The organism is Streptomyces olivochromogenes, from assembly GCF_021538895.1.
Classification (GTDB): domain Bacteria; phylum Actinomycetota; class Actinomycetes; order Streptomycetales; family Streptomycetaceae; genus Streptomyces; species Streptomyces olivochromogenes_A.
In genome coordinates, this window is record NZ_JADDRL010000002.1 from 1 (window position 1) to 115,343 (window position 115,343).

At 69.6% G+C, this 115,343-nt stretch carries 100 protein-coding genes, 3 tRNA genes and 1 pseudogene; 57 read left to right on the forward strand and 47 right to left on the reverse strand.

Annotation, left to right across the window (positions count from 1 at the left end):
- Nucleotides 1-2 precede the first annotated feature (2 nt).
- The 4 genes from IPZ69_RS01095 (at nt 3) to IPZ69_RS01110 (ending at nt 3,623) form a co-directional block, all read left to right on the forward strand.
- Nucleotides 3-884: a MerR family transcriptional regulator gene (locus IPZ69_RS01095; protein ID WP_235451699.1), complete on the forward strand. Its 882-nt coding sequence runs from the start codon at nt 3-5 to the stop codon at nt 882-884.
- Nucleotides 885-1,006: 122 nt separating this feature from the next.
- The gene (locus IPZ69_RS01100) at nt 1,007-1,555 is read left to right on the forward strand and encodes an RNA 2'-phosphotransferase (protein WP_235451700.1); all 549 of its coding nucleotides are present in this window, start codon (nt 1,007-1,009) and stop codon (nt 1,553-1,555) included.
- A 166-nt stretch (nt 1,556-1,721) separates the two neighbouring features.
- Nucleotides 1,722-2,633 (forward strand): LLM class flavin-dependent oxidoreductase, encoded by a 912-nt coding sequence (locus IPZ69_RS01105; RefSeq protein ID WP_235451701.1) that lies wholly within the window; start codon nt 1,722-1,724, stop codon nt 2,631-2,633.
- A 102-nt stretch (nt 2,634-2,735) separates the two neighbouring features.
- Complete coding sequence (locus tag IPZ69_RS01110; protein ID WP_235451702.1) at nt 2,736-3,623, forward strand: Cof-type HAD-IIB family hydrolase; 888 nt, start codon at nt 2,736-2,738, stop codon at nt 3,621-3,623.
- A 69-nt stretch (nt 3,624-3,692) separates the two neighbouring features.
- Here the strand turns inward: IPZ69_RS01110 and cydD are convergent, their stop codons facing one another.
- The 3 genes from cydD to IPZ69_RS01125 are packed head-to-tail and all read right to left on the reverse strand — an operon-like array spanning nt 3,693 to nt 9,873.
- Nucleotides 3,693-7,280 (reverse strand): thiol reductant ABC exporter subunit CydD, encoded by a 3,588-nt coding sequence (cydD, locus tag IPZ69_RS01115; protein WP_235451703.1) that lies wholly within the window; start codon nt 7,278-7,280, stop codon nt 3,693-3,695.
- Nucleotides 7,281-7,339: 59 nt separating this feature from the next.
- Nucleotides 7,340-8,344, reverse strand: coding sequence for a cytochrome d ubiquinol oxidase subunit II (gene cydB / locus IPZ69_RS01120; protein ID WP_235451704.1), 1,005 nt, complete (start codon nt 8,342-8,344; stop codon nt 7,340-7,342).
- A 20-nt stretch (nt 8,345-8,364) separates the two neighbouring features.
- A complete protein-coding gene (locus IPZ69_RS01125; protein ID WP_235451705.1) occupies nt 8,365-9,873 on the reverse strand; it encodes a cytochrome ubiquinol oxidase subunit I in 1,509 nt (502 codons plus the stop codon).
- 257 nt (nt 9,874-10,130) lie between these two features.
- Here IPZ69_RS01125 and IPZ69_RS47670 point away from each other — a divergent pair.
- Nucleotides 10,131-10,295 (forward strand): annotated as a pseudogene (locus tag IPZ69_RS47670) (cyclophilin-like family protein); the annotation flags it as partial.
- A 38-nt stretch (nt 10,296-10,333) separates the two neighbouring features.
- On the opposite strand, the gene hisC reads toward IPZ69_RS47670, so the two are convergent.
- Nucleotides 10,334-11,413, reverse strand: coding sequence for a histidinol-phosphate transaminase (hisC, locus tag IPZ69_RS01135; RefSeq protein WP_235451706.1), 1,080 nt, complete (start codon nt 11,411-11,413; stop codon nt 10,334-10,336).
- Between the two features lie 438 nt (nt 11,414-11,851).
- On the opposite strand from hisC, the gene IPZ69_RS01140 reads away from it, so the two are divergent.
- The 3 genes from IPZ69_RS01140 (at nt 11,852) to IPZ69_RS01150 (ending at nt 15,350) form a co-directional block, all read left to right on the forward strand.
- Nucleotides 11,852-12,964, forward strand: coding sequence for a LacI family DNA-binding transcriptional regulator (locus IPZ69_RS01140; RefSeq protein ID WP_235451707.1), 1,113 nt, complete (start codon nt 11,852-11,854; stop codon nt 12,962-12,964).
- 261 nt (nt 12,965-13,225) lie between these two features.
- Nucleotides 13,226-14,302, forward strand: coding sequence for a metallophosphoesterase (locus IPZ69_RS01145; protein ID WP_235451708.1), 1,077 nt, complete (start codon nt 13,226-13,228; stop codon nt 14,300-14,302).
- A 181-nt stretch (nt 14,303-14,483) separates the two neighbouring features.
- Nucleotides 14,484-15,350 (forward strand): hypothetical protein, encoded by an 867-nt coding sequence (locus IPZ69_RS01150; protein ID WP_235451709.1) that lies wholly within the window; start codon nt 14,484-14,486, stop codon nt 15,348-15,350.
- A 97-nt stretch (nt 15,351-15,447) separates the two neighbouring features.
- Here the strand turns inward: IPZ69_RS01150 and thiC are convergent, their stop codons facing one another.
- Nucleotides 15,448-17,241, reverse strand: coding sequence for a phosphomethylpyrimidine synthase ThiC (gene thiC / locus IPZ69_RS01155; protein ID WP_235451710.1), 1,794 nt, complete (start codon nt 17,239-17,241; stop codon nt 15,448-15,450).
- Between the two features lie 241 nt (nt 17,242-17,482).
- Here thiC and IPZ69_RS01160 point away from each other — a divergent pair, with 241 nt between their 5' ends.
- Nucleotides 17,483-19,045: a YibE/F family protein gene (locus tag IPZ69_RS01160; protein WP_235451711.1), complete on the forward strand. Its 1,563-nt coding sequence runs from the start codon at nt 17,483-17,485 to the stop codon at nt 19,043-19,045.
- Nucleotides 19,046-19,136: 91 nt separating this feature from the next.
- Here IPZ69_RS01160 and IPZ69_RS01165 read toward each other — a convergent pair whose 3' ends face one another.
- The 4 genes from IPZ69_RS01165 to IPZ69_RS01180 all read right to left on the reverse strand — a co-directional run bounded on the left by IPZ69_RS01165 (nt 19,137) and on the right by IPZ69_RS01180 (nt 21,406).
- The gene (locus IPZ69_RS01165) at nt 19,137-19,574 is read right to left on the reverse strand and encodes an SsgA family sporulation/cell division regulator (protein ID WP_235451712.1); all 438 of its coding nucleotides are present in this window, start codon (nt 19,572-19,574) and stop codon (nt 19,137-19,139) included.
- Nucleotides 19,575-19,673: 99 nt separating this feature from the next.
- Nucleotides 19,674-20,534, reverse strand: coding sequence for an IclR family transcriptional regulator (locus IPZ69_RS01170; protein WP_235451713.1), 861 nt, complete (start codon nt 20,532-20,534; stop codon nt 19,674-19,676).
- 197 nt (nt 20,535-20,731) lie between these two features.
- Nucleotides 20,732-20,944, reverse strand: a complete 213-nt coding sequence (locus tag IPZ69_RS01175) for a DUF5326 family protein (protein ID WP_235451714.1) — start codon at nt 20,942-20,944, stop codon at nt 20,732-20,734.
- 144 nt (nt 20,945-21,088) lie between these two features.
- Nucleotides 21,089-21,406 (reverse strand): cupin domain-containing protein, encoded by a 318-nt coding sequence (locus IPZ69_RS01180; protein ID WP_235451715.1) that lies wholly within the window; start codon nt 21,404-21,406, stop codon nt 21,089-21,091.
- A gap of 59 nt (nt 21,407-21,465) precedes the next feature.
- Here IPZ69_RS01180 and IPZ69_RS01185 point away from each other — a divergent pair, with 59 nt between their 5' ends.
- The 5 genes from IPZ69_RS01185 (at nt 21,466) to IPZ69_RS01205 (ending at nt 25,218) form a co-directional block, all read left to right on the forward strand.
- Nucleotides 21,466-21,843: a phage holin family protein gene (locus tag IPZ69_RS01185; protein ID WP_235451716.1), complete on the forward strand. Its 378-nt coding sequence runs from the start codon at nt 21,466-21,468 to the stop codon at nt 21,841-21,843.
- Between the two features lie 7 nt (nt 21,844-21,850).
- Nucleotides 21,851-22,342: a low molecular weight protein-tyrosine-phosphatase gene (locus tag IPZ69_RS01190; protein ID WP_235451717.1), complete on the forward strand. Its 492-nt coding sequence runs from the start codon at nt 21,851-21,853 to the stop codon at nt 22,340-22,342.
- The gene (locus IPZ69_RS01195; RefSeq protein WP_235451718.1) at nt 22,339-23,520 is read left to right on the forward strand and encodes a cystathionine gamma-lyase; all 1,182 of its coding nucleotides are present in this window, start codon (nt 22,339-22,341) and stop codon (nt 23,518-23,520) included. The genes IPZ69_RS01190 and IPZ69_RS01195 overlap by 4 nt, the downstream gene beginning before the upstream one ends.
- A gap of 226 nt (nt 23,521-23,746) precedes the next feature.
- Nucleotides 23,747-24,646 carry a LysR family transcriptional regulator gene (locus IPZ69_RS01200; protein WP_235451719.1) on the forward strand — a complete coding sequence of 300 codons (900 nt, stop codon included), beginning with the start codon at nt 23,747-23,749 and terminating at the stop codon, nt 24,644-24,646.
- Between the two features lie 89 nt (nt 24,647-24,735).
- On the forward strand, nt 24,736-25,218 hold the full coding sequence (locus tag IPZ69_RS01205) for an NUDIX domain-containing protein (protein ID WP_235451720.1): 483 nt from the start codon (nt 24,736-24,738) through the stop codon (nt 25,216-25,218).
- Between the two features lie 4 nt (nt 25,219-25,222).
- Here IPZ69_RS01205 and IPZ69_RS01210 read toward each other — a convergent pair whose 3' ends face one another.
- A complete protein-coding gene (locus tag IPZ69_RS01210) occupies nt 25,223-26,686 on the reverse strand; it encodes a globin domain-containing protein (protein WP_235451721.1) in 1,464 nt (487 codons plus the stop codon).
- Between the two features lie 577 nt (nt 26,687-27,263).
- Between IPZ69_RS01210 and IPZ69_RS01215 the strand changes: the two genes are divergently transcribed.
- Nucleotides 27,264-28,130: a GNAT family N-acetyltransferase gene (locus IPZ69_RS01215; RefSeq protein ID WP_235451722.1), complete on the forward strand. Its 867-nt coding sequence runs from the start codon at nt 27,264-27,266 to the stop codon at nt 28,128-28,130.
- A gap of 115 nt (nt 28,131-28,245) precedes the next feature.
- Here IPZ69_RS01215 and IPZ69_RS01220 read toward each other — a convergent pair whose 3' ends face one another.
- On the reverse strand, nt 28,246-28,668 hold the full coding sequence (locus IPZ69_RS01220) for a GlcG/HbpS family heme-binding protein (RefSeq protein WP_235451723.1): 423 nt from the start codon (nt 28,666-28,668) through the stop codon (nt 28,246-28,248).
- 130 nt (nt 28,669-28,798) lie between these two features.
- Nucleotides 28,799-30,007 carry an MFS transporter gene (locus IPZ69_RS01225; RefSeq protein WP_235451724.1) on the reverse strand — a complete coding sequence of 403 codons (1,209 nt, stop codon included), beginning with the start codon at nt 30,005-30,007 and terminating at the stop codon, nt 28,799-28,801.
- A 141-nt stretch (nt 30,008-30,148) separates the two neighbouring features.
- Here IPZ69_RS01225 and IPZ69_RS01230 point away from each other — a divergent pair, with 141 nt between their 5' ends.
- Both IPZ69_RS01230 and IPZ69_RS01235 read left to right on the forward strand, forming a co-directional pair.
- Nucleotides 30,149-30,607, forward strand: a complete 459-nt coding sequence (locus IPZ69_RS01230; RefSeq protein WP_235451725.1) for a MarR family winged helix-turn-helix transcriptional regulator — start codon at nt 30,149-30,151, stop codon at nt 30,605-30,607.
- Nucleotides 30,608-30,616: 9 nt separating this feature from the next.
- A complete protein-coding gene (locus IPZ69_RS01235) occupies nt 30,617-31,069 on the forward strand; it encodes a GNAT family N-acetyltransferase (protein ID WP_235451726.1) in 453 nt (150 codons plus the stop codon).
- A gap of 57 nt (nt 31,070-31,126) precedes the next feature.
- Here the strand turns inward: IPZ69_RS01235 and IPZ69_RS01240 are convergent, their stop codons facing one another.
- Together IPZ69_RS01240 and dnaB are read right to left on the reverse strand one after the other, a co-directional pair.
- Nucleotides 31,127-32,512 (reverse strand): serine hydrolase domain-containing protein, encoded by a 1,386-nt coding sequence (locus tag IPZ69_RS01240; protein ID WP_235451727.1) that lies wholly within the window; start codon nt 32,510-32,512, stop codon nt 31,127-31,129.
- Nucleotides 32,513-32,619: 107 nt separating this feature from the next.
- Nucleotides 32,620-34,095: a replicative DNA helicase gene (gene dnaB / locus IPZ69_RS01245; protein WP_235451728.1), complete on the reverse strand. Its 1,476-nt coding sequence runs from the start codon at nt 34,093-34,095 to the stop codon at nt 32,620-32,622.
- Nucleotides 34,096-34,555: 460 nt separating this feature from the next.
- Between dnaB and IPZ69_RS01250 the strand changes: the two genes are divergently transcribed.
- Nucleotides 34,556-35,893 carry an MATE family efflux transporter gene (locus tag IPZ69_RS01250; RefSeq protein ID WP_235451729.1) on the forward strand — a complete coding sequence of 446 codons (1,338 nt, stop codon included), beginning with the start codon at nt 34,556-34,558 and terminating at the stop codon, nt 35,891-35,893.
- 160 nt (nt 35,894-36,053) lie between these two features.
- Here IPZ69_RS01250 and rplI read toward each other — a convergent pair whose 3' ends face one another.
- From rplI to rpsF, 4 genes are all read right to left on the reverse strand, one after another.
- Nucleotides 36,054-36,500 (reverse strand): 50S ribosomal protein L9, encoded by a 447-nt coding sequence (gene rplI / locus IPZ69_RS01255; protein ID WP_235451730.1) that lies wholly within the window; start codon nt 36,498-36,500, stop codon nt 36,054-36,056.
- An 18-nt stretch (nt 36,501-36,518) separates the two neighbouring features.
- Nucleotides 36,519-36,755 carry a 30S ribosomal protein S18 gene (gene rpsR / locus IPZ69_RS01260; RefSeq protein WP_003949403.1) on the reverse strand — a complete coding sequence of 79 codons (237 nt, stop codon included), beginning with the start codon at nt 36,753-36,755 and terminating at the stop codon, nt 36,519-36,521.
- 57 nt (nt 36,756-36,812) lie between these two features.
- Entirely contained in the window at nt 36,813-37,421 is a 609-nt protein-coding gene (locus tag IPZ69_RS01265) for a single-stranded DNA-binding protein (protein ID WP_235451731.1), read from the reverse strand.
- 75 nt (nt 37,422-37,496) lie between these two features.
- Nucleotides 37,497-37,787, reverse strand: coding sequence for a 30S ribosomal protein S6 (gene rpsF / locus IPZ69_RS01270; RefSeq protein WP_005482942.1), 291 nt, complete (start codon nt 37,785-37,787; stop codon nt 37,497-37,499).
- Nucleotides 37,788-38,060: 273 nt separating this feature from the next.
- Between rpsF and IPZ69_RS01275 the strand changes: the two genes are divergently transcribed.
- From IPZ69_RS01275 to IPZ69_RS01285, 3 genes are all read left to right on the forward strand, one after another.
- Nucleotides 38,061-38,375 (forward strand): hypothetical protein, encoded by a 315-nt coding sequence (locus tag IPZ69_RS01275; RefSeq protein WP_235451732.1) that lies wholly within the window; start codon nt 38,061-38,063, stop codon nt 38,373-38,375.
- 179 nt (nt 38,376-38,554) lie between these two features.
- Entirely contained in the window at nt 38,555-39,676 is a 1,122-nt protein-coding gene (gene femX / locus IPZ69_RS01280) for a peptidoglycan bridge formation glycyltransferase FemX (RefSeq protein ID WP_235451733.1), read from the forward strand.
- Nucleotides 39,677-39,741: 65 nt separating this feature from the next.
- The gene (locus tag IPZ69_RS01285) at nt 39,742-40,773 is read left to right on the forward strand and encodes an alanine racemase (RefSeq protein WP_235451734.1); all 1,032 of its coding nucleotides are present in this window, start codon (nt 39,742-39,744) and stop codon (nt 40,771-40,773) included.
- 91 nt (nt 40,774-40,864) lie between these two features.
- On the opposite strand, the gene IPZ69_RS01290 is transcribed toward IPZ69_RS01285, so the two are convergent.
- A complete protein-coding gene (locus tag IPZ69_RS01290; protein ID WP_235451735.1) occupies nt 40,865-42,373 on the reverse strand; it encodes a glycosyltransferase family 87 protein in 1,509 nt (502 codons plus the stop codon).
- A 129-nt stretch (nt 42,374-42,502) separates the two neighbouring features.
- Nucleotides 42,503-44,758, reverse strand: coding sequence for a transglycosylase domain-containing protein (locus IPZ69_RS01295; RefSeq protein WP_235451736.1), 2,256 nt, complete (start codon nt 44,756-44,758; stop codon nt 42,503-42,505).
- Nucleotides 44,759-45,492: 734 nt separating this feature from the next.
- Between IPZ69_RS01295 and IPZ69_RS01300 the strand changes: the two genes are divergently transcribed.
- The 5 genes from IPZ69_RS01300 to IPZ69_RS01320 all read left to right on the forward strand — a co-directional run bounded on the left by IPZ69_RS01300 (nt 45,493) and on the right by IPZ69_RS01320 (nt 50,241).
- Nucleotides 45,493-46,176 (forward strand): PadR family transcriptional regulator, encoded by a 684-nt coding sequence (locus tag IPZ69_RS01300; RefSeq protein ID WP_235451737.1) that lies wholly within the window; start codon nt 45,493-45,495, stop codon nt 46,174-46,176.
- 43 nt (nt 46,177-46,219) lie between these two features.
- Nucleotides 46,220-47,302 carry an inositol-3-phosphate synthase gene (locus tag IPZ69_RS01305; RefSeq protein WP_235451738.1) on the forward strand — a complete coding sequence of 361 codons (1,083 nt, stop codon included), beginning with the start codon at nt 46,220-46,222 and terminating at the stop codon, nt 47,300-47,302.
- Nucleotides 47,303-47,396: 94 nt separating this feature from the next.
- Complete coding sequence (locus tag IPZ69_RS01310) at nt 47,397-48,680, forward strand: MFS transporter (protein ID WP_235451739.1); 1,284 nt, start codon at nt 47,397-47,399, stop codon at nt 48,678-48,680.
- A 153-nt stretch (nt 48,681-48,833) separates the two neighbouring features.
- The gene (locus tag IPZ69_RS01315; RefSeq protein ID WP_235451740.1) at nt 48,834-49,619 is read left to right on the forward strand and encodes a hypothetical protein; all 786 of its coding nucleotides are present in this window, start codon (nt 48,834-48,836) and stop codon (nt 49,617-49,619) included.
- A 172-nt stretch (nt 49,620-49,791) separates the two neighbouring features.
- On the forward strand, nt 49,792-50,241 hold the full coding sequence (locus IPZ69_RS01320; protein WP_235451741.1) for an LppU/SCO3897 family protein: 450 nt from the start codon (nt 49,792-49,794) through the stop codon (nt 50,239-50,241).
- 102 nt (nt 50,242-50,343) lie between these two features.
- On the opposite strand, the gene IPZ69_RS01325 is transcribed toward IPZ69_RS01320, so the two are convergent.
- Nucleotides 50,344-51,786 carry a CCA tRNA nucleotidyltransferase gene (locus IPZ69_RS01325; protein ID WP_235451742.1) on the reverse strand — a complete coding sequence of 481 codons (1,443 nt, stop codon included), beginning with the start codon at nt 51,784-51,786 and terminating at the stop codon, nt 50,344-50,346.
- A 255-nt stretch (nt 51,787-52,041) separates the two neighbouring features.
- On the opposite strand from IPZ69_RS01325, the gene IPZ69_RS01330 reads away from it, so the two are divergent.
- The 7 genes from IPZ69_RS01330 (at nt 52,042) to trxA (ending at nt 61,872) form a co-directional block, all read left to right on the forward strand.
- Nucleotides 52,042-54,414 (forward strand): DUF6049 family protein, encoded by a 2,373-nt coding sequence (locus IPZ69_RS01330; RefSeq protein WP_235451743.1) that lies wholly within the window; start codon nt 52,042-52,044, stop codon nt 54,412-54,414.
- A gap of 46 nt (nt 54,415-54,460) precedes the next feature.
- Nucleotides 54,461-56,851, forward strand: coding sequence for a murein biosynthesis integral membrane protein MurJ (gene murJ, locus IPZ69_RS01335; protein ID WP_235451744.1), 2,391 nt, complete (start codon nt 54,461-54,463; stop codon nt 56,849-56,851).
- A gap of 118 nt (nt 56,852-56,969) precedes the next feature.
- Nucleotides 56,970-58,664, forward strand: a complete 1,695-nt coding sequence (locus tag IPZ69_RS01340) for a protein kinase family protein (protein ID WP_235451745.1) — start codon at nt 56,970-56,972, stop codon at nt 58,662-58,664.
- A gap of 21 nt (nt 58,665-58,685) precedes the next feature.
- Nucleotides 58,686-59,411, forward strand: coding sequence for an RNA polymerase sigma factor SigM (gene sigM, locus IPZ69_RS01345; protein WP_235451746.1), 726 nt, complete (start codon nt 58,686-58,688; stop codon nt 59,409-59,411).
- Nucleotides 59,408-60,343, forward strand: coding sequence for an anti-sigma factor family protein (locus tag IPZ69_RS01350; RefSeq protein WP_235451747.1), 936 nt, complete (start codon nt 59,408-59,410; stop codon nt 60,341-60,343). Before sigM ends, IPZ69_RS01350 begins: the two co-directional genes overlap by 4 nt.
- Nucleotides 60,344-60,528: 185 nt before the next feature.
- On the forward strand, nt 60,529-61,497 hold the full coding sequence (trxB, locus tag IPZ69_RS01355) for a thioredoxin-disulfide reductase (RefSeq protein ID WP_235451748.1): 969 nt from the start codon (nt 60,529-60,531) through the stop codon (nt 61,495-61,497).
- A gap of 42 nt (nt 61,498-61,539) precedes the next feature.
- Nucleotides 61,540-61,872 (forward strand): thioredoxin, encoded by a 333-nt coding sequence (trxA, locus tag IPZ69_RS01360; RefSeq protein WP_235451749.1) that lies wholly within the window; start codon nt 61,540-61,542, stop codon nt 61,870-61,872.
- A gap of 67 nt (nt 61,873-61,939) precedes the next feature.
- Here the strand turns inward: trxA and IPZ69_RS01365 are convergent, their stop codons facing one another.
- The 9 genes from IPZ69_RS01365 to rpmH form a co-directional block, all read right to left on the reverse strand.
- Nucleotides 61,940-62,557, reverse strand: coding sequence for a GNAT family N-acetyltransferase (locus IPZ69_RS01365; RefSeq protein WP_235451750.1), 618 nt, complete (start codon nt 62,555-62,557; stop codon nt 61,940-61,942).
- A 344-nt stretch (nt 62,558-62,901) separates the two neighbouring features.
- Nucleotides 62,902-64,008, reverse strand: coding sequence for a ParB/RepB/Spo0J family partition protein (locus IPZ69_RS01370; protein WP_235451751.1), 1,107 nt, complete (start codon nt 64,006-64,008; stop codon nt 62,902-62,904).
- Nucleotides 64,005-65,078: a ParA family protein gene (locus IPZ69_RS01375; RefSeq protein ID WP_308407418.1), complete on the reverse strand. Its 1,074-nt coding sequence runs from the start codon at nt 65,076-65,078 to the stop codon at nt 64,005-64,007. Before IPZ69_RS01375 ends, IPZ69_RS01370 begins: the two co-directional genes overlap by 4 nt.
- A 262-nt stretch (nt 65,079-65,340) precedes the next feature.
- Nucleotides 65,341-66,057 (reverse strand): 16S rRNA (guanine(527)-N(7))-methyltransferase RsmG, encoded by a 717-nt coding sequence (gene rsmG / locus IPZ69_RS01380; protein WP_235451752.1) that lies wholly within the window; start codon nt 66,055-66,057, stop codon nt 65,341-65,343.
- Between the two features lie 116 nt (nt 66,058-66,173).
- Nucleotides 66,174-66,686 carry a Jag family protein gene (locus IPZ69_RS01385; RefSeq protein ID WP_235451753.1) on the reverse strand — a complete coding sequence of 171 codons (513 nt, stop codon included), beginning with the start codon at nt 66,684-66,686 and terminating at the stop codon, nt 66,174-66,176.
- A 15-nt stretch (nt 66,687-66,701) separates the two neighbouring features.
- Complete coding sequence (yidC, locus tag IPZ69_RS01390) at nt 66,702-67,958, reverse strand: membrane protein insertase YidC (RefSeq protein WP_235451754.1); 1,257 nt, start codon at nt 67,956-67,958, stop codon at nt 66,702-66,704.
- A 3-nt stretch (nt 67,959-67,961) separates the two neighbouring features.
- Entirely contained in the window at nt 67,962-68,315 is a 354-nt protein-coding gene (gene yidD, locus IPZ69_RS01395; RefSeq protein ID WP_235451755.1) for a membrane protein insertion efficiency factor YidD, read from the reverse strand.
- Nucleotides 68,312-68,683 (reverse strand): ribonuclease P protein component, encoded by a 372-nt coding sequence (rnpA, locus tag IPZ69_RS01400; protein WP_235451756.1) that lies wholly within the window; start codon nt 68,681-68,683, stop codon nt 68,312-68,314. Before rnpA ends, yidD begins: the two co-directional genes overlap by 4 nt.
- Before the next feature lie 21 nt (nt 68,684-68,704).
- Nucleotides 68,705-68,842, reverse strand: a complete 138-nt coding sequence (gene rpmH / locus IPZ69_RS01405) for a 50S ribosomal protein L34 (protein ID WP_015659252.1) — start codon at nt 68,840-68,842, stop codon at nt 68,705-68,707.
- A gap of 397 nt (nt 68,843-69,239) precedes the next feature.
- Between rpmH and dnaA the strand changes: the two genes are divergently transcribed.
- From dnaA to IPZ69_RS01450, 9 genes are all read left to right on the forward strand, one after another.
- The gene (gene dnaA / locus IPZ69_RS01410) at nt 69,240-71,204 is read left to right on the forward strand and encodes a chromosomal replication initiator protein DnaA (RefSeq protein WP_308407415.1); all 1,965 of its coding nucleotides are present in this window, start codon (nt 69,240-69,242) and stop codon (nt 71,202-71,204) included.
- A 1,015-nt stretch (nt 71,205-72,219) separates the two neighbouring features.
- Nucleotides 72,220-73,350, forward strand: coding sequence for a DNA polymerase III subunit beta (gene dnaN / locus IPZ69_RS01415; RefSeq protein ID WP_235451758.1), 1,131 nt, complete (start codon nt 72,220-72,222; stop codon nt 73,348-73,350).
- Nucleotides 73,351-73,499: 149 nt separating this feature from the next.
- A complete protein-coding gene (gnd, locus tag IPZ69_RS01420; protein WP_235451759.1) occupies nt 73,500-74,375 on the forward strand; it encodes a phosphogluconate dehydrogenase (NAD(+)-dependent, decarboxylating) in 876 nt (291 codons plus the stop codon).
- Nucleotides 74,376-74,427: 52 nt separating this feature from the next.
- A complete protein-coding gene (recF, locus tag IPZ69_RS01425) occupies nt 74,428-75,549 on the forward strand; it encodes a DNA replication/repair protein RecF (protein ID WP_235451760.1) in 1,122 nt (373 codons plus the stop codon).
- Complete coding sequence (locus IPZ69_RS01430; protein ID WP_235451761.1) at nt 75,546-76,079, forward strand: DUF721 domain-containing protein; 534 nt, start codon at nt 75,546-75,548, stop codon at nt 76,077-76,079. Before recF ends, IPZ69_RS01430 begins: the two co-directional genes overlap by 4 nt.
- A gap of 409 nt (nt 76,080-76,488) precedes the next feature.
- Entirely contained in the window at nt 76,489-78,549 is a 2,061-nt protein-coding gene (gene gyrB / locus IPZ69_RS01435; protein WP_308407416.1) for a DNA topoisomerase (ATP-hydrolyzing) subunit B, read from the forward strand.
- Between the two features lie 42 nt (nt 78,550-78,591).
- Nucleotides 78,592-81,189 (forward strand): DNA gyrase subunit A, encoded by a 2,598-nt coding sequence (gene gyrA / locus IPZ69_RS01440; RefSeq protein WP_235451762.1) that lies wholly within the window; start codon nt 78,592-78,594, stop codon nt 81,187-81,189.
- An 18-nt stretch (nt 81,190-81,207) separates the two neighbouring features.
- Complete coding sequence (locus IPZ69_RS01445) at nt 81,208-81,996, forward strand: DUF3566 domain-containing protein (protein WP_235451763.1); 789 nt, start codon at nt 81,208-81,210, stop codon at nt 81,994-81,996.
- 121 nt (nt 81,997-82,117) lie between these two features.
- A tRNA-Ile gene (locus tag IPZ69_RS01450) sits at nt 82,118-82,194 on the forward strand.
- Here the strand turns inward: IPZ69_RS01450 and IPZ69_RS01455 are convergent.
- The 4 genes from IPZ69_RS01455 to IPZ69_RS01470 all read right to left on the reverse strand — a co-directional run bounded on the left by IPZ69_RS01455 (nt 82,183) and on the right by IPZ69_RS01470 (nt 89,260).
- Nucleotides 82,183-83,175, reverse strand: coding sequence for a DUF916 domain-containing protein (locus tag IPZ69_RS01455; RefSeq protein ID WP_235451764.1), 993 nt, complete (start codon nt 83,173-83,175; stop codon nt 82,183-82,185). The genes IPZ69_RS01450 and IPZ69_RS01455 overlap by 12 nt on opposite strands.
- A 157-nt stretch (nt 83,176-83,332) precedes the next feature.
- Complete coding sequence (locus IPZ69_RS01460; RefSeq protein WP_235451765.1) at nt 83,333-83,755, reverse strand: hypothetical protein; 423 nt, start codon at nt 83,753-83,755, stop codon at nt 83,333-83,335.
- A 284-nt stretch (nt 83,756-84,039) separates the two neighbouring features.
- On the reverse strand, nt 84,040-88,023 hold the full coding sequence (locus IPZ69_RS01465) for an nSTAND1 domain-containing NTPase (RefSeq protein WP_235451766.1): 3,984 nt from the start codon (nt 88,021-88,023) through the stop codon (nt 84,040-84,042).
- Nucleotides 88,024-88,774: 751 nt separating this feature from the next.
- Nucleotides 88,775-89,260 (reverse strand): hypothetical protein, encoded by a 486-nt coding sequence (locus IPZ69_RS01470; protein WP_235451767.1) that lies wholly within the window; start codon nt 89,258-89,260, stop codon nt 88,775-88,777.
- 170 nt (nt 89,261-89,430) lie between these two features.
- On the opposite strand from IPZ69_RS01470, the gene IPZ69_RS01475 reads away from it, so the two are divergent.
- Together IPZ69_RS01475 and IPZ69_RS01480 are read left to right on the forward strand one after the other, a co-directional pair.
- Nucleotides 89,431-90,642: an amidohydrolase family protein gene (locus tag IPZ69_RS01475; RefSeq protein WP_235451768.1), complete on the forward strand. Its 1,212-nt coding sequence runs from the start codon at nt 89,431-89,433 to the stop codon at nt 90,640-90,642.
- Between the two features lie 29 nt (nt 90,643-90,671).
- On the forward strand, nt 90,672-90,884 hold the full coding sequence (locus tag IPZ69_RS01480; RefSeq protein WP_235451769.1) for a ferredoxin: 213 nt from the start codon (nt 90,672-90,674) through the stop codon (nt 90,882-90,884).
- Nucleotides 90,885-90,893: 9 nt separating this feature from the next.
- Here IPZ69_RS01480 and IPZ69_RS01485 read toward each other — a convergent pair whose 3' ends face one another.
- The 3 genes from IPZ69_RS01485 to IPZ69_RS01495 form a co-directional block, all read right to left on the reverse strand.
- Complete coding sequence (locus tag IPZ69_RS01485; RefSeq protein ID WP_235451770.1) at nt 90,894-91,658, reverse strand: glycosyltransferase family 2 protein; 765 nt, start codon at nt 91,656-91,658, stop codon at nt 90,894-90,896.
- Nucleotides 91,659-91,666: 8 nt separating this feature from the next.
- Nucleotides 91,667-92,455: a GntR family transcriptional regulator gene (locus IPZ69_RS01490; protein WP_235451771.1), complete on the reverse strand. Its 789-nt coding sequence runs from the start codon at nt 92,453-92,455 to the stop codon at nt 91,667-91,669.
- A gap of 174 nt (nt 92,456-92,629) precedes the next feature.
- Nucleotides 92,630-92,962: a DUF6344 domain-containing protein gene (locus IPZ69_RS01495; protein WP_235451772.1), complete on the reverse strand. Its 333-nt coding sequence runs from the start codon at nt 92,960-92,962 to the stop codon at nt 92,630-92,632.
- Nucleotides 92,963-93,310: 348 nt separating this feature from the next.
- Here IPZ69_RS01495 and IPZ69_RS01500 point away from each other — a divergent pair, with 348 nt between their 5' ends.
- Together IPZ69_RS01500 and IPZ69_RS01505 are read left to right on the forward strand one after the other, a co-directional pair.
- Nucleotides 93,311-93,439, forward strand: a complete 129-nt coding sequence (locus tag IPZ69_RS01500) for a DLW-39 family protein (protein ID WP_003999697.1) — start codon at nt 93,311-93,313, stop codon at nt 93,437-93,439.
- Between the two features lie 208 nt (nt 93,440-93,647).
- Nucleotides 93,648-95,036, forward strand: a complete 1,389-nt coding sequence (locus IPZ69_RS01505; RefSeq protein WP_235451773.1) for a hypothetical protein — start codon at nt 93,648-93,650, stop codon at nt 95,034-95,036.
- On the opposite strand, the gene IPZ69_RS01510 is transcribed toward IPZ69_RS01505, so the two are convergent.
- Nucleotides 95,000-96,523, reverse strand: a complete 1,524-nt coding sequence (locus IPZ69_RS01510; RefSeq protein WP_235451774.1) for a serine/threonine-protein kinase — start codon at nt 96,521-96,523, stop codon at nt 95,000-95,002. The genes IPZ69_RS01505 and IPZ69_RS01510 overlap by 37 nt on opposite strands.
- 149 nt (nt 96,524-96,672) lie before the next feature.
- Nucleotides 96,673-97,221, reverse strand: a complete 549-nt coding sequence (locus tag IPZ69_RS01515) for a helix-turn-helix domain-containing protein (RefSeq protein WP_235451775.1) — start codon at nt 97,219-97,221, stop codon at nt 96,673-96,675.
- Nucleotides 97,222-97,400: 179 nt separating this feature from the next.
- On the opposite strand from IPZ69_RS01515, the gene IPZ69_RS01520 reads away from it, so the two are divergent.
- Both IPZ69_RS01520 and IPZ69_RS01525 read left to right on the forward strand, forming a co-directional pair.
- A tRNA-Ala gene (locus IPZ69_RS01520) sits at nt 97,401-97,473 on the forward strand.
- A gap of 491 nt (nt 97,474-97,964) precedes the next feature.
- Nucleotides 97,965-99,053, forward strand: coding sequence for a Ppx/GppA phosphatase family protein (locus IPZ69_RS01525; RefSeq protein WP_235451776.1), 1,089 nt, complete (start codon nt 97,965-97,967; stop codon nt 99,051-99,053).
- A gap of 78 nt (nt 99,054-99,131) precedes the next feature.
- Here IPZ69_RS01525 and IPZ69_RS01530 read toward each other — a convergent pair whose 3' ends face one another.
- Nucleotides 99,132-99,827 carry a DUF5324 family protein gene (locus IPZ69_RS01530; RefSeq protein WP_235451777.1) on the reverse strand — a complete coding sequence of 232 codons (696 nt, stop codon included), beginning with the start codon at nt 99,825-99,827 and terminating at the stop codon, nt 99,132-99,134.
- A gap of 291 nt (nt 99,828-100,118) precedes the next feature.
- Between IPZ69_RS01530 and IPZ69_RS01535 the strand changes: the two genes are divergently transcribed.
- Nucleotides 100,119-100,652 (forward strand): peptidylprolyl isomerase, encoded by a 534-nt coding sequence (locus tag IPZ69_RS01535; protein ID WP_235451778.1) that lies wholly within the window; start codon nt 100,119-100,121, stop codon nt 100,650-100,652.
- A 135-nt stretch (nt 100,653-100,787) separates the two neighbouring features.
- Complete coding sequence (locus IPZ69_RS01540; RefSeq protein ID WP_235451779.1) at nt 100,788-101,672, forward strand: rhomboid family intramembrane serine protease; 885 nt, start codon at nt 100,788-100,790, stop codon at nt 101,670-101,672.
- Between the two features lie 272 nt (nt 101,673-101,944).
- Here IPZ69_RS01540 and crgA read toward each other — a convergent pair whose 3' ends face one another.
- Nucleotides 101,945-102,199: a cell division protein CrgA gene (crgA, locus tag IPZ69_RS01545; RefSeq protein WP_235451780.1), complete on the reverse strand. Its 255-nt coding sequence runs from the start codon at nt 102,197-102,199 to the stop codon at nt 101,945-101,947.
- A gap of 141 nt (nt 102,200-102,340) precedes the next feature.
- On the opposite strand from crgA, the gene IPZ69_RS01550 reads away from it, so the two are divergent.
- From IPZ69_RS01550 to IPZ69_RS01575, 6 genes are read left to right on the forward strand one after another with little or no spacing between them, the layout of a single operon-like run.
- Nucleotides 102,341-103,129: a DUF881 domain-containing protein gene (locus tag IPZ69_RS01550; RefSeq protein WP_235451781.1), complete on the forward strand. Its 789-nt coding sequence runs from the start codon at nt 102,341-102,343 to the stop codon at nt 103,127-103,129.
- A 22-nt stretch (nt 103,130-103,151) separates the two neighbouring features.
- The gene (locus tag IPZ69_RS01555) at nt 103,152-103,841 is read left to right on the forward strand and encodes a class E sortase (protein WP_235451782.1); all 690 of its coding nucleotides are present in this window, start codon (nt 103,152-103,154) and stop codon (nt 103,839-103,841) included.
- 16 nt (nt 103,842-103,857) lie between these two features.
- The gene (locus tag IPZ69_RS01560) at nt 103,858-104,055 is read left to right on the forward strand and encodes a hypothetical protein (RefSeq protein WP_235451783.1); all 198 of its coding nucleotides are present in this window, start codon (nt 103,858-103,860) and stop codon (nt 104,053-104,055) included.
- A complete protein-coding gene (locus IPZ69_RS01565; RefSeq protein WP_235451784.1) occupies nt 104,052-104,690 on the forward strand; it encodes an aminodeoxychorismate/anthranilate synthase component II in 639 nt (212 codons plus the stop codon). The genes IPZ69_RS01560 and IPZ69_RS01565 overlap by 4 nt, the downstream gene beginning before the upstream one ends.
- On the forward strand, nt 104,687-105,775 hold the full coding sequence (locus IPZ69_RS01570) for a class E sortase (protein WP_235451785.1): 1,089 nt from the start codon (nt 104,687-104,689) through the stop codon (nt 105,773-105,775). The genes IPZ69_RS01565 and IPZ69_RS01570 overlap by 4 nt, the downstream gene beginning before the upstream one ends.
- A 13-nt stretch (nt 105,776-105,788) precedes the next feature.
- Complete coding sequence (locus IPZ69_RS01575; RefSeq protein WP_235451786.1) at nt 105,789-106,532, forward strand: class E sortase; 744 nt, start codon at nt 105,789-105,791, stop codon at nt 106,530-106,532.
- Nucleotides 106,533-106,640: 108 nt separating this feature from the next.
- Here the strand turns inward: IPZ69_RS01575 and pknB are convergent, their stop codons facing one another.
- The 6 genes from pknB to IPZ69_RS01605 all read right to left on the reverse strand — a co-directional run bounded on the left by pknB (nt 106,641) and on the right by IPZ69_RS01605 (nt 114,819).
- Complete coding sequence (gene pknB / locus IPZ69_RS01580; protein WP_235451787.1) at nt 106,641-108,635, reverse strand: Stk1 family PASTA domain-containing Ser/Thr kinase; 1,995 nt, start codon at nt 108,633-108,635, stop codon at nt 106,641-106,643.
- Between the two features lie 169 nt (nt 108,636-108,804).
- Nucleotides 108,805-110,289: a peptidoglycan D,D-transpeptidase FtsI family protein gene (locus IPZ69_RS01585; RefSeq protein ID WP_235451788.1), complete on the reverse strand. Its 1,485-nt coding sequence runs from the start codon at nt 110,287-110,289 to the stop codon at nt 108,805-108,807.
- Nucleotides 110,286-111,725 carry an FtsW/RodA/SpoVE family cell cycle protein gene (locus IPZ69_RS01590; protein ID WP_235451789.1) on the reverse strand — a complete coding sequence of 480 codons (1,440 nt, stop codon included), beginning with the start codon at nt 111,723-111,725 and terminating at the stop codon, nt 110,286-110,288. Before IPZ69_RS01590 ends, IPZ69_RS01585 begins: the two co-directional genes overlap by 4 nt.
- Nucleotides 111,726-111,752: 27 nt before the next feature.
- A complete protein-coding gene (locus tag IPZ69_RS01595; RefSeq protein ID WP_235451863.1) occupies nt 111,753-113,342 on the reverse strand; it encodes a Stp1/IreP family PP2C-type Ser/Thr phosphatase in 1,590 nt (529 codons plus the stop codon).
- 90 nt (nt 113,343-113,432) lie between these two features.
- Nucleotides 113,433-113,954, reverse strand: a complete 522-nt coding sequence (locus tag IPZ69_RS01600) for an FHA domain-containing protein FhaB/FipA (protein ID WP_235451790.1) — start codon at nt 113,952-113,954, stop codon at nt 113,433-113,435.
- A gap of 10 nt (nt 113,955-113,964) precedes the next feature.
- Nucleotides 113,965-114,819 carry an FhaA domain-containing protein gene (locus IPZ69_RS01605; protein WP_235451791.1) on the reverse strand — a complete coding sequence of 285 codons (855 nt, stop codon included), beginning with the start codon at nt 114,817-114,819 and terminating at the stop codon, nt 113,965-113,967.
- A gap of 404 nt (nt 114,820-115,223) precedes the next feature.
- On the opposite strand from IPZ69_RS01605, the gene IPZ69_RS01610 reads away from it, so the two are divergent.
- Nucleotides 115,224-115,310 (forward strand) — tRNA-Leu (locus tag IPZ69_RS01610).
- Nucleotides 115,311-115,343 lie beyond the last annotated feature (33 nt).

Sequence of the window (115,343 nt, forward strand, 5' to 3'; positions counted from 1 at the left end):
CGGTGCGGAACATCCGCGCCTACCAGGACCGCGGCCTGCTCCCCCGCCCCGAACGCCGGGGCCGGGCCAACGTCTACTCCGACGCCCACATCACCCGCCTCCGCCAGATCGCCGACCTCCTCGACCGCGGCTACACCCTCGCCTCCATCAAGGAACTCCTGGAGGCCTGGGACACCGGCCGCGGCCTGGCAGGCGTGCTCGGGCTGGTCACCGAGGTCGAGGGCCCGTGGACCGACGAGGAGCCGTCCCGCGTCTCCCGCGCCGAACTGGACGCCCGCTTCGGCGGCACCCCCGACGCCGCCGCCGTGGCCGAGGCGGTCGAGCTCGGCGTACTGGAACCCGTCCCGGGAGACCCGGACTCCTTCCTCGTACCCAGCCCGCAAGAGCTGGCCGTGGCGGTGGAGTTGCACGCATCAGGGGTTCCGCTCAGCGCGATCGCGGGCCACCTGCGGGAGTTGAGGGTCCAGGTGGAGCACATAGCCGCCCGTTTCCTGGAGTTCACCACCGAGCACGTCTTCGCCCGCTACCTCGACGGTCCCCACCACCGCACCGACGCCGACGCGGCCGAAGCGGCCTCCCTCGTCCGCCGCCTGCGCCCCCTCGCGCAGCAGACCGTCGACGCCGAACTGGCCCGCGCGATGCGCCTGTTCGCCACCCGGCACCTGCGCCGGCGACTCGGCACGGGGGAGACGCCGGAACCCCTGGCACAGACCCGCTCCGTGCCGCTCCCGGCCGAGACAATGCACGCCGTGGAGAAGCTGGTTGGTCCCGGCCGGGCCGCGACATTCGTCGCGCTGGCCACCGAACGGGAGGTTCGCGCACGGATGTTGGACGACCTGGCGGCAACGCACGTCAGTCACAATGATCTTGACGAAACACCCTGAACCGCACACGACTTGTCCACAACCTCGTCAATTCCCCTGTGGATAACCGCACTTGGCTGTGGACCAAACCTCGGGGCCAAAATAATGTGCGTGATCCGCGTCTCTCCCGGCACCCTGGTGGGATGAACGAAAGACGCACCGTGACGGTGTCGAAGTACCTCTCGAAACACCTGCGCCACCAACCCGAACGCATCGGCCTCACCCTCGACGAGGGCGGCTGGGTGGAGATCGACACGCTGATGGCCGCGGCCGCCGCGCACGGGTTCCGCTTCACACGCGCCGAACTCGACCACGTGGTGGCCGCCAACGACAAGAAGCGGTTCGCGATCGAGGGCACCCGGATCCGCGCCAGCCAGGGCCACAGCGTCGAGGTCGACCTCGGCCTGCCCCCGGCGACCCCGCCGCCGTACCTCTACCACGGGACCGTGGCCCGCAGTCTGGACGCGATCCGCGCCGAGGGCCTGCGGCCCATGAGCCGGCACGACGTGCACCTCTCGGCCGACCGCGAGACCGCGACCCGCGTCGGCGCCCGCCGCGGCCGCCCCGTCGTCCTCTCCGTCGACGCCGCCGCCATGCATCGCGACGGCCACGTCTTCCACGTCAGCGCGAACGGAGTGTGGCTGACGAAGGCCGTACCACCCCGGTACCTGCGGTTCCCCGAGCCGCGCTGACCCTGCCCGGGGTGTGATCGCGACCACGCCGTGCCGGCGCACATGCCGCCGCGTGCACGGCGCCGATCCTCATCCGGGCCGCCGATCCACCGCACCCCGTGTCCGAGCGCCCGCGCACGGTGACCGTTTTCGCCCGATGCCGGGGCCTCCCCTTAGTCTCGACGGCATGAGTCTGCGCCTGAGCACCGTGATCCTCCCGTACCGCCGCTGGAACGAAGGCGGCCGTGCGGCCTGGATCCGCGCCGAGCAGCTCGGCTTCCACACCGCGTACACCTACGACCACCTGTCCTGGCGCAGCTTCCGCGACGGCCCGTGGTTCGGCGCGATCCCCACGCTGACCGCCGCCGCGGCCGCCACCGAGCAGCTTCGCCTCGGCACCCTCGTGACCTCGCCGAACTTCCGCCACCCGGTGACCCTCGCCAAGGAGCTGATCTCCCTCGACGACATCTCCGGCGGCCGCGTCACCCTGGGCATCGGCGCGGGCGGCACCGGCTTCGACGCCACGGCCCTGTTGAAGGGCGGCGAGGACCCCTGGACCCCGCGCGAGCGCGCCGACCGGCTCGCGGAGTTCGTGCCGCTGCTGGACCGGCTGCTGACCGAGGACTCCGTGTCGTGCGAGGGCACGTACTACTCGGCGCACGAGGCGCGCAACATACCGGGCTGCGTGCAGCGCCCCCGGCTGCCCTTCGCGGTGGCCGCCACCGGCCCGCGCGGGCTCCGGCTCGCCGCGCGGCACGGACAGGCGTGGGTGACCACCGGCGACCCCAGGCTCTACGAGAACGGCACGCCGGAGCAGTCGGTCCAGGCGCTGCGCGGACAGGCCGAGAAGCTCGCCGAGACCTGTGCCGCGCTCGGCCGGGACGTGAACGAGCTCGACAAGATCCTGCTCACCGGCTTCACCCCGGACCGGAGCCGGCCGCTGGAGTCCCTGGACGCGTTCGTGGACTTCGCGGGCCGGCACCAGGAACTGGGCTTCACCGAGCTCGTGATCCACTGGCCGATCCCCGACTCGGACTTCGCCGCGGACGAGAAGGTCTTCGAGCAGATCGCCATGGAGGCTCCCGCGCAGCTGCGTTGACCCCCGCACAAGCCCCGGCACATCGGCGCGCGGCCGCCCTGTCCTCGGCCGCGCGTCATCTGTGTCTCATCTGTGCGGTCTCCCGCACGGGCGTGCTGGCATATGCGCGAGAATGACCCGGTGACCTCAGCGACCCGAACGTCCGAGACCCCGGCCCCCGCCGTCCCGCCGCGACTGATCGCCACCGATCTGGACGGCACCCTGCTGCGCGACGACAAGTCGGTCTCCCCGCGAACGGTCGCCGCGCTGGCGGCCGCGGAGGAGGCGGGCATCGAGGTCTTCTTCGTCACCGGCCGCCCGGCCCGCTGGATGGACGTCGTCAGCGACCACGTCCACGGCCACGGCCTGGCGATCTGCGGCAACGGCGCCGCCGTGGTGGACCTGCACGGCGGGCCCGGCGCCCACCGGTTCGTGAAGGTGCGCGAACTGGCCCGGGACAACGCGCTGGACGCCGTACGGCTGCTGCGCGACGTGGCGCCCGGCACGGTGTACGCGGTCGAGCAGACGTACGGCTTCCACCAGGAACCGGCCTATCCCAAGCTGCACATGGAGATACCCGACCACCTGCTGCCCGCGGAGCGACTCCTCGCGGACGACGGTCCGGGCGCCGGCGAGCCCGTGCTCAAGATCCTCGCCTACCACCCCGACCTCGACCCCGACGCCTTCCTCACCCTCGCCCGGCTCGCCATCGGCGACCGCGCGACCGTCACCCGCTCCAGCCCCAGCGCCCTGCTGGAGATCAGCGGCCCCGGCGTCTCCAAGGCCAGCACGCTCGCCCTGTGCTGCGCCGAACGCGGCATCTCGCACGAGGAGGTCGTGGCCTTCGGGGACATGCCCAACGACGTCGAGATGTTGACCTGGGCGGGCCAGTCGTACGCGATGGGCAACGCGCACCCGGACGTGATCGCCGCCGCGTCGGGACGGACGGTGGCCAACAACGAGGACGGCGTGGCGGTCGTCATCGAGCAGCTGCTGGCGACCCGCCTGTAGTCCGCCCGCCCGGCCGGGTCCGCCGACCGTCTCGGCGCCCCCACCGCGGCCCGCTCGGGGCCGTACGGTTCAGCCGGCGGCGACCAGCTGCTCCGCCTCCGCCTCCCGCTGCGCCATCGCGCGCAGCGGCCCGTCCACGGCGGCCAGTTCGGCGTACGGCCCCCGCTGCACGACCCGCCCCGCGTCGAGCACGATCACCTCGTCCACGGCGTCGAGCCCGGCGAGCCGGTGCGTGATGAGCAGTGTCGTACGGCCCTCGGTGGCGGCCAGCAGATCGGCGGTGAGCGCGTCGGCCGTGGGCAGGTCCAGGTGTTCGGCGGGCTCGTCGAGCACGAGGACCGGGAAGTCGGCGAGCAACGCGCGGGCGAGTGCCAGCCGCTGCCGCTGTCCTCCGGACAACCGGGCTCCGTGCTCGCCGACGAGCGTGTCGAGCCCGTCGGGCAGCCCGTCCGCCCAGTCGAGCAGCCGGGCCCGCGCCAGCGCGTCGCGCAACTCGGCCTCCGTGGCGCTCTTCTTGGCGAGCAGCAGGTTCTCGCGCACGGAGCTGTCGAAGAGGTGCGCGTCCTGCGCGCACAGCCCGACCAGCCGCCGCACGTCGTCACCGTCCAACGCGAACGCGTCCACGCCGGCCAGCGTGTAGGAGCCGGCCTCGGGGTCGAGGAACCGCAGCAGCGCCTGGGCGAGCGTCGTCTTGCCGGAGCCGGAGGGTCCGACCACGGCGACGCGGCGCCCCTGCGCCAGCGTCAGGTCGAGCCCGGCCAGTGCCGCCCGGTCCTGACCGGCGTGCCGGGCGGTGAGTGCCTTCAGGACGACCGGGAACGGCGACGCCGGCGCCTGCCGCGGCAGCTCCGGTTCCCGTACGGGCTCGGGGGCGTCCAGGACCTCGTACACGCGCTCGGCGCTCCGGTGCACCCGCTGCCGGTAGCGCACGGCGAGCGGCAGCCCGAGCACGGCCTCGAACGCGGCCAGCGGGGTGAGGACGACCACGGCCAGGGCCACACCGCTCAACCGGCCTTCGGCGACCCCCTGGACGCCCAGCAGCGCGGCGGCCGCCACGGTCAGTCCGGAGATCAGCGCGGTGAGCCCGTCGCCGAGCGCCGTGGCGGTGGCGGCACGCGAGGCGATCCGGGTGAGCGTGCCGTCGGCCCGCCGTGCTTCGTCCGTACGGGCGGGCAGGGCGCCGGCGACCGTCAGCTCGGCGGTGCCGGTGAGGAGGCCGGTCACCCGCGTCGCGAGCACTCCTCGGGCGGGCGCGAGGCGCCGCTCGGCGCGCCTGGCCACGGTGGCCGTCAGCAGCGGTACGCCGACTCCGGCCGCGAGCAGGCCCGCCGCGAGCGCGGCCCCGGCCTCGGGCAGCAGCCAGGCCGTGAAACCGACGGACGCGGCCGAGACCGTGACCGCGACCCCGGCCGGCAGCAGCCAGCGCAGCCAGTAGTCCTGCAGCGCGTCCACATCGGCCACCAGCCGCGAGAGCAGGTCGCCCCGGCGGGCCGTACGGAGCCCGGCGGGGGCCAGCCGCTCCAGCCGCCGGTACACGGCGACCCGGGTGTCGGCCAGCATCCGCAGCACGGCGTCGTGCGACACCAGCCGCTCCGCGTACCGGAACACGGCACGCCCGATCCCGAAGGCCCGCGTCGCCGTCACGGCCACCATCAGATACAGCACGGGCGGCTGCTGCGCGGCCCGCGAGATGAGCCACCCGGAGGTGGCCATCAGCCCCACGGCGGAGCCGAGCGCGAGACTGCCGAGCAGTAGCGCGAGGACGAGCCGCCCGCGCCGGGGGCCGGACATGCCCCGCACCCGGGCGAGGACACCCCGCCGTGTCCCGCCGCGGCCGCCGCCACCGGTCACCGCACCCGGCACACCATCGCCCCGGACACCGTCGCCGTCCGCCGCCGCGGCCGGGACGCCCGCGGTCTCGTCGGCCGCAGCCACGCTCAGATCCCCGTCGGCCTCCAGGCGCCCCTCGGCCGCGAAGGGCGCGGGGGAAGCAGCAAGTTCACCGGAGAGGGCCGTGGGGGCGGGAGAGGCCCCCTGGAGGCGCACCACGCGGTCCGCGACGCCCAGCAGCGCCGGCCGGTGGGCCACCAGCAGGACCGTCCGCCCCACCGCGAGCCGTCGGACCGCCGCCACGACCTCGGCCTCGGTCGCCGCGTCCAGCGCGGCCGTCGGCTCGTCCAGCAGCAGCACGGGCCGGTCGGCGAGGAACGCCCGCACCAGCGCCAGCCGTTGCCGCTGCCCGGCGGAGAGCCCGGCCCCGTCCTCGCCGAGCACGGTCCCGGCACCCTCAGGCAGCGCGTCCACGAACTCCAGCGCCCCCGCGTCGGCGAGCGCCCGCCGCACGGCGTCGTCGTCCGCCTCGGGCCGCGCGAGCCGTACGTTCTCCGCGATCGTCCCGGCGTACAGATGCGGGCGCTGCGGCACCCAGGCGATCCGCGAGCGCCACTGCTCCAGGTCGATGTCCGCGAGATCGACTCCCCCGATCCGCACCCGGCCCTCGCTGGGCCGGACGAAGCCCAGCAGGACGTTCAGCAGCGTCGACTTGCCCGCGCCGCTCGGCCCGACCAGTGCCACCGTCTCGCCCGGCTCGACGGCGAAGGACACGTCCGTCACGGCGTCGGACGACCGCTCGGGGTACCGGACCGTCACGCCTTCGAAGGCCGGCGCGCCCGCGGGCACCGCGTCGGAGCCGGAGGGCGCAACCGGCGTCTCCAGTACGGCGAAGATCTCCTCTGCGGCCGCGAGTCCTTCCGCCGCCGCGTGGTACTGCGCCCCCACCTGGCGCAGCGGCAGATACGCCTCGGGCGCCAGCACCAGGATGACCAGCCCGACGTACAGGTCCATGTCGCCGTGGACGAGCCGCATTCCGATCGTCACCGCGACGAGCGCGACGGACAGCGTGGCGAGCAGTTCCAGCGCGAAGGAGGAGAGGAAGGCGATCCGCAGAGTCCGCATCGTCGCCTGCCGGTACTCGGCGGTGATGCGCCGGATCGACTCGGCCTGCGCCTTGGCCCGCCCGAACACCTTGAGCGTGGGCAGGCCCGCGACCACGTCGAGGAAGTGCCCGGACAGCCGGGAGAGCAAGCGCCACTGACGGTCCATCCGGGACTGGGTGGCCCAGCCGATCAGCACCATGAACAACGGGATGAGCGGCAGCGTCCCGACGATGATCGCCGCCGACACCCAGTCCTCGGTGACGATCCGCGCGAGCACGGCGACCGGCACGACCACCGCGAGCCCCAACTGCGGCAGATAGCGAGAGAAGTAGTCGTCGAGCGCGTCCACGCCCCGGGTGGCGAGGGTGACCAGCGAGCCGGTCCGCTGCCCGCTCAGCCAGCCCGGCCCGAGCGCCGTGGCCCGGTCCAGCAGCCGCCCCCGCAGCTCCGACTTCACGGCCGCGCTCGCGCGATGGGCCGCGAGTTCGGTGAGCCACGCGACAACCGATCGACCCACCGCCACGGCGGCCAACAGCAGCAGGGGAGTGCGGAGTTCAGCCACCGACTGGCCGTGCTGGAACGCCCCGACCACGACATCGGCGATGAGCATCGCCTGGGCGATGACCAGACCTGCCCCGACGGCCCCCAGGCCGACGACCGCGACCAGGAAGAGGCGCGTGGCGCGGGCGTACCGCAAAAGGCGCGGATCGATTGGTTTCACGTGAAACATGCCCTTCGGTCCAGGGGGTGTGTTTCACGTGAAACACACCCCCGACGGACTCAGTGTGCGGGTTCGGCGATGTGCTGTGTGCCGATCCGCTTGCGGAACACCCAGTACGTCCATCCCTGGTAGAGCAGCACGAGCGGCGTGGCGACCGCCGCGCACCAAGTCATGATCTTCAGGGTGTACGGGCTCGACGAGGCGTTGGTGACGGTAAGGCTCCAGTGCTCGTTGAGCGACGACGGCATGACGTTCGGGAAGAGCGACAGGAAGAGCATCGCCACGGCGGCCACGATGGTGATGCCGGACAGGGCGAACGACCAGCCCTCGCGGCCCGCCTGATTCGCCAGGAGAGCGGCGATCAGGGCGACGACCGCTACGACCAGGGCGACCAGGCTCTTGGCGTCACCGTTGTCGACCTGCGTCCAGACCAGGAAGACCAGCGCCACCGCCGCCGTGACGATGCCGACCCGGGTCGCCAGCTTCCGCGCCCGCTCCCGGATGTCCCCGACCGTCTTGAGCGCGGTGAACACCGCACCGTGGAAGGTGAACAGCGTCAGCGTCACCAGACCGCCGAGGAGCGCGTACGGATTGAGCAGGTCCCAGAAGGTGCCGACGTACTCGAAGTGCTGGTCGATCTTCACGCCCCGCACGATGTTGCCGAAGGCGACACCCCACAGGAACGAGGGGATCAGCGAACTCCAGAAGATCGCGGTCTCCCAGTTGCGCTGCCAGTTCTCCTCGGGCCGCTTCGCCCGGTACTCGAAGGCGACACCCCGGACGATGAGGCAGACCAGGATGACCAGCAGAGGCAGGTAGAAGCCGGAGAAGAGGGTGGCGTACCACTCGGGGAAGGCCGCGAAGGTCGCGCCGCCGGCCGTGAGCAGCCAGACCTCGTTGCCGTCCCAGACGGGGCCGATGGTGTTGATCAGCACCCGCTTCTCGGCCCGGTCCCGGGCCAGCAGCTTGGTGAGGATGCCGACCCCGAAGTCGAAGCCCTCCAGGAAGAAGTAGCCGGTCCACAGGACGGCGATCAGGACGAACCAGACGTCGTGCAGTTCCATGACTGTGCAGCTCCCTCGGCCTAGTACGAGAAGGCCATCGGCTTGTCGGCGTCACGGGAGTCGCCGCCGATCTTCGTGGGCGGGTTGAGGTCGGCCTCCGTGAGCTCGGGCGGGCCGGCCTTGACGTACTTGACCAGCAGCTTGATCTCGACGACGGCGAGGATGGCGTACAGCGACGTGAGGACGATCATCGAGGTGAGGACCTCGCCCTGGGAGACGCCGGGCGAGACCGCGTCCCGGGTCTGCAGGACGCCGTAGACGACCCACGGCTGGCGGCCCATCTCGGTGAAGATCCAGCCCCAGGAGTTGGCGATCAGCGGGAAGGCCAGGGTCCAGATCGCGATGCGCCAGTACCAGGTGGTGAGCTTCGGGCTGAGCGCCTTGTTCTTGAACAGCACCAGGTGCGGCACCTCGTCCTCACCGACCCGCAGATGCTGCGGCAGCATGAACCTCTTGCGGGTCAGCCACAGTCCGGCCAGGCCGAGCGCGAAGGACGACATGCCGAAGCCGATCATCCAGCGGAAGCCCCAGAACGTGACGGGGATGTTGGGCCGGTAGTCGCCGGGCCCGAACTTCTGCTGCTCGGCCTTGTTGACGTCGTTGATGCCGGGGACGTACGAGGTGAAGTCGTCGTTGGCGAGGAACGACAGCACGCCGGGTATCTCGATGGCCACGCTGTTGTGGCCCTTCTCCACGTCGCCGTAGGCGAAGATCGAGAACGGTGCGGAGTCCTCGCCGTCCCACAGGGCCTCGGCAGCGGCCATCTTCATCGGCTGTTGCTTGAACATGACCTTGCCGAGGACGTCACCGCTGACCGCCGTGAGCAGGCCGGCGATGACCACGGTCACCAGGCCGAGCCGCAGCGAGGTCTTCATCTCGCGGACGTGCTTCTTGCGGGCCAGGTGGTAGGCGGCGATGCCGACCATGAACGCGCCACCGGTCAGGAACGCCGCCGACAGGGTGTGGAAGACCTGGCTGAGCGCGGTGTTCTGGGTCAGCACCGCCCAGAAGTCGGTGAGCTCCGCACGGCCCCTGACCTTGTCGATCTTGTAGCCGACGGGGTGCTGCATCCACGAGTTGGCCGCGAGGATGAAGTACGCCGACAGGATCGTGCCGATCGAGACCATCCAGATGCAGGCGAGGTGGATCTTCTTCGGCAGCTTGTCCCAGCCGAAGATCCACAGGCCGATGAAGGTGGACTCGAAGAAGAAGGCGATCAGTGCCTCGAAGGCGAGGGGAGCGCCGAAGATGTCGCCGACGAAGCGCGAGTAGTCCGACCAGTTCATGCCGAACTGGAACTCCTGCACGATGCCGGTGACGACACCCATCGCGATGTTGATCAGGAAGAGCTTGCCCCAGAACTTCGTCGCTCTGAGGTACTTCTCGTTCTCCGTGCGCACCCATGCCGTCTGCAGACCGGCCGTGAGGGCGGCCAACGAGATCGTCAGGGGCACGAACAGGAAGTGGTAGACGGTGGTGATGCCGAACTGCCAGCGCGCCAGTGTCTCCGGCGCCAAAGCCAACTCCACGTCGCCAGTCTCCTTACTCCGCCGGGGATCGGCGGCAGTTTGCCCCTTTTGTCGCACGCATCACTGGAGCAATCGGGACACGCTTGTGAACGCGTTCACATTCACAAGCAATTATGACGCATACTCGTTCGACGTTGGAGGGGCGGGGGGGTCCCTCATGCGGACCGACGGGTCCTCGCAGGTGGGAGGCGGTGGGCCCATGCCGACGGAGGTCGCCGCGGCACTTCCGGAGCCGGAAGGCTTTCCCGCCACTTCAGCGCACCTGGGGCGCGGAGGTCCACTTCGACACAGGCGTGTCCGTTCCACGTGAAACGGACGCCCAGCAGGTCGTCGCGCCGGGCACGGTGGCCTTCCGGACCGACGGCGACGCCCGGCTCCCGGAGACGGTTCGCGACGGCGACCCCGTACGGGTGGAACTCGTGGCCGAGCAGGGCTCACTCGGCCACGAGCCGAGGCCCCGTCAGAACTCCTTGCGGAACCCCTCGGAGACCTTCAGGAAGATGTCGTTCGCCTCGTTCTCGCCGATCGTCACCCGCACACCCTCGCCGGGGAACGGCCGGACCACGACCCCGTGCCGCTCACAGGCCTCCGCGAAGGCGGCCGTGCGCTCCCCCAGCCGCAGCCAGACGAAGTTGGCCTGGGTCTCGGGCACCGTCCAGCCCTGGGCGCGCAACCCGTCGACCACGCGATTGCGCTCGCACACGAGCGAGCCGACCCGGCCGAGCAGTTCGTCCTCGGCACGCAGCGAGGCGATGGCCGCCTCCTGCGCGATCTGGCTCACGCCGAACGGCACCGCCGTCTTGCGCAGCGCCGCCGCCACCGGCTCGTGCCCGATCGCGAAGCCGACGCGCAGCCCGGCCAGGCCGTACGCCTTCGAGAACGTGCGCAGGACGCAGACGTTCGGCCGGTTGCGGTAGAGCTCCACGCCGTCCGGCACCTCGGGGTCGCGGATGAACTCCCGGTAGGCCTCGTCCAGCACCACCAGGACATCGCGGGGCACTCGGTCGAGGAACCGTTCCAGCTCGGCCCGCCGTACGACCGTGCCGGTCGGGTTGTTGGGGTTGCAGACGAAGATCAGCCGGGTCCGGTCGGTGATCGCGTCCGCCATCGCGTCCAGGTCGTGCACATCGCCCGGGGTGAGCGGCACCCGCACCGATCGCGCGCCACTGATCTGGGTGATGATCGGGTACGCCTCGAAGGACCGCCAGGCGTAGATGACCTCGTCGCCGGGGCCGCTGGTGGCCTGGACGAGCTGCTGGGCCACGCCGACGGAGCCGGTGCCGGTGGACAGGTGGGAGACCGGGACGCCGAAGCGCTCCGACAGCTCGTTCATCAGCCCGGTGCACGCCATGTCCGGGTAGCGGTTGAAGGACGCGGCGCTGGCGGTCACGCTCTCCATGACCCCGGGCAGCGGCGGATACGGGTTCTCGTTGGAGGACAGCTTGTAGGCGACCGGGCCGTCGGCCGCGGCGGGCTTGCCCGGCTTGTAGGTGGGGATACCCTCCAGCTCGGCGCGCAGCTTGGGGCTCGTCTCGCTCACCGCAGTCCTCCTCGCGACCACCGGCGGACCGTCAGCGCCGCCGGCTTCCAATACTGCTCACCTTATGAGGATTCGGCGCGCGTGCGTACAGGTGAGGAGCGCCGAGAAAAGTGAGACGCAAACCTCATATGTCCCACCGGCATCACGGGCATCACCCCACGAAGCCGTATCAATCGGGGGGCGCGTCGCACATATATCTACGCGCCGGTGGCTCACGCCCTGGCGCGCATCACCCGTGAAGGTGAGTTGAGACCTCTTCGAGACATCGGACAGGTGGCAGGCCCATGCGTGCCGACAAGTCACGTCTTGCCATTGAAGCGTTCAACTGACTTTCTTTCTAAGGCAGTTGACCCTCTTTGACCATGCAGAAACGTGCCTGTCAACGCGTGCATATGCGTCCGCACTACCCCACCGCATGAGCCCTACTATCGGCTCGCCATGACAGCAGCAGGGAAGCACCAGGTGAGCCGCGCGGAAACCTCACGTCGAGGCAGCCGACCGGGTCGGGCGGGCATCAGAGACGTGGCCGCCGCCGCCGGGGTCTCCATCACGACCGTCTCCGACGCCCTCAACGGCAAGGGCCGGCTCCCGGACGCCACCCGGCGCCATGTCCGTGAGGTCGCCGACCGGCTGGGGTATCGCCCCTCGGCCGCCGCCCGCACCCTCCGCACGGGGAAGTCGGGACTCATCGGCCTGACCGTGACGACGTACGGGGATGAACCTTTCACCTTCACGGAGTTCGCGTACTTCGCCGAGATGGCCCGGGCCGCCACCTCCGCCGCGCTGGCCCGCGGCTACGCCCTCGTCATCCTGCCCGCGACCTCACGCCACGACGTGTGGTCCAACGTGGCCCTGGACGGCACGGTGGTCATCGACCCCTCCGACCAGGACCCGGTGGTCAGCGAACTGGTCCGGCAGGGCCTCCCGGTCGTCTCCGACGGCCGCCCGGCCGGCTCGCTCCCCGTCACGGCCTGGGTCGACAACGACCACGAGGCGGCCGTCCTCGGCATCCTGGACCACCTCGCCGACGCGGGCGCCCGCCGCATCGGCCTGCTCACCGGGACGACGACGGACACGTACACCCGTCTGTCGACCACGGCGTACCTGCGCTGGTGCGAACGGGTCGGCCAGGACCCGGTGTACGAGGCCTACCCGGCGCACGACCCGTGCGCGGGCGCCGTGGCCGCCGACCGGCTGCTGGCCCGCCCGGACCGCCCCGACGCCGTCTACGGCCTGTTCGACCCCAACGGCACCGATCTGCTGGCCGCCGCCCGCCGCTACGGGCTGCGCGTCCCGGACGACCTGCTGCTGGTGTGCTGCAGCGAGTCCACGGTGTACGCCAACACCGAGCCGCCCATCACCACGCTCTCCCTCAAGCCGCGCCGCATCGGCACGGCGGTGGTCCAGCTCCTCATCGACGCCATCGAGGGGGTCGACTCGGACCACCCGGTCGAGCAGGTGATACCGACCGAACTGATCGTGCGCACGTCCTCGCAGCGTCGTCCGCCGCGCACGACGGTCAGCCCGCCGCGCGTTCCGGAGGAGAAGTAGCGCGCGGGCCACGCGGGAGAGGGAGGGGCGGATCGGCCGTCCGGCCGACCGGTCAGATGGTCACCGGACCGTCATCAGGCCGCGAAACCCCTGCCCAAACGGGGCGAAAGCCGCGTTGAACTGGAGTCTTGCTCTGATTCACCACCCCTGGGTCATCACATGGCGCGATCCGCATTCCTATGATGGGCCCACGACACCGCGGGCCGCTGCGACCAGGCAGTCCGAAGCGGTGCAGCTGCGGCGCGATGGTGGAGGGGTCGGATGACTCAGGGGGCCGGTCAGGGACCCGAGGTGGAGCGGACGGCTACGTTGCGCGACTTCCGGGTACCCGGGTACGTCCACGAGACCGGTCCGTACGCCCAGAGCACGCACCCCGGCGACACGGTCGCCCCCGTCGAGGAGGGCTACCCGGAGGGGTACACGCCCACCCAGCGCGACCTGCCCGTCATCAATCGGGGTGACACGCTTCGGGTCCCGGTCGAGCCTGCCGCCGCCGCGGCCCCGCAGCCCGTCACCGGGCCGGGTCCGCTGTACGTCGTCGGGGACGTGCACGGCTATCTCGACGAACTGGTCGCCGCCCTCCAGGAGAAGGATCTGATCGACTCGGAGGGCCAGTGGTGCGCGGGCACCACCCGGCTGTGGTTCCTCGGCGACTTCACCGACCGCGGCCCGGACGGCATCGGCGTCATCGAGCTCGTGATGCGGCTGTCCGCCGAGGCCGCCGCGGCCGGCGGCTACTGCAAGGCGCTCATGGGCAACCACGAGCTGCTGCTGCTCGGTGCCAAGCGGTTCGGCGACACCCCCGTCAACTCCGGTGCGGGCACCGCGACCTTCCAGGCCGCCTGGCTGCTCAACGGCGGCCAGAAGACCGACATGGACCGCCTCCAGGACCACCACCTCCAGTGGATGGCCCGCCTGGACGCCGTCGAGGAGGTCGACGGCTATCTGCTCGTGCACTCCGACACCACGGCCTACCTCGACTACGGCGACTCGATCGAGGCGGTCAACGACACCGTCCGCGAGACCATCACCCGCAACGACGCGGACGAGGTCTGGGATCTGTTCCGCAAGTTCACCAAGCGCTTCTCCTTCCGCGACGAGGGCGGAGCCGACGCCGTGCGCTCCCTCCTCGATATGTACGGCGGCACGCGCATCGTTCACGGTCACAGCCCCATCCCGTACCTCCTGGGCGAGGTCGGCTCCGAGGACGACGAGGAGGGCAGCGGCCCCCTGGTCGAGGGACCGCACGTCTACGCCGACGGGCTCGCCATCGCGATGGACGGCGGAGTGACCATGGCCGGAAAACTGCTGGTCCAGCAACTGCCCCTGGATATCTGAGCGTTCAACGGGCAGGCGTCTCACGACGGCGTACGCGCAGGCCAGCACCCAATTTCCGGCAACCCCCTGTCACCGCGTGCCGTCGCGGCTCTACCATCGGCTTATCCGTAGCAGGCTCCCCTCCGTTTCTGCCCGACGGCTCGCCGGCGTGCGAGCCCCAAGCCCTACGGAGCATCGGGGGATGCACATGAACAGCGTTCCGCAGCACCTGCACAGCGAGGACCGCCAAGAATACGAGCGGATCCTCGATGAGGCGCTGCGCTCCGCACCAAACCGACCGGAACTGGCCGCTATGGGACAGCGGCTCAATCCCGAACAGCTGCGCACCATGGCGCTCAACGCCACCGCACTCATCACGGCGGCCGCGGCGACCGAGTACCAGCACTACGTGAAGGTTCGCGAGGAACTGCGCCAGCCGGCGCCGTCCACCCCGTCCTCGACCCGCGCCCCCGGCTCCGGTGAGCCGGGCTCGGGCGCGATGGGGCTCGCCACCTCCCTCGGCGAGGCCGCCGAGACCGCCGGCGCGGGCGCCGTCGCCATCGTCGCGGTCCTCGCTCCCGTCCTTGCCGGAACCGCCGCGGCGATCTTCCTGCTCGTCGGCTACATATTGAAGATGATCGACCCCGCGCCGGCCTTCGCCCAGACGATGCTGACCGCCGGCTGGGTCTTCGGCGCCGTGGCCGCCGCCGCGACCCTCATCGCCGCCGTGGGGCTGCTGCTCACCGCCCTGCGCAACAGCCCCTCGCTGGAGGCCGGAGCCTACGGCGCGGCGAACGCGGAAGTGAACCGGGCCAGGGAAGCCTGGCGCGATGCGCTACTGGAGCGCGGCATCATGCCGTTCCTGCGGGACGCGCTCGCCGACCCGGGCACGACCGCACTGCAGCAAACGGCCCCGCCGACGCCGACCAGCCGCATGCCGCGCCTCGGCTACGGCCGTCCGGGCTTCAGCAGCCCCGACGACGGCACCACCCCGGGCCCGCGCCCGAGCTTCAGCAGCCCGGACTACACGAGTCCGGACTTCGGAGGCCCGGAGCACCTGCCGGAATAACCCCCCGGCTTGCGCCCCCACCGGGGGCGCAGGTCGGGCAACCGGCCTCCGCCCCGGCCCGCCGTCGTCGAGTACCGCTCGTAGGCGTAGGCCCGGCTCAGTCCGCGATCGGCAGGTACACCCGGTTGCCCGCCGCAGCGAACTCCTTCGACTTCTGAGCCATGCCCTCCTCGATCTCCCCCCGGCTGCCGCCGTGTTCACGACGGATGTCCTGGGAGATCTTCATGGAGCAGAACTTCGGCCCGCACATCGAGCAGAAGTGGGCCGTCTTGGCAGGCTCCGCCGGGAGCGTCTCGTCGTGGAACTCCCTTGCCGTGTCCGGGTCCAGGGCGAGGTTGAACTGGTCCTCCCACCGGAACTCGAAGCGGGCGTCCGACAGCGCGTCGTCCCACTCCTGCGCACCTGGGTGCCCCTTGGCGAGGTCGGCTGCGTGGGCGGCGATCTTGTAGGTGATGACGCCGGTCTTGACGTCGTCACGGTTGGGCAGGCCCAAGTGCTCCTTGGGCGTGACGTAGCAGAGCATGGCCGTGCCCCACCAGGCGATCATCGCGGCACCGATGCCGGAGGTGATGTGGTCGTACGCCGGCGCGACGTCCGTCGTCAGCGGGCCGAGCGTATAGAACGGAGCTTCATCGCAGATCTCCTGCTGAAGGTCGATGTTCTCCTTGATCTTGTGCATCGGGACATGGCCCGGGCCCTCGATCATGGTCTGAACATTGAAACGCTTCGCGATCCGGTTGAGTTCCCCGAGCGTGCGCAACTCGGCGAACTGCGCCTCGTCGTTGGCGTCCGCGATCGAACCCGGGCGCAGGCCGTCGCCCAGCGAGTACGTGACGTCGTACGCGGCGAGGATCTCGCAGAGCTCCTCGAAGTTCTCGTACAGGAACGACTCCTTGTGGTGCGCGAGGCACCACGCCGCCATGATCGAGCCGCCGCGGGAGACGATGCCGGTCTTGCGGTTCGCGGTGAGCGGGACGTACGGGAGACGGACTCCCGCGTGGACGGTCATGTAGTCCACGCCCTGCTCGGCCTGCTCGATGACCGTGTCCTTGTAGATCTCCCAGGTCAGTTCCTCGGCCCTGCCGTCGACCTTCTCCAGGGCCTGGTAGAGCGGCACCGTGCCGATGGGGACGGGGGAGTTGCGGAGCACCCACTCGCGCGTGGTGTGGATGTTGCGGCCGGTGGACAGGTCCATGACCGTGTCGGCGCCCCAGCGGGTCGCCCAGGTCATCTTCTCGACCTCCTCCTCGATGGAGGACGTCACCGCTGAGTTGCCGATGTTGGCGTTGACCTTCACCAGGAACCGCTTGCCGATGATCATCGGCTCGATCTCCGGGTGGTTGACGTTGGCCGGCAGCACGGCCCGTCCCGCCGCGATCTCCTCGCGGACCACCTCGGCAGAGACGTTCTCGCGGACGGCCACGTACTCCATCTCGGGCGTGATCTCGCCCCGGCGGGCGTAGGCCAGCTGCGTGACGGCCTCGCCGGGGCGGCCGCGGCGCGGCTGGCGCGGCCGCCCCGGGAAGACCGCGTCGAGGTTGCGCAGGCCGCCACGCGGCGAGGTGTGCTTGATCCCGTCGTCCTCGGGACGGACGGGACGGCCCGCGTACTCCTCGGTGTCGCCGCGGGCGATGATCCAGTTCTCCCGCAGCGGCGGCAGGCCCCTGCGGACATCGGTCTCGACGAGTGGATCGGTGTATGGGCCGGAGGTGTCGTACAACGTGACCGACTGCCCGTTGGTGAGGTGCACCTGACGAACCGGCACGCGCAGGTCGGGGCGCGAACCCTCGACGTACGCCTTGTGCCAGCCGATGGACTTCCCGGCCTCCCCGTCGTTCGCGGTGGTCGCGTTCTGCGTGGAGGCAGGCGTGCGTGCGTCCTTGATGGTCATGAGACCTACTCCCTACGCCGGCATTACCCGGTAACAGGTTCGGCGGTCGACGCAGCGGATTCCGTGTGCCGGTGTTTCATGTGAAACATCACTCGTTCCACGTGAAACAGCGCGAATACGGAGGTCAGCGTCCTCTCAGCCCGGTGCTCCGAGCTCCCGCGTGTGCAAAGGTGCCTCCACGCTAGCGTCAATTCGGGCGCGGTGAACAGAGGGCCCCTGCCGTTCTTGCGATGATCTGGCGGTGACCACGACACAGCAGTACCCGTACCCGCCACCCGAGCCGCCGCGCCGGCCCGGCTCCGGACAGGGCGCCGGACGCGGCCGGGATGCCCGCGGCGCCGGTGACGGCCATGACCATGAATACGGCCACGGAGCGGACTTCGGGCACGATCAGGGGCCCGACCACGGGCACGGTCAGGACCCCCGCCACGGGCACGGCCACGGACCTGACCACGGGCACGGTCAGGGGCCGGGTCAGGGCTCCGGATCCGGCGGCGGCCACGGCCACTCGCACAGTCACAGCCATGGACCCGCCGCGCCGGTCTCCAAGCACCTGCGCAAGGTCATCGCGGCCATCCTGATCCCGTTCACGGTGGCGGTGGTGGTCGGGCTCGTGGTGCTCTGGCCCGGCGGAGCCCCGTCGCACAAGCGCACCGGGGTCGGTTTCGACCGGCAGACCCAGCAGGCCACGGTGACCCGGGTCGTCGAGGTGAGCTGCAAGTCGGTGAACGCCTCGGGGGAAACCCCGACCGGCGACACCTCCACCGCCGAGGGCAACTCCGCTCAGCAGGAGGCGGGCGGCACCTGCAAGAAGGCCACGGTCCGGGTCGACACCGGCAAGGACCAGGGCCGTACGTTCACGGAGATCGTGCAGCCCGACCAGTCACGGCAGTTGCACGAAGGCGAGAAGGTCGTGGTCGCGTACGAGCCTTCGGCGCCGAAGGACCTGCAGTACTCGGTCGCCGACGTGAACCGGAAGTTCCCGATGGCGCTGCTCGCCGGCATCTTCGCGCTCGCCGTCGTGGCGGTGGGCCGGTTGCGCGGCGTCATGGCGCTGGTCGCACTGGCCGTCAGCTTCATGGTGCTGACGCTCTTCATCCTGCCCGCGATCCTGCAGGGCTCGAATCCGCTGCTGGTGGCCGTCGTGGGGTCGAGCGCCATCATGCTGATCGCGCTCTACACCTGTCACGGGCTGTCGGCCCGGACGTCGGTCGCGGTGCTCGGCACCCTGGTCTCGCTCCTGTTGATCGGCATCCTCGGCTCGGAGTTCATCGACTGGGCCGCGCTGACGGGCAACACGGACGACAACACCGGCCTCATCCACGGGCTGTACCCGTCGATCGACATGAGCGGTCTGCTGCTGGCCGGCGTCATCATCGGTTCGCTCGGCGTCCTGGACGACGTGACCGTCACTCAGACATCCGCCGTCTGGGAGCTGCACGAGGCCAATCCGACCATGGGCTGGCGCGGGCTGTACCGGGCGGGCATCCGCATCGGCCGTGACCACATTGCCTCGGTCGTGAACACCCTCGTCCTCGCCTATGCCGGTGCCGCGTTGCCGCTGCTGCTGCTCTTCTCGATCGCGCAGAGCAGCGTGGGGGCGGTCGCGAACAGCGAGCTGGTGGCGGAGGAGATCGTGCGGACGCTGGTGGGCTCGATCGGCCTGGTCGCCTCGGTCCCGGTCACCACGGCGCTCGCCGCGCTCGTGGTGTCGGCCGACCGGCCGGGGCAGGAGCCGGCAAGGCCCCTGGAGGCCCAGCCGGCGGCCGCGCGGGGCGGCAGGGGCCGGCGCCGGAAGAAGTGACCTCGGCCGACCTGACCGGCCGCGCGGAGAAGCGTTACTGCACGGTCCTCGGCGACGCTGCGGGGCGCCCCGCGCTCACTGCCGCCCCGTCTCAGCCGGCGCTCTGCTCCTCGGCCAGGATGCGGCACAGCGCCTCGTCGAGATGGGCGTCGAAATCGGCGAGCGCCCCCTCCTGGCCGAGCGGCACCAGCTTGTCCGTACGGTCCAGGAAGGCCACGAGCGGTGGCGTGGAGGAGCGGAACAACGCCTGGTCGCTGCCCACCTGAAGCCTGATCAGCACCTCGCCCAGCGAGTCGGGGTCGGTGGGCGCGATGTGCACATCGCCGTCCCCGCACGGCCGCCCCACCCCGTCGATCAGCAGCTCGCGCCCGAACGCCCAGGTCACCGGTGCGTCTCCGGGGAGATGGAAGGTCAGCCGCACGGCATAGGGATCACAGGTCTCGTAGCGCAATTCCACCGGAATGCGGAAGGAGAGCTCCTCGGAGACGAGAAAGCTCATCATGACCTCTGCCTGTACGGACTCGCGCATCGCCTACCCCGTCATATGACACCGACTGGCCGGGAATGATCCCTGTGACACTGGTCAAATCTTGCTGAAAGTACACGAGAGATCACAAGGAGTGAGTTTTCAGATACTGATAGAGAGCGCCAGTGACCCCAGATGCGCCCCGATCTCGGTCTGCAGCCGCTGGGCCGCGGGCAGCAGCCGGTCGGCCTGGTGGGAGGGCAGGGAGATGGCCACGGTGGCCGCGACGGCGCCCATGGTGATCGGGATCGCCGCGCAGACCGTCCCCAGCGCGTACTCCTGCCGCTCCGTCACGGGCTCCATCCGCCGCATCCGCTGCATGCGCCGCAGCAGGGCGTGTCCGTCACGAACCGTGTACGGGGTGAGGGGCTGCACGGGATAGCGGGCGAGGTGGTCGCGGCGGGCGTCCTCGTCCAGCTGGGACAGCAGGCACTGCCCGATCGCGTGCGCGTGCGCGGTCTCGCGGAAGTCGGCCCACTCCTCGACCGCCGGAGTGCCCGGCGAGTCGGAGACGCAGACGACCTCGATCTCGCCTTCGCGGTACATCGCGTAGTAGACGGGCGCACCGATCGAATCACGCCACTGGGCGAGCGCGTCGGCGACGGTGCCGCGACGTTTCTGCTGCGCGCCGCTGCTGCCCAGCCGCTCGGTTGCCTCACCGAGGAAGAACAGGCCCTTGTCCCGACGGAGATAGCCCTCGTGCACCAGGGTCCGCAGCAGGTGGTAGGCCGTCGGGAGGGCGAGGCCCGTCTCGCGGGCCAATTGCTTGGCGGGAGCGCCGTGCTCGTGCTCGGCGACCGATTCCAGCAGGCGCATCGCGCGCTGCACGGATCCGATGAGGGTCGCCGAGTTCGGCTGTTCGGGGACCGCCGTGGAGGGCGGCCGCCGCACGGGGCGTGGGGCGGAGCGCGGCTGCGGGGGAGGTGCGTGCGGTACTGCGGGTGCCGTGTCAGCCGTGGCCAAGGGTCACTCCCGAAGCGCGAGGGGGCAGCCCGTGCGAAAGAGCACGGGTGGGGGTGTACGCCGCCCGCGGGGCTGAACCCCGCGGCGAGTTCCGGACTTTAACGGCCTGCCGCCGCGGTCCGGCGGCGTGCCCGGAAAACTTCCCTCGCGCGAGGGAACCGGTGATTCCTGTTACCGTCACCGGTTTCCCACGGCTCTCACCAGTCGCTGCGCGACGACGAGTTCGACATGAACTTCCGCACGACGTACACCAGTCCGCCGACCAGGGCCACGAAGATCAGTGCCTTGAAGAGCAGGCCGATCACGAAGCCGACCACCGTGGCTATCAGGCTGCCGAACACGACCAGGGCGATGACCGGCACCGCGACCCACTTCACCCACCACGGCAGTCCCGCGAAGATCTCTCGCATTGCCCTCGTCCTCTGCTTTCTCGTGCGTTCTCGAATGGTTTCGATGTCCTGCACTCGATGCTAGGGCCGCCAGGGGGCCCGGCGGGGGCTCCGCATCCCTTGTCCTCCCCTGACCGTTCCCCTAGGGAACCCTGAGGAACGGGATCAGGCTTCGGGCGGAGAGAAGATCACCAGGACCCTCAGGTCCTCGCTGATGTGGTGGAACTTGTGGGCGACCCCGGCCGGCACGTACACCACGCTGCCGCGCGCCACCTGGGTGGTCTCCAGCCCCACCGTGATCGCTGCGCGGCCGCTCACGACGAAGTAGACCTCGTCCTGGTTGTGGGGCGTCTGCGGGTCGTGTTCGCCCGCGTTCAGGGCGTAGAGGCCGACCGACATGTTCCGCTCGCGCAGAAACTGCAGGTAAGCACCCTCATTGGCGGCTCGCTCCGCCTCCAGTTCGTCCAGCCGGAATGACTTCATCGCACTTGCTGCCCTCGCCCCACTGCTCGTCGACCGTCTCGTCTGCCACGATCAGACACATGAAGAATTTCGTAGTCAAGACGATCGCCAACGCGGGCGCCCTGGCGGTCGCCGTATGGCTGCTGGACAAGATCACCCTGACGGGTGACAGCACGGGCAAGAAGATCGGCACGCTGATAGTCGTCGCCGTGATCTTCGGCGTGGTGAACTGGCTGGTCAAGCCGATCGTGAAGGTGCTGACCTTCCCGCTGTTCATCCTCACTCTCGGCCTGATCACCCTGGTGGTCAACGCCCTGATGCTGCTGCTGACCTCGTGGGTGTGCGGCAAGCTCGACCTGAGCTTCCATGTCGAGGGCTTCTGGACCGCGGTCGTCGGTGGCCTGATCATCTCGATCGTGTCCTGGGCACTGAACGTCGTCCTGCCCGACGAGGACTGAGCACCCGATGGCCTACCGCGTCTGCTTCGTCTGTACCGGCAACATCTGCCGCTCCCCGATGGCCGAGTCCGTCCTCCGCGCGCGTGTGGCGGAGGCGGGCCTGGAGGACCTGGTCGAGGTCGACAGCGCCGGTACCGGCGGCTGGCACGAGGGCGACGGCGCCGATCCGCGCACCGTGGCCGTCCTGGAGGAGCACGGATACACCGGCGACCACACGGCACGGCAGTTCCAGGCGTCCTGGTTCGCCGGCCGTGACCTGGTGGTCGCCCTCGACTCCGGCCACCTCAAGGCGCTGCGTCGCCTGGCGCCGACGGAGGAGGACGCGCGGAAGGTGCGGCTGCTGCGCTCGTACGACCCCACGGCGGCCGACGACCTCGACGTACCGGATCCGTACTACGGCGGTCTGGACGGCTTCCAGGAGTGCCTTGAGATGGTGGAGGCGGCGAGCGAGGGACTGCTCGCCGCCGTGCGCGAGCACCTGGAGGGACGGGCGGCATGAGCGACTGGGCCGCGGACGACGACGCGGGCAGGGGCACGGAGAGCGGCTTCCTCCCGGGCATCGGCGACGGCACCCGCGCGGTGCGTGCCGGGCTGCCCGAGCCGGTCAAGCACGAGCCGACCCTGCCCGGGCCGGTGTTCGCGGCCCACTTCCACCTCCCGGGCGAGGTGACGGGGCCGTACGCGTACGGCCGCGACGACAACCCCACCTGGACCCTGCTGGAGCGCGCCATCGGCGAGCTGGAGGCGCCCGGCCAGGACGGCGTCGAGACGCTGGTGTTCGCCTCCGGGGTGGCTGCCATCGCCTCCGTCCTGTTCTCGCAGCTGCGCGCCGGTGACGCGGTCGTGCTGCCCTCCGACGGCTACCAGGTGCTGCCCCTGCTGCGCGCCCAGCTGGAGGCGTTCGGCATCGAGGTGCGCACCGCGCCAACCGGTGGCGACGCCCAGCTCCAGGTGCTCGACGGGGCGAAGCTGCTGTGGATCGAGTCGCCGTCGAACCCCGGACTCGACGTCTGCGACATCAGGCGGCTCGTCGAGGCGGCTCACGCGGGTGGCGCCCTGGTCGCCGTCGACAACACGCTCGCGACGCCGCTCGGGCAGCGCCCCCTGGCGCTGGGCGCCGACTTCTCCGTGGCCAGCGGCACCAAACAGCTCACCGGGCACGGGGACGTCCTCCTGGGATACGTCACCGGTCGCGACGCCGAGGCCATGGCCGCCGTACGACGCTGGCGCAAGATCGTCGGGGCGATCGCCGGGCCCATGGAGGCGTGGCTCGCGCACCGTTCCCTCGCCACGCTCCAATTGCGGGTGGACCGGCAGAACGCCACCGCCCTCGTTCTCGCCCAGGCCCTGCGGGAACGGCCCGAGGTGAGCGGGCTGCGCCATCCCGGGCTGCCCGACGATCCCGCGCACGGGACGGCCTCGCGGCAGATGCTGCGCTACGGCTGCGTGGTCTCCTTCACACTGCCCACGCGCGCGCGTGCCGAGCGTTTTCTCGACGCGGTGCGGCTCGTGGACGACGCGACGAGCTTCGGCGGGGTGCGCTCCACGGCCGAGCGGCGCGGCCGCTGGGGCGGGGACGCCGTCGCGGAGGGCTTCATCCGGCTGTCGGTCGGCGCGGAGGATCCCGAGGACCTCGTGGCCGATGTGCTCCGCGCGCTCGACGCGTCGGCGGAGTGACCGGATGACGAACGTCGACCGGGGCTCCGGCTACGCATAACGGACGGTCCGAGCCTCCCCCCTCGTGGCTCGGACCGTCCCGGTTCCGCGCGCGAAGAACCGCGCGAACAAGGCTAGTTGACTCTGTGTCAGTGTCCAATCACTGTAGCGACAGAAACCTATCGACTTATTTATAGTTGGGCCCTGCCTGAGGGCCGGGGAAGGGCAGGGGAGGGGAGAGCACACCATGGATCTGGCCTTGCTGCGGACCTTCGTGACCGTGCACCGGGCCGGCTCCTTCACCCGCGCCGCCGCGCTTCTCGGCCTTTCACAGCCGGCCGTCACCTCCCAGATCCGCACCCTGGAAAGACAGCTGGGCCGCCCGCTGTTCCTGCGGCAGGCCCGCGGCGTGACGCCCACGACCATCGGCGACGAACTCGCCCACAAGGCCGCACCCCATCTCGACGCCCTGGTGGAGATAGCGGAGACCGGACTGGACGACGACTCCTCGCTACGGACCCTGCATCTGGCCGGCCCGCCCGAGTTCACCGCCGAACGCGCCCTGCCCGCCCTCACGGAACTCACCGGCGACGACCGCTTCGCGTTGCGCGCCTCCTTCGGGAACGCCGAGGAGACCCTGGAGGGACTAGCTGCCGGACATCATGATCTGGCCATCAGCACGGCCCGCCCGCGCGGCGCCCTGCTCACGGCGACTGCGCTCTGCGACGAGGAGCATGTGCTCGTGGCCGCCCCGCGCTGGGCCAAGCAGATCGGCCCCGAGGCGCTGCGCCGCAAGGGCGCGCCCGCCCTGGAGAACCTCCCCGTCGTCGAGGTCCACGAGTCGCTGCCCTTCGTCTCCCGCTACTGGGCCTCCGTGTTCGACTCCCGACCGGCCGCCTCGGGCACCGTCATCGTGCCCGACCTGCGCGCGGTCCTCGCGTGTGCCATCACGGGCGCTGGAGTGGCGGTACTGCCCCGCTATCTGTGCGCTCCAGCCCTCGCCTCCGGCGACGTCATGGCCCTGCACGACCCGGCGGTGCCGCCGCTGCGGACGTACTTCCTGGTGGTGCGCACCGGCACGCTGGCCATGCCGCACATCGCGCGGGCCCACGAGTGGCTCCAACGGGCGGCCGCGGACTGGTGCTGAGCGCCCCCGATCGGCCAGGTCACCCCATGTGGTGGTCAGGTGGCGCTATGTGATGTTTCACGTGGAACCAGCCGGGCCACATTTCATCCATGACCGTCCGACCCGTGGTCAAGCGCACCGCACGCGCCGTTCTCCTGGACGGCGACGACCTGATTCTGATCAAGCGCACCAAGCCCGGTGTCGATCCCTACTGGGTCACGCCCGGTGGCGGAGTCGACCCGGAGGACACGACCGTCGTCGATGCCCTGCACCGCGAGGTGCACGAGGAACTCGGCGCCAAGATCACCGATGTGGTGCCCTGCTTCGTGGACACCGTGGAGCACATCGGTGAGGACGGCGGCGCGACCGGCGTGAAGGTGCAGCACTTCTTCGTCTGCCGGCTGGAGTCCATGGACCCGTCCCTGCGCCACGGTCCCGAAGTCGACGAGCCCGCAGGCGAGTACGAGATCGTCCGTGTGCCGTTCACCCGGGTCGGCATCGCCTCCGTCCACCTCGTGCCCCTGTCGCTGCGGCACTACCTGGACGGCAACATCGAGGGGGTACGCGCCATGCACGCCCCCGACCTCGGCTGACCGCTCACTCCCCGACGACGACCAGTTCCTCGACCGAGTCGTGCCGTATGCGGTGCGACGGGATGCCGACGTCCCGCAGGACGTCGACACCGCTGCGGATCATCCCGGGCGGGCCGGAGACAAAGGCGTCGTACTCGTTCCACGGGCCGTACGCGCGTACCGCGTCCGGGAGCTGGAGGTGCGCCTGCTGGTCGATGATCGCGCGCACCGAGAGCCAGGGATGCGACTGCTGGAGCCGGAGCATCGTGTCGATGTCGTAGAGGTCGTGGTCGGTGCGGGCGCCGTAGAACACCTCGACCTGGCGGCGTTCGCCGTGCTCGGCCACGTCCTCGACCAGCGCCTTGATGGGGGCGATGCCGGTACCGCCGCCCAGGCAGAGCAGTCCGCTGTCGGTGCTGTGGTCGACGGTCATCGAACCGGATGGCGGGCCGAGACGGATGACGTCACCCGGGCGGGCGCGGTGCACCAGCGCGTTGGAGACCCAGCCCGCCGGAACGGCCTTCACATGGAACGTCAGCAGCCCGTCGGAGCGGGGCGTGGAGGCGAAGGAGTAGTGCCGCCAGATCCGCGGCCACCAGGGCGTCTCCACGCTCGTGTACTGCCCGGCAAGAAAGGGATAGGGCTGATCGGGGCGGACGGTGAGGACCGCGACGTCCGGCGTCCTGAGGTCATGGGTGACGACCTCCGCGTACCACCAGGCAGGGGCCCGCAGTTCGTCCGCGGCCGCCGCGTCGATCATCACCTGCGACATCGTCGTGTACGCCCGCACCCAGGCCGCCTCCATCTCCGCACTCCAGACGGCGGAGGCGTACTTGCTGAGGGCGCCGATGAGGCATTCGCCGACGGCCGGGTAGTGCTCGGCCCGCGTTCCGTACTTGCGGTGGCCGCGCCCGAGGTTGCGCAGGTAGTCGACGAGTACGGGGGTGTTGTCGATGTGCTCGGCCGCGGTGAGCAGCGCCTTGAGCAAGCGGTCCCGCTGGGTGTCCATCGCGGCCGGGAAGAGGGGCCTCAGATCGGGGTAGCGGACGAAGAGGAGGGCGTAGAAGTACGAGGTGACCTTGTCGGCGACGGGAGCGACCTCGGCCATGGTGCGGCGGATGAGGATGGCGTCCGGAGAGCCCTCCTCGTGGGCGGGGGCGGCGCGCTGGGGAGGCACCCGCTGTTCGTGGAGCGGGGTGGCCCGCGGGGCGGCAAAGGCTCCCTGTGGGGCAGCGGGAGCAGCCGGCGGCGCGGCGGGAGGAGCCCCCGTGGCGGGAGGAGCCTGCGCGACGGCAGGCGCATGGACTGGGGGGCCGGTCGGCGGTATTCGCTCCTCGCCCGGACGGCGTTCCTCGGCCGCTTCCCGATCACTGGTCGGCGGCGCGTCCGGCGGCACCTTCCGGGGTGTGAACCAGCCTCCCCCGCCGGCCGTGCCGTTGTCCGCCGACGTGGTGGTCGGAGCGTCCATGGTGTGCCTCGCCTCGAACATCTTTCGGTCGGTCTGCGCACCTCCTGGATCGGAGAGTGCCTGCTTTCCCCCGCTGACGGCTTGACGTTCCCGTTCCGGCTGACGGCCCATCGGGCCGCACTCACCCCGCAGCATCGCACCCTGAAGGTGTGCCCCGGCCGCATACCCGGAAATTCGGGTCTTCGATCACTCCGTCCCGTCAGGCCGCATTGCCCTGTTCTCAGCACGCACGGGGCATCTGCGCCTCACCCCGGACGTGAACCGGAGTCGACCCTACCGGCCGACGCCGTGCGCACAAGTCCCCCCTTGCTCCCCCACGAGTGGTACGAAACGCGAACCGCCAACTCCTTCAATTGCCCGGCGCCGTAAGCCACTTCACCGACAGCCGGCCGCGGAGTCGAGAACTCCCCCGGATCAACGGAACCGGGTGAACGAGTGCCACCGTCTTCACTGTCGGGCGCGGGGACTCGGATGTTTCACGTGAAACAACCTGCACCCGTCCATCCGCTGTACGGATGGCCACGACATGGCCAAAAGCACGTACGTCTGCCCTGAAACAGGTGGACGCCATGGGTGCTGGTCGGACAGCCTGACCTGCGTGCCGACTCCTTCCCTCGCTGCTCTGCCCATTCGCCGTCTGACGCCTCGCGATCGCACCGCCTGCGCCGACTTGTCAGAGGATCGGGGGTGGCCGCGCGAGGAACACAAGTGGGGCTTCCTCCTCACGGCCGGGAAGGGCTACGGCATCGACGATCCCGACGGCGGCCTCGTCGCCGCCTGTGTCGTTACGGAGTACGGCCGACGGGACCGTCCGGCTCTGGGCGCCATCGGCATGGTCCTGGTCGCCGAGCAACACGCCCGCCGGGGCATCGGACGGCGGCTGATGCGCCACGTCGTCGCCGACATGGGGACCACGCCGCTGACGCTGCACGCCACGCCGTACGGCCGCCCGCTGTACGAGGAGCTCGGCTTCAAGGTCACCGGCCGGGCCGAGATGGTCCGCGGCCACTTCAGCCCGGGAGGGCCGGAGCCCCGGACAGGGACGCGCGCGGCCACGGCCGAGGACCTCGGCTCGATCCTGCGGCTCGACGAGGAGGTGTTCGGCACCGATCGCACGCACATCGTCACGCGGCTGCCCGCCTTCGCCGACCAGCTGCGCGTCGCCGAGGAGAACGGCCGGATCACCGGGTACGCGGCCGCCTGGCCCAACATGGACACCCATGTGGTCGGGCCGCTGATCGCGCGGGACACCGAGACCGCACAGGCACTCATCGCCTCGCTCGCCGCCCACACCGACCGCCGGCTGCGCACCGACATCGATGTACGCCACGAGGAACTGCTGGCCTGGGCGAAGGAGCGGGGCCTGGCATCCGTGGGCAGCAACGCCGTGATGACGTACGGCGTCACCGAGCTGCCCGGCGACTGGACCCGGCGGTTCGCCCCGGTGACCGTGGCAGCGGCCTGAGGAGCCTGCCGGGCGGTCACCAGCCCTGTGCGGGGGCGTTGACCCGCGGGCTCCCCACGACGAAGGCCGGCTCCCGCTGCGGCGGGGCCGGCCTTGTCGCTGACGTCACGTCGGCTCAGGCGAGCGTCTCCACGGCGGCGAGAGCGAAGCCGTGGTCCTGCTCCGGAGCGCCGCCGCCGACCCCGATCGCGCCGATCAGCCGGCCGTCACGGTGGACCGGGATACCGCCCGCGATGAACAGCAGCGGCCGGTCGAGCGCGGTGGGCAGGGTGTGGAAGAGGCCGCCGGGCTGGACGGCGTCGACGAGGTCGGCGGTGGGGGCATTCAGCTGGAGTGCGGTGTAGGCCTTGCGGGTGCTGGTCTCCCCCGAGATCAGCACGGCCCGGTCGTCCCGCCGGAAGGCGAGCAGATGGCCGCCCGCGTCCAGGACGGTGACGCTGACGGTGACCCCGGCGGCCTCCGCCGCGCGGCGGGCCGCGGTGACGAGGATCTCGGCGTCCTGGGTGGTGAGCGGGGCGACAGCGGTGGTGGTGCTCATGCGGGGCAGGTCTCCTTCTGTGCCGCCGGGCGGTCCGGCAGCGGGCGTGCTGGGTGAGGCGGGGGCGTAGTGGTCGGGGGGCGAGGCGGAGTGGTCGGGGCAGCCGCACAGCGGCCGGAGACGGCGTGACTCAGCGGTGGACGGCCGTCCGCGGCTCGGTGGGCGCCCCGCCTGCCACCACGGCGCTGGGGAGGGTGGCGCGGCGCTCCAGGGCGGCCGAGAGGACGGCAAGGACGAGGGCGGCGGCGGCGAGGGCGGCGCCCACCCAGTTGGGGGCGGTGTAGCCGAGGCCCGCGGCGATCACGATGCCGCCGAGCCAGGCGGAGAGCGCGTTGCCCAGGTTGAAGGCGCCGATGTTCACGGCCGACGCCAGGGTGGGAGCGCCGTGCGCCTGATCGAGGACGCGCTTTTGCAGCGGCGGGACGGTCGCGAAGCCCAGGGCGCCGATCAGGGCGATGGTCACCGCTGCCGCGATCTTGTTGTGCGCGGTGAGCGTGAAGAGCGCGAGCACGACGGCGAGGGCGCCCAGGGAGACGTACAGCATGGGCATCAGGGCGCGGTCGGCGAACCGGCCGCCGACGAGGTTCCCGCCGACCATGCCGAGGCCGAAGAGGACCAGCAGCCAGGTGACGGAGCCGTCGGCGTAGCCGGCGACGTGGGTCATCATCGGCGCGATGTAGGTGATGGCCGCGAAGACGCCGCCGAAGCCGAGGACGGTCATCGCCATGGCGAGCAGGACCTGCGCGTTCTTGAAGGCGGCCAGCTCGTGGCGCAGGTGCACGCCCTCGGCCCGGGGCAGCTCGGGGACCAGCTTGGCGATGCCCGCGAGGCCGACCACGCCGAGGGCGGCGACGATGCCGAAGGTCACGCGCCAGCCGACGTGCTGCCCGACGAGCGTGCCCAGCGGGACACCGACGACGTTGGCGACGGTCAGGCCGGTGAACATCATCGCGATGGCTCCGGCCTTCTTGTCCGGGGCGACCAGTTCGGCGGCGACGACCGAGCCGATGCCGAAGAAGGCGCCGTGGGCGAGGGAGGCGATCACACGTCCGAGGAGCATGATCGCGAAGGCGGGGGCGACGGCGGAGAGCAGGTTTCCGGCGATGAACAGGCCCATCAGCAGCATCAGCATCCGCTTGCGCGAGACCTTGGTGCCGAGCACGGTCATCAGCGGAGCGCCGATCACCACGCCGAGCGCGTAGCCGGTCACGAGCAGGCCCGCGGTCGGGATGGAGACGCCGAAGTCACCCGCGACCTCGGGCAGCAAACCCATGATCACGAATTCGGTCGTTCCGATGCCGAAGGCCCCGATCGCGAGGGCCAGGAGCGCGAGAGGCATGTGGGGTACACCTTCCCAGAAGATTGCACGAGCGCTTTGCCTCCGTCCACAATAATTGCAGACGCGGGCTATAGGCAAATGCGGGCTATTGCGGTGTTGCCCTATCCTGGTCACAGCCGCCCCGGGACGGAGGAAACGCCAATGACAGCGACGGACCCCGCGCTCACCGCCCTCGCCCAGGGCTGGTGCGCCCTCTCCCTGCTGCACGGGAGGATCGAGGCCCACATCGAGCGGGCCCTGCAGACGAAGCACGACCTGAGCGTGCGCGAGTACTCCCTGCTGGACGTGCTCAGCCGGCAGCACGACGGCGAGGGCGGCCATCTGCAGATGAAGCAGGTCGCCGACGCGGTCGTCCTCAGCCAGAGCGCCACCACCCGACTGGTGACCCGCCTTGAGGACCGCGGCCTCCTGGAGCGCTACCTGTGCCCCACCGACCGCCGCGGCATCTACACGAACGTCACCGAGGCGGGCCTCCAACTGCTCGGCGAGGCGCGTCCCACCAATGACGCCGCCCTGCGCGAGGCCCTCGACGAGGCGGCCAAGAACCCCGAACTCGCCCCACTGGTCCGGGTCGTGGAGTCGCTCCACGTCCCCGCCTAGAGTGCGGGCATGGGAGACCTCGACATACGCCCCGCCGTCGCCGACGACATCCCCGCTGTCGTCGGCATGCTCGCCGACGACCCCCTGGGCGCACAGCGCGAGTCGCCGGACGACCTGACTCCGTACCTGACCGCCCTGGAACGGCTCAGCGCCGATCCGAACCAGCATCTGGTCGTCGCCGTCCGCGAGGGCCGCGTCGCCGGCACGCTCCAGCTCACGGTCATTCCCGGGCTGTCGCGGCGCGGCGCCACCCGGTCGATCATCGAGGGTGTCCGCATCCACGCGGACGAGCGCGGCAGCGGCCTGGGCACCCAGCTCATCGAGTGGGCGATCCAGGAATCCCGGCGCCAGGGCTGCCAGTTGGTCCAGCTGACCTCCGACAACACGCGCACCGACGCCCACCGCTTCTATGAGCGGCTCGGCTTCACCGCCTCACACGCGGGCTTCAAGCTCCAGCTCTGACAACAGAGAGGAGCGGCGTGTTTCACGTGAAACATGCCGCTCCCTGATGCGGATCCGCTAGCCGATCCCGCGCCACCCCTGCGGGTCCACGCCGCCCGGCACCGGGGCGCCCTCCTCGTACGGCTGACGCGTGAACACGAACGACCCGAGGTCGAGGTGGCTCACGGTCCCGTCCGGCCGCCGTACGGCCCGCAGGAGCTCTCCGGCGTAGTAGCCCTCCAGCCCCGTCCAGGTGCCGTCACCGTTGGCCCGGAAACGCGAGCTGCGCCCGTTGCCGGACAGCGGCCCCAGGGAGATGAGCCCGTCTGCCGTCACCCGCAGCCCGAAGGCGTACGTCCCCCAGTACCACTGCCCCGCCAACTCCACTACGGACGGATCGGCATCGGACAGTGGCCGCCACGGCTCCGGAATCCGCGGCTCGGCCTCGGCGACGATGCGGACGAGATCCGCGCCGACGACGGACAGCGGCGGCCCCGAGGTGCAGTTGGCCAGGACCACGGCCGCGACGTCGTCCGCCACACTGATGGTGAGATTCGCCAGGAAGCCCGGCAGCGACCCCGAATGCCCCACGAGCAGCCGCCCGTTCCGGTGCTGGATCTGCATACCGAGCCCGTACGAGACACCGTCCACCACATCCGCGGCCTCGGCCGGAGCGGCGGGCGTCCGCATCTCCCGCACGGACTCGGCGCTCAGCACGCGGTCGTCACCCTTGGCCAGGAAGACGGCGAACCGCGCCAAGTCCCCCGTGGTGGACCAGAGCTGACCGGCGGGGGCCATCCTCCCCAGATCCTCGGCGGGCTCGGGCTGCATGACATCGGCCCACGGATGCACGGCCCAGCCGCCCGCATGCGGAGCACGGGGCTGCGCGCTCGTACGGCTCAGGCCCAGCGGTTCGAGCACCTCGCGCTGCAGGACCTCCTCCCAGGGCGCGCCCCTGAGCTCCTCGACCAGCGCACCCAGCAACGTGAACCCGGGGTTCGAATAGTGGTGGCGCCGGCCGACGGGGTGCAGGAAGGGCTTCTCACCGAGGACGTCGGAGAGCTCAGGACGCAGCGACCCCGGAGTGCGCTCCCACCACGGCCCGGGCGACTCCGCCGCCAGCCCGCTCGTGTGCGCCAGCAGCTCGGCGACGGTGGCCTCCCCCGCACCGGTGCCCGGCAGATGCTTCTCCAAGGGGTCGGCGAGGTCGAGCACTCCCTCGTCGCGCAGCCGCAGCACGAGGACGGCGGTGAAGGTCTTGGTGATCGACCCGATCCTGTACTGCACGTTCTCGTCCGGGCCGTGCCCCTCCACCGAGGTCCGCGCCCCGTGCCACACGGCCCGCCCGTCCCGCACGACGGCCGCGACCAGCGACGGCGCCCGCCCCTCGGCCTGCGCCACGGCGATGCGATGCAACAGGGCCCGCCGCGTGGCGGGGAGCAGCTCTTCTTGCGATGTCGTCATGGCCCCAGTCCACCGGGTGGGACGGCATGCGTCGAGCTCATTTCCCCCGGGGCGGGACTTTCCTGCGGGGGCCCGACTTTCCCCGGGACGGGACCGGGGCGCGCGGATCAGGTCTGCGCCATGTCCACGAAGCGTGAGTAGTGGCCCTGGAAGGCCACCGTGATCGTCGCGGTCGGGCCGTTACGGTGCTTGGCGACGATCAGGTCGGCCTCGCCCGCGCGCGGGGACTCCTTCTCGTACGCGTCCTCGCGGTGCAGCAGGATGACCATGTCGGCGTCCTGCTCGATGGAGCCGGACTCACGCAGGTCGGAGACCATCGGCTTCTTGTCGGTGCGCTGTTCGGGGCCACGGTTCAGCTGCGAGAGCGCGATGACCGGGACCTCCAGCTCCTTGGCGAGCAGCTTCAGGTTACGGGACATGTCCGAGACCTCCTGCTGACGGCTCTCGGCGCGCTTGGAACCGCCGCTCTGCATCAGCTGGAGGTAGTCGATCACGACGAGCTTGAGGTCGTTGCGCTGCTTGAGGCGGCGGCACTTGGCGCGGATCTCCATCATCGACAGGTTCGGGGAGTCGTCGATGTAGAGCGGGGCGGCCGAGACGTCGGGCATCCGGCGGGCGAGCCGGGTCCAGTCCTCGTCGGTCATCGTGCCGGAGCGCATGTGGTGCAGGGCGACGCGGGCCTCGGCGGACAGCAGACGCATCGCAATCTCGTTGCGGCCCATTTCGAGCGAGAAGATGACACTCGGCAGGTTGTTCTTGATGGAGGCCGCCCGCGCGAAGTCCAGCGCCAGCGTGGACTTACCCATGGCGGGACGCGCCGCGATGACGATCATCTGGCCCGGGTGCAGGCCGTTGGTGAGGGAGTCGAAGTCGGTGAAGCCCGTGGGCACACCCGTCATCTCCCCGCTGCGCGAGCCGATCGCCTCGATCTCGTCGAGGGCGCCCTCCATGATGTCGCCGAGCGGCAGGTAGTCCTCGCTGGTGCGCTGCTCGGTGACGGCGTAGATCTCGGCCTGGGCACTGTTGACGATCTCGTCGACATCGCCGTCGGCCGCGTATCCCATCTGGGTGATGCGGGTGCCGGCTTCCACCAGGCGGCGCAGGACGGCCCGTTCGTGGACGATCTCCGCGTAGTACTCGGCGTTCGCCGCCGTCGGCACGGTCTGGACGAGCGTGTGCAGATACGAGGCTCCGCCGACCTTGTTGATCTCGCCGCGCTTGGTGAGCTCGGCGGCGATCGTGATGGGGTCGGCCGGCTCGCCCTTGGCGTAGACGTCGAGGATCGCCTGGTAGATCGTCTCGTGGGCGGGCTTGTAGAAGTCGTGCCCCTTGAGGACCTCGACGACGTCGGCGATCGCGTCCTTGGAGAGCAGCATGCCGCCGAGCACGGACTGCTCGGCGTCCAGGTCCTGTGGGGGAACCCGCTCGAAGGACGAACCTCCGCCGTCCCAGTCCCCGTTCTCCCGGCCCCGGTCGTGCTGTTCGCCACGGCGTCCGAAGTCCCCGCCCCGGCGGGAGGACGGCAGACGATCACTGGGTCCGTTGTCGGCCCACGGGTCGTCCAAGGGCTCGGAAATGCTCACCGAGCAACCCCCTCCCGTCCGCCGAGCGGACCTCGCCGTGCCCCTCTTTTCTACGGCACGGCACTGACAAATTGAGAGGCCCAACTCCGGTTCTTGCACGTCAGTTGTGTGACGTTTCCGAGGCCGACACAAGGAGCGGGCGCCGGACCACGGTAGGCCCCTCGGAGGCGTCAGCCAATCTGGTTATCCACAGGCCATGTGGACGACGGCCCGGATGCTGTGGAGAACCTGGCAAAACCTGTGCACGACCCGGTGGACAGCCCTGTGAACAAGCCCTCGACACTCGCCTTCGGATCGCTCTGACCTGGGCTTTCATCGTCCACCGGCTGTGCAGAAGAAAAACTTCCCCAGTCGGACCAAGATCACGTCGAACGGCGCGCGAGCCCGCGCGGCAGACGACCGAGAGTAAGGAGCAGAGGCGGTTTGCACCTCTTACCTGTGGACGATTAGATTAGTGCTCATGCCACAGGCTCCCGTGATCCCCAAGGCCACCCCCAGACAGCACGACCGCGAGATCGTCGCACTGGCCGTCCCGGCCTTCGGCGCACTCGTCGCCGAGCCCCTGTTCGTCATGGCCGACAGTGCGATCGTCGGCCATCTCGGCACGGCCCAGCTCGCCGGCCTAGGTGTGGCCTCGGCCCTCCTGACGACCGCGGTGAGCGTCTTCGTCTTCCTCGCCTACGCCACGACGGCCGCCGTGGCCCGGCGCGTAGGCGCCGGTGACCTCCCAGCAGCCATCCGCCAGGGCATGGACGGCATCTGGCTGGCGCTGCTACTCGGCGCCGCCGTCATCGTTGACGTCCTGCCCCTGGCGCCACACCTCGTCGCTCTCTTCGGCGCCTCGCACACCGCGGCCCCGTACGCCACGACCTATCTGCGCATCTCGTCCCTGGGCATCCCGGCGATGCTGGTCGTGCTCGCCGCGACCGGTGTACTGCGCGGGCTCCAGAACACCAGGACTCCGCTGTATGTCGCCGTGGCCGGCTTCGTCGCCAACGCCGTCCTCAACGTGGGGCTCGTCTACGGTGCCGGTCTCGGCATCGCCGGCTCCGCCTGGGGCACGGTCATCGCCCAGTGCGGCATGGCGGCGGTCTATCTCGCCGTGGTGGTCCGGGGAGCCCGGGAACACGGGGCCTCGCTGCGTCCCGATGCCGCCGGGATACGGTCCTCCGCACAAGCCGGCGTCCCGCTGCTGGTACGCACGCTCTCGCTGCGGGCGATCCTCATGATCGCCACGGGCGTCGCGGCGCGCCTCGGAGACGCCGACATCGCCGCCCACCAGATCATCCTGTCCCTGTGGAGCCTGCTGGCCTTCGCCCTCGACGCCATCGCCATCGCCGGCCAGGCCATCATCGGGCGCTACCTCGGCGCGGACGATGCCCAGGGCGCCCGCGACGCCTGCCGGCGCATGGTCCAGTGGGGCATGGCCGTGGGCGTGCTCCTCGGGCTGCTGGTGATCGCCTCCCGCCCGGTCTTTCTGCCTCTGTTCACCAGTGACTCCGTGGTGAAGGGCGCCGCGGTGCCCGCGCTGCTCATGGTGGCGCTCTCCCAGCCGATCTGCGGTGTGGTCTTCGTCCTCGACGGCGTCCTCATGGGCGCGGGAGACGGGCCGTATCTCGCGGGGGCCATGCTGGTGACGCTCGCGGTCTTCGCTCCGGTGGCGCTCCTCGTCCCCGCCCTCGGCGGTGGACTCACCGCTCTCTGGGCCGCCATGACGCTGATGATGACCGTGCGGATGCTCACGCTCTGGCTGCGCGCACGCTCAGGCCGCTGGATCGTGACCGGCGCGACCCGCTGATCGTTTCACGTGAAACACCGCCGGCCGTCCCGTTTCACGTGAAACAGGCTCGCTGCACAGCCGCCAGCCACGCACTCCGCAACCGTCTGCAGTCATGCGAAGGGGGCCGCACCCGGGAAGGGTGCGGCCCCCTTGCAACTGCTCAAGCAGAGCGCAGCGATCAGGCCGCGACGACCTCGATGCTGACCTTGGCGGCAACCTCGGGGTGCAGACGCACGGACGTCTCGTGGGCGCCCAGGGTCTTGATCGGCGAGCCGAGCTCGATGCGGCGCTTGTCGACCTCGGGGCCACCGGAAGCCTTGATCGCGGAGGCGACGTCGGCCGGGGTGACGGAACCGAAGAGACGGCCGGAGTCGCCCGAGCGGACGGCCAGGCGGACCTTCACACCTTCGAGCTGGGCCTTCACAACGTTGGCCTGCTCGATGGTCTGAATCTCGTGGATCTTGCGAGCACGACGGATCTGCTCGACGTCCTTCTCGCCACCCTTGGTCCAGCGGATAGCGAACTTCCGCGGGATCAGGTAGTTGCGAGCGTAACCGTCCTTGACGTCAACGACGTCGCCAGCGGCACCGAGGCCAGAGACCTCGTGGGTGAGGATGATCTTCATGTGTCGGTCACCCTTCCCTTATCGCGCGGTGGACGTGTAGGGCAGCAGCGCCATCTCACGGCTGTTCTTGACGGCCGTGGCGACGTCACGCTGGTGCTGCGTGCAGTTGCCGGTCACGCGGCGGGCACGGATCTTGCCGCGGTCGGAAATGAACTTCCGCAGCATGTTCGTGTCCTTGTAGTCCACGTACGTGACCTTGTCCTTGCAGAAAGCGCAGACCTTCTTCTTCGGCTTGCGCACAGGCGGCTTCGCCATGGTGTTTCTCCTGTGTGATCAAGAAGTTTGGGTATGCCCCGCCCCCGGTCCGAAGACCTAGAAGGGGGGCTCGTCCGAGTAGCCGCCACCGCCACCGCCGCCGCCGGAGCCACCGCCCCAGCCGCCGCCCTGCTGGCCGGCGCCCTGCTGGCCGCCGCCGGCGGGAGCGCCGGTCGCCCACGGGTCGTCGGCCGGAGCGCCGCCGCCCTGCTGGCCGCCACCGGAGCCGCCGCCCCAGCCGCCGCCCTGCTGGCCGCCGCCACCGCCGCCGTAACCGCCCTGGCCACCGCGAGCGCCACCACCGGCGGTCTTGGTGACCTTGGCCGTGGCGTTGCGCAGGCTGGCGCCGACTTCCTCGACGTCCAGTTCGTAGACCGTGCGCTTGACGCCCTCGCGGTCCTCGTAGGACCGCTGCTTCAGCCGGCCCTGCACGATGACGCGCATGCCTCGCTGGAGCGACTCGGCGACGTTCTCCGCCGCCTGACGCCAGACCGAGCAGGTGAGGAAGAGGCTCTCGCCGTCCTTCCACTCGTTCGTCTGGCGGTCGAAGGTGCGGGGAGTGGACGCGACGCGGAACTTCGCGACCGCCGCACCGGACGGGGTGAAGCGCAGCTCGGGGTCGTCGACAAGATTGCCGACGACCGTGATGACGGTCTCGCCTGCCATGGGGGAACCTCTCGGCGGGTTTGCTGCTGGCTGCTTGCTGCTACTCGAATCCCGAGATCAGCTGAGCGGGAGAGCTCAGTGGGTCTCGGGGCGGAGGACCTTGGTCCGGAGGACCGACTCGTTCAGGTTCATCTGGCGGTCGAGCTCCTTGACGACCGCAGGCTCGGCCTGCAGGTCGATGACCGAGTAGATGCCCTCGGGCTTCTTCTTGATCTCGTACGAGAGACGACGACGGCCCCAGGTGTCGACCTTCTCCACCTTGCCGTTGCCCTCACGGACGACGGAGAGGAAGTTCTCGATCAGGGGGGCGACAGCGCGCTCCTCCAGATCGGGGTCGAGGATGACCATCACCTCGTAGTGACGCATGTGGAACCCACCTCCTTTGGACTCAGCGGCCACGGTCGTTCCGTGGCAGGAGGGTTGTGATGCGTACGCAACAGTGTCTGAGTAAAACAGCCGCCACTGACAATCGGGACTCCCGTGGGGAGTCCCTGTCGCGGCCTGGGCAGACACCCGTGCAGACGGTACAGAGTACCCGCACACCGGCTTCCGGTTGAAATCCGGCGGCAAGGACCGTCAGTCTGTACACGTCGGGTGTGTAAGGCGCTACGATGCGCCGCCTTCCGCAGGAGGTGCCCCATGGCACAACAGGCATTGCGACCCAACACCGCCGGATCCTTCCTCGCGACGGACGGCAAACCCCATCCGCTCCAGGACGCGCTGACCGTGGTGACGCTGGTTCTGGGGTTGACGTCCTTCATCACGGCGATGTTCGACAGTCTCCACCTGCTCAGCTCCTGGACGGGCCTGGTGGGGATCTTCACCGGCGCGTACGGACAGTGGATCTCGGAGACCACGCGTGAGCGCCTCGGTCTGATCCTGGGTCTCGGTGCCTCGGCTGTCGGCTTCTACCTCGGCATGGCACACGGCGGTCTGTTCGGCGGAATCGGTTGACCGTCCGGACAGACTCCTCCGAACATCGATAGAACACCCTCGAACGCCCTGGCGGTCGGCAAGCCGGGGCGAAGGTCTCGTACGCCCAGTCGGGGCGCTCGCACGGCGCAGTAGGCTTCGGCGCGAGAGCCGGAGCCCCTGTACCCATGGGGACACACCAGCCCGAGGAGCGCCCCGACATGAGCCTGACCCTGAGGACCATCAGCCGCGAGCAGCATCTGGCCTACATCCAGAGCCTGCCAGCGGCGAGCCACATGCAGGTCCCGGCCTGGGCCGATGTCAAGGCGGAGTGGCGCTCCGAGAGCCTGGGCTGGTTCGACGACCGCACCGGCGAGATGGTCGGCGCGGGCCTGGTCCTCTACCGCCAGCTGCCCAAGATCAAGCGCTACCTCGCCTACCTTCCCGAGGGTCCGGTCATCAACTGGTTCGCGCCGAATCTGGACGACTGGATCCAGCCGATGCTGGCCCACCTGAAGCAGCAGGGCGCCTTCTCCGTGAAGATGGGCCCGCCGGTGATCATCCGGCGCTGGGAGGCCAACTCCATCAAGCAGGGCATCCAGGACCCGGACGTGAAGCGCCTGCGCGACATCGAGGCCGACTTCATCGAGCCGCGCGCCTTCGAGGTGGCGGACAAGCTGCGCCGCATGGGCTGGCAGCAGGGCGAGGACGGCGGTGCCGGCTTCGGTGACGTGCAGCCCCGCTACGTCTTCCAGGTGCCGCTGGCCAACCGCTCCCTGGAAGAGGTCCACAAGAACTTCAACCAGCTGTGGCGCCGCAACATCAAGAAGGCCGAGAAGGCCGGTGTCGAGGTCGTCCAGGGCGGCTACCAGGACCTGGAGGAGTGGCAGCGGCTGTACGAGATCACGGCCGTGCGCGACCACTTCCGGCCGCGCCCGCTGTCGTACTTCCAGCGCATGTGGTCGGCCCTCAACACCGAGGACCCCAACCGCATGCGGCTGTACTTCGCCCGCCACAACGGCGTGAACCTTTCAGCAGCGACGATGCTGATCGTCGGCGGACACGTCTGGTACTCCTACGGCGCCTCCGACAACATCGGCCGTGAGGTCCGGCCCTCGAACGCGATGCAGTGGCGGATGCTGCGCGACGCCTACGCGCTCGGCGCCACCGTCTACGACCTGCGCGGCATCTCCGACTCGCTCGACGAGACCGACCACCTCTTCGGCCTGATCCAGTTCAAGGTGGGCACCGGTGGGCAGGCCGCCGAATACCTCGGCGAGTGGGACTTCCCGCTGAACAAGCTGCTCCACAAGGCGCTCGACATCTACATGTCGCGCCGCTGACGTCACATTCAGTGATTCCATACCTCTGACACACCGCAGCCACCAGAAAGGTTCCAGGTCCGGCCATGGCGCTCACGCTCTACGTCGACACCGCGCGCTGGCGGGCGCACCACAAGCACGTGCAGGAGCAGTTCCCGGCACTCGTCCCGGTCTGCAAGGGCAACGGCTACGGCTTCGGGCACGAACGGCTGGCCGAGGAGGCCACGCGGCTGGGCTCGGACGTCCTCGCCGTCGGCACGACGTACGAGGCCGCGCGCATCAAGGACTGGTTCGGCGGCGACCTGCTGGTGCTGACGCCCTACCGGCGCGGCGAGGAGCCCGTTCCGCTGCCCGACCGGGTCATCCGCTCGGTGTCGTCCATCGACGGCGTGTACGGCCTCGTGGGTGCCCGTGTGGTCATCGAGGTGATGTCCACGATGAAGCGGCACGGCATCAGTGAGCAGGACCTTCCGCAGCTGCACTCCGCCATAGAGAACATCCGGCTGGAGGGCTTCGCCATCCACCTGCCGCTGGACCGCACCGACGGCTCGGACGCCGTCGAGGAGGTCATCGGCTGGATGGACCGGCTGCGCGCGGCCCGGCTGCCGCTGCACACGATGTTCGTCAGCCACCTCAAGGCCGACGAACTCGCCCGGCTGCAGCAGCAGTTCCCGCAGACCCGGTTCCGCGCCCGCATCGGCACGCGGCTGTGGCTGGGGGACCACGACGCCACCGAGTACCGCGGCGCCGTCCTGGATGTCACCCGCGTCGCCAAGGGCGACCGCTTCGGCTACCGCCAGCAGAAGGCGGCCTCCGACGGCTATCTGGTGGTCGTGGCGGGCGGCACGTCGCACGGAGTGGGCCTGGAGGCCCCGAAGGCCCTGCACGGCGTCATGCCGCGCGCCAAGGGCGTCGCGCGGGCCGGCCTGGCCACGGTGAACCGGAACCTTTCTCCGTTCGTCTGGGGCGGCAAGCAGCGCTGGTTCGCGGAGCCGCCGCACATGCAGGTGTCGATCCTGTTCGTGCCGGCGGACGCGCCCGAGCCGAAGGTCGGCGAGGAGCTGGTGGCCCATCTGCGGCACACCACCACCCAGTTCGACCGGATCGTGGACCGCTGAGAAGCCTTCTGGCAGCCGAAAGGCCGTACACGGTTCTCCCGTGTACGGCCTTTTCCGTGTCCTGGGCCGGTCGGCGGCGACCCTTGTTCGCTCAGAGCGAACGGTCGTGGGAGGGGCCCTGCCCCTGGCTGCCCCACTCTACCGGGGGACCGTCGAAGTGGGCGGCGTGGCGCGGGGGATGGGCCGCCGCACCGAGGACGAAGACGTCCTCGGCACCGTCGAGCACCCCGCCCGACGGGTCGTCGTCGCCGGACCGGCGCACCACGTCCCGCTCCGGCATGAGGATGTCCCGCACGACCATCGCGCACAGGTAGAGCGTGCCCAGCAGGTGCACCGCGATGGCCCAGTGGTAACCGTGGGTGGGCAGACCCTTGTGGGCGTCTCCGCTGGTCGTGTAGGCGAGGTACATCCAGATCCCCAGGAAGTACGCCACCTCGCACAGCTGCCAGATCAGGAAGTCCCGCCACTTCGGCCGGGCCAGCACCGCCAGCGGCACCAGCCACAGCACGTACTGGGGCGAGTAGACCTTGTTGGTGAGGATGAAGGCCGCCACGATCAGGAACGCGAGCTGGGCGAAGCGGGGCCGGCGCGGGGCGGTGAAGGTGACCGCCGCGATACCCGCGCAGCACAGCAGCATCAGCAGCGTGGCGAGCATGTTGACGGTGTCGGTGGAGGGCGGGTTGCTCGTGTTCTGCGCCCAGATCAGCCAGAGGGACCCGAAGTCCACGCCCCGCTCCTGACTGAACGTGTAGAACTTCGACCAGCCCTCGAAGGCGAACATCATCACCGGCAGGTTCACCACGAGCCAGGCGAGCGCCGCGCCGCCCAGGGCCTTGCCGAAGTCCCGCCACTTGCCCGCGCGCCAGCACAGCACGAGCAGCGGGCCGAGCAGCAGCACCGGATACAGCTTGGCGGCCGTTGCAAGGCCCAGCAGGACGCCGAACGCGAGGGAACGGCCTCTCGCCCACATCAGCATCGCCGCGGCCGTCAGAGCGACCGCCAGCAGGTCCCAGTTGATGGTGGCGGTGAGCGCGAAGGCGGGCGCCAGGGCGACCAGCAGGCCGTCCCAGGGCCGCCGGGCGTGCGTACGGCTCACACAGACCACGATCACGGCGGCGCACGCCATCAGCAGCCCGGCGTTGACGAACCAGTACCACTGCTCCTGGTGCTGGATGCTGCCGCTATGGGGCGTGAGCCAGCCGGCGACCTGCATGAACACACCGGTGAGCACCGGGTATTCGAGGTACTCCATGTCGCCGGGGAGCTTGTCGAAGTACGGCACGCGTCCGTCGGCGAAGCCGCGCCCCTGGTAGAGGTGCGGGATGTCCGAGTAGCACGCGTGCGTGTACTGCGAACTGGCACCGAAGAACCAGCCGCCGTCGTAGCAGGGCAGCTTCTGGACCAGGCCGAGGGCGAACATGCCGATCGCCACCAGCGTGACGATCCGTACGGGGGTCCACCAGGACGTCCCGAGCAGGGCGCGCCGCCCGATGGGGCCGCCGATCAGCTCGCTGCCGGCCGCGGCGATCTCGTCCTCGCGGGTCGGCCGCACCGGTTCCGGCTCGTGCACGCTCGCGGGCGTCGTTTCTGCACTGGGCATGGGCCACATCCTGCCGTACCTGTCTGAGAAAACGCCGAGGGCCGCCGCACCCGGTGGGGTGCGGCGGCCCGTGTTTCACGTGAAACACCCATGGCGGGCGATATGACCGCTCATCGGCCGAGGCCTCGGCTAGCCGTTCTGCCCGGCGAAGATGCCTCCGTTCCCGTTACCTCTCGTACTCGTTCCACTCGTATCGGTGGCCGTCGGAGAGGGGGTGACTCCACCCGTGCTGCCACCGTCCTGGCCTCCGCTGTTGTCGCACTTCCAGTTGCCCAGGCCGCCATTGCAGGTGTCGCTGGGCGTGGGCGACGGCGACGTCTCCGTCTCACTGGGCGTGGGGCTCGGCGTGTCGCTGGGCGTCTGGCTCGGCGTGATGGTGATGGACGGAGTCGGGGAGGGAGCGCCCGCCTCGTCGGTGATCTCACCGATCTTCTCGGCGTCCGGGAAGCCGGGGTCGGACTTCCCCTTGAGCGCGGCCTTCATGTACTCGGTCCACACGGACGTCGGAATGTCACCACCGTGGATGGACGCGACGCCCGCCGTGCCGTTCATGGAGAGCAGCTCGTGGTCCTTGGGGTTCTCGCGGAACATCGCGACGGACGTCGACAGCTGCTGGGTGTAGCCGACGAACCAGGCCGACTTGTTGCTGTCGGTGGTACCGGTCTTACCGGCCGCCGTACGGCCCAGGACCTTGGCATTCTGACCCGTACCGTTCTGGATGACGTTCTGGAGCGTGTCCGTCACGTTGTTCGCCACATCCGTCGGCATCGCCTGGGTCGACTTGGGCTTGGTGAAGCCGGACAGATCCTGCCCGTCCTGCTTGACCTTGGTGACCGAGTACGGCTCCGTGTGCTTGCCGGAAGCGGCGAAGGTCGAGTAGGCGTCAGCCATACGGATCGCGCTGGGGGTCGAGGTGCCGAGCGCGAAGGACGGGTTGAGCGTGGCGAAGCTGCCGTCCAGGATGCCGGACCGCTTGGCCACGTCCTTCACGTGGGACATCCCCACGTCCCAGCCGAGCTGGACGAACGGCGTGTTGATGGACTGCTCCATCGCCTTGCGCAGGGTGATGTAGCCCCAGCGGTGGTTGCTCTCGTTGTTCTGATAGAAGACCGAGTTGTCCTTGTTCAGGACGAATGTACCGTCCTGGTTTCTGACCTTGAGATGGTCATTGCCGTTGTACTTGCTCAGCGGCGAGACACCGACACCGTCCGACTGGTAGGTGCCGTACTGCATGGCCGCCGCGAGCACGAACGGCTTCCACGTCGAACCGACGGGGACACCGGAGGTGTCGGCGTTGTTGGTGAAGTGGTTGTTCTCGTAGCCCGCGCCGCCGTAGAGCGCGACGATCGCGCCGTCATTGGGCACCACCGACGCCGCACCGAACTGGACGTACTTGTCGAGCTGGCGCTTCGGGTTGAGGCGCTGCTTCTCGATCTTCTTCACGGCAGCGCTCAGGGCGTTGACCTTCTTCTTGTCGAAGGTCGTGTAGATCTGGAAGCCGCCCTTGTCGAACTCCGCCTCCGTGATGTGGGAGTGGGCCAGGACGTACTTCTTCGCCGTGTCGGCCAGGTAGCTGATCTGGCCGGTCATGCCCTTGGTCGCCTTGCGGCCCTGAGGCACGGGGTACTTCGCGATGGCCTTCTGGTACTGCTCGTCGGTGATGCGCTTGTCCTTGTGCATCTCGCCGAGGATCCAGCTCCAGCGCTCCTGGGAGCGCGTGCGGTTGGCCTTGGGGGTCGCCGCACTGTCGAGGTCCTGGTTGCCGGCCGGGTCGTAGTACGTCGGACCCTTGAGCAGCGCGGCGAGAACGGCGCACTCGCTCGGCGTGAGGTCGACCGCGTCCTTGCCGTAGTAGGTCTGCGCGGCGGCCTGGATGCCGTAGGCGCCGCGGCCGTAGTACGAGGTGTTCAGGTAGCCCTGAAGGATCTGCTCCTTCTTGAGCTTCGTCCCCACCTTGATGGAGATGAACATCTCCTTGAACTTCCGGGACAGCGTCTGGTCCTGGCTCAGGTAGGTGTTCTTGACGAACTGCTGGGTGATCGTGGAACCACCCTGGGTCTGACCGCCGCGCGCCATGTTGACCAGGGCGCGCGCGATACCCATGGGGTCGACGCCGGAGTCCGTGTAGAAGCTCTTGTTCTCGGCCGAGATCACCGCCCACTGCATGGCCTTGGGGATCTGGTCGATGGTGACGTTCTGACGGTTCGTACCGGTGCCGGTGGCGACCATCTGGGTGTCGTCGGACCAGTAGTAGACGTTGTTCTGGGACTGGGCCGCGTCGTTCTCGTTGGGGATCGAGACCATGGCGTAACCGACGCCGACCATGGCGACGAGGCTGCCGACGAAGCCGACGAACAGTCCGGTGACGAGCTTCCAGGAGGGCACCCAGCGGCGCCATCCGAACCTGCCCGTCCGGGGGTAGTCGATGAACCGCTTCTTTCCGGGTGCGGTCGCGCGACCCCTGCCGCGCCCGGGCCCGGTCGGTCCGCCCGGACCGCCGCGCCTGCCGCCCGGCCCCACATTGTCGGCCGCTCTGCGGCGGCTCCCTCCGCTTCTCTGTGCCGCACGCCGCGCCTCGGCACGGCTGCCGTACTGCTCTGCACCTCCCGAGCCCTGGGAGTCCGACCCGTAGGAGTCGGAAGGAGACCCGGTGGCGCCTCGCGGTGCCGCGCGGCGGCCGGGGGACGAGCCGGACGACTGGCCGCGTCGGGCCGCGGCACGTCCGCCTCCCTGCGGCTGCGGCGGTTTGCGACGGTGCTCGCTCATCGAACGATTACTCCTCGGGCAGGCGCACCCGTGCGCGCCTGGAAACGGCGGCTGGTTTCCGGTCCCCCCGAAGTACGGATGTGGTCGGTTCTGCATTCACCCGTACTGCACCGGGGACGAGGACGCCCCCAGGCGTCACTTGGTTCCCGGCGGTATCCATGCCGCACAGACTACGCACCGTCAAAACCCGCCTAGCTCCGAACTTCACCCCAAATCGGGCAACTCACCTCCCACGAATCGGTGATGTGATCCCGTTCACCGTCCCCCCTCTTGTCGCATCCGGAAGGCCGTTCTATCGTCGTGATGTATCGAGTCGATACATCAGCGCGAGATAAGGGCGAGAGGAGGCGACCATGAGCCGGCGGGCCGGGATTCTTGAGTTCGCCGTACTCGGCCTTCTCCGCGAATCACCCATGCACGGCTATGAGCTGCGCAAACGACTCAATACGTCACTGGGCGTATTCCGTGCGTTCAGCTACGGGACGCTCTACCCCTGCCTCAAGACGCTGGTCGCCAACGGCTGGTTGATCGAGGAATCGGGGAGCTCCCACGAGGACGCCCACGCCGCCCCCCTCGCGGGGCGCCGCGCGAAGATCGTCTACCGATTGACCGCGGATGGTAAGGAACACTTCGAGGAACTGCTCTCGCAGACGGGCCCCGACGCGTACGAGGACGAGCACTTCGCCGCCCGCTTCGCCTTCTTCGGGCAGACGTCACGCGACGTACGCATGCGCGTACTGGAGGGCCGCCGCAGCCGGCTGGAGGAGCGCCTCGAAAAGATGCGCGCCTCGCTGGCACGCACCCGGGAGCGCCTCGACGACTACACGCTTGAGCTCCAGCGCCACGGAATGGAGTCCGTGGAGCGCGAAGTGCGCTGGCTGAACGAGCTCATCGAGAGCGAGCGGGCCGGGAGGGACCTCAAGGGTTCCGCTTCCGGGGGGTCCGCTCAGCAGGACACCACCAATGGATCGACGGGCGGCCTGCCCCGTCCTGGGGACACCCCTGGGACGGATACGCCCGGCGACACCGCCACGTGAAGCCCACTCAGGGCCTCACTCGTACACACAGGGAGCAACCGGAATGGGTTCGGTTCGCGTAGCCATCGTCGGCGTCGGCAACTGCGCCGCGTCGCTGGTGCAGGGAGTCGAGTACTACAAGGACGCCGACCCGGCGTCCAAGGTCCCCGGCCTGATGCACGTGCAGTTCGGCGACTACCACGTGCGTGACGTCGACTTCGTCGCCGCCTTCGACGTCGACGCGAAGAAGGTCGGCCTCGACCTCGCGGACGCCATCGGCGCCTCCGAGAACAACACCATCAAGATCTGCGACGTGCCCAACACCGGTGTCACCGTCCAGCGCGGCCACACCCTCGACGGCCTCGGCAAGTACTACCGCCAGACCATCGAGGAGTCCGAGGCCGAGCCGGTCGACGTCGTCCAGGTCCTGAAGGACAAGCAGGTCGACGTCCTCGTCTGCTACCTGCCCGTCGGCTCCGAGGCCGCGGCGAAGTTCTACGCCCAGTGCGCCATCGACGCCAAGGTCGCCTTCGTCAACGCCCTCCCGGTCTTCATCGCCGGCACCAAGGAGTGGGCGGACAAGTTCACCGAGGCGGGCGTGCCGATCGTCGGTGACGACATCAAGTCGCAGGTCGGCGCCACCATCACGCACCGCGTCATGGCGAAGCTGTTCGAGGACCGGGGTGTCATCCTGGACCGCACGATGCAGCTGAACGTCGGCGGCAACATGGACTTCAAGAACATGCTCGAGCGCGAGCGCCTGGAGTCCAAGAAGATCTCCAAGACGCAGGCCGTCACCTCCCAGATCCCCGACCGTGAGCTGGGCGAGAAGAACGTCCACATCGGCCCGTCGGACTACGTGGCCTGGCTGGACGACCGCAAGTGGGCGTACGTCCGTCTGGAGGGTCGCGCCTTCGGTGACGTCCCGCTGAACCTGGAGTACAAGCTGGAGGTCTGGGACTCCCCGAACTCCGCGGGTGTCATCATCGACGCCGTGCGCGCCGCGAAGATCGCCAAGGACCGCGGCATCGGTGGCCCGATCCTCTCGGCCTCCTCGTACTTCATGAAGTCCCCGCCGGTCCAGTACTTCGACGACGAGGCCCGCGAGAACGTCGAGAAGTTCATCCGCGGCGAGGTCGAGCGCTAAATCCGGCGCTCGTCCGAGAACGCTCCTGCCAGGGCTGTGAGGGTCCCCGGGTTCTACGACCCGGGGACCCTCCCCGTGTGTGAGGCTGTGCCTCATGCCTGTCGTCCGCGACCTGCGCGTCCTGCTGCGCCTCAGGGACTTCCGACGCCTGCTCTCCGTACGCCTGCTCTCCCAGGGCGCCGACGGCGTCTACCAGATCGCTCTCGCCACGTACGTCGTCTTCTCCCCCGAGAAACAGACCTCGCCCACCGCGATCGCCTCGGCGATGGCGGTGCTGCTGCTTCCGTACTCCCTCGTCGGACCGTTCGCGGGCGTCCTGCTGGACCGCTGGCGGCGTCGCCAGGTCTTCCTCTACGGCAATCTGCTGCGCGCGGTGATGGCGGTGGCGACCGCCGTGCTGATGGTCGCCTCGGTCCCGGACTGGCTCTTCTATCTCTCCGCGCTGTGCGTGACCGCCGTCAATCGGTTCATCCTCGCGGGTCTGTCCGCCGCCCTGCCGCGGGTGGTGGACGCCGAGCGGCTGGTGATGGCCAACTCCGTGTCCCCGACCGCCGGAACGCTCGCCGCGACCGCCGGCGGCGGACTCGCCCTGGCCGTACGTCTGGTGGTGGCGGACACCGACGCGGCCGTCGTACTGCTCGCCGCTCTCCTCTATCTGAGTGCGGCGCTCGCATCGCTCACCATGCGCCCGGAACTGCTGGGCCCGGACCAGGCCATGCTGCGTCCGCGGCTGCGTGCGGCGCTCGTGGGAACCGCCCGCGACCTCGTGTCGGGCATACGGCACCTCGCCGGACCGGAACGCCGGGAGGCCGCGTGGGCACTGTTCGCGATGACCCTGATGCGCTTCTGCTACGGCGCGCTGTTGGTCATGGTGCTGATGCTCTGCCGGTACGCCCTCTCCTCAGGCCCCGACGAGGGGCTCCGCCTCCTGGGAGTGGCGTTGGCGCTCTCGGGGGCCGGCTTCCTCGCGGCGGCCGTCGTGACGCCCTGGGCGGCGGGCCGGCTCGGTCCACGCCGCTGGATCGCTGTGTGCGCCGCGGCGGCCGCGATCCTGGAACCCGCCCTCGGTCTGCCCTTCGCCACCGCCCCCATGCTGATCGCCGCCTTCGTCCTGGGCCTGACCACCCAGGGAGCGAAGATCTCCACGGACACGATCGTCCAGTCCTGCGTGGACGACGCCTTCCGGGGCCGGATCTTCTCCGTGTACGACGTCCTCTTCAACGTCGCCTTCGTCGGCGCCGCGGCGGTGGCCGCCCTGATGCTCCCCCCGGACGGCCGCTCGACGGTCCTGGTGATCACGGTCGCCGTTGTCTATGCAGTGGTGGCCACCTTTATGTTCCGGTTTGACGCGCGCCGAATCGGATCGACATCGGAGTGACTCCGGAAGCACACCCTGAACAGCTGCTCGCTTCCCTCTGATGAACCTCAATTCCCTTGCTCCCGGGGAAGTCGAACTACAAGGATGTCATTCAGTGCCGGGCAAACGACCAGCCCGAGCACGACGAGGAATTTCTGAAAACGGGGAAACTACATGAAGACTCGCACCATGCGCGGAATTGCCGCCGCACTCGGCACTGTCGGTATTCTCGCCGGGACGGCGGCGCAGGCTTCCGCCACCGGGGCCCACCCGGCCGTGGCCAAGTACAACGACCCTGCTGCCACTCCGGCGGCATACGCCAACTACCTGCGCCACTCCCACGAAGAGGGTTCCGCCGACGCCCTCAAGCAATTCCAGCGTCTTTCGCCGGCGGACCAGAACAAGTTCGTCGGCTACCTGCACGATCCGGCTGTACTCAAGGCGCTCCTCGACAAGACCTCGGACCAGGGGGCCGGGATTTCCGTGTCCTCCCGAAACACTGGCAGTAAGGTTTCGCTGCACGGAGGCGATGTCATCGTCGGACAGGAGGGAACCATCAGCGGCATTTCCGCCGCTTCGCACCCCCTGCCCAAGGGAAATCACGAGGTTACCTACACCACCTACATCAAGGCCCTGGGCATAAAGATCATCAAGCTCAACCTGTCGGTGAAGTTCTACAGCAACGGGCGCGACATCACGAAGGCGATCGACGCCGAAGCCAGCAAGAAGAACCTCAGCGGTGCCATCAACCTCTCCCACGACAGGCCCAAGAAGTGGCTGAGTGACTGGAGCTGGTGCCAGCGGCACGGTCACTGCAGTCGCGGCCACAACGCCGAGGCCTCGGTCATCTGGGAGGGAAGCGCGGTGTTCCGGGGGGCCGTCTTTCAGGTCGACAAGAAGCAGTGGATGCAGGCCAACGTCTACGGCAAGCTCACCAACTACTACCTGCACAACGTGTAGGCGCGACAGCTGAAGGTGGCGGTTGCGGTGGCTATGGCCCCCTTTGGACTCCGGTAAGTGTCACATCAAGGAAACAGAGTCCTTCTGGGTTACAGGGTTGTCAGCGGGAGCCGCTAACTTACGTGGGTCTTATCTCGCGCCATGCGCACCCACGTTCTAGGGGGACCCCAAAGTGACGACTCCGCCGCCCCAGGGCCAGGCTCCGTACCCGCCGCAGGGCGGCTACCCCCAGCAGGGTCAGGCGCCCTACCCTCCCCAGCCCGGCGCCCCGACCGCCCCGATGCCGCCGCAGAAGCCGAAGCGGAGCGTCAGGCAGTACCTGCGCATAGGCGGCATCATCCTCGGTCTCGCCGTCGTGGCAGGTGGCTACTACCTGAACAACGACGACGACAGCAAGAAGCTGGCTGTCGGCGACTGCCTGACGAACACGGGAAGCGACACCTCCCCGGAGATCAAGCAGCTGGACTGCAGCGACTCCAAGGCGGACTACAAGGTGCTCAAGAAGGACGGCAGCACCAGCGTGTCCCAGCTCGCCTGCCAGTCGGTGAAGGGGACGACCGCGGCCCTTGAGTGGAAGGAAGGCAGCGACTCGTTCGTCCTCTGCCTCGGGAACAACAAGTAGCGCCACCCACTCCGAGGGGGATGTTTCACGTGAAACATCCCCCTTAGTGCACTCTGCCCGGGGTCATGTTTCACGTGAAACATGACCCCGTTTTTCGTGGCCTCAGCCCTGCTCGGCCCACCACTCCTTGAGCGCCGTCACCGCGGCGTCGTGCTCCATCGGCCCGTGCTCCAGGCGGAGCTCCAGCAGGTGCTTGTAGGCCTTGCCCACCACCGGGCCGGGGCCGACGCCCAGGATGTCCATGATCTGGTTTCCGTCGAGGTCCGGGCGGATCGCGTCGAGTTCCTCCTGCTGCTGGAGCTCGGCGATGCGATCCTCAAGGCCGTCGTACGCCCGCGACAGCGCCGCCGCCTTGCGCTTGTTGCGCGTGGTGCAGTCGGAGCGGGTGAGCTTGTGGAGGCGGGTGAGAAGCGGGCCGGCGTCACGCACATAGCGCCGGACCGCGGAGTCCGTCCACTCGCCCGTGCCGTAGCCGTGGAAGCGCAGGTGGAGTTCCACCAGGTGTGAGACGTCCTTCACCAGCTCGTTGGAGTACTTCAGCGCCGTCATGCGCTTCTTGGTCATCTTCGCCCCGACCACCTCGTGGTGGTGGAAGGAGACGCGACCGTCCTTCTCGAAGCGACGCGTGCGCGGCTTGCCGATGTCGTGCAGCAGCGCAGCCAGGCGGAGGGTCAGGTCGGGACCGTCCTCCTCCAGGGCGATCGCCTGCTCCAGGACGATCAGCGTGTGCTCGTACACATCCTTGTGCCGGTGGTGCTCGTCGCTCTCCAGGCGCAGCGCCGGCAGCTCGGGCAGCACATGGGCGGCCAGGTCGGTGTCGACCAGGAGCGTGAGGCCCTTGCGCGGGTTCGAGGACAGGATCAGCTTGTTCAGTTCGTCACGGATGCGCTCCGCCGAGACGATCTCAAGGCGACCGGCCATGTCCTTCATCGCCGCGACGACCTCGGGAGCCACCTCGAAGTCGAGTTGGGCGGCGAAGCGGGCGGCCCGCATCATCCGCAGGGGATCGTCCGAGAAGGACTCCTCGGGCGTGCCCGGGGTGCGCAGCACCCGCGCCGCCAGGTCCTCAAGGCCGCCGTGCGGATCGATGAACTCCTTCTCCGGCAGGGCCACGGCCATCGCGTTGACGGTGAAGTCACGCCGGACGAGATCCTCCTCGATGGAGTCGCCGTACGAGACCTCCGGCTTGCGCGAGGTGCGGTCGTACGCCTCGGAGCGGTAGGTCGTGATCTCGATCTGGTAGCCGTCTTTCTGCGCGCCGACGGTGCCGAAGGCGATCCCGACTTCCCACACCGCGTCCGCCCACGGCCGCACGATCTTCAGTACGGCCTCGGGGCGGGCGTCGGTGGTGAAGTCCAGGTCGTTGCCGAGCCGGCCGAGCAGCGCGTCCCGGACCGAGCCGCCGACCAGGGCGAGCGAGAACCCGGCCTCCTGGAAACGGCGGGCGAGGTCGTCGGCGACGGGGGCCACCCGCAGCAGCTCGCTCACCGCGCGCTGCTGCACCTGGCTCAGGGCAGAGGGAGTCTCTTCGTTGGCGTTCGGCACAACAGAAGAGGGTACGTGGCCCGCCCGGCCGGGAGCGCCCCCATTAAACGTGCACGCACTTCTCGTCCCGTACCGCCATAAGCCACATCACAGTGCCCTAGGGCGGCTTTCCCCTTGATAATGAACATACGGGGCGGACGGCCGGTGTCCCCCCGATCTTGTGGGGCGGACCGCGGCACTTCCCCTCGGCGCACCTCGTTACCATGCGGGGACGCACATTCCGACGACCACTGACGACGAGGGACGGGCGAGCGCGTGGCCGAGGCGGCAGACTTCCTGGGGACGAGTCCCTCACCTGCCCGCCGCTGGCTGCGGCGGGCCGGAGCACTCCTCGCCGGAGCCCCTCTGCTGGCCGGCATACTCCAGCTGCCCGCCGCGATGTCGGCGCAGGCCGCTTCCTCGGACTCCGACCCGGTCTCCGTCTCCCTGGACACGCTCAGCCCGAACGTCCCCACGGACGGGGACACGCTGACCGTCTCCGGCACGGTGACCAACAACGGCAAGCAGTCGGTCACCGGCGCCCACGTGGGGCTGCGTGTGGGCGCCCCGCTGGGCACCCGCTCGGCCATCGACGGCATCGCCCGGCGCTCCGACGATCTGCAGGCCTCCGTCGGCAACGAGGTGGGCGGCAAGTACGTGGAGAAGTTCGCCAAGCTCGCCCCGGGCGTCGCCCAGCACTTCAGCATCTCCGTCCCGGTCGACAAGCTCGACCTCGGCCAGGACGGTGTCTACGAGTTCGGTGTCTCGCTGTCCGGCCAGACCGCCGCACAGCCGTGGGAGCAGGTGCTGGGCATCCAGCGGACCTTCCTGCCGTGGCAGCCGGAGGAGGCGGACACCAAGACGAAGGCGACGTACCTGTGGCCGCTCATCTCCACCGTCCACATGACGGCGAAGACGGGCGCCGGTGAGCAGCAGACGCCGGTCTTCCTCAACGACGACCTCGCCAAGGACATCTCCCCGGGCGGCCGCCTGGCGCAGATGCTGGCGCTGGGCAGGGAACTCGACGTCACCTGGGTGATCGATCCCGACCTGCTGGCCTCCGTGGACGCGATGACCCGCAGCTACCGCCTGCAGGGCGACAACGACACCACGACGGCCGGCACGCACCAGGCGGTGGCCAAGCAGTTCCTGGCCGACCTGCAGAAGGCCGTGGCGGACAAGGAGGTCGTCGCCCTGCCCTTCGCCGACCCGGACCTCGCCTCCCTCGCCCACAACGGCACCAGCGTCACCGGCTCCCTGAGCCACCTCAAGGACGCCACCGACGTCGCGGCCACCACCGTCAGGACAGTGCTCCACGTCACACCGAGCACGGACTTCGCCTGGCCCGTGGACGGCGCGGTGGACCCCTCGATCATCAAGGTCGCCACCTCCGCGGGCGCCGACAAGGTGATCGCCCGCAGCGACAGCTTCCAGGAGACCGGCGGTCTGTCCTACACGCCCTCCGCGGCCCGCCCCATCGGCGGCGGTACGAGCGCGGTGGTCGCGGACGCGCGGCTGTCCGAGGCGTTCGAGGGCGACCTGACGAAGGCGGGCTCGGCCACCCTCGCCGTCCAGCGGTTCCTGGCCCAGAGCCTGGCCCTGAACCTCCAGACGGACCAGCAGCGCAGCATCGTCATCGCCCCGCAGCGCATGCCGTCGGCCAGCCAGGCCCAGGCGATGGCCCAGGGGATCACGGCGCTCCAGGACAACAACTGGACGCTGTCCCAGGAGCTCACCTCGACCGCCAAGGCCAAGCCCGACCCGGGCGCGACCACGCGGATCCCCTCCACCTCCGCGTACCCCTCGTCGCTGCGCAAGCAGGAGCTGCCCCGGGCGGCCTTCGAGCAGATCGCGCGGACGCAGGACAAGCTCGACAACTTCCAGGTGATCCTCACCGACGAGTCCCGGGTGGTCACCCCCTTCGGGCGGGCCATGAACCGTGAGATGTCGACGGCGTGGCGGGGCCGGATCGTCGAGGCGGACCGGTTCCGGCTGGGAGTGGAGACGTATCTCGACCAACTCGCCGACCAGGTCAAGCTGATCGACAAGTCCGAGACGAAGCTGTCCGGCCGCAGCGCCACCATCCCGGTGACCGTCCAGAACAACCTGGTCCAGGGCGTCGACCACCTCGTCCTGCGGCTCACCTCGACCATGCCGACCCGTCTGGAGATCGGCGGCCAGCCCTACACGGAGCAGCCCGTCACCGTCTCCGGCGGGCACAGCCAGTCGGTGAAGTTCCCCACCTCGGCCAACGCCAACGGCCGCGTGACGGTGATCGCCCAGCTGTTCACGCAGGACGGCCAGGAGTACGGCACACCGGTCAGGTTCGACGTGAAGGTGACCGAGGTCACGCCCACCGTGATGCTGGTCATCGGCGGCGGTGTCCTGCTGCTTGTCCTCGCCGGCTTCCGGATGTACACCCAGCGCAAGCGCGCGGCCGCCCGGGCGGCGACCGAGGACGGTCCCGACGAGTCCGGGCAGGACACGGACGACGGTCCGCAGAACCCCGAAGCCCCCTCGGAGCGTCCGAAGGAAGAGTTGGACGCCGCGTCCGGGGCAGACGACCCGGAGCAGCCGAGTGACCCGACACCGGACACCGCACCGGAAAGCGCCGACCCGTCCGGGACGGGTGAGAGAGTGGACCGTTGAGCGATGTCGTGGCCGGTGGGCCCGGGGACGATGAGGTGGGGTAACCATGAACGCGCCGTACGACGGTGACCGCGGCCAGGCCGCGGCCGGCTCGGGCTACCCCGAGCCGGCTCCCGAGCCTGGCCAGGTACCGCCGCAGCACGCGGCGGACATGTACCTCCAGGACGCCTACGACCAGGACCCCTACCGGGCGCACGACCTCTCCGCCCAGGACCCGGTCGCCGAGGCGCTGTACGACCGTGCCTCGCACCCCCCGCCGCCCCCGGGCACGTACCAGCCGCAGCAGCCGCTGTACGGGCAGCCGGAGCAATCGTCCTACGCCCCCGACCCGCACGTGTGGGCCCAGACCCCGCCGCCGGAGCCCGAGCGGCCGACGAACTACCTGCCGTACGGCGACAACCCCCGTACGACCCAGTTCGTGGGCGTCGACGACCTGGTCACGCACTCCGGCGAGGAGCACCACGAGCCGGACGCCTTCGCGCACCTCTTCCGGGACCAGCAGCAGGGCGGCGGACTCCCGCCCGCCGATCCCCGCGCGGTACCGGGTCCCGCCGCCGCGCCGGGTGGCGCCCAGGGCCCTGTGGGCCAGTACCCGGCCGCCCCGCAGCAGTACGCGGCTCCTCACCACATGCCTCCGCAGCACGCGCCGGCTCCGCAGGCCGCTGCCCCGTATCCCGCGAGCGCGCCCTCGGCGGGCGGTCCCGCCGGTCCCGGCGGCCCCACGTCGGTGCCACCGTCCGCCCCGGCCCCCTCCTCCGACTCCACGTCCGCTCCCGCGGCGCACGCCGCGCCCGCGGCGAGGAAGGGCGGGCGGGCCTCGGGCCTGCTGAAGTCCAGCGCCGTGATGGCGGCGGGCACGATGGTGTCCCGGCTCACCGGCTTCATCCGCTCCGCGCTGATCGTCTCCGCGCTGGGCGTCGGCCTGCTCGGTGACACCTTCCAGGTGGCCTACCAGCTGCCGACGATGATCTACATCCTGACCGTCGGCGGCGGTCTCAACTCCGTCTTCGTGCCGCAGCTCGTGCGGGCCATGAAGGAGGACGAGGACGGCGGCGAGGCGTACGCCAACCGGCTGCTGACGCTGGTGATGGTGGCGCTCGGTGCGCTCACGGCACTCGGAATCCTCGTCGCACCCGTGCTGATCCACCTGCTGTCCCCGTCAGTGGCGGGCGATCCAGCCGCGAACCAGGTCGGCATCACCTTCGTCCGTTACTTCCTGCCCTCGATCTTCTTCATGGGCATCCACGTGGTGATGGGTCAGATCCTCAACGCGCGTGGGAAATTCGGCGCGATGATGTGGACTCCGGTCCTGAACAACGTCGTCATCATCGTGACGCTCGGCATGTTCATCTGGGTGTACGGCACCGCCGCCGACTCCGGCATGAAGGTGACGACCATTCCGATCGAGGGGCAGCGGCTCCTCGGGATCGGCATCCTCCTCGGACTCGTCGTCCAGGCCCTGGCGATGATTCCGTACCTGCGGGAGACCGGCTTCCGGCTCCGCCCGCGCTTCGACTGGAGAGGACACGGCCTCGGCAAGGCCGCGACGCTCGCCAAGTGGACGATCCTGTTCGTCCTCGCCAACCAGGCCGGCGCGATCGTCGTCACCCAGCTCTCCACCGCGGCCGGCAAGGCCTCGCCCGTCGACGGCACCGGCTTCGCCGCCTACGCCAACGCCCAGCTGATCTGGGGCTTGCCACAGGCCATCATCACGGTCTCGCTGATGGCGGCCCTGCTGCCGCGCATCTCGCGCTCGGCGGCCGAGGACGACGCGGGCGCGGTCCGCGACGACATCTCGCAGGGACTGCGGACGACCGCGGTGGCGATCGTGCCCATCGCGTTCGGCTTCCTGGCTCTCGGCATCCCGATGTGCACGCTGATCTTCGGCTCCTCGGGCACCAACGAGGCGACCAACATGGGCTTCATGCTGATGGCCTTCGGCCTCGGCCTGGTCCCGTACTCCGTGCAGTACGTCGTCCTGCGGGCCTTCTACGCCTACGAGGACACGCGCACGCCCTTCTACAACACCGTCATCGTGGCCGCCGTCAACGCGAGCGCCTCGGTGCTCTGTTACTTCCTGCTCCCGGCCCGCTGGGCGGTGATCGGCATGGCCGCCGCGTACGGCCTCGCCTACGCGATCGGCGTGGGCGTCGCCTGGAAGCGCCTGAGCAAGCGGCTGGGCGGCGACCTCGACGGCTCCCGGGTGCTGCGGACGTACGCCCGGCTGTGCATCGCCTCGGTCCCGGCCGCCCTGCTCAGTGGCGCGGCGTGCTACGGGATCGGACACAGCCTCGGTCAGGGCGTCATCGGCTCCTTCGCGGCGCTGGTGGTCGGCGGAGCGCTCCTGCTCGGCATCTTCTTCGTCGCGGCGCGCCGCATGCGCATCGAGGAGCTCAACTCCCTCGTCGGCATGGTGCGCGGGCGTCTGGGGCGCTGAGGCGGGGGTAAGCGCACAACCATCGTCCGCCGCCGCGTGTCGTGCATAGCGGCAGACTGTGGGCACAATTGGTTTCGGCGTCGGACAGCGTGCAACGGATGGGGAGGCAGGGACGACGGTGGCGGAACGCAGCACGGCTGCCGTCGACGTGGCAGACAACAGCGGTGACGAGCCGCTGACCGCCAAGGCGGACCAGTCCACGGCCGACGGGGTGGCCCAGAACCCGGAGCGGGACACGGACAGCGACGAGGCACAGGGGAGCGGCGGGACGGACGGTCCCGGTACGGCCTCACCTCCCGAACTGCACAGTGGTCACAAGCTCGCCAGGCGCTACCGCCTGGAGGAGTGCGTCACCCGTCTGGACGGATTCAGCAGTTGGCGAGCGGTCGACGAGAAACTCCGTCGCGCCGTAGGCGTCCATGTCCTGCCCGCGGAACACGTGCGGGCGCGTTCGGTACTGGCCGCGGCCCGGTCCTCCGCGCTGCTGGGCGACCCGCGCTTCGTCCAGGTCCTGGATGCCGTCGAGGAGAACGACCTCGTCTATGTCGTCCACGAGTGGCTGCCCGACGCGACCGAGTTGAGCACCCTGCTCTCCTCCGGGACGATGGAGCCGCACGACGCCTACCAGATGGTGAGCCAGGTGTCCTCCGCCATGGCCGCCGCCCACCGCGAGGGCCTCGCGCATCTGCGGCTCAACCCCAATGCCGTACTGCGGGCTTCGACCGGTCAGTGGCGCATCCGCGGCCTGGCCGTGAACGCCGCGCTGCGCGGCATCAGCTCCGACACCCCCCAGCGCGCCGACACCGAGGCGATCGGCGCCCTGCTGTACGCCGCGCTGACCCAGCGGTGGCCGTACGAGAGCGACGCCTACGGCCTGTCCGGACTGCCCAAGGACATCGGGCTCATCGCGCCGGACCAGGTGCGAGCGGGTGTCCACCGCGGCCTGTCCGAGCTCGCGATGCGCGCGCTCGTCAACGACGGCGCCACCGCCTCCCGGCACGAGTCCGCGTGCACCACGCCGGAGGAGCTGGTGAAGGCGATCGGCGAGATGCCGCGCATCCGCCCGCCGGAGCCGGCGTTCACGGCACCGCCGGAGTACCAGCGCACGACGTACCAGCAGGGCACCTACGGCCGCCCGGCCCCGCACCCCGGCGTCACGCAGCCCCTCACGCCCCCTCCACCGCCGCTGCAGAGCCGGACGGGCAAGGCCCTCAAGTGGGCGGTCTCCGCCCTCCTGATCGCCGCTCTGGGCCTCGGCAGCTGGCAGCTCGCGGACGCCCTGATGAACCAGAGCAACAAGTCCGACGACACGAACAAGACGCAGACGTCGGACGGCGGCGACAAGACCCCGAAGAAGCCGGCCAGTCAGCCGATCGCCATCGCAAGCGCCCACGACTTCGACCCGTTCGGGGACAAGTCCGAGAAGCCGGCCGACATAAGCAAGGTCTACGACGGCAGCACGGCCACGTACTGGCAGACGGACTTCTACAAGGGTGCGAATTTCGGCAACCTGAAGCCGGGCCTCGGCGTCATCCTGGACCTCGGCAAGGTCCAGGACGTCGGCAAGGTGACGGTTACCTTCATGGGGGACACGGCGGTCGAGCTCCGTTCCGCGGGCCCGGACGCGAACTCCCAGCCCTCGTCGTTCGACTCCTTCACGCAGGTGGCCCAGGGGTCGGGGCAGTCGGTGGTGCTCAAGCCCGGCAAGACCGTCAAGACCCGGTACCTCCTGGTGTGGCTCACCAAGCTGCCCTTGCAGCCCGACGAGGGCACCTACCGAGGCAGAGTGGCGGACATCAAGGTGACCAGCTAGGTTGCCCCCAGGGAGGGGCCGATGGCAGATGCCGCCGGATACGGCGACGCAAAGGACGAGGATCTGCTCGCCCGTCACGTCGAGGGGGATCCCGACGCCTTCGGTGAGATCGTGCGGAGGCACCGGGATCGGCTCTGGGCAGTGGCGCTGCGGACGCTGGGGGACCGGGAGGAGGCCGCTGACGCGGTCCAGGACGCCCTCGTGTCCGCGTACCGGGCAGCCCACACCTTCCGGGGCCAGTCGGCCGTCACGACCTGGCTGCACCGGATCACGGTGAACGCCTGCCTGGACCGCGCCCGCAAGGCGGCCTCCCGGAAGACGGCTCCCGTGGACGACACCGAGCGTCTGGAGCAGCTGCTGGAGCCGCACGAGTCGGCCGAGGCACCCGCCGAGCGGAACGATCTGCACCGCCAGCTCCTGGAAGCCCTGGGCACCCTTCCGCACGACCAGCGGGCGGCCCTGGTCCTGGTGGACATGCAGGGCTACCCCGTCGCCGAGGCGGCTCGCATCCTCGACGTCCCGACGGGCACGGTGAAGAGCCGCTGCGCTCGGGGCAGAGCCAAACTGCTCCCACTCATCTCCCATCTACGGCCGGAAATCTCCGGTGACGAGAAGAAGGAGGACCCGGCACGGAACCGGGCGCCGGGGACATCCGTCCCACCGGCAGCGGGACCTCGCCACGGAGGTTCACACGGGACAGGGCCGAGCGATTCAGCCGCAGTGAAGGGCGGAGGTGGGCGAGCGTGACTTCCACGACGGACACGACCGGGCACCCGGACGTCGCCGAGATCTCCGACCTCACCGAAGGCCTGCTCCCGCCCACGCGCAGCAGCGAGGTACGGCGTCATCTGGACGAGTGCGAACTGTGCACGGACGTCCATGCCTCTCTGGAGGAGATCCGGGGCCTGCTGGGCACCATGCCGGGCCCGGCACCCATGCCCGCCGACATCGCGGGCCGTATCGATGCCGCCCTCGCCGCCGAGGCACTGCTGAGCGCCACCGCGCCGGAGTCCGTGGACGCACCGGCCTCGGTCTCCGCTTCCTCCGGGCTGTCCGCCGAGGGCGGCGATGCTCGTGTTTCACGTGAAACATCGGCTCCGGTCGACCGGCCTGCCGGACGCCCGCACGCGACCACCGGCCCGGGACGCAAGGATCGGGGACGCGGCCGCCGCCGCAGGACGGCCGTCCTGGGCGCCGTCCTCACCGCTGCCGTCCTGGGGGCCGGAACCCTGTTCCTGCAGTCCCTGAGCGACGACACGTCCCATACGACGGCACACGGCGAGCAGACCAGCGCCACCTTTTCCGGCAGCCCCCTCAAGGGGCAGGTCACGGATCTCCTCACCACGAAGAAGAGCTCGCCGCGCGCTTCCGGCAGCCAGAGGCCGCACGTGGGCATCGAGTCCGAGACGGACGGTCCAGGATCGACCGCGACCGCGAACACCCTGATCCAGCCCTCCGTCCCGATCCCGGACTGTGTCCGGGACGGCCTCAACGGCAAGGGTGAGGTCCTCGGCGCCAAGACGGGGATGTACGACGGGAAGGAGGCGTACCTCGTCGTGCTGCCCGATGCCACGGACACCACCCGGGTCACCGCCTACGTCGTCGACGCCGCCTGCATGAACCAGCAGCCCGTCTCGCCCGGCAAGGTACTGCTGAAGCAGTCCTTCGCACGCCCCTGATCCGGGTCCCCGCGGCGCGACTTCCTTTCCCTCGTCCCCAGCCGGATATCCGTGCGGTGTGACGTCCCCCGTGCGCCCGGACACAGCGGGAATGCGGGCCCCGTAGGATCCGTTGGGTGGGGTGAGAGTCCCGGAAGGGACTCACACCTGTCGACTGACACAGAGCAGAGACGAGGAATCAAGCCGTGAGCGACGTCCGTAACGTGATCATCATCGGCTCCGGGCCCGCCGGCTACACGGCGGCGCTCTACACCGCGCGCGCGTCGCTGAAGCCTCTGGTGTTCGAGGGGGCTGTCACGGCGGGCGGTGCCCTGATGAACACCACCGAGGTGGAGAACTTCCCGGGCTTCCGCGACGGCATCATGGGCCCCGACCTCATGGACAACATGCGCGCCCAGGCCGAGCGCTTCGGCGCCGAGCTGGTCCCCGACGACGTCGTCTCCGTCGACCTGAGCGGTGAGATCAAGACCGTCACGGACACCGCGGGCACGGTCCACAAGGCGAAGGCCGTCATCGTCACCACCGGCTCGCAGCACCGCAAGCTGGGCCTGCCGAACGAGGACGCGCTCTCCGGCCGTGGTGTCTCCTGGTGTGCCACCTGTGACGGCTTCTTCTTCAAGGACCAGGACATCGCCGTGATCGGTGGCGGTGACACCGCGATGGAGGAAGCCACCTTCCTCTCGCGGTTCGCCAAGTCCGTGACGATCGTCCACCGCCGGGACAGCCTGCGCGCCTCCAAGGCGATGCAGGAGCGCGCCTTCGCCGACCCGAAGATCAAGTTCGTCTGGGACAGCGAGGTCGCGGAGGTCCAGGGCGAGCAGAAGCTGTCCGGTCTGAAGCTCCGCAACGTCAAGACCGGTGAGCTCTCCGACCTGCCGGTGACGGGTCTGTTCATCGCGATCGGCCACGACCCGCGCACCGAGCTGTTCAAGGGCCAGCTCGACCTGGACGAGGAGGGCTACCTGAAGGTCGCCTCGCCCTCCACCCGCACCAACCTCACGGGTGTCTTCGCCGCCGGTGACGTGGTCGACCACACCTACCGCCAGGCGATCACCGCGGCCGGCACCGGCTGCTCCGCCGCTCTCGACGCCGAGCGCTTCCTCTCCGCCCTGGCGGACGAGGAGAACGCCGAGCCCGAGAAGACCTCTGTCTGACCCCCTTCCGCCTCACCGCACGATCAAGTTAAGGAGCCCGCCGTGGCCGGCACCCTGAAGAATGTGACCGACGATTCCTTCGAGCAGGATGTCCTCAAGAGCGACAAGCCCGTCCTGGTGGACTTCTGGGCCGCCTGGTGCGGTCCGTGCCGCCAGATCGCTCCCTCGCTGGAGGCCATCGCGGCCGAGCACGGCGACAAGATCGAGATCGTCAAGCTCAACATCGACGAGAACCCGGGTACGGCTGCCAAGTACGGCGTCATGTCCATCCCGACCCTGAACGTGTACCAGGGCGGCGAGGTCGCGAAGACCATCGTCGGCGCCAAGCCCAAGGCCGCGATCGAGCGCGACCTGGCGGAGTTCATCGCCGAGTGACGTTTCACGTGAAACACGAATGGGCCAACCCGACCGGGTTGGCCCATTCGCTTTGAGGGGCTGCGGCCTAGAGGGGGCGCAGCACTGGTTCCTTCTGTACGGCTCCCAGCAGCCGGTCGATCGCCAGCTCCACGTCTTCCTTCCAGGAGAGCGTCGACCGCAGCTCCAGCCGCAGCCGCGGGTGCTTGGGATGCTGCCGGACGGTCTTGAAGCCCACGGCCAGGAGGTGGTCGGCGGGCAGCAGACAGGCGGGCTCCTTCCAGCGGGCGTCACCGAACGCCTCGATGGCCTTGAATCCGCGTCGCAGCAGATCCTTCGCCACCGTCTGGACCATCACCCGGCCGAGCCCCTGGCCCTGATAGCCGGGCAGGATGAAGCCGGTGATCAGCTGCACGGCGTCCGATGAGACGGGACTCGTGGGGAACGCCGTGGAGCGGGGAACGTAGGCGGGCGGGGCGTAGAGCACGAAGCCCACCGGTGCGTCGTCGACGTAGACCACACGGCCGCAGGATCCCCAGTCCAGCAGGACCGCGGAGATCCAGGACTCCTTCTCCAGGGCGGGTGTGCCCGCCCTTACCGCGGCCTCGCCGCTGACGGGGTCGAGCTCCCAGAAGACACACGAGCGACAGCGGTTGGGAAGGTCCTGAAGGTTGTCCAGCGTGAGCGGTACAAGCCGGCGCCCCATGAAGGCTGTTCCTCGCTTCCTATGCCCGTAGCCCCGCGAGCGGCTGTCAGTGCGCTGCGCTCTCTGAGCAGACTGCCGACGAACCCGCCGACCGCGCCCAGCCCGAGGCCCGCCCCCACCAGTCCGGTGCGGCTCATCGATCGCATGGCCCCCGCCTCCCACTCAGAGGTTGCTGCCAGGTGGATGCGCCATACCCGCTCGCATCGTATCCACCAAGCGATTCCATCGATACCGACTAAAAGCAAAGAGCGGACCGTGTTCCGGTACACACCGGACACGATCCGCTCTCCTCCGGCCGATCGGGCGAAGCCGTTCGGCGTGGACCGATCAGAGCCGACCGAGGCTCAGTCCTCGGACTCCTCCGTCTGCCCCTCGTGCAGGCCCTTCTGCAGGACCGGTCCCTCGCCCGGGGCGAGAGAGCCGAGGATCCGCTCCAGGTCCTCCATGGAGGCGAACTCGACGGTGATCTTGCCCTTCTTCTGACCGAGGTCGACCTTCACCCGGGTCTCGAAGCGGTCCGACAGACGCGTCGCGAGCTCGTTCAGCGCCGGGGAGACCCGGGCACCGGCACGCGGCCCCTTCGAGCGCTGTGCCGTCTGGGGACGCGAGCCCATCAGGGTCACGATCTCCTCGACGGCGCGCACCGAGAGTCCCTCGGCCACGATGCGGTGGGCCAGCCGGTCCTGCTCCTCCGAGTCCTCGACGGAGAGCAGAGCCCGCGCGTGACCGGCGGACAGCACACCGGCGGCGACGCGGCGCTGGACCGCCGGCGAGAGCTTCAGCAGACGCAGGGTGTTCGAGACCTGCGGCCGGGACCGGCCGATGCGGTCCGCCAGCTGGTCGTGCGTGCAGTTGAAGTCCTTCAGCAGCTGGTCGTAGGCGGCGGCCTCTTCCAGCGGGTTCAGCTGGGCGCGGTGCAGGTTCTCCAGCAGGGCGTCCAGAAGGAGCTTCTCGTCGTCCGTGGCCCGCACGATCGCCGGGATGGCTTCGAGGCCGGCCTCGCGGCAGGCCCGCCAGCGGCGCTCGCCCATGATGAGCTCGTAGCGGGCGGGGCCGAGCTGCCGTACGACGACGGGCTGGAGAAGACCGACCTCCTTGATGGAGGTGACCAGCTCCTGCAGCGCGTCCTCGTCGAAGACCTCACGCGGCTGGCGCGGGTTCGGCGTGATGGAGTCGAGGGCGATCTCGGCGAAGTGGGCGCCCATGGGGGCCGCAGGCGCCTCCACGACGCCGTTCACCGACACCTCCTCGGTCTCCTGCAGCACGGACGGCAGCGTGGCCACCTTGGCCGCTGCGACCCCACGATCGGTCGTCAGCACCGGAGCCGGGACCGCCACGGGAGCAGCGGACGCCGCGCTCCCCAGCGGGGCCGAAGCCGGAGTCTTCTCGGTCGGGGCAGCGGGGATCAGTGCGCCGAGTCCACGGCCCAAACCCCTCCGTCGCTCGCTCACTGAATCCCCTCCACCATGCTCGGGTTGCTCTGGGCGCCGATGTGGGCCTGTGTCGGGTCGTAGCTGACACCGACGCCCTTCAGCGCGATTTCTCGTGCCGCCTCAAGGTAGGAGAGGGCACCGCTCGATCCAGGATCGTAAGTCAGCACCGTCTGCCCGTAGCTCGGCGCCTCGGAGATACGGACCGACCGGGGAATGCTCGTCCGCAGGACCTCGTCGCCGAAGTGACTGCGTACCTCATCCGCGACCTGGGAGGCAAGACGCGTACGACCGTCGTACATGGTGAGCAGGATGGTCGACACGTGCAGGGCCGGGTTGAGGTGACCGCGCACCAGGTCGACGTTGCGCAGCAGCTGCCCCAGGCCCTCCAGCGCGTAGTACTCGCACTGGATCGGGATGAGGACCTCCTGGCCCGCCACGAGTGCGTTGACCGTCAGCAGGCCGAGCGAGGGCGGACAGTCGATGAGGATGTAGTCCAGCGGCTGCTCGTAGGCCTGAATGGCCCTCTCAAGCCGGCTCTCTCGCGCCACCAGGGACACCAGCTCGATCTCCGCACCGGCGAGATCGATCGTGGCGGGGGCGCAGAAGAGGCCTTCGACATCGGGGACCGGCTGGACGACCTCGGACAGGGGTCTGCTATCGACCAATACGTCGTAGATGGATGGCACTTCGGCGTGATGGTCGATCCCCAGGGCCGTGGACGCGTTGCCCTGCGGGTCGAGGTCGATCACCAGGACACGGGCGCCATGGAGAGCCAGTGAAGCGGCGAGGTTGACCGTAGTCGTCGTCTTGCCGACGCCACCCTTCTGGTTGGCGACCACCATGACCCGGGTCTGCTCGGGACGTGGAAGGCCTTCGCCGGCACGGCCCAGAGCCTCCACGGCCAGTTGGGCAGCACGACCGATGGGAGTGTCGTCCATCGGAGGCGGTGTTTCACGTGAAACATCCGCCCCCATCGACTCGGTACGGGGACCGGGGACCGGATCGGTCATCGGTCCCGCGATGTTGGCGTCGGACCGCACGGATTCACTCTCCTCGACTTCAGGCTCGCAATGAACAGAGCCTCCCATGTCTTCGGGGTCGTGAACCAGTGAGGCCTGTTGTTGTGTGGAGAAATCCACCTCTGTGGACAACTCTGTTGCCTCTCCGAGTGACCCAAGAGGCCTGCGGTCGCGTGGTTCGGCGGCAGCGCGGCCGCGGCTGATGATGCCGTGCAGCAGTGAGCGACGTTTCACGTGAAACACGATGCACAGCGGCCGCTGCCCGGCCTTCGCGACACTCCGGGATGCGTCGGTTTGACAGCTTGTGTGGAGTACGTCTCAAGCGGAGCGCTCAACGCCGGCGGCGCATGCGCCCCGTACGGGCGGCCTTCGCCCGCTTTGCGGCGAACCTCACACCACCGGGGCTCTCCCCGACCTCGACCCGCACCACCGTGGACAGAGGATCGACGATGCCCTCACCGACGTGAAGGACGGATGTCTCCACCGCTCCGAGCTTGCTCAGCGCGGTAGCCGCGCTCTTGAGCTCCTCCTCGGCGGTGTCCCCCTTGAGCGCCAGCATCTCGCCGTACGGGCGCAGCAGCGGGATCCCCCAGGTGGCCAGCCGGTCCAGCGGGGCCACGGCTCGCGCGGTCACCACATGCACCGGCGGCAGCGAGCCCATGACCTCCTCGGCGCGCCCACGCACGACGGTGACGTGCTCCAGGCCCAGCAGCTCGACGACCTCGGTGAGGAAGTTGGTACGCCGCAGCAGCGGTTCCAGCAAGGTGATCTTCAGGTCCTCCCGGACGAGGGCCAGGGGAATCCCCGGCAGCCCGGCGCCCGAGCCGACGTCGCACACGGTCACCCCCTCGGGGACGACCTCCGAGAGCACCGCGCAGTTCAGTAGATGGCGCTCCCACAGACGGGGCACTTCGCGTGGGCCGATCAGACCGCGCTGCACGCCTGCCTCGGCGAGCAGCTCCGCGTAGCGGACCGCATCGGCGAAGCGATCGCCAAACACTTCCCGCGCCTGCTCGGGCGCAGGGGGGAGCTCCGCTGCCTCCGTCACGGGGACCGTCCTTCCGTACAGCGCCGACGCACCGAGCGCCGACCACCAGAACTACCAGGCTGACAAAGTTCGGCCCCGCCTGCGGGCAGACGGGGCCGGTGGATCGTAAGGACCGATCAAGCGGGAAGTACGACGACGAAGCGCTGCGGCTCCTCGCCCTCCGACTCGCTGCGCAGCCCCGCGGCCTTGACCGCGTCGTGCACGACCTTGCGCTCGAACGGAGTCATCGGCTTGAGCTTCACGGGCTCACCGGTGTTCTTGACGTCGGCGGCGGCCTTGGCGCCCAGCTCGGACAGCTCGGCGCGCTTCTTGGCGCGGTAGCCCGCGATGTCCAGCATCAGCCGGCTGCGGTCGCCGGTCTCCCGGTGCACGGCCAGGCGCGTCAGCTCCTGCAGCGCCTCCAGCACCTCGCCGTCACGGCCGACCAGCTTCTGCAGGTCACGGCCGCCCGTGTCGCTGATGATCGACACAGAGGCCCGGTCGGCCTCGACGTCCATGTCGATATCGCCGTCGAGGTCGGCGATATCCAGCAGACCCTCAAGGTAGTCCGCCGCGATCTCGCCCTCCTGCTCCAGGCGGGACAGGGTGTCTGCACCCTCGGCAGCGGCGGAGGTGGTGCCTTCCGTCACGGGATGGACTCCTTCTTACTTCTTGGACGGGGACTTGGGCCGCTGCGGCCCCTTGCGCTGACCGGACTGGGCCTTGCTGCGGGCACCGGAGCCGGACTTCGAAGCCTGCTGAGCGGCGGGCTTGTCGTCCTGCGGCTCGTCGGACTTCTCCAGCGACGTCGTCGGCGTGGAGTCATCGGCCTGCTTCGGGCCACCCGACTGACGCTGCGACTTGGTCTGACGCTTGGGCTGCTGGCGCCTGGGGGCTGCCGCACCGTCCTCGGTCTGGGCGGCGACCTGGGCCTCGCCCTTCACCACGGTGCCGTCGGCCTGGGCCGCGAGGCCGGCCTTGCTCAGGGCGTTGATGAACTGACGCTCGGCGTCGTTGCGGTCACGGCCCTTGGCGACGATCGCCTTGACGATGGTCTTCTCGCTCCGCCGGCGGGTCTTGCCGTGGCTCGTGACGTGCTTGGTCAGGCGCTCCAGGTAAGCGGCCTGGGCCTTGGAACCCGGGGTCGGGTTGTTGTGGATGACGTACATCTGCTGGCCCATGGTCCACACGTTGGTGGTCAGCCAGTAGACGAGGACACCGACCGGGAAGCGGATACCGAAGAAGGCGAACATGATCGGGAAGACGTACATCAGCATCTTCTGCTGCTGCATGAACGGGGTCTTCACCGTCGTGTCGACGTTCTTCGTCATCAGCTGACGCTGCGTGTAGAACTGCGACCCCGACATCAGGACGATCATGATGGCGGTGACGACGCGGATGTCCGTCAGCGAGGCGCCGAGCTTGGTGGCCGTGTCAGCGCTGTCCAGGAACTTCGAGGCCAGCGGAGCACCGAAGATGTGCGCCTTCTGCGCGCTCTCCAGCAGGCTCTGGTTGATGACCCCGACGGTGTCGCCCGAGGCGATGCCGTTGAGCACGTGGTACAGGGCGAAGAAGAACGGGGACTGCGCCAGGATGGGAAGGCACGAGGAGAGCGGGTTGGTGCCCGCGTCCTTGTACAGCTTCATCATCTCTTCGGACTGGCGCTGCTTGTCGTTCTTGTAGCGCTCCTGGATCTTCTTCATCTCGGGCTGCAGCGTCTGCATGGCCCGGGTCGCCTTGATCTGCTTCACGAAGAGCGGGATCAGGCAGATACGAATCAGAATCACCAGGGACACGATGGACAGGCCCCAGGCCCATCCGGTGTCGGGGCCGAAGATGGCGCCGTACACCGTGTGGAACTGGACGATGACCCAGGAGACAGGTGTCGTGATGAAGCTGAAGAGGCTGGCAATCGTGTCCACTAATCATGCTCCTTGGGCATGGGACGGGGTCTCAGCGGCCGGGCTCGAAGACGGAATCTCTTCGATGGCCGATTCGGCGGCGGAGGGCCCGCCCTTGCGTGCACGCCAGGCGTCGCGCAGCATTTCGTGCCACCGCGGGCGCTTACGCGGCGGAACATGGTCCACACCGCCGAGCGACCACGGATTGCACCGGAGGATGCGCCAGGCAGTGAGTGCCGTTCCCTTGATCGCACCGTGCCGGTCGATGGCCGTGTACCCGTAGTGCGAACACGACGGGTAGTACTTGCACACCGGGCCCAACAACGGGCTGATCGTCCACTGGTACAGCTTGATCAGTGCCAGCAGCGGGTACTTCATCGCGCGCCCCCTCCCAGTAGCCGTTGAAGGGCGGCATCAAGGTCTTGGGCCAGCTGTGCATGGTCGGCGTCGCCCGCTCCGGGTAGCGCCCGTACGACTACCAGGCTACCGGGGGGAAACAGGGCGACTCGGTCACGCATCAGATGGCGCAGTCTGCGCTTCACCGCATTGCGTACGACCGCGCCACCCACTGCCTTGCTCACGACGAAACCCGCACGCGTCGGGGGAGCGCTCTCCCCTGGCGCGTGCGGGTCCGTGGCACCGCTACGAAAGTGGACGACGAGGAGCGGGCGGCCTGCCCGGCGCCCTCGCCGTACCGCGGTCGCGAAGTCCTCGCGCCGCCTCAGCCGGTTCTCGGTGGGCAGCACGATGTCATGACCTGATCGGGATCAGGCGGACAGGCTGGCGCGACCCTTGGCACGACGGTTCGCGAGAATCGCGCGGCCCGCACGGGTACGCATCCGCAGGCGGAAGCCGTGGGTCTTCGCCCGACGACGGTTGTTCGGCTGGAAAGTGCGCTTGCTCACTCGGGGGCTCCAGAAATCAATCGGTGGTGGCGGGGTGCCGTCCTGGCTGTCACCGTGCGCCCACGAGTAGCTCGCGTCACGCCCGAGTGCACCGCTTCCCGATCACCTTCAGTGATCTGTGCCCATCGGAGGCAGGCGGCAGCAGCCATCGACAACTCGACCTGGTTACGGTACGCGGGGCTACGCCATCCGGTCAAACCGGGGGTCACGGAGAGACACTATCCACAGGCTGGGGACAACAACTTGAACCGCACCCGCCGCGCTGACTACCGTGGCTGGACTCCGATTCGTTCCCTTATCCCCGGCCGAGCGGGGTTCCTCCCGCCCGTCCACCCGATTTACATCCCGATCCGTCCCACAACCACACGTTCGTGGGACCTGTGAGAGAGCGTGCCCTGTGGCTGACGTACCTGCCGATCTTGCCGCAGTGTGGCCACGAGTACTGGAGCAGCTCCTCGGAGAGGGTCGCGGTCAGGGTGTCGAGTCGAAGGACGAGCACTGGATCCGGCGCTGCCAGCCGCTCGCGCTGGTCGCGGACACCGCCCTGCTCGCCGTACCGAACGAATTCGCGAAGGGCGTACTGGAGGGCCGTCTCGCCCCGATCGTCAGCGAGACCCTGAGCCGCGAGTGCGGCCGCCCGATCCGCATCGCGATCACCGTCGACGACTCCGCCGGCGAGCCCCCGGCCCCGCCGGCGCCCCAGCTGCGGCCGAAGCCGCGCTACGAGGAGCCCGAACTCCCCTCCGGGCAGTACGAGGGATACGGCCGTCACCGCGCCGACCAGCACCAGGGCGGCGACCCGGCGGGCCGCGCCGACCAACTCCCCACGGCCCGGCCCGCCTACCCCTCCGAGTACCAGCGCCCCGAGCCCGGCGCCTGGCCGCGGCCGCAGCAGGACGAGTACCGGCCCCAGCAGGACGAGTACAGCTGGCAGCAGCAGCGGCTCGGCTTCCCCGAGCGCGACCCCTACGCCTCGCCGCCCCAGGACTCCTACGGGTCCCAGGATTCCTACGGCTCGCCGTCGCGCGACTCCTACCGGACGCCGTCGCAGGACGCGTACGGGCCGGGGAACGACGCGTACGGCTCCCCGGGCCAGGACTACCGGCCGCAGCCGATGGAGCGTCCGTCGTACGACGGCCAGCGCTCCGAGTACGACCCGTCCCGCGTCGACTACGACCAGCGCGACCCGTCCCGCCGCGAGCTGCCCGAGCCGCCGTCCGGCCCCGGTCACATGCACCGCGGCGGTCCGGCGGGCACCGGCGGGCCGACGCCCGGCGCGCCCGGTCCGCTGGCCGCGAAGCCCGCGCCGGCGCCCGGTCCCGGTGAGCCGACCGCGCGGCTGAACCCGAAGTACCTCTTCGACACGTTCGTGATCGGCGCGTCCAACCGCTTCGCGCACGCGGCCGCGGTCGCCGTCGCCGAGGCGCCCGCCAAGGCGTACAACCCCCTCTTCATCTACGGGGAGTCGGGCCTCGGCAAGACGCACCTGCTGCACGCGATCGGGCACTACGCGCGCAGCCTCTACCCGGGCACGCGCGTGCGCTACGTGAGCTCCGAGGAGTTCACCAACGAGTTCATCAACTCCATCCGCGACGGCAAGGGCGACAGCTTCCGCAAGCGCTACCGCGAGATGGACATCCTTCTCGTGGACGACATCCAGTTCCTGGCGGACAAGGAGTCGACGCAGGAGGAGTTCTTCCACACCTTCAACACGCTCCACAACGCCAACAAGCAGATCGTGCTCTCCAGCGACCGGCCGCCCAAGCAGCTGGTGACGCTGGAGGACCGGCTGCGGAACCGTTTCGAGTGGGGTCTGATCACCGACGTCCAGCCGCCCGAGCTGGAGACGCGGATCGCGATCCTGCGCAAGAAGGCGGTGCAGGAGCAGCTCAACGCCCCGCCGGAGGTACTGGAGTTCATCGCCTCCCGCATCTCGCGCAACATCCGCGAGCTGGAGGGCGCGCTGATCCGGGTGACGGCGTTCGCGTCACTCAACCGGCAGCCGGTGGACCTGGGCCTGACCGAGATCGTCCTCAAGGACCTGATCCCCGGCGGCGAGGACTCGACGCCGGAGATCACCGCGACGGCCATCATGGCGGCGACGGCCGACTACTTCGGTCTCACGGTCGAGGACCTGTGCGGCAGCTCGCGCGGCCGCCAGCTGGTCACGGCCCGCCAGATCGCCATGTACCTGTGCCGTGAGCTCACCGATCTGTCGCTGCCGAAGATCGGCGCGCAGTTCGGCGGCCGCGACCACACGACCGTCATGCACGCCGACCGCAAGATCCGCGCGCTGATGGCCGAGCGGCGCTCCATCTACAACCAGGTCACCGAGCTGACCAACCGCATCAAGAACGGCTGACGGCCCAGGCCCAGGCACGGGCGCCGAGAGCCGAGCGGACGACGCCGAGGGCGCCTCCGGGAACAGATCCCGGAGGCGCCCTCGGTCGTTCCGGCACGACGCCCGCCGCCGCGCCGGCCCACGTGTCCGGTCATCCCTCCGCGAGGCCGTCTCTCGTAGCCCCCGGAGGGCGTCCCTGGCCCCTCCCGAGGCCCGCCGCATCCCCTCCTCCGCCGCTCTCCCGCGGAGCGACCCGTCGTTCCGCGGCCACCGGCTGTTCGAATACCTGCCGGGTTACGGCCGCTCTCCACAGATTCGGTGACTTTCTTCCGTCCACATCCTGGGGACTGCGAAGTTGTCCCGATCTCCGTCCACAGGCTGGCTGTTGAGGAGCTGTCAGCCCAGCTCAGGACCCTGTGGAATCGTGGACGAAGGATCTCCACAGACTGTGGACAAAGCGGAGATCCACAGGCTGTGCACGAAGTTGTCCACCGGTAGCCCACAGGCTGGGGGCGGTTGTCCCCAGTGAACCGTGTCTTCTCCACATGGCTGTCCACTGTTCGGCAACGCGACGCACCTGATCACCGCGTCGAGTGAAAGCCGTCACACCAAGGTGCCTGGTTGGGGTGTGGGAAACGTGGGTAAACCTGGGGACGCAGCTGGGGAGAAGTGCCCTCGGGCTGTGGGCGGAGTGTGCAGAACTTCTTGTTCTCCACAGAGACCCCCAGTTGTCCACCGGCGTCACCCACAGGGTCGGTGGACAAAATTTCCGCGCTGAGCTGGGCAAACGTGGTTATCCACGGTATCCACAGGCCCTACTACTACTCCCGACCAGAGAGAGTGCGGAATCCGTTTCGAAGCGGGGCCTGTGCACAACTCGCTGTTTCGAGCCCGACCGCCCCTCGGCACGACTTGACCCCGACAGGCACCTACTGTCAGTGCGGTGCGTCAGACTGGTCCCCGGTGTTCTGCCCGTCGCAGTGGGCGGTGACACCGGGTCGTAGGGCTCAGAAGCAACAGCAGGAGGCGGCTTACGGTGAAGATCCGGGTGGAACGCGACGTACTCGCGGAGGCAGTGGCCTGGGCGGCGCGCAGCCTTCCGGCCCGGCCGCCGGCGCCTGTCCTCGCCGGCCTCCTGCTGAAGGCCGAGGAAGGCCAGCTGAGCCTGTCGAGCTTCGACTACGAGGTCTCCGCGCGCGTCTCCGTCGACGCGGAGGTCGAGGAGGAGGGCACGGTCCTCGTCTCCGGCCGCCTGCTCGCCGACATCTGCCGCGCTCTCCCCAACCGCCCGGTCGAGATTTCCACAGACGGTGTACGGGCGACGGTGGTCTGCGGCTCCTCGCGCTTCACCCTCCACACGCTGCCTGTGGAGGAGTACCCGGCGCTGCCCCAGATGCCGAACGCGACCGGCACCGTCCCCGGCGAGGTCTTCTCCTCCGCAGTCCAGCAGGTCGCCATCGCCGCCGGCCGTGACGACACGCTGCCCGTCCTCACCGGTGTGCGCATCGAGATCGAGGGCGACACGGTCACCCTGGCCTCCACCGACCGCTACCGCTTCGCGGTCCGCGAGTTCCTGTGGAAGCCGGAGAACCCGGACGCCTCCGCGGTCGCCCTGGTGCCCGCCAAGACGCTCCTGGACACGGCCAAGGCGCTCACCAGCGGCGACAGCGTGATCCTGGCGCTGTCCGGTTCGGGCGCGGGCGAGGGCCTGATCGGTTTCGAGGGCGCCGGACGGCGGACCACGACCCGCCTGCTGGAGGGCGACCTCCCGAAGTACCGCACGCTGTTCCCGACCGAGTTCAACTCCGTCGCAGTGATCGAGACCGCCCCCTTCGTGGAGGCCGTCAAGCGTGTGGCCCTGGTCGCCGAGCGGAACACCCCGGTGCGGCTGAGCTTCGAGCAGGGCGTGCTCATCCTGGAGGCCGGCTCCAGCGACGACGCACAGGCTGTGGAAAGGGTCGACGCGCAGCTGGACGGCGACGACATCTCGATCGCCTTCAACCCGACCTTCCTGCTGGACGGCCTGAGCGCCATCGACTCCCCGGTGGCCCAGCTGTCGTTCACCACGTCCACCAAGCCCGCGCTGCTCAGCGGCAAGCCCGCGGTGGACGCGGAGGCGGACGACGCATACAAGTACCTGATCATGCCGGTCCGCCTCAGCGGCTGAGCCGGGCCGCCCTCCGTCGGACGAACCCGCAGGTGAGGGCATACGCATGAGCGCGTATGCCCACAGATGTGCGTGAGCGTCCGGGTTTAGGCTCGGACGCAGGTACGAACGTGCCGCACACGTCACACAGCAACCTAAGGAACCAACTGATGGAGCTCGGTCTCGTCGGCCTCGGCAAGATGGGCGGCAACATGCGCGAGCGGATCCGCCGCGCCGGCCACACCGTCATCGGGTACGACCGCAACGCGGACCTCGCCGATGTCCACAGCCTGGAAGAGCTTGTGGGCAAGCTCTCCGGCCCCCGCGTGGTCTGGGTGATGGTCCCGGCCGGCGAGGCCACCCAGACCACGGTCGACGAGCTCGCCAAGCTCCTGGAGCCCGGTGACGTGGTCGTGGACGGCGGCAACTCCCGCTGGACGGACGACGAGAAGCACGCCGAGGAGCTGGCCGCCCAGGGCATCGGCTTCGTCGACTGCGGCGTCTCCGGCGGCGTCTGGGGCCTGGAGAACGGCTATGCGCTGATGTACGGCGGCGACGCGGAGAACGTCGCCAAGGTGCAGCCGGTCTTCGACGCGCTCAAGCCGGAGGGCGACTTCGGCGCGGTGCACGCCGGCAAGGTCGGCGCGGGGCACTTCGCGAAGATGGTCCACAACGGCATCGAGTACGCGATGATGCAGGCCTATGCCGAGGGCTGGGAGCTCCTGGAGAAGGTCGACTCCGTCACGGACGTCCGCGAGGTCTTCCGCTCCTGGCAGGAGGGCACGGTCATCCGCTCCTGGCTGCTCGACCTCGCGGTGAACGCCCTCGCCGAGGACGAGCACCTGGAGCAGCTGAAGGGTTATGCACAGGACTCCGGCGAGGGCCGGTGGACTGTGGAGGCCGCCATAGACAACGCGGTGCCGCTGCCCGCGATCACCGCCTCGCTGTTCGCGCGGTTCGCCTCCCGCCAGGAGGACTCGCCGCAGATGAAGATGATCGCCGCGCTGCGCAACCAGTTCGGCGGCCACGCCGTAGAGAAGAAGTAATCCACAGGGTCGCCCGGCGATCCACAACCCTGGGGGAGGTCGGCGAACGACCATGCACGTCACGCATCTGTCGCTGGCCGACTTCCGCTCGTACGCCCGGGTCGAGGTCCCGCTCGACCCGGGCGTCACCGCCTTCGTCGGCCCGAACGGGCAGGGAAAGACCAATCTCGTCGAGGCGATCGGCTACCTCGCCAGCCTCGGCAGCCACCGCGTCGCCTCCGACGCCCCCCTGGTCCGCATGGGCGCCGACCAGGCGATCATCCGGGCGCAGGTCAGGCAGGGCGAGCGGCAGCAGCTGGTCGAGCTGGAGCTGAACCCCGGCAAGGCCAACCGCGCCCGGATCAACAGGTCCTCGCAGGTCAGACCGCGTGACGTGCTGGGGATCGTACGGACCGTGCTGTTCGCGCCCGAGGATCTCGCCCTGGTCAAGGGCGACCCCGGTGAGCGGCGGCGCCTCCTGGACGAGCTGATCACCGCCCGCTCCCCGCGCATGGCGGGCGTGCGCTCCGACTACGAGCGGGTGCTCAAGCAGCGCAACACGCTGCTGAAGACGGCCGCGCTGGCCCGCCGGCACGGTGGCCGCTCGATGGACCTGTCGACGCTCGACGTGTGGGACCAGCACCTCGCGCGGGCGGGCGCCGAGCTGCTCGCCCAGCGCCTGGACCTGATCGCCGCGATCCAGCCGCTGGCCGACAAGGCGTACGAGCAGCTGGCCCCGGGCGGCGGCCCCGTCGCCCTGGAGTACAAGCCGTCGGCGCCCGGTGAGGCCCACACGCGCGAGGATCTGTACGCCCAGCTGATGGCCGCGCTCGCCGAGGCCCGCAAGCAGGAGATCGAGCGGGGCGTCACGCTCGTCGGCCCGCACCGGGACGATCTGGTGCTCAAGCTCGGTCAGCTGCCCGCCAAGGGCTATGCCTCCCACGGCGAGTCCTGGTCGTACGCGCTGGCGCTGCGGCTGGCGTCGTACGACCTGCTGCGTGCGGAGGGCAACGAGCCGGTGCTGATCCTCGACGACGTCTTCGCCGAGCTGGACGCCCGCCGCCGGGAGCGGCTGGCCGAGCTGGTCGCGCCCGGTGAGCAGGTGCTGGTGACCGCCGCGGTCGGCGACGACGTACCGCGCGTCCTCACCGGGGCGCGGTACGTGGTGTCCGAGGGGACGGTGGAGCGCGTATGAGCGGCCCGGAACCCACCCCCGGGAAGGCGCCGGAGCCGTCCGGTGTCGATCTCGCGCGCGTGGCGCTGCGCGCGGCGCGGGAGCAGGCACGCGCGCGTGGGGACGCGGCGCAGCAGAAGAAGCAGGCGCGCCGCGGCGGCCTGCGCTCCGGCGCGCGCGCCGACGGGCGCGACCCGATGGCGCTCGGCTCCGCGATCAACCGGCTGATCACCGAGCGGGGCTGGGAGACCCCGGCCGCGGTGGGCGGGGTCATGGGCCGCTGGCCGCAGATCGTCGGGGAGGACCTCGCCAAGCACTGCGTGCCGCAGCGGTACGACGAGGACGAGCGGGTCCTGGTCGTGCAGTGCGACTCCACGGCGTGGGCGACGCAGCTGCGGCTGCTGGCCCCCGCGCTGGTCGCCCGGCTCAACGAGGACCTCGGGCACGGCACGGTGCGGGTGATCAAGGTGCACGGCCCCAGTGGCCCCACCCGCCGCTACGGCCCCTTGCGCGCCCCTGGAAGCACGGGTCCCGGCGACACCTACGGGTGATGTACGTCACGCGGCGAGAGCTCCGTGAGCCCTGCGTGTGCCCCCGGCGTACAACCGCACGCGGTTGCGAATCCGGACCTGACCCCGGAGTAGCCAAGGGTTGACAGCCCGAAGCGCTGAGTGCCGCTGTGAGCCTCTTGGAGCCCCCATCCGTATATCGGGACCCAATCGGGACCGGTTCAGGGCGGCACATGGGGACTCAGGTACCGGCAAACCCCCATCACTGTCGGCGCTACCGGTAGACTGGAAGCCAATCCCGCCCCACTCGTGGGGACCGTCCGGGAAAAGCTGAGCAACGCTGATCAAGGCTTACCAACGCAACATGCCGCAGCCGCTCCGGCAACCTCCCCCAAAGGGGGCGCCCCCAGGAGCCAGGCTCGTGCTGTGCCAGTGCCAGAAAGGGCGCTTCGTGGCCGATTCCGGCAACCCCAACGAGAACATCCCGTCCACCGACGCCGGCGCCGACGGCGCGGTGAACTCGTCGAACGGCGAGGTCACCACCTCGTACGACGCCAGCGCCATCACCGTCCTCGAAGGGCTGGACGCGGTCCGCAAGCGACCCGGTATGTACATCGGCTCCACCGGCGAGCGCGGTCTGCACCACCTGGTGTACGAGGTCGTGGACAACTCCGTCGACGAGGCGCTGGCCGGCCACGCGGACACGATCGACATCACGATCCTCGCCGACGGCGGCGTCCGGGTCGTCGACAACGGCCGAGGCATCCCGGTGGGCATCGTGCCCTCCGAGGGCAAGCCGGCCGTCGAGGTCGTGCTGACCGTGCTGCACGCGGGCGGCAAGTTCGGCGGCGGCGGTTACGCGGTCTCCGGCGGTCTGCACGGCGTCGGCGTCTCCGTCGTGAACGCCCTGTCGACCAAGGTGTCCGTCGAGATCAGGACGGACGGCCACCGCTGGACGCAGGACTACAAGCTCGGCGTCCCGACGGCCCCCCTCGCCCAGCACGAGGCCACGGACGAGACCGGCACCTCGGTCACCTTCTGGGCCGACCCGGACATCTTCGAGACCACCGAGTACTCCTTCGAGACGCTCTCGCGGCGCTTCCAGGAGATGGCGTTCCTCAACAAGGGTTTGACGATCAAACTCACTGACGAGCGCGAGTCGGCGAAGGCCACCGCCGGGGCGGACGAGGCGGGTGCGGACGAGAAGGACGAGGTCAAGACCGTCACGTACCACTACGAGGGCGGCATCGTCGACTTCGTGAAGTACCTCAACTCCCGCAAGGGAGACGCGGTCCACCCCACCGTGATCGACCTCGAGGGCGAGGACAAGGACAAGAGCCTGTCCCTCGAAGTCGCGATGCAGTGGAACAGCGGCTACAGCGAGGGCGTGTACTCCTTCGCCAACATCATCCACACCCACGAGGGCGGTACGCACGAGGAGGGCTTCCGCGCGGCCCTGACCTCGCTCATCAACAAGTACGCGCGCGACAAGAAGCTGCTGCGTGAGAAGGACGACAACCTCACCGGTGACGACATCCGTGAGGGTCTGACCGCGATCATCTCGGTCAAGCTGAGCGAGCCCCAGTTCGAGGGCCAGACCAAGACCAAGCTGGGCAACACGGAGGCGAAGACCTTCGTCCAGAAGGCGGTCTACGAGCACCTCAACGACTGGCTGGACCGCAACCCGAACGAGGCCGCGGACATCGTCCGCAAGGGCATCCAGGCGGCCACCGCGCGCGTGGCGGCCCGCAAGGCCCGTGACCTCACCCGCCGCAAGGGTCTGCTGGAGAGCGCGTCCCTGCCGGGCAAGCTCTCGGACTGCCAGTCCAACGACCCGACCAAGTGCGAGATCTTCATCGTCGAGGGTGACTCCGCCGGTGGCTCGGCCAAGTCCGGCCGCAACCCGCAGTACCAGGCGATCCTCCCGATCCGAGGCAAGATCCTCAACGTCGAGAAGGCGCGGATCGACAAGATCCTGCAGAACCAGGAGATCCAGGCGCTGATCTCCGCCTTCGGCACGGGTGTGCACGAGGACTTCGACATCGAGAAGCTCCGCTATCACAAGATCATCCTGATGGCGGACGCCGACGTCGACGGCCAGCACATCAACACCCTGCTGCTGACCTTCCTGTTCCGCTTCATGCGGCCGCTGGTCGAGGCCGGACACGTGTTCCTGTCCCGTCCCCCGCTCTACAAGATCAAGTGGGGCCGGGACGAGGTCGAGTACGCGTACTCCGACCGCGAGCGCGACGCGCTGATCGAGATGGGCCGCCAGCGCGGCAAGCGCATCAAGGAGGACTCGATCCAGCGCTTCAAGGGTCTCGGCGAGATGAACGCCGAGGAGCTGCGCGTGACCACCATGGACATCGAGCACCGCGTCCTCGGCCAGGTCACCCTCGACGACGCCGCCCAGGCCGACGACCTGTTCTCGGTCCTCATGGGCGAGGACGTCGAGGCCCGCCGCGCGTTCATCCAGCGCAACGCCAAGGACGTCCGCTTCCTCGACATCTGAGTCGGTCTCAGCTGACCGCACCAGGAAGGATCTTCACCAGCAATGGCCGACGAGAACACTCCAGACACTCCTGAGACCGAGGGCACCGAGGTCACCGTGCGCGTCGAGCCCGTCGGGCTCGAAACGGAGATGCAGCGCTCGTACCTCGACTACGCGATGTCCGTCATCGTGTCCCGTGCGCTGCCCGACGTCCGCGACGGTCTCAAGCCCGTCCACCGACGCGTCCTGTACGCCATGTACGACGGCGGCTACCGCCCCGAGCGCGGCTTCTACAAGTGCGCCCGCGTGGTCGGCGACGTCATGGGCAACTACCACCCGCACGGCGACTCCTCGATCTACGACGCGCTGGTCCGCCTCGCGCAGCCGTGGGCGATGCGGATGCCGCTCGTCGACTCCAACGGCAACTTCGGCTCCCCGGGCAACGACCCGGCGGCCGCCATGCGCTACACCGAGTGCAAGATGGCGCCGCTGTCGATGGAGATGGTCCGCGACATCGACGAGGAGACCGTCGACTTCACGGACAACTACGACGGCCGCTCCCAGGAGCCGACCGTCCTGCCCTCCCGCTTCCCGAACCTGCTGATCAACGGCTCCGCCGGTATCGCGGTCGGCATGGCGACCAACATCCCGTCGCACAACCTGCGCGAGGTCGCGGCCGGTGCCCAGTGGTGCCTGGAGAACCCGGAGGCCTCGCACGAGGAGCTCCTGGACGCGCTGATCGAGCGCATCAAGGGCCCCGACTTCCCGACCGGCGCGCTCGTCGTGGGCCGCAAGGGCATCGAGGAGGCCTACCGTACGGGCCGCGGCTCGATCACCATGCGCGCGGTCGTCGAGGTCGAGGAGATCCAGAACCGCCAGTGCCTGGTGGTCACGGAGCTGCCGTACCAGGTCAACCCCGACAACCTCGCGCAGAAGATCGCCGACCTGGTGAAGGACGGCAAGATCGGCGGCATCGCGGACGTCCGCGACGAGACGTCGTCCCGTACGGGCCAGCGCCTGGTGATCGTCCTGAAGCGGGACGCGGTCGCCAAGGTCGTCCTGAACAACCTGTACAAGCACACCGACCTGCAGACGAACTTCGGCGCCAACATGCTGGCGCTGGTCGACGGCGTGCCGCGCACGCTGTCCCTGGACGCGTTCATCCGGCACTGGGTGACGCACCAGATCGAGGTCGTCGTCCGCCGGACGCGCTTCAGGCTGCGCAAGGCCGAGGAGCGCGCGCACATCCTGCGCGGTCTGCTGAAGGCGCTGGACGCCATCGACGAGGTCATCGCGTTGATCCGGGCGAGTGACACGGTCGAGATCGCGCGTACGGGCCTGATGGAGCTCCTGGAGATCGACGAGATCCAGGCCAACGCCATCCTGGAGATGCAGCTGCGGCGACTGGCCGCCCTGGAGCGCCAGAAGATCATCCAGGAGCACGACGAGCTCCAGGCGAAGATCACCGAATACAACGCGATCCTGGCCTCGCCGGTCCGCCAGCGCGGCATCGTCAGCGCCGAGCTGGCCGCGATCGTCGAGAAGTTCGGCGAGGACCGCAAGACGATGCTGGTGCCCTACGACGGTGACATGTCCATCGAGGACCTGATCGCCGAGGAGGACATCGTCGTCACCGTCTCGCGCGGCGGCTACGTGAAGCGCACCAAGACCGTCGACTACCGGGCGCAGAAGCGCGGCGGCAAGGGTGTGCGCGGCACGAAGCTGAAGGAAGACGACATCGTCGACCACTTCTTCGTCTCCACCACGCACCACTGGCTGCTGTTCTTCACGAACAAGGGCCGGGTGTACCGGGCGAAGGCGTACGAGCTGCCCGACGCCGGCCGGGACGCGCGCGGCCAGCACGTGGCCAACCTGCTCGCCTTCCAGCCGGACGAGGCGATCGCCGAGATCCTCGCGATCCGCGACTACGAGGCGGCGCCGTACCTGGTGCTGGCCACCAAGGCGGGCCTGGTCAAGAAGACCTCGCTGAAGGATTACGACTCCCCGCGCTCGGGCGGTGTCATCGCCATCAACCTGCGGGAGCGGGAGGACGGTTCCGACGACGAACTGATCGGAGCCGAGCTCGTTTCGGCCGATGACGATCTGCTGCTGATCAGCAAGAAGGCGCAGTCGATCAGGTTCACTGCCACGGACGAGTCCCTGCGGCCGATGGGCCGTGCCACCTCGGGTGTCAAGGGCATGAGTTTCCGTGAGGGCGATGAACTTCTCTCGATGAATGTTGTTCGACCCGGTACGTTCGTGTTCACTGCCACGGACGGCGGGTACGCGAAGCGGACCCCCGTCGACGAGTACCGCGTCCAGGGTCGCGGTGGCCTGGGTATCAAGGCCGCCAAGATCGTGGAGGACCGCGGCTCGCTCGTCGGCGCGCTGGTGGTCGAGGAGACCGATGAGATCCTCGCCATCACGCTGTCCGGCGGTGTGATTCGTACGCGAGTCAACGAGGTCAGGGAGACGGGCCGTGACACCATGGGCGTCCAACTGATCAACCTGGGCAAGCGCGATGCCGTGGTCGGTATCGCACGTAACGCCGAGGCGGGTCGCGAGGCGGAGGAGGTCGACGGCGACATCGCCGTCGACGAGACCGCCGAGGGTGGCCCGGCCGTCGGCACGGACGAGGGTGACGCGCCCTCGTCCGAGTAGCACGAGGAGTGAGTCAGCGTGAGCGGAGCCACGGATGCCGGACATGCCGGTATGACCGGCATGTCGTCCGGCAACAATACGGACGGCAACGGCCGTGGCTCCGCCGCGCAGGCGATGGACTCACACACGACCCAACTGAAGGCGATCAAGTCCACCGACTCGCCCTCTCCTCACCAGCAGGGATCCCAAGGGGGAACCGTGACGGACACCCGAGGCTCGCAGGCCCAGCAGTACGCGGCTGGGGCGGGCCCCGCCGCTCCGGGCGCCCAGACCCAGCCGGTGGCCGGGGGCGCCGAGGCGCAGCACGGCTCGCCGCTGCCCGGTGAGCGCCAGTCGCAGCAGCACGCCGGGCCCTACCACCCGCCGCAGGCCTACCCGGCGCAGACCGCGGCGGGCGGCGTACGCCGCCCGCGCACCGGCGTGAAGACCGCGCCCCGCACCCGCAAGGCGCGGCTGCGCGTGGCCAAGGCCGACCCGTGGTCGGTCATGAAGGTGAGCTTCCTGCTCTCCATCGCGCTCGGCATCTGCACGATCGTCGCGTCCGCGGTGCTGTGGATGGTCATGGACGCGATGGGCGTCTTCTCGACGGTCGGCGGCACGATCTCGGAGGCGACCGGTTCGAACGAGGCGAACGGCTTCGACCTCCAGGCCTTCCTCTCGCTCCCGCACGTCCTGATGTTCACGTCGATCATCGCGGTCATCGACGTCGTCCTCGCGACGGCCCTGGCCACGCTGGGCGCGTTCATCTACAACCTCTCCGCGGGCTTCGTGGGCGGCGTCGAGCTGACCCTGGCCGAGGACGAGTGACGTACCGCGTCCTGGCAGTTCAAACCTCTGTTGACGGCCCCCCGACAACCGATTTTGGGACTGACCCGGTCGTGCGCTAATCTTCAGGAGTCAGCGCGCGGGACACACCGCAGAGCGCGGCGGGGCTATAGCTCAGTTGGTTAGAGCGCATCCCTGATAAGGATGAGGCCACAGGTTCAAATCCTGTTAGCCCCACCAATAAAAAGACCCCCGGTCCATCAGGATCGAGGGTCTTTTTACATCTGCGGCCGACCTCATCCGATGAGTGGGGCGACCGGCTTCCTCACGTGACCTTTGATGCCGCCTCCGACGCCGCAGCAGCAGAGCGACGGGGATCGCGCCGGCCAGGACCAGCCCGGTCGCTCCTCCGTAGAAGGCCAGGGATCTGCCGTCGGCAACGGCGTGTGCCCGGGCAGGACGCCCCTGACCACTGTGCCGTGGGAAAGTGATGCGGGCGCTGTAGGTCTCCTCGTACAGACCGCTCTTGAGGTGGAGCGTGGCCTTCCAGGGGCCATCGGCCACTTGGTCGGTGACCAGCATCGTCACCGTCTCGGGCTGGCCGGGCGCGAGGGTGGTGCCGAGCTGAACCGGGTAAGGACCGGCGTTGATACTTCCTGTCACCTTGGCCAGATCGAGGGTTCCGCTCAAGTCCAGAGCACGGCCGCCGGTGTTGTGAACGTGGGCCTTGACGACGGCACGCCCGAGCCGGTCGCGTTCGGCGGTCATCGTGTCCACCTTGAATTTGGTCGGCGGCGGATTGTGGCCGCCCACGGAGAGATACAGCCGGATCCCGGCGCGGTTGACCAAGGTGACGCCGGGGCCGTGTCCTCCGGACACCTGCGCCCGGACGACGCCGTACCTCTCGCCCGGCGCCGCGTCGCTGGGCACACGGATCGTCACGGACGTGCGGGCCGTGGAGTGGGCCGGCACCTTCAGCCGCTTCCTGTCCAGCGACGTCCAGGAGGTGAGTTCGTTCTTGTGTCTTCCGAATGCTCCGATGAACGAACCGTGCCTGATGCTTGCCGCGCTGGGATACATCGTCACGCGCGCCGGTTCGTCGGAGGTGTTCGCCACTTCCACGCGTCGGTGGATGGTCGTGCCGGGACGCAGGTCGTCGATGATGTACTGGCGCGCCCGGGTGTCGTCGACCAGGGACGCGGGAACGTCGACGAGCCGCACGAAGAAGCTGCCTCGACCGTCAGTGCCCTCCGTCGCGACCCGGGGTGCTGCGGCTGCGGACGGAGGGGCGCCGATGGTCCCGGCGAACGCCAGCAGGCACAGCGCTGAAGCCGGAATGTACTTGTGCACAGGAGAGCCTCGGTGGGGTGCCGTCAGGTCACGCCACGGAATGCGTGATGGTCGAGGTGTACGTGCCCGCGAGCGAGTTCGCGGGGACCGTGATCGAGATCGTCGGGTTCCAGGTGGCCGTGGCGGTGCCGATGACGCTCGCCTGGGGAGCGTGGTACGTGCTGGAGTTCGGCGCGGAGACCGAGATCGTGGTGTTGCTGGGACCGATGAAGTCCACTGCCTGTGCCGTGGTGGTCCAGCCCGCGGTGCCGCCGCGCTGGTCAGTCACGGTGACGTTGCCGAGTTGATTGGTGACCGACTGCGGGGTGGAGCTGACGGTGACCGTGCCGAGGTCGACCGGTCCCTGCGGCACTGTGATGCCGAGGCCGCCCCCCGTCACCTCCAGCGTCGCGGGGGTGTCTTCGGCGGACGCCGATGTGGGGCAGGCCAGAACGGCCAGGGTGGACAGCATCACAAGCAAGGGAATGCCACGGCGCATTCTCTTTTTCCTGATCCGGATCATTAGACACACCGGGCCCTCACGTCACCGCGGTCACGCGGGCGACGGCGCAGGCACTGCCTCAGGGCATGAAAACGCCCGACCGCTAGCGACGGGGGATGCACCAGCGATCGGGCTTGTGGCCACAGTAACAAGGCTGGATCCGCGGCGGGAGTCGACTGCTCGGCTGTGACGGCGAGTTGTGATCGGGATCACGCAAGCGCTGTCTGGGGTGAACGCTCCACGCGTACCTGCCGTCACTTCGGGCAGGGCGGCTCGTACGACAGCCGGGGCAGGTACTCGTGCCACTTCTCCGGTGTCAGGACGCCCCGGGTGATCGAGCAGATGCGGTCGATCGCCCGGTCGGTGTCGAGGTTCCACAGCCGGACGGTGTCGGCGCCGCTGGACACCCCGAGCAGGTGGCTGTTGGGACTGAACGACAGGAAGTTGCCCGTCCTGGCGTTCGGGCTCATCGACTGTCCGATCGGGGAGGCGTCGGCCGGGTCGGTGACGTTCCACAGCCGGACCGTGTCGTCGTTGCCGCCGCTGGCCAGCGTGCGGCCGTCCTGCCGGAACGTCAGCGACACGACCGCCTCGGTGTGGCCGGTGAGCGTGCGGCCCAGCCGGGTCGCCCGCGCGGGATCGGTGACGTCCCACAGCCGGACCGTGCCGTCGTCGCCGCCGCTGGCCAGCGTGCGGCCGTCCTGGCTGTAGGCGAGCGCGTTGACGGGAGCCAGATGCCCCTTGAGGGGCCTGCCGAGGAGCGTGGTGCGACGTGGGTCGGTCACGTCCCACAGCCGGACGGTGGTGTCGGCGCTGCCACTGGCGAGGGTGCTGCCGTCCGGGCTGAAGACGAGGGTGTCGACGTACCCCGTGTGCCCGGTGAGCGGCGCGCCCAGCGGGAGGAGACGGGAGGGGTCGCCGACGTTCCACAGCTGGATGGTGCGGTCGTCGAAGGCGGTCGCAAGGGTGCGCCCGTCCGGGCTGAACGCCAGCGCGTCGGGGCCCGCGAACCGGGTCCGCAGCGTGACCGGCGGGCCGGAGGCCACGGGGCGGGCCGGATCGCCGACGTCCCACAGCTGCACCCCGCGGCTCCCCGTCAGCACCGCGAGGGTGCGCCCGTCCGGGGAGAACACCAGGGACCGCAGATCGCCCTCCCCGGGCATGAAGGGCCTGTTCAGCAGGACGGGCCGGACCGGGTTGCGTACGTCCCACAGCCGGACCCGCCCGTCGCGGGCGGCCGTGGCGAGCACACGGCCGTCCGGGCGGAACGCCCCTATGCGGCCGATCATGTCCGACGTCGGGATCGACCACAGCCGGACCTTGTTGTCGCCGCTGCCGGTGGCGAGGGTGCGCCCGTCCGGGCTGAAGCCCACGGCGTACATCTCGCCGCTGCCGCCCGCGAGGGGCTCGCCGACCTGCGAGGGATAGGCCGGGTTGCGTACGTTCCACAGGCTGGCCGTGCTGTCCGCGCTGCCGGCGGCGAGCATGGTGCCGTCGGGGCTGAAGGCCACCGACCAGATCGGACCGGTGTGACCGGTGAGCGGGGCGCCGAGCCGAGTCGCGTGCCGGGGGTCGGCGACCTTCCACAGCCGGATGGTGTCGTCGGCGCTGCCGCTGGCGAGCGTGCCGCCGTCGGGGCTGAACGCCACGGAGTGCACGGTGCCCGTGTGGCCGGTCAGCGCCTGGCCGACGGACCTCGGGTGGGCGGGGTCGGCCACGCTCCACAGCCGGATCGTGTTGTCGTCGCCGCCGGCGGCCAGCGTCTGCCCGTCGGGGCTGAACGCCACGCAGCGCACGGCGGCCGAGTGGCCGGTCAGCTTGCCGAGCGCGGTCGGCCTGGCCGGCTCGCGTACGTCCCACAGGTGGACGGTGTGGTCCTCGGCGGCGCCCGCGAGGGTGTGGCCGTCCGGGCTGAAGGCGAGCAGATAGACCGTGCCGGCGTGGCCGGTCAGGGGTGTGCCGAGCGGGCGCGGACGGCCGGGGTCGGTCACGTCCCACAGCCGGACCGTGCCGTCGTCCGAGGCGCTGGCCAGGGTGTGGCCGTCGGGGCTGAAGACCGCGGTGCTCACCCAGCTGGTGTGGCCGGTCAGGGGTCCACCCAGTGGTGTGGGGTGGGTCGGGTCCGCGACGTTCCACAGGCGGACGGTGTGGTCGTAGCTGGCGGTGGCCAGCAGGCGGCCGTCCGGGCTGAACGTGGTGAGGTAGACGGCGCCGGTGTGGCCGAGGAGCGGGGTGGCCAGCGGCGCGTTCACGATCGAGACCAGGCGGTTGTTGGTCCCCTCGTCGCCGGGCCGCAGCCGGTGAGCCACCAGGTCGAGCTGGGCGGACAGCGACGGATCCGTGTACTGGACGCGGTCGGCCTCGGCCACCACCTGCTGGAACACGGCGTCGTCGCGCTGCTGCCGGGCGATCACCGCCGAGCCGACGGCCAGCAGCGCCAGGACGACCAGCGCCGACACCGCGCCCCGGCTGAGCCAGACGCTGCGCCGGCGCAGCCGGACCGAGGCGGCCAGGAACTCCACCGCGCCGCGGGTCAGGAAGGTGTCCCCGGCCGACTTCGCCCAGGTGTGGGCCTGCTCCAGCCGGGAGCCCCGGTAGAGCAGGGACGTGTCACGGTCGGAGTTCTCCCAGGCCCGGCCGTCCTCCTCCAGCCGCTGGCGCAGCAGGTTGCCGTTGCGGTCCTCGTCGATCCAGCCACGCAGCCGGGGCCAGGCGTGCAGCAGTGCCTCGTGGGTGATCTCCACGGTCTCCGCGTCCAGCGTCACCAGACGGGCGCGGACCAGCGCTTCGAGGGACTCCTCGGTCTTGTCCGGGTCGGTCGACTCGGCTGCCAGTCGGCGGCGGGTACCCCGGCGCCGGGTGGCCTGGGTGTCCTCGCCGAGCCGGACCAGCCTGAGCAGCAGCAGACGGGCGGCCGTGCGGGCCGCCGGGTCGAGATCGGACCAGGCACGCTCGGCGGTCGCCGCCACGGCTCCCTGGATACCGCCCGCCGCGCGATAGCCGGCCACCGTCAGCCGGCCCGCCTTGCGGCGCTGCCAGGTGGCGAGCAGGGCGTGGGACAGGAGCGGCAGCACGCCCGCGTCGTGGGCGCCGCGCGGGCCGTCGGCGCTCACCTCGCGGACGATCAGCTCCGCCAGCCCGGGTTCGAGCTCCACGCCCACGGCCTTGGCCGGGCCGGTCACCGCCTCGCGCAGCTCGGCGGTGGTCAGCGGGCCGAGGACCATGTGCCGGTGCTGCAGCGCGTCGGCGAGTTCGGGGTGGCGCAAGCACTGGTCGTAGAAGTCGGCCCGTATGCCGAGGACCACGAGCACGGGGGCCGGGTCGGCCGGGTCGGCCGGTGAGCAGGCGGCGTGCAGGAGCCGTACGAGGGTGCGTCGGCTCGTCTCGTCGGAGCAGAGGGTGAACGCCTCCTCGAACTGGTCCACGATCAGGACCGGACGGCTGGTGGAGGGCGACGCGCGCCGCGCCCAGGTGGTGACGGCCTTCCGCACCGCCTCCGCGAACCCGGCCCCTTCGGGGTCGGTCAGGGCATCGGCCAGTTCGGGGATCAGGCGGGTCAGTTCCGCGAGAGGATCCGCCCCCGGTACGAGCTGCACCACCACCCGGGCCGGGCCCTCGTCCTCGCCGAGCGCCCCGCGCTGCACGGCGGGCAGCAGACCGGCGCTGAGCAGGGAGGACTTCCCGGCTCCCGAGGCGCCCACGAGCATGACCAGGCCGCCCGTGCGCCGCACCGCGCGGAGCTGGGCGACGAGGGCGTCCGTGCTGCGCTCCCGGCCGAAGAACCAGCGGGCGTCCTGCCTGCGGTAGGAGGCCAGCCCGCGGTAGGGACAGACACCGGGCACGGCCGTGGGCTCGGCCGGGGTGTGCTCCTCTTCCTCCGTGGCCGCGCCGCCGACCACGGGGTCGGCCACCGCGCGCTCCCACAGGCGCTGCCACTGGGTCAGGTCGTACAGGCCGGCCGACACCGGGGTGGGGCGGGCGCGCCGGGCCGGGGGGATCAGGACGTGCAGCACCGCCGCGAGCGCGGCGAACTGGGCGGGTACGTTCTTCGCCCGCCGCCAGTCGCTGATCCGCTGGGCGGAGACTCGGACCGGACGGCCCCGCTCGTCGACCCGGTGGAGCCGCTCGACGGCCTCGGCCACGCGCTTGAGGGGAGGGTTGCCGGCCTCCTTGTACAGCAGCGCGAGACGTTCCGCGAAGGCCGTGCGTGTCCCTGAGTCGGAACTCAAGGTGTCCACCCCTAACTTCCCGCCGCACCTGGACATCCGGACCGGAAAACTCACTTTATACGGCTGACCTGCGGTAAAGCCCGTGTCTTCGGGACCGGATCCTCCTCCTGGAGAGCCAAAACTGGCAGGATCTCGATGCAGTCGCCGCTCCGCCGAGCGGCACCCGGACAGGCCACCAGCACAGCGTTCGACGCGGCGCCGCACGACGCCACTCGTTCTCGGACAGCTTCCGCCGAAGCCACGAGACGGGTGGCGAGGGTCTCGTCGCGCGGGCTGGACGGACCCGTGCGACAACCGGTCCCGCCGGACCGCTGTCCGCCGACCACGGGTTTGGCCTCTCCCCGATCCGTGCCGTTATTTCACGGCACGGATCCCCGGCGCCCGCGCCGTTCGGTACCGGTCCCCACGTGGGGAGGGACCGGTACCGAACGGCGCCGGGTCACATCACTTGGCCCGGCGCGCATCCTGAGAGGCGCAGGGTCCGCGTCAGCCGATCCGGTCCGCTTCCCGAGAGGCTCACCCCTGCGTCGGCCGGTCTGCTTCCCGAGTGGCGCAGGCCCCCGTCACCAAGTCCGGTCTGCTTCCCGAGTGGCGCAGGCCCCCGTCACCAAGTCCGGCCTGCCTCCCGGGCGGTGCAGGCCCCGTCACTGAGTCCGGCCGTCTTCCGGGGGTGCAGCCCCTGTCACCCGGACCGGCCCCCTCCCGAGCGGCGCAGCCTCCGTCACCCGGACCGGCCCCCTCCCGAGCGGCGCAGCCCCCGTCACCCCGTCCAGCCCGCCTCCCGAGCGGCCATGCCCGCCCGTGTTTCCGCCTCGTCGGCCGCCGTGTTCAGGGTCGTGTTCCTGCCGCCCGCCGTTCCGCCGGCGGCGACCGCGGCTGCCTGGGAGGCGGCGAGGGCCGTGCGTAGGGCCTCGGTCGCCTTGGTGGCGCCGTCCGGCGGCTGGGCCGCGTGGGCGACCTGGGCCGCCAATGCCGCCGCGGCGGCCGCGTTGCGGGCGCAGCGGGCGTCCGCGGCGGGGTCGGGGGTCCGGCCGGTGAGGGCGTCGAGCGAGGCGGCGGACAGCAGCAGCGCGTGGGCGGCCCGGCCGACGGGGCTCTTCGGCACGGTCTCGGCCGCGTCCGGGCCGATTCCGGCGTGCCGGCACGTGGCCGCGGCGCGTTCCTGCGCGCTGCGTGCGCGGGCGGCGTGGATCGCCCTGAGGGCGTGCGCCGAGGTCGCGGTCCGTACGTCTTCGGGTTCGGCCATCGCCGTCTCCTCACCTGTCGGGACGAGCACCGGGCGCGGGCAGGGTGGCACGCCGGCGGCGAAGAGGCCAGAGAAGGTCCGCCCCTTGCTGGGGCCGCCTTCTCCCCCTAGCCTGAAATCTGATGGACCGTCAGATTGACCGGAGTCCCGGCAGACAGCAGGGGGTAGGCATGGCAACCATCCCGACGGACGCGGAGGATCTGCCCAGGGTCATCAGCGTGGACGACCACGTCATCGAGCCCGCGCACCTCTTCGAGACGTGGCTTCCGGCCAAGTACCGCGACAGGGGCCCGAAGCCGCTCACCGCGGGCATCGGCGACCTTCAGTACATCGGCGGGAAGTACCGGTTCTCCACGGACCCGGACGGCCAGATCACCGACTGGTGGGAGTACGAGGGGGAGCTCTTCCCGTACAAGCGCATCATCGCCGCCGTCGGCTTCTCGCGTGACGAGATGACGCTCGACGGCATCACCCGGGAGCAGATGCGGCGGGGCTGCTGGGACCCGAAGGCGCGGCTGGCGGACATGGACATCAACCACGTCGAGGCCTCGCTCTGCTTCCCCACGTTCCCGCGTTTTTGCGGGCAGACCTTCGCGGAGGCCAAGGACAAGGAGGTCGGCCTGGCCTGCGTGCGCGCCTACAACGACTGGATGGTCGAGGAGTGGTGCGGCGACAGCGGCGGCCGGCTCATCCCGCTGTGCCTCATCCCGCTGTGGGACGTCTCCCTGGCCGTCGCCGAGATCCGGCGCAACGCGGAGCGGGGCGTACGGGCCGTGACCTTCAGCGAGATCCCGACGTACCTGGGGCTGCCGTCGATCCACTCCGGCTACTGGGACCCGTTCTTCGCGGCCTGCGAGGAGACCGGGACCGTGGTCAACATGCACATCGGGTCCTCGTCGCAGATGCCGGCGGCCTCCCCGGACGCGCCGCCCGCCGTGCAGGCCTCGCTGAGCTTCAACAACGCCATGGCGTCGATGATGGACTTCCTCTTCTCCGGGGTGCTGGTGAAGTTCCCGCGGCTCAAACTCGCCTACAGCGAGGGCCAGATGGGCTGGATCCCGTACGCCCTGGAGCGCGCCGACGACGTGTGGGAGGAGCACCGGGCCTGGGGCGGGGTGAAGGACCTGATCCCGGAGCCGCCGTCGACGTACTACTACCGGCAGATCTTCTGCTGCTTCTTCCGCGACAAGCACGGCATCGAGGCGATCGAGACCGTGGGCGTGGACAACGCGACCTTCGAGACGGACTACCCGCACGTCGACTCCACCTGGCCGGAGACCAAGCGCGTCGCGCAGGAGCACGTGGGCGGCCTGTCCCCGGACGTGGCCTACAAGCTGCTGCGGGGCAACGCGATCCGCATGCTGGAGCTGCCCTTCGAGTAGCCGGGGCCGCCCCTGGGAAGGGAGCACGCATGAAGGTCTCCGTCGACCCCGGCCTCTGTTACGGCTCCGCCGAGTGCGTCCACCGCGCGCCGTCCGTGTTCGCCTTCGAGGACGACTACGGCGTCGTCCGGGCCGGCCGCGAGGACAGTGGCGAGGACCCGCTGGTGCGCGAGGCGGCCGAGCGCTGCCCGTCCCAGGCCATAAGGATCACCGGGGCCATAGGGATCACCGGGAACGGCTGAGCACCGGGCTCACCGAGCCGGATAGGTCCAGTGGAGGTGGGCCAGGGCCCGTGCCCTGGCCTCGACGACCGCCATGCGTGCCTCGCGCTCCACCGGATCGACGTGCGAGGGCTGCCCGGTGACCTGCCCCTCCCACTTGCGGTAGAGCAGCCCCGCCTCGCGGGTGAACCAGCCCCGGCTCACGGCGTTCAGCGCGAGCAGCAGGCCGGTGTCCTCGGAGGCGGGCAGGGCCATCCAGCCGCCGAGGGCGAGCAGCAGGTCGCGGCGGACGCACAGGGTCGCGGGGTGGACCTGGGCGAGGAAGCCGTGCGCCCGCCAGTAGTCGAGCACGGCCCCGCGCTCGACGGGGCCGTCGTCCGGGTCGTCCGGGAAGCCCACCGTCGAACCGTCGGGCAGCAGGTCCAGCGCCCGGGACGTCGTCCACCCGATGCCGGGATCGGCTTCGAGCACGGCCAGGTCGCGGGCGAGGGCGCCCGGGGTGAGCTGGTCGTCGGCGTCCAGGAGCCGGACGTACTCGCCGTCGGCGTGCGCCAGGGCGAGCGTCCGGGCGATGCCGGGTCCGCCGGGACGGTCCTGGCGGCCCTGCCGGAAGGTCACCCGCACGTCGTCGGGGACGTACGGCCGGACCTCGTCCGTCCTGCCGTCCTCCTGGACGAGCCAGTGCCACTCCCAGCCGTTCGGCAGCCGCTGCTCGCACAGGGACTTGTACGCCTCCGGCAGGAACGGGGCCGAGGGGGCGTGCACGGCGGTGACGATGACGACGCGCCGGTTCACGGCGGCACTCACCACCTTTCCAGACACGTGGTGAACACCAGCTCCGTACGGTCGCCGGGCAGCGTGACGAGGGAGAGGTCGACCACGCGGCCGTCGATGTCGTACGAGGTCTTGCGCAGGAGGATCACCGACGTGCCCGCGGACAGCTCCAGGGCCTTCGCCTCCTCCGGCGTCGGGGGGCGGGCGGTGCAGCGCTCCTCGATCCGGTCGAGCTCGATGCCGACGGTGGAGAGCTGGTGCTGGGTGCCGCCCGGCCAGGGTTCCTTCGTCTCGTCCAGGAGATCGGGGTTGGCCGCGATCATGTCCCGGACCAGGTAGGAGGTGATCAGGTTCAGGGGCGCGGTCTCGGTCGCGCAGCGGGTCCTGTACGTCCGTTCGAGCAACGGGGTGCCCACGGGCACGCCGAACGGGCCGGCCAGCTCCTCGGACGCCTCGACCTCGCGGTAGCGCGCCGAGAAGACGAGGTCGTCACGGCACAGACCCGTGTCGTGCTCGGTGACTCCGGTCCGGGCCCGGACCGTCTTCGGCTGCCGCGCGCGGTTCTTCTCCCACTGATGCCTGCCGTTGCCGCGGACCGTGAGGGTGCGGGGGCGGCGCACGAAGGTGCCGAGGCCGTGCCGCTTGTCGATCAGGCCTTCCTCGCTCAGCACCCGCAGCGCGCTCTGCACCGTCGGCAGACTCCGGCCGTAGTGCCGCGCCAGGTCCGCCTCGGACGGCAGCCGGTCACCGGGCTCGCGCGTGCCGTCCCGGATGGAGCGGCGGAGGTCGTCCGCGATCTCCTCGTAGGCCTTCGGCACTGGTGCCCACCGCTCCGTCGGCGACAACTGTGGCCTCAGCCTACGACTCCTCAAGAAATCTTGACGACTCGTACGAAGACCCCCGGCCGTCCGTGGCCGGGGGTCTTCGTCGTCCGTAACGCTGGTACGCAAGTTCGCCGTTACGTCGTGGTCGTGGGGTGTCGCGTCCCGCCGTCAGCAGGTCAGCGGTGCCGTGACTTCGGCCGGGACGTCCGCCTCCGTGGCCTCGGCGTCGGGGCGGTGGCGGCAGCTGGGGGACTTTCCGTGGGCCTCGGCTCCGATGCGTTGCTTCATCGTGGGCGGCAGGGCCATGGCGTGGGACCAGGACGGTGGCCAGGACCAGTGGGACATCGTCGGGAGCGTCGGGTACGCGATCCGGTTGCGCGGTGTCTCGCTCTGCGCTACTGCGGTCGTGCTGGTCGCGGTGACGAGTCCCAGCGCCGTGCACAGCGCGAGGAAGGCGGTGACGATGGCGGTCCACAGCTTCATGACCTTGTTCCGGGCCATGGCCCCTCACTTTCGGGTCGGGCGATTTGCGTACTTTGCTCATCATGTGTATGGGGGCCGCGAAGTGGTGGACCTGAGCCCGTGGCGCGTCGAAGTTCAGATCAACACCACTCGGATGTACGCAAGGAAGCCGTAAATTTCTGATAATCAGGCGACACGGGGCGAAGAGGGGGGAAAGTGACCCTCCGTGGAGGTGTGATCACCCTCCGATCGGACGGCATGGGTGGCGCCCACGGCGCCGGTGCGGGGCGGGAGTTGGGCTCCGACGCAGGTCACCGTTGGATATCGGTCGGTGTGTATAGTCGGGCGCCAGAGGTCCCCTACGTCAAGGAAAGACGAGGTCGCGCGGTGAAGAAGCTTCTCCTGGTCGCACTGGCCGCCATCGGCGGGCTCCTCGTGTACCGCCAGATCCAGGCGGATCGCGCCGAGCAGGATCTGTGGACGGAGGCGACTGACTCCGTGCCCACGGGTTCGTGAGTACCGATACCGGAATCTGATCAGACCCCGACCGCCCTCGCGGTCGGGGTTTTGTGTTTCCCGGGGCGTGGACCGCGGGGGTGAGTCGGGCGTTTCGGACGCCTGCGCGAAATGCGCGGGTGGCGCCGGGACGGGCGGGGCAGGATGGCCACGTTCCGGTACTGCGCGGTTACGGCAGCGGGTGTACGACGACGAGGGGTGACGCGTGATGAGGCGGCGTACGGCGTGGTGGCGGGCCGCCGTGGTCGGCGCGGTGCTGTCCACGGTCGGGACACTGCCGACGAGTGGCGCGACGGCGGCGGCGGGTGTATTAGTCGGCTCCCCTACCTACGGCGCCGGCACCTCGGCCCGCGGGGACAGCGCCTTTGCCCACGACGACAGCACCTTTGCCTACGACGAGGACGACCGGCCCGTCGACGGGGCGGCGACCACCGCCGACGCCACAGCGCTGAAGCCGGGCGAGACCTACCGAAGCTCCATCCGGCGCAACGCCACGCTCTACTACCGCGTCGAACTCGACACCACCTCGACCGCGTACGTCCCGGTCACCGCCGTACCCCCCGCCGAAGCCAAGGTCGCCGCCACCGACGGCATCAAGGTGTCGGTGCAGAACGCCGCCGGCGCCCCCTGCTCGCTCACCAGCGCCGGCTTCGGCGCCGGACTGAGCCCCCGCCCCGTCACGGCGCTCGGAATGCGCGAGACCAGCAGGGCGAGCTGCCGGGCAGGCGGCACGTACTACGTACGGGTCGAGCGGCGGGACGCGACCGGATCCGGGTCGGACGCCTGGGGCCTGGAGCTCGCGCCGGTCACCGAGCCGCCGCCGGCGAGGACCGGGCCCACCAAGGCTCCCGAGGTCTGGAACTCCGCCTCGCCCGAGGCCGTCACCGGCGAGCCGCGACGCCGCGACGGCGGAGCGGGCTTCGCCACGGCACGGACGCTGGGACAAGGCGTCTGGCGGACCGGCATCGCGCCCGGACAGACGCTCTTCTACCGGGTGCCGGTCGACTGGGGCCAACAGCTGTACGCCACCGCCGAACTGGACGGTTCGAGCGCCGACGGCGGTTATGTCAGCGGCGCACTCGGCCTGTCCGTGTACAACCCCGTCCGCGCGGACGTCGACGACGTGGCCCGCAGCTACTCCGGCCGGCCGACGGCGGCCGCCGTCGATCCCCTGCCGCCGGTCGCGTACCGCAACCGGTACACGGTCATCGACAAGGTGCGGACCATGCGCTTCGCCGGCGGCTACTACCTCGTCGTGCACCTCAACGGCCAGATGGCCGACACGTTCGGGCAGGGGCCGCACGGGCTGACGCTGCGGGTACGGGTCAGCGGCACCGCGCAGGCCGCCCCGGGATACTCCGGGCGGTCCGCGCCGCGAGGCCTGTTCGAGGTGACGGACCAGGACCGGGCGGCGGGCGCGGCGGGCGCCGCCCCGGACGGTGCCCCGGGCGACGACAGCGGCGCGATGAAGGCGCTCGCGGTGGGCGGCATCGGGACCGGCACCGCGCTGCTCGTCGTGCTCCTGGTGTGGACGGTGACGGCCCGGCGCCGCGCGAGCGCTCAGATGCGGGTCAGTGCCCAGAAGCCCACGGCGTAACAGGCCAGCGCGAGCAGCAGGATCGGGATCGCCGCCTTGGCCGGAGGACCGGGGCGGGCGGAACGGGCGGCGCGGTGCGTGCGGCGTCGGGCGGGGTGCCGGGGGATTTCCTGCGCGGTGTACGAAGCGGTGGAGGGATCACCCTGCTGCTGCTGCGGCGCCGGGGTCGGAGCCTGCGTCCAGGGCGTGCTGTGCGGTTGCGGAGCGACCGTGCGCAGGGGGTAGGTGTGCTCCACGGCGTGGGCGTACGTCTGCGGGGTGGGCGTTTCCGGCTGGTGCCGGGGCAGGGGCGGCTGCGGCGGCGGCAGCGGGAAGCTGCCCGTGTCGGACATGGGCGGCAGCGACGGCGACGGAGGCCGCGAGGACTGTGGGCCGGTGCCGTGGCGCGGGGCGGTGTTCTGCCGCTGCTCAACTGCCGCCTGCCCGGCGGTGCTTCCGGTGCCGGTGGCGCTTCCCGTGCCGGTGTCCGTCGCGCCGGCGGAGGCCGCCCCGGCGTCGCCTCCGGCTCGGGGGACGGCGTGGCCTGCGTCCGGAGCGTCGTCCGTCCCCGTCTCCGCCCCGGCGTCCGCCTGCCTGAGCACTCCCGAATCCACTCCAGAAGCCCGCTGCAGGGGTCCGGAAGGGGCGAAGCCCGGTGGAAGCGGCCCCAGTTGGTCGAATATCTCGATCAATTCGTCGTCGGGGCCCGGCTCCGGGAGCAGTTCCACCGCCGAGGCGAGCGCCTTGCGCGCCCCTGTCGCGGTGCGGAAGCGCGCGTGCGGATCCGGCTGGAGCAGCATGGCCACGACCTGCCACAGCGGTTCGGGGATGCCCTTGGGGGCACCCGGTGTGCCGTGTTCGGCGAAGTACTCGACCAGTGCCTTGGCGTCGGGCTTGGCGCCCTCCAGGAGATACAGGGCGACCAGGCCCACGGCGAACAGGTCGGCGGGGAAGTCCGGTTCGGCGCCCAGCATCTGCTCGGGCGCGAGGTAACCGGGCGTCCCCACCACGAGGTTGGTCTCCGTCAGCCGCGGTTCGCCCAGCCGCATCGCGATGCCGAAGTCGGACAGACGCAGCCGCGGGCGGCCGGTACCGGTGGCTTCGAGCAGGATGTTGGCGGGCTTGATGTCCCGGTGCACCACGCCTTCGGCGTGCACGGCGGAGAGCCCCGACAGCAGCTGGTCGAGCAGGAGGCAGACGAACGAGGGCGGCAGCGGGCCGTAGTCCCCGACCAGGTGGACCAGCGAACCGCCGCCGACCAGGTCCATGGTGAACAGGACCTGGTCGTCGTCGGCGGCCCAGCTGGCCGGTGCGAGTACATGGGGGTGGTCGATGCGCAGCGCCTGCTCCCGTACGAAGCGCAGGAGCGAGTGGGCATCGCGCTGCTGGAGCACCTTGGCGGCCACATAGCGGCGGCGGCGGTGGTCCCAGGCGCGCCAGACGGCGCCGACCCCGCCCCGGCCGATCGGGTCGACCAGTTCGTACCGGCCGGCGAAGACCTCACCCATGGCTGTGCGTCGCTCCTCCCCCTCGGTTACCCCCTTGCCTCCCCTTGCTTCCCCCGTGATGAGCGATACGACCCCTCCGCGCCCCCGCGCATCCCCCGCTCGTCCCGGTCCCGGTCCGCCGGACCCCCTCCGACGGACCGGACGGGGACTCAGCTCTGGTGGGACTGGTAGTGCGTGACGGCGTCGGAGGTGCGGCCCGCGCCGTACACCCGGAGGAACTCTGCCAGTTCCGGATGGCTCGGGGCGAGGGTGTCGGCCGCGTCGATGATGTCGCCGGCGGCGGCCACCGAGCGCAGCAGCGACTGGATCTCGCGGACCACCCGCTTGACCGTGGGTGCCCCCGAACTGCTCGTCGTGTGCGTGGTGTTGCTGAGCACGGAGCCCCCCTGCGACTTCTTGATCTCCTCCATGCGGTCGGTCGCCTCGGCCGCGCTGACGCTGCCGTCCGAGACCTGTGCCGCCAGGTCCTGCAGCAGCTGCACCCGCTGGACCACGGCGGGATTACCGATCTTCGCGCGCTGGCCGCTCATCAGCTGCGAGAGCATCGGCGCGGACAGGCCCAGCACCGCCGCGAGACGAGCCTGGTTGAGACCAAGATCGTCGATGAGCTTACGGAAGAGCGCCCCCAACGGCTCTCCGTACCAGTTCCGCTGCAGCTCCCGCGCTCTTGCGGTGGCTTCCTGCTGTGCGGCGTCCATTGCGTCTCCCCATCGCTTCCCCAAAACGTGGTTCGCTCTAGCGAACCACGTCGAGCATCTTACGGAGAGTGGTCGTCCACGGGGACCCCCAACTTTTTTGCGAGATCCCCGGGGTGACCCGGTAGTCTGGTCTGCGGCGTCCTCCGGAGTGCGGTTCTTCCGGCGGTGGCTTCCCTCATGGGGCCTTAGCTCAGTTGGTAGAGCGCTGTCTTTGCATGGCAGATGTCAGGGGTTCGACTCCCCTAGGCTCCACTCTCAGATACCCCTCTGACCTGCGGAAACGCGGTTGGAGGGGTTTTTCGTTCCGGAGCGCGTCCGCCCCGGTGCTCCCGTGGTCGGTGCGATCGCGAGGTCACGGCGGCCGTGGGCGTGGGCAGGGGTCGGGCCGCGGCGGACGGGCGGCGACTCGGCGCATGTGGGCACGGAACTCGGCGGGCGAGCGGCCCTCGTTCACGGCGGTCCATGGCGGGCCGGGGAGGTCCGGGGCGGTCCCGGGGCGGTCCGCAGCCGCGGTGTCGTCGGGGTCCGGTGGGCCGGGTGCGGGTAGGCCGCCGGAGGCCGATTCCTGTCTATCGTCCCGTCTGCAACGGTTCGATCGCCGACCGTGGCTCGCGGTGACGCACCATCACCAGACCGATCAGTCAGTCGGTTTTACGACAGCAAACCAGTGCCGCCGGATGGCCGATTCCCGCGCCCTCCGGGCGCCCTTGGGTGTTTCGGAGCGGACGGGGTAGTCCCAGGCCATGCGGCTGAGTGTGGTGGATGCGGGCTCGAACACGGTCCGGTTGGTGGTGGCGGACGCCGAGGGCGGTGTTCCGCTGCCGGTGCACACGGCGAAGTGGCGGCTGCGCCTGTCCGAACACCTCGGGCCCGACGGGACCATCGAGGAGGATGCGGTCTCCCGGCTGGTCAAGGCGGTGGCCGCGGCGGGCGACACCGCCCGGCAATGGAGAGCGACGGGTCCGCTGGCCTTCGCGACCGCCGTGGTGCGCAACGCGCCCAACCGGCAGGAGGTGCTGGAGCGGGTCCGGGCGGAGACGGGCATCCGGATGTGCACCCTGCCCGGGGAGACGGAGGCCCAGCTGACCTTCCTGGCGGCCCGTCGCTGGATGGGCTGGCGGGCCGGGCCCCTCGCCCTCCTCGACATCGGGGGCGGCTCGCTGGACGTGGCCTTCGGGCGCGGCCGGCTGCCCGACTTCGCCGTCTCCCTGCCGCTCGGCGCGAGCCGTCTGACCCGGGAGTTCCTGGGTGCCCAGGACCCGCCGGCCCAGGCCGAGCTGAAGGAGCTGCGCCGCAGGGTCCGTCACGAGCTGCGGGACGCCGCCGCCCGGGTCCGCTGGGAAGGTCCGCGCACCGCCGCCGTGACCTCACGCACCTTCCAGCAGCTGGCGCGCGTGTGCGGGGCCGCTCCCGGGCGGCACGGCCCGTTCGTGCAGCGCCACATGCTCCGCAAGGACCTGCGCGAGACCATCGGCGTCCTCGCCGCCCTGCCCGCCGCCGAGCGCGCCCAGCTGCCGGGGATCTCCGCGCCCCGCGCCGCGCAGAGCCTGGCCGGTGCCCTGGTCGGGCACACCGCCATGAAACTGATGGGCCTGCGCCGGGTCACCGTCTGTCCCTGGGCCATCAGGGAGGGTGTGCTGCTGCGCGCCATCGAGGACGGCGCCGATTGGTGGGCGGCGACCACGGAGAACGCCGAGGTCGTCACGGCCGGGGAGACCGACAGGGTCGCCACAGCACCGTCCGCGCCGTCCGCCCCCCTCCGTATCGCCACCACCCCGTCCGTCTTGCCGGTCGTCGGACGGTCCACGGTTCCACGTGAAACATCGCCGTGAGATATCGACGTGCGACATCGCCACGGGGCAGGAGACCATCAAGTCACCTGCCCCCGCGCGCACGTTCAGCCCCCGACGTCAGGGATGGTCCTTGTCGTCCTTCGCGGCCCGCTCCTCGGCCTCCTTCGCCTGCACCTCGGGATCGAGGGGGCTGCTGTCCACCGAGCCGAGCCGGCCGGACTCGGGCACCTCGGTCGGGGCGGGCGGCTCGACCAGCCAGTCGGGGTTGGCCTGCTTGTCCCACCACTGCCAAACGACGAAGGCACCGCCCGCGAGGGCACCCAGCACGGCCAGCACCTTCACGACGCGGCCGGCCTTGGCCCGCCGCTCGTGCTTGCGGACCAGCCTGTGGATCTCCTCGGGCGTCACCTGGCCGCGCAGCGCCGCCAGCGCGGCGGCGCCGCGAGCGACGGCCTCCTCGCGCATCGGTCCTGCGGCGGCCACGGCCTGCTCGATCTTCGGCCGGGAGTAGTCGGCGGCCTGCTGGGCGGCCTTCCGGGTCATGACGGCGGCGTCGTGCGCCGCCTGGTCGACCTTCGGCGGTACATGGGAGCGCGCCTGTTCCAGACGCGGCGCGAGACGGGCGTCGTACTGGACGCGGGCCTGTTCGGCGGCCTGCGACACCATGGGCGCGAGCCGTACGCGTGCCTCTTGCGCGTATTGCGCGGCACGCTCCTTGGCCGTGTCGGCGTAGGGCGCCACCACTTCCGCGGCGTGCAGCACGCTGTCCTTCGCCGAGCCGGTCGCGGCGCGCACGCTCTCGATGCGGGTCACGGGATCCTCCTCCTCGGTGGCGTACGGTAATTCGACTTTCCACCCTTTTACGGATCATGCCTGCCAACCGTCGGCGGGGCACCCGAGGGCGGGCATACGGGTAATACGGGGCAAGGCGCTCGTCGACGACAATGCCACGGATCGCCGTCGTGCGCTCCCGTCGCGAGGGGACTCGCCCGGTTTTCCGCAAGCGATTCGTGAGGATGCGCCCTGTCGGGGCATGGCCCGGGGACGTGCGAGGCGGACCGTGCGAGGATCGTGGGATCACACAAGGACGACGGAAGGCACACCGTGGCCGAGCAGCTTTACGCCACCCTGAAGACCAACCACGGCGACATCGAGATCCGGCTCTTTCCGAACCACGCGCCGAAGACGGTCAAGAACTTCGTCGAGCTCGCCCAGGGTGAGCGTGAGTGGGAGCACCCGGCGACCGGCGTGCGGAGCACGGACAAGCTCTACGACGGCACCGTCCTCCACCGTGTGATCAGCGGCTTCATGATCCAGGGCGGCGACCCGCTGGGCACGGGCATCGGCGGCCCCGGTTACGAGTTCGAGGACGAGTTCCACCCCGACCTCTCCTTCAACAAGCCGTACCTGCTCGCCATGGCCAACGCGGGCCCGGGCACCAACGGCTCGCAGTTCTTCATCACCGTGGGTCCCACCACGTGGCTGAACCGCAAGCACACCATCTTTGGCGAGGTCGTCGACCCGGCCAGCCAGAAGGTCGTGGACGCCGTCTCCAATGTGCCGACCACCCGCCCCAACGACCGGCCCGTCAAGGATGTCGTCATCGAGTCGGTCGTGATCGAAAAGCGCGACCGCTGAGCCCGGGAGTGCGCGCCGGCCGTCCGGCGGCTCGCCGGTTTCTCCCGGAGGGAACCAAACGCCCCGCTCGTCCGTAAGGATGAGCGGGGCGGTGTCATGACGCACGCCGCCGGCCACGACCACCGAGGGGATCTCATGGACCAGGCCGCGAACAGCGCACGGGACGCCCGGAGCGTGCCCGTGTGCTATCGGCACCCGGACCGCGAGACCGGCGTCCACTGCACCCGCTGTGACCGTCCGATCTGCCCCGACTGCATGGTCAGCGCCTCCGTGGGCTTCCAGTGCCCCGACTGCGTCCGTGGCGGCTCCGGCACGAGTCACCCCCCGGCCGCCTCCCAGCCCCGTACGCTCGCGGGCGGCACGGTCAGCGCCGATCCGCGGCTGGTCACCAAGATCCTCATCGGGATCAACATCGCGGTGTTCATCGCGGTGCGCGTCCAGTCCTCGCTCCTGGACCATCTGCTGCTCGTCGGCACGTGGCCGCCGAAGCCCTTCACCCCGACCATGGGTGTCGCGGAGGGCGAGTGGTACCGCCTGGTGACGTCGATGTTCACCCACGAAGCCATCTGGCACATCGCCTTCAACATGCTGAGCCTGTGGTGGATCGGCGGCCCGCTGGAAGCCGCCCTCGGCCGGGCCCGCTATCTCACGCTCTACCTGGTCTCGGGTCTGGCGGGCGGCGCCCTGACCTATCTGCTGGCCGCGCCGTCTCAGGCCTCACTCGGTGCCTCCGGCGCGATCTGGGGTCTCTTCGGAGCCACCGCCATCCTCCTGCGCCGGCTCGACTACGACATGCGCCCGATCATCGCCCTGCTGGTGATCAACCTCATCTTCACCTTCAGCTGGAGCGGCATCGCGTGGCAGGCCCACATCGGCGGCCTGGTCGCGGGTGTCGTGGCGGGCTACGCCATGGTCCACGCCCCGCGCAAGAACCGGGCCCTGATCCAGTTCGGCACCTGTGCGCTGATCCTGGTCGTGACCGTGGCCCTGACCCTCGTCAGGACCGCTCAGCTCACCTGATATCGAACCGTTGTCCACAGCCTGTGGCGGATCTTGTGCATACCGTGCGGATACAGGTGTGCCCCCTGCCGCTCAGGTGTGTTTTCCCAGGTCAGGCAGGGGGCGCAAGGGTTCGTGCAGGCCGGTGTGTCAGTCGTACCGGCGTCAACACCCGGCGGGTTATCCACAGATCGTCGTTTCTTTTCCCCAAGCTGATTGTGGAAATCTCGTCGAGGCTGTGGATAACTCAGCGGATACCCCTGGGCAGAGGTGTGTTCACCCGCAGGCGGTCACTACTTCCACTGAGTGGAGACGCCGAATCCCGCCGCGATGAAGCCGAAGCCGACCACGATGTTCCAGTTGTCCAGCTTGTCGATGGGCAGCGAACCGTCGGTCACATAGAAGACGACGATCCAGGCCAGACCGATGAGGAACATGGCCAGCATGACGGGCGCGACCCAGGCACGGTTGTTCAGCTTGATCGCGGTCGTCTGCTTCGCCGGCGGCGGCGTGTAGTCGGCCTTCTTGCGGATACGTGACTTCGGCACGAGGGTCTCTCCTGTCGATGCGCTGCGTGGCCGCGCAGGGAACTGGTCGGGCTCCGGGGCAGCGTACAAGGGGACACTGAGTGCTCCCCCGGGCGTCCGTTAGCGTAGTGCTTCCGCGGCGCCGAAGGAGATAAGGGTACGTTGAGCAATTCTGCCGACTCCCCCGGGACGGATTCAATGGGTTCCGCCCCCGACCGCAGGCCCCGTGTCCGGCCGGTGCGGTTTCTCACGGGTGCCGTCTTCGCCCTGGCCGGTCTCATCTTCTTCACGAGTTTCAACACGGCCAAGGGCACCGACATCCGTACGGACGCCTCGTTGCTGAAGCTCTCCGACCTGATCCAGGAGCGCAGCCACAAGAACAAGGGGCTCGACGAGTCCAACGCGACCCTGCGCGACAACGTGGAGTCGCTCGCCGAGCAGGACGACGGCAGCTCCGACGCCCAGGACAAGAAGCTGGCCGCGCTGGAGAAGAACGCGGGCACCCAGAAGCTGACCGGCAAGGCGATCACGGTCACGCTGAACGACGCCCCGCCGAACGCCACCGCCAAGCTCCCCGGCTACCCCGAGCCGCAGCCCGACTACCTCGTCATCCACCAGCAGGACCTCCAGGCGGTGGTGAACGCGCTGTGGCAGGGCGGCGCCCGGGGCATCAAGGTCATGGACCAGCGGCTGATCTCCACCAGCGCGGTGCGCTGCGTGGGCAACACCCTGATCCTCCAGGGCCGGGTCTACTCACCGCCGTACAAGATCACGGCGGTCGGCGACCCGGACGCGCTGCAGAAGGCGCTCGCGAAGAGCCCGGCGATCCAGAACTACATGGTGTACGTCAACGTCTACGGGCTGGGCTGGAAAGTCGCCGAGAACGGGACGGTGACTCTGCCCGGCTACTCGGGCACAGTGGATCTGCACTACGCGAAGCCCGTGCAGTAGCCAGCCCGCCCAGGAGCCGCCGGTGCGCGTGATCGTCAGGACCGTCAGCGAGCTCTGCATCACCGCCGGCACCCTGATCGTGCTGTTCGTGGTCTACGTGCTGTTCTGGACCGGCGTGCAGGCCGACAGCGTCATGAACGACCAGATCGACCAGTTGCAACAGCAGTGGGCGCAGGGCCGTGTGGGGCACACGGCCGGCGGTCCCGGGGCCTCGGCCGCTCCCCAGGAGCCGGCGCCGTACCACTACGACAAGCCGTTCGCGATCATGTACATCCCGCGGCTCGGTTTCACGTGGAACAAACCCGTGCTCGAAGGCACCGGCACGGACGTGCTGAAGAAGGGCCTCGCCCACTACGCCCGCACCGCCCGGCTGGGCCAGCGGGGCAACTTCGCGATCGCCGGACACCGGCGCACGTACGGTGACCCGTTCAAGGACTTCCCCAGGCTGCGGCCGGGTGACGCGGTGGTGCTGACGGACGGGACGACCTGGTTCACGTATCGGATCGACAAAGGGCCCTACAAAACAGTTCCGAGCGACGTTGAAGTGATTGACCCTGTCCCACGTAAGTCGGGGTATACGCGCCCGGGCCGCTATCTCACACTGACCACGTGCGATCCGGAATGGGGGCACAGCCACCGGCTGATCGTCTGGGCACATCTGGACTCCACACAGCCTGTGGAGACAGGCAAACCGAAGGCTCTACGCCGTTAGTCTGGTGCCGTACGGCGTGAGTCAGGTGCCGTGGCACGACGGAAGGGACGGCATGTACGGCTGGATCTGGCGGCATCTGCCGGGCAATGTGTGGGTGAGGGCGCTGATCGCACTCGTGCTGGTCCTGTTCGTGATCTACGCCCTGTTCCAGTACGTCTTCCCGTGGGCCGAACCGCTGCTGCCCTTCAACGATGTGACGGTGGACAACCAGTGAGTGCGCGGATTCTCGTCGTCGACAACTACGACAGCTTCGTCTTCAACCTGGTCCAGTACCTGTACCAGCTGGGCGCCGAGTGCGAGGTGCTGCGCAACGACGAGGTGTCGACGGCGCACGCCCAGGACGGCTTCGACGGCGTGCTGCTGTCGCCGGGCCCCGGCACCCCGGAGCACGCCGGCGTCTGCGTGGACATGGTCCGCCACTGCGCCGACACCGGTGTCCCGGTCTTCGGCGTCTGCCTCGGCATGCAGTCGATGCAGGTGGCGTACGGCGGTGTGGTGGACCGCGCCCCGGAGCTGCTGCACGGCAAGACCTCGCTGGTCGAGCACGAGGGCAAGGGCGTCTTCGCCGGGCTGCCGTCGCCGTTCACGGCGACGCGCTACCACTCGCTGGCCGCCGAGCCGGACACGGTCCCGCCGGAGCTCGAAGTCACGGCCCGTACGCACGACGGCATCATCATGGGCCTGCGTCACCGCGAACTACTCGTCGAGGGCGTGCAGTTCCACCCCGAGTCGGTGCTGACCGAGCACGGCCACCGGATGCTGGCCAACTGGCTGGTGGAGTGCGGGTACCAGGACGCGGTGGCGAGGTCGGCGGGGCTCGCCCCGGTGGTGGGCAGGGCCACGGCGTGACCGCGCTGCGCCCGGAGCGCAAGACCGATGCCTCGTACGGGGATCAGTCGTACGGGGCTTCCGGTGCGCTTGGGGACTGGTACGGGCAGGGGGAGCCCGAGGCGGTGTACGGGGAGCCGTACCAGGCGCCGATCGACGAGGAGACGGTCGCCCTGCGGATCCCCGATCCGACACCGGGCGCCGATGCGTCCATGACGGCCGCTGGAGCCGCCTCTGGGGCCTCGTCGGTCCCATCCGCCACCGGAGTCACACCGGGCGGCCGAGCGGCCCGCAGAAAGGCCGCCAAGCGGCGCGGCGGACGCCACGGCGGCGGCGCGCGGGAGATGTCCCCGCAGGAGACGCCCGCGCGGGGGACCCGGTCCCAGGCGCCGCTCTCCCGGGTGGAGGCCCGGCGGCAGGCGCGGGCGCGCAAGCCGAGCCCGGCGGTGCTCGCCAGCCGGGCGATAGGCGAGGTCTTCATCACCACCGGTGTGCTGCTGCTGCTGTTCGTCACCTACCAGCTGTGGTGGACGAACGTGCGGGCGCACGCGCAGGCGGGCAAGGAGACGAGCAGCCTCGAGAACGACTGGGCGAGCGGGAAACGGGCCCCCGGGGTCTTCGAACCGGGGCAGGGTTTCGCCATCCTGCACATTCCGGCGCTGGACGTGGTGGCGCCGATAGCGGAGGGCGTCAGCAACAAGAACGTGCTCGACAAGGGCATGGTCGGCCACTACGGCGAGGGCAGGCTGAAGACCGCGATGCCCTCGGCGAAGACGGGCAACTTCGGGCTGGCCGCGCACCGCAACACGCACGGTGAACCGTTCCGCTACATCAACCGGCTCAAGCCGGGCGACGCGGTCGTGGTGGAGACGCAGGACACGTACTACGTCTACAAGATGACCTCGATGCTGCCGGTGACGGCGCCGAGCAACACCAGCGTGCTGGACCCGGTCCCCAGGGGGTCGGGATTCACCGCGCCGGGTCGCTACATCACCCTGACGACCTGCACGCCGGAGTTCACGAGCAAGTACCGGCTGATCGTCTGGGGCAAGATGGTCGAGGAACGGCCGCGCAGCAAGGGCAAGCCGGATGCGCTCGTCGAGTAAGGGCAGATGAACAGTGGCAGCGACCGCCGATGGCACCGAAGAACAGACGTCCGCGCGCGGTTCGGGGCCGGCCCCGGGGCGCCGGGGCACCGGCAGGATCGCCGCCGCGGTCAGCGTCTTCGGTGAACTCCTCATCACGGCGGGCCTGGTGCTCGGCCTGTTCGTCGTCTACTCCCTGTGGTGGACGAACGTCGTCGCCGACCGCGCGGCGCACCGGCAGTCCGACAAGGTCCGCGACGACTGGGCCGACAGCGGTCCCGGCGCGCTGGACACCAAGGACGGCATCGGCTTCCTGCACGTGCCCTCGATGAAGAACGGCGAGGTGCTGGTCGAGAAGGGCACCTCGACGGAGATCCTGAACGACGGTGTGGCCGGCTACTACACGGAGCCGATCAAGTCCGCGCTCCCGACCTCCGGCAAGAAGGGCAACTTCACCCTGGCCGCCCACCGCGACGGCCACGGCGCCAAGTTCCACAACATCGACAAGGTCGAGGTGGGCGACCCGATCATCTTCGAGACGCGGGACAAGTGGTACGTCTACAAGGTCTACGACGTCCTCCCCGAGACCTCGAAGTACAACGTCCAGGTCCTCGCCCAGGTCCCGAAGGAATCCGACAAGAAGAAGCCGGGCCACTACATCACGCTTACGACGTGCACGCCGGTGTACACGTCCCGCTACCGCTACGTCGTCTGGGGCGAGCTGGTCCGCGTGGACAAGGTGGACAGCAAGCGGACACCACCGGAGGAACTGCGCTGACCCGGACGTGAGCCGATCCGGAAGCGAACTGATCCGGATCTGAGCCCTGACGAAAAGGCCCCGGCCCCCTCCAGGAGGGGACCGGGGCCTTTCCGTGAGGCCCGGGCGTCAGCCGCCCACGCCGCCGAAGATGTTGGTGCCGCCGTTGTTGCCGCCACCGTTGTTGTTGCCACCGAAGCTCACGGTCGTGAGCGTGACGGTCGTGCCGGCGGGGTCGGCCGGGTTGCCCGCGCCCGGGTCCTGCTGGCTCACCAGCGCGTTGTCGTCCTGCGAGCTGCCGTCGGCGAACTGGACGTTGTTGAAGCCGAACTGCTGCAGGATCTTCCGCGCGTTCTTCACGGTCTGACCGACGACGTTCGGCACCTGCGTCTGCTGCTGCTGGGTCTTGCCGACGTTGATCGTCACCTGGGTGTTCTTGGCGAGCTGGGTGCCCGCCTGCGGGTCGGTCGAGATGACCTTGCCGATCTGGGAATCGTCGCTGGGCTCGACCTCGACGCAGTTGCCGACCAGGTTGTTGGCCGTCATCTGGGCCTTGGCCTCGTCACAGGACCTGCCGAGCACGTTGGGGACGGTGGCCTTGTCCTCGGCCTTGGCGACGGTGAGCGTGATGGTCGAGCCCTTCTCGCGCTCGGTGTCGCCCGCCGGGTCCTGGCCGATGACCACGCCGGGGGTCTGGTCGGAGACCTGCGTGTCCTTCTCGACCTGGAAGCCCTTGGCCTTGAGCTGGGCCTCCGCCTTGTCGTAGGTCAGACCCTTCACATCAGGAACCAGGACCTTGGGGGCCCCGGTCGACACCACCAGCTTGACGGTGTCGCCCTTGTTCACGTCCTTGCCCGGCCTCGGGTCCTGCGAGCAGACCGTGTTCTTCGGCTGCTTGTCGCAGGGCTTGCGGGTGACCGTGACGTTCAGGTCGACGTTCTCGGCCATCCGCTTGGCGTCGTCCACGGTGTGATCGACGAAGTTCGGAGCGGCGAAGGGCTTGTCCCCCCCGTTGTTCCCGCTGAACGCGTACTTCCCGATCAGGATCGCGCCGACCAGGACCAGGACGCCCGCGACCACCAGGAGGATCGTGGAGGTGTTGGACTTCTTCTGACGGCGGCGGTCCGGGCGGTCGTCGTAGCCATAGCTGCCGTCGTCGGGGTTCATCGGCGGGAGCATGGTCGTGGCGCCGCCGGCCGCGTCCGCGCGCAGCGCGGTGGTCGGCTGGTCGTCGGGGTAGCCGCCGTAGCCGACGGAGCCCATCGCCGCCGTCGCCGCGACCGGCTGGCCGTCGAGGCAGGCCTCGATGTCCTGGCGCATCTCGTCGGCGGACTGGTAGCGGTAGTTCGGGTCCTTGACCAGCGCCTTGAGGACGATGGCGTCCATCTCGGTCGTGATCTCGGGGTCGAAGACGCTCGGGGCCTGCGGTTCCTCGCGGACGTGCTGGTAGGCCACGGCCACGGGGGAGTCGCCCACGAACGGCGGGCGCACCGTCAGCAGCTCGTAGAGCAGGCAGCCCGTCGAGTACAGGTCCGAGCGGGCGTCGACCTGCTCGCCCTTCGCCTGCTCCGGCGAGAGGTACTGGGCCGTGCCGATCACCGCGGCCGTCTGCGTCATCGTCATGCCGGAGTCGCCCATGGCGCGGGCGATGCCGAAGTCCATCACCTTGACCTGGCCGTTGCGCGTCAGCATGACGTTGGCCGGCTTGATGTCGCGGTGGACGATGCCGTTGCGGTGGGCGTACTCCAGGCCTTGGAGGATGCCGATGGTCATCTCCATGGCCCGCTCGGGCAGCAGCTTGCGGCCGCTGTGAAGCAGTTCACGGAGCGTGGAGCCGTCGACGTACTCCATCACGATGTACGGGATCGAGACCCCGTCGATGTAGTCCTCGCCCGTGTCGTAGACCGCCACGATCGCGGGATGGTTGAGCGAGGCGGCCGACTGGGCCTCCCGGCGGAAGCGGGCCTGGAAGGACGGATCACGCGCGAGGTCCGCGCGCAGCGTCTTCACAGCCACGGTGCGGCCGAGGCGGGTGTCATGCGCGAGGTAGACCTCCGCCATGCCACCACGTCCGAGCACCTGGCCCAGCTCGTACCGGCCGCCGAGGCGACGCGGCTCTTCCATAGCTACCTACCAGCCCTCTCCGTCGGTCCCGGCCGTCACGTCTGTGCGGCCGGAGGCTGCCGTCCGGGCCTACCGTACCCGGCTAGCTCTGTGTGACCTGGCCAAGCCCGTCACCCGATACAGGACCGGTATCGCAACGTGCACCGATGTGAAGGGGACGTGAGCGGGGTCACTTCTTGGCGTTGATGACCGCCTCCATCACGCTCTTCGCGATCGGCGCGGCCAGGCCACCACCGGAGATGTCGTCACGGTTGGCCTGGTCGTCCTCGATCACGACGGCCACGGCGACCGGTGCGCTGCCGTCGGAAAGCCTGGCATAGGAGATGAACCACGCGTAAGGATTCTCACTGTTCTCCACACCGTGCTGGGCGGTACCGGTCTTACCACCCACGGTGGCGCCGCTGATCTGGGCCTTGGTGCCCGTGCCCTCCTTGACGACCGTCTCCATCATCGACTGCAGGATCTGGGCGTTCTCGGAGGTCAGCGGCTGGCTGAGCTCCTGCGGCTCGGTCTGCGTGAGGGTGTCGAGGTTCGACGACTGGAGCTTGTCGACCATGTACGGCTTCATCAGCTTGCCGCCGTTGGCGACCGCGGAGGCGACCATGGCCATCTGGAGCGGGGTCGCGGCGGTGTTGTACTGACCGATCGAGGACAGGGCGGTCTGCGACTGGTTCATGTCGTCGGAGAACACCGAGGAGCTGGAGCGGATCGGGGTGAACTGCTCGGCGTCGAAGCCGAACTTCTTCGCCTCGGCCAGCATCTTGTCGTTGCCGAGGTCGGCGCCGATCTTGCCGAAGACGGTGTTGCAGGAGTAGCGCAGCGCGATCCGCATGGTCGCGTTCTTGCAGGGGATGCTGCCCTCGTTCTTCAGCTGGGTCGTGGTGCCCGGCATGGTCCAGGGCAGCGGGGACTTCGTGTTCTCGTCCGCCGTCTTGTACAGCCCGTTCTCCAGCGCGGCCGCGGCCGTGACCACCTTGAAGGTGGAGCCCGGCGGGTAGGTCTCGCGCAGCGCCCGGTTCAGCATCGGGTCGTTGGGGTTGTACTTCTTCTGCAGGTCCTTCCAGGCCTTGGCGTCGTCGTTGCTGTTGCCGGCGAAGACGGACGGGTCGTACGACGGGTACGAGGCCAGCGCCAGGATCTTGCCGGTGGACGGCTCGATGGCGACCGCCGCGCCCTTGCCGCCCTGGGCCTTCAGGCCGTTGTACGCGGCCTTCTGCGCGGCGGCGTTCAGGGTCGTGACGATGTTGCCGCCCTGCCGCTCCTTGCCGGTGATCATGTCGAGGGTGTTGCGGAAGAAGAGCCGGTCGTCGTCGCCGGTGAGGATGCCGTCCTCGATGGACTCCAGCTGGTTGGCGCCGAAGGCCTGCGAGGCGTACCCGGTGACCGGGGACCACATGGGGCCGTTCTTGTACGTGCGCTTGTACTTCAGGTCGTTCAGGCCGGTCTTGCTCGACTCGGTGGACCCGGTGATCGGGTCGCCGTCGACGACGATGTCGCCGCGCGGGGTGGAGTAGCGGGCGATGGTGACTCGGCGGTTCTTGGGGTCTTCCCTGAGGTTGTCGGCCTTGACGTACTGGAGCCAGTTGTCGCGGATGAGCAGCGTGAGGACCAGGAGACCGCAGAAGATCGCGATCCGGCGCAGGGGCTTGTTCACGGGCGGACCACCTGGGTCATCTCGGCGTCGGGGTTGCTGGCGGGGGCGGGCGCCGGGCGGCGGGCCGTGTCGCTGATCCGGATCAGGATGCCGATCAGCGCCCAGTTGGCCAGCACGGAGGAACCGCCGTACGCCACGAACGGCATCGTCATACCGGTCAGCGGGATAAGCCCCATCACACCGCCGGCCACGACGAAGACCTGGAGGGCGAAGGCCCCGGACAGGCCGACGGCGAGCAGCTTGCCGAACGGGTCGCGGGCGGCGAGGGCGGTGCGCACGCCGCGTTCCACGATCAGGCCGTAGATCAGCAGGATGGCCATGATGCCGGCCAGGCCGAGCTCCTCACCGAAGGTGGCGAGGATGAAGTCGGAGTTGGCGGCGAACCGGATGAGGTCCGAGTGGCCCTGGCCCCAGCCGGTGCCGAGGGTGCCGCCGGAACCGAACGCCCACAGCGCCTGCTGCAGCTGCTCGGAGTGACCGGCGACGCCCTGGCGGCTGAGCGTGAACTCCCGCATCGGGTCGAGCCAGGAGTCGACGCGACTCTTGACGTGCGGCTCGAAGCTCGCCACGCCGACCGCGCCGACCGCGGACATCAGCAGACCGAAGACGATCCAGCTGGTCCGCTCGGTGGCGACGTACAGCATGATGACGAACATTCCGAAGAACAGCAGCGACGTACCGAGGTCGGTCTCGAAGACCAGGATGAGGATCGAGATCGCCCAGACGACCAGGATCGGGCCGAGGTCGCGGCCGCGCGGCAGGTACAGGCCCATGAAGCGGCGGCTGGCGAGGGCCAGTGCGTCGCGCTTCACCATCAGGTAGCCGGCGAAGAAGACGGCCAGGACGATCTTCGCGAACTCGCCCGGCTGCAGGGAGCCGAGGCCGGGGATGTTGATCCAGATCTTGGCGCCGTAGATGTTGGCCCCGAGCCCCGGGACCAGCGGCAGCATGAGCAGGACCAGGGCGCCGAACATCGAGATGTACGTGTAGCGCTGGAGGACCCGGTGGTCCTTGAGGAAGAACAGCACCGCGGCGAACATGGCGATGCCGAGCGCGGTGTACAGCAGCTGGCGGGGCGCGGCCGGGGCGAAGTTGGGCAGTGACTGCAACAGCTTCGACTGGTCCAGGCGCCAGATGACGACGAGCCCGAGCCCGTTGAGCAGGGTGGCCAGCGGCAGCAGCAGCGGGTCGGCGTACGGGGCGAACTTCCGTACGGCGAGATGGGCGACGCCGGCCAGCAGACCGAGCCCGAGGCCGTACCCCAGCAGCCCGGCAGGCACCTGGTCGTTGATGGCCAGGCCCACGTTGGCGTAGGCGAACACCGGGATGACCACGGCGAACACCAGCAGCGCGAGCTCGGTGTTGCGCCGGCTCGGCGCTCCGATCGCACCGATCGTGGACGTGTGGTGCGTCGACGTGTTGGTAGTACTGCTCATCGTGTGACGGGGCCTCTCACGGCTTGCCTACTGCTTACCGCACAGCGAGACGACCTTCTGCTCATCCTCCGAGAGGGTGGGGCCGGGGCTGGGAGTCGCGGTCGCGGACGGGGTCGAGGACGGAGACTTCGAGGACGGGGGCTTCGGGGACGTCTTCGAGGCCGACGAGTTGGGTGTCGGCGAGGCCTTGGACGTGAGGGAGGTACGGGTGGTTCCCGTGGTGCCTCCGGCCTCGCCCTGGCCCGTCTTGGCGTTCTTGTCGCTCTCGGCTGCGGTGCGCTGGACTTCCTTCTTGCAGGCGGACGCCTGCACCGACAGCTCCTGGATCTTCGACTGGGCGTCGCCGAGGCCACCCTCCGCGATCGTGTTCTTGACCTGCTTCTGCTGGTAGGGCGGCAGGTACTTGAGTTCGATCTCGGGGTGGTCCTTCTCCACCTTGGACAGCGACACCCAGGCCAGATCCTGGCTGATGCCGCGGTACAGCGCGACGTGCTCGCCCTGGGTGCCCACGTAGTACTGCGTCTGCGTCCAGCGGTAGCCGCCGTACAGGCCGCCGCCGATGACGGCGAGGGCGAGACCGCCGTACAGGGATCTCTTCAGCCACCTGCGGCCCTTGCGGGGCTTGACGAAGTCCTCGTCGGAGTAGTCGCCGAAGCTGCCCGCCGGGACGTAGCCGGTGGTGTCGCCGCTGCCGGGCGGGCCGAACTCGCCGCCGCCCTGACCGTGGCCCTGGCGGCCGAGGTGGGAGGCGCGGCCGGCCGGGGTCTGCATGATGCCGTTGTCGTGCAGGTGGTGCTGGTTTTCGGCGACCGCGCCGACCACCACGGGGGTGTCGGACAGCTGGCCGGCGAGGGTGTCACCGGTGTCCAGGTCGAGGACGTCGGCGATGATCACCGTGATGTTGTCGGGGCCGCCGCCGCGCAGCGCGAGCTGGATCAGCTCCTGCACGGTCTCCTGCGGGCCCTGGTAGCTGGCGAGGGTCTCCTCCATCGTCTGGTGGGAGACGACGCCGGACAGGCCGTCGGAGCAGATCAGATAGCGGTCGCCGGCCCGGACCTCGCGGATCGACAGGTCGGGCTCGACGTGGTCGCCGCTGCCCAGCGCCCGCATCAGCAGGGAGCGCTGGGGGTGCGTGGTGGCCTCTTCCTCGGTGATCCGGCCCTCGTCGACGAGCCGCTGCACCCAGGTGTGGTCCTGCGTGATCTGCGTGAGCACGCCGTCGCGCAGCAGATAGGCGCGGGAGTCGCCGACGTGGACGAGGCCGAGCCGCTGTCCGGTCCACAGCAGGGCGGTCAGGGTCGTGCCCATGCCCTCCAGCTGCGGGTCCTCCTCGACCATGGCGCGCAGCTGGTCGTTCGCCCGCTGCACGGCGGCGCCGAGGGAGGTGAGGATGTCCGAGCCGGGGACGTCGTCGTCGAGCGTGACGAGCGTCGAGATCACCTCGGAGGAGGCGACCTCGCCCGCGGCCTGGCCGCCCATGCCGTCGGCGATGGCGAGCAGCCGCGGACCGGCGTAGCCGGAGTCCTCGTTGCCCTCCCGGATCATGCCTTTGTGCGATCCGGCGGCGAAGCGCAGTGACAGACTCATGCGCACCTCGCCAGTCGGCTCCGGATACATCCGCACGGTGCCCACCCTCCGGTCGGGAGCGCGCCGCGGCCCGGGGTGCCGGCCGCCACTGCGTGCTCGCTCCGCTCGCTCATTGTCGTACTACTTCCGCAGCTCGATGACTGTCTTGCCGATGCGGATCGGCGCACCCAGCGGGATCGGTGTGGGGGTCGTCAGCCGGGACCGGTCCAGGTACGTGCCATTGGTGGAGCCGAGATCCTCGACGATCCACTGGCCGTCGCGGTCCGGGTAGATCCTGGCATGGCGGCTGGAGGCGTAGTCGTCGTCCAGCACGATCGTGGAGTCGTGCGCCCGGCCCAGGGTGATGGTCTGGCCCTGCAGCGCGACGGTGGTGCCGGTCAGGGTGCCCTCGCTCACGACCAGCTTGCTGGGGGCGTTGCGGCGCTGGCGGCCGCCGCCCTGCTGGCCACGCTGCTGCGGGGGCGCGGACTGCTGCTGCTGGCGGGCGGCCTGCTGCGGCCGTGCCGCCTCCCTGCGCGCTCCGCGCTGGGTGACGCGCGTACCGAACAGGTCGCTGCGGATGACCTGCACGGCCACGATCACGAACAGCCACAGTACGGCCAGGAAACCCAGCCGCATGACCGTGAGGGTCAGCTCTGACATTGCCCCCGCTTCACCCTTCGGCTTGCCGGTAAATGATGGTGCTGCTGCCCACGACGATCCGCGAGCCGTCGCGGAGCGTAGCGCGGGTGGTGTGCTGCCCGTCCACCACGATGCCGTTGGTGGACCCGAGATCCTGGATCGTCGAGGGCGTTCCGGTCCGGATCTCACAGTGCCGGCGGGAGACGCCGGGGTCGTCGATCCGCACGTCGGCTTCGGTGCTGCGGCCCAGCACCAGAGTCGGGCGGGAGATCTGATGGCGGGCGCCGTTGATCTCGATCCAGTAGCGGGTGCGGCCGCCGGCGGCCGGTGCGGCCGCGGGGCGCTGACCGGCGGGCTGCGGGTAGCCGTAGCCGCCGGGCCGAGCGCCGGGCGGCGGCGCGGACGGCATCGGGGGTGCCGCGGCGGCGGGCGCGGCCGGCGGGTAGCCGTAGCCGCCGCCCGGGGCGCCGCCCCGGCCGGGCGGGGCGGCGGAGGGGGCCTGCTGGTTGGTGGAGGAGGCGAGCGTACGGCTGCGAACCCGGTACAGACCCGTGTCCAGGTCGTCAGCCTTCTCCAGGTTGACCTTGATCGAGCCCATGAAGGTGTAGCGCTGCTGCTTCGCGTAGTCGCGCACCATGCCGGCGAGCTCGTCGCCGAGCTGGCCCGAGTAGGGGCTGAGGCGCTCGAAGTCCGGCGCGCTCAGCTCCACGATGAAGTCGTTGGGGACCACGGTGCGCTCGCGGTTCCAGATGGTCGCGTTGTTGTCGCACTCCCGCTGGAGCGCGCCGGCGATCTCGACGGGCTGGACCTCGGACTTGAACACCTTGGCGAAGGTGCCGTTGACCAGACCTTCGAGACGCTGCTCGAACTTCTTCAGGACTCCCATGGGGCACCTCCTCCGTCGTTGCCGTACTGATGGGCCTTGCTGCGGTGCTGCTGTGCGGTGCTGCTCTGCCTGGTACTGCTTACTGATCGTATCCACGCGCCCGGCAATGAGCCGGTTCCCCGAGGAGCTCCCCTTCGAACTCCTCCCGTCAAGGATCGTAGAGGGGGTCGATGACCAGTGTCCCGCACCTGACTGTGGACCCGGTCCGCCTCCTGGGGAGATGACCGTGACCGGTACGAGGTTGATACGTGAACCAGCACTGCTCGGTACATGCACCAGGGTGCCGGTCCGGGGGGCCCTGCGGCCAGGCATAAGGGATGTGAACCCGCCCTGTCGGCCGTGCTAATGTTCTCGATGTCGGAAGGCGCCGCCCCAACGGGGACAAGCCGGAAGACACACCCAATGCGCGGGTGGCGGAATAGGCAGACGCGCTGGATTCAGGTTCCAGTGCCCGCAAGGGCGTGGGGGTTCAACTCCCCCCTCGCGCACCATGGAGCACCGACGAAAGTGCTCCGGTTGCACCG

Excerpts from the sequence above, each read along its gene's own strand:
- IPZ69_RS01100 (WP_235451700.1), top strand. The coding sequence starts at position 1,007 with ATGAACGAAAGACGCACCGTGACGGTGTCGAAGTACCTCTCGAAACAC.
- IPZ69_RS01105 (WP_235451701.1), top strand. The coding sequence starts at position 1,722 with ATGAGTCTGCGCCTGAGCACCGTGATCCTCCCGTACCGCCGCTGGAAC.
- IPZ69_RS01110 (WP_235451702.1), top strand. The coding sequence starts at position 2,736 with ATGCGCGAGAATGACCCGGTGACCTCAGCGACCCGAACGTCCGAGACC.
- cydB (WP_235451704.1), bottom strand. The coding sequence starts at position 8,344 with ATGGAACTGCACGACGTCTGGTTCGTCCTGATCGCCGTCCTGTGGACC.
- IPZ69_RS01140 (WP_235451707.1), top strand. The coding sequence starts at position 11,852 with ATGACAGCAGCAGGGAAGCACCAGGTGAGCCGCGCGGAAACCTCACGT.
- IPZ69_RS01145 (WP_235451708.1), top strand. The coding sequence starts at position 13,226 with ATGACTCAGGGGGCCGGTCAGGGACCCGAGGTGGAGCGGACGGCTACG.
- IPZ69_RS01150 (WP_235451709.1), top strand. The coding sequence starts at position 14,484 with ATGCACATGAACAGCGTTCCGCAGCACCTGCACAGCGAGGACCGCCAA.
- thiC (WP_235451710.1), bottom strand. The coding sequence starts at position 17,241 with ATGACCATCAAGGACGCACGCACGCCTGCCTCCACGCAGAACGCGACC.
- IPZ69_RS01165 (WP_235451712.1), bottom strand. The coding sequence starts at position 19,574 with ATGCGCGAGTCCGTACAGGCAGAGGTCATGATGAGCTTTCTCGTCTCC.
- IPZ69_RS01175 (WP_235451714.1), bottom strand. The coding sequence starts at position 20,944 with ATGCGAGAGATCTTCGCGGGACTGCCGTGGTGGGTGAAGTGGGTCGCG.
- IPZ69_RS01180 (WP_235451715.1), bottom strand. The coding sequence starts at position 21,406 with ATGAAGTCATTCCGGCTGGACGAACTGGAGGCGGAGCGAGCCGCCAAT.
- IPZ69_RS01185 (WP_235451716.1), top strand. The coding sequence starts at position 21,466 with ATGAAGAATTTCGTAGTCAAGACGATCGCCAACGCGGGCGCCCTGGCG.
- IPZ69_RS01190 (WP_235451717.1), top strand. The coding sequence starts at position 21,851 with ATGGCCTACCGCGTCTGCTTCGTCTGTACCGGCAACATCTGCCGCTCC.
- IPZ69_RS01195 (WP_235451718.1), top strand. The coding sequence starts at position 22,339 with ATGAGCGACTGGGCCGCGGACGACGACGCGGGCAGGGGCACGGAGAGC.
- IPZ69_RS01200 (WP_235451719.1), top strand. The coding sequence starts at position 23,747 with ATGGATCTGGCCTTGCTGCGGACCTTCGTGACCGTGCACCGGGCCGGC.
- IPZ69_RS01205 (WP_235451720.1), top strand. The coding sequence starts at position 24,736 with ATGACCGTCCGACCCGTGGTCAAGCGCACCGCACGCGCCGTTCTCCTG.
- IPZ69_RS01210 (WP_235451721.1), bottom strand. The coding sequence starts at position 26,686 with ATGTTCGAGGCGAGGCACACCATGGACGCTCCGACCACCACGTCGGCG.
- IPZ69_RS01220 (WP_235451723.1), bottom strand. The coding sequence starts at position 28,668 with ATGAGCACCACCACCGCTGTCGCCCCGCTCACCACCCAGGACGCCGAG.
- IPZ69_RS01225 (WP_235451724.1), bottom strand. The coding sequence starts at position 30,007 with ATGCCTCTCGCGCTCCTGGCCCTCGCGATCGGGGCCTTCGGCATCGGA.
- IPZ69_RS01230 (WP_235451725.1), top strand. The coding sequence starts at position 30,149 with ATGACAGCGACGGACCCCGCGCTCACCGCCCTCGCCCAGGGCTGGTGC.
- IPZ69_RS01235 (WP_235451726.1), top strand. The coding sequence starts at position 30,617 with ATGGGAGACCTCGACATACGCCCCGCCGTCGCCGACGACATCCCCGCT.
- IPZ69_RS01240 (WP_235451727.1), bottom strand. The coding sequence starts at position 32,512 with ATGACGACATCGCAAGAAGAGCTGCTCCCCGCCACGCGGCGGGCCCTG.
- IPZ69_RS01250 (WP_235451729.1), top strand. The coding sequence starts at position 34,556 with ATGCCACAGGCTCCCGTGATCCCCAAGGCCACCCCCAGACAGCACGAC.
- rplI (WP_235451730.1), bottom strand. The coding sequence starts at position 36,500 with ATGAAGATCATCCTCACCCACGAGGTCTCTGGCCTCGGTGCCGCTGGC.
- rpsR (WP_003949403.1), bottom strand. The coding sequence starts at position 36,755 with ATGGCGAAGCCGCCTGTGCGCAAGCCGAAGAAGAAGGTCTGCGCTTTC.
- IPZ69_RS01265 (WP_235451731.1), bottom strand. The coding sequence starts at position 37,421 with ATGGCAGGCGAGACCGTCATCACGGTCGTCGGCAATCTTGTCGACGAC.
- rpsF (WP_005482942.1), bottom strand. The coding sequence starts at position 37,787 with ATGCGTCACTACGAGGTGATGGTCATCCTCGACCCCGATCTGGAGGAG.
- IPZ69_RS01275 (WP_235451732.1), top strand. The coding sequence starts at position 38,061 with ATGGCACAACAGGCATTGCGACCCAACACCGCCGGATCCTTCCTCGCG.
- femX (WP_235451733.1), top strand. The coding sequence starts at position 38,555 with ATGAGCCTGACCCTGAGGACCATCAGCCGCGAGCAGCATCTGGCCTAC.
- IPZ69_RS01285 (WP_235451734.1), top strand. The coding sequence starts at position 39,742 with ATGGCGCTCACGCTCTACGTCGACACCGCGCGCTGGCGGGCGCACCAC.
- IPZ69_RS01290 (WP_235451735.1), bottom strand. The coding sequence starts at position 42,373 with ATGCCCAGTGCAGAAACGACGCCCGCGAGCGTGCACGAGCCGGAACCG.
- IPZ69_RS01300 (WP_235451737.1), top strand. The coding sequence starts at position 45,493 with ATGAGCCGGCGGGCCGGGATTCTTGAGTTCGCCGTACTCGGCCTTCTC.
- IPZ69_RS01305 (WP_235451738.1), top strand. The coding sequence starts at position 46,220 with ATGGGTTCGGTTCGCGTAGCCATCGTCGGCGTCGGCAACTGCGCCGCG.
- IPZ69_RS01310 (WP_235451739.1), top strand. The coding sequence starts at position 47,397 with ATGCCTGTCGTCCGCGACCTGCGCGTCCTGCTGCGCCTCAGGGACTTC.
- IPZ69_RS01315 (WP_235451740.1), top strand. The coding sequence starts at position 48,834 with ATGAAGACTCGCACCATGCGCGGAATTGCCGCCGCACTCGGCACTGTC.
- murJ (WP_235451744.1), top strand. The coding sequence starts at position 54,461 with ATGAACGCGCCGTACGACGGTGACCGCGGCCAGGCCGCGGCCGGCTCG.
- sigM (WP_235451746.1), top strand. The coding sequence starts at position 58,686 with ATGGCAGATGCCGCCGGATACGGCGACGCAAAGGACGAGGATCTGCTC.
- IPZ69_RS01365 (WP_235451750.1), bottom strand. The coding sequence starts at position 62,557 with ATGGGGCGCCGGCTTGTACCGCTCACGCTGGACAACCTTCAGGACCTT.
- IPZ69_RS01375 (WP_308407418.1), bottom strand. The coding sequence starts at position 65,078 with ATGGGAGGCTCTGTTCATTGCGAGCCTGAAGTCGAGGAGAGTGAATCC.
- yidD (WP_235451755.1), bottom strand. The coding sequence starts at position 68,315 with ATGAAGTACCCGCTGCTGGCACTGATCAAGCTGTACCAGTGGACGATC.
- gnd (WP_235451759.1), top strand. The coding sequence starts at position 73,500 with ATGGAGCTCGGTCTCGTCGGCCTCGGCAAGATGGGCGGCAACATGCGC.
- recF (WP_235451760.1), top strand. The coding sequence starts at position 74,428 with ATGCACGTCACGCATCTGTCGCTGGCCGACTTCCGCTCGTACGCCCGG.
- IPZ69_RS01430 (WP_235451761.1), top strand. The coding sequence starts at position 75,546 with ATGAGCGGCCCGGAACCCACCCCCGGGAAGGCGCCGGAGCCGTCCGGT.
- gyrA (WP_235451762.1), top strand. The coding sequence starts at position 78,592 with ATGGCCGACGAGAACACTCCAGACACTCCTGAGACCGAGGGCACCGAG.
- IPZ69_RS01460 (WP_235451765.1), bottom strand. The coding sequence starts at position 83,755 with ATGCTGTCCACCCTGGCCGTTCTGGCCTGCCCCACATCGGCGTCCGCC.
- IPZ69_RS01470 (WP_235451767.1), bottom strand. The coding sequence starts at position 89,260 with ATGGCCGAACCCGAAGACGTACGGACCGCGACCTCGGCGCACGCCCTC.
- IPZ69_RS01475 (WP_235451768.1), top strand. The coding sequence starts at position 89,431 with ATGGCAACCATCCCGACGGACGCGGAGGATCTGCCCAGGGTCATCAGC.
- IPZ69_RS01480 (WP_235451769.1), top strand. The coding sequence starts at position 90,672 with ATGAAGGTCTCCGTCGACCCCGGCCTCTGTTACGGCTCCGCCGAGTGC.
- IPZ69_RS01495 (WP_235451772.1), bottom strand. The coding sequence starts at position 92,962 with ATGGCCCGGAACAAGGTCATGAAGCTGTGGACCGCCATCGTCACCGCC.
- IPZ69_RS01505 (WP_235451773.1), top strand. The coding sequence starts at position 93,648 with ATGAGGCGGCGTACGGCGTGGTGGCGGGCCGCCGTGGTCGGCGCGGTG.
- IPZ69_RS01510 (WP_235451774.1), bottom strand. The coding sequence starts at position 96,523 with ATGGGTGAGGTCTTCGCCGGCCGGTACGAACTGGTCGACCCGATCGGC.
- IPZ69_RS01515 (WP_235451775.1), bottom strand. The coding sequence starts at position 97,221 with ATGGACGCCGCACAGCAGGAAGCCACCGCAAGAGCGCGGGAGCTGCAG.
- IPZ69_RS01525 (WP_235451776.1), top strand. The coding sequence starts at position 97,965 with ATGCGGCTGAGTGTGGTGGATGCGGGCTCGAACACGGTCCGGTTGGTG.
- IPZ69_RS01540 (WP_235451779.1), top strand. The coding sequence starts at position 100,788 with ATGGACCAGGCCGCGAACAGCGCACGGGACGCCCGGAGCGTGCCCGTG.
- pknB (WP_235451787.1), bottom strand. The coding sequence starts at position 108,635 with ATGGAAGAGCCGCGTCGCCTCGGCGGCCGGTACGAGCTGGGCCAGGTG.
- IPZ69_RS01590 (WP_235451789.1), bottom strand. The coding sequence starts at position 111,725 with ATGAGCAGTACTACCAACACGTCGACGCACCACACGTCCACGATCGGT.
- IPZ69_RS01595 (WP_235451863.1), bottom strand. The coding sequence starts at position 113,342 with ATGTATCCGGAGCCGACTGGCGAGGTGCGCATGAGTCTGTCACTGCGC.
- IPZ69_RS01600 (WP_235451790.1), bottom strand. The coding sequence starts at position 113,954 with ATGTCAGAGCTGACCCTCACGGTCATGCGGCTGGGTTTCCTGGCCGTA.
- IPZ69_RS01605 (WP_235451791.1), bottom strand. The coding sequence starts at position 114,819 with ATGGGAGTCCTGAAGAAGTTCGAGCAGCGTCTCGAAGGTCTGGTCAAC.